This window comes from Rugamonas sp. GW822-FHT03B10 (assembly GCF_058801745.1).
Map to the genome: position 1 here is coordinate 169108 of NZ_JBXANP010000006.1, position 110377 is coordinate 279484.

A 110377-nucleotide genomic window follows, 5' to 3' on the forward strand; every position below is an offset into this window, starting at 1 on the left:
TTGAACTTCATTTGAACCTCCGGATAGCGATAAGGAACGGCGCTGCGATCCAGGCCAGCATGATGGCCAGCAGCACCAGTGGATTGGTGAGCGCGCCCGGCATCACGGTCGACAGGCCATACATGGTCTGCACCTGCTCCGAGCTGAAGATGTTGAGCAGACGGAACACGTCGGCCGGGTTGAGCATGAGGATGGCGCCGAACAGCGCGCTGCTGAGCTTGCCCTGGCTCATCACGAGCGCGCCCATCAGCAGCAGGTCGAAGATCAGCACGTAGAAGAACCACAGGCCGATGGCGGCGCCGCTGGCGCGCACGCGGTCGCTGGCGATCACCGACAGCAGCACGGACACGCTGAGGAAGGCCATGCCCATCAGCACGGCGCTGAACACGAAGCCGGCGTAGTGGTAGCCGTCGCGCACGGTCAGCTCGGCCGACAGCGGCAGCAGCCCGGCGCCGAAGCCGACCACGGTGGCGCCGGCCAGCGCGCCGGCCAGGCCCAGGTATTTGCCGAGCAGGATCTCGGCGCGCGTGATCGGCATCGACTGCAGCAGCTCCAGCGAGCCGCGCTCGCGCTCGCCGACGATGGCGTCGTAGCCGAGGATCAGCGCGATCAGCGGCACCAGGTAGATCACCAGGCTGACCAGGCTGGCCACCGTGGCGTCCACGCCGTGGAAGCCGACCTCGCCCTGCTGGGCCGCGCCGAAGTAGGCGATGGCCAGCGCGAACAGGGCGAAGATGATGGCCACGGCCAGCACCCAGCGGTTGCGCAGGCGGTCGCGCAGCTCCTTGCTGGCGATCACCCGCACCTGCGACCATTCAATGCGCGTGGACATGGGCGCCTCCGTGGCCAAGGAACAGTTGTTCGAGTGTCGGTTCGTGGATGGTCACGTCCAGCGCCAGCGCGGCCAGCGCCGACAGCACGGCCATCTTCTCGCCGGACTGGCAGGCGATGGTGGCCTGCACGCCGTCCAGCCGCAGTTCGGGACCGTCCAGCGGCGCCAGCGCTTGCTGCAAGCGGGCCGCCGTGCCGGGGCGCAGCGTGGCCACGATGTGCGACGGCAGCACCATGCGCGAGCGCAGCTGGGCCAGCGTGCCCTGCTCGGCCACCTGGCCCGAGTGCATGATCACCAGCCGGTCGACCCGGTCCTGGATCTCGGCCAGGATGTGCGACGTGATGACGATGGTGGCGCCGCGCGCGCGCACCTCGCGCAGGATGCGGTAGAAGTCGGCGATGCCCTCCGGGTCCAGGCCGTTGGTGGGCTCGTCCAGGAAGATCAGGTCGGGGTCGCCCAGCAGGGCCTGGGCGAAGCCGAGGCGCTGGCGCATGCCCTTCGAGTAGGTGTGCACGCGGCGGCCGGCCGCCAGGCTCATGCCCACCTGCTCGAGCACGCCGGCGCAGGCGCGGCGCGGCACGTGTTTGAGGTCGGCGAACAGGTGCAGCACCTCGAGGCCGGTCAGGTTGTCGTAGGTGACGAAGCTCTCCGGCAGATAGCCGATGCGGCGGCGCACCTGGCGGAACTCGGCGCTGGCCGTGTCCACGCCCTGCACGCGCACGGTGCCGGTGGTGGCCGGCAGCAGGCCCAGCATGAGCTTGAACAGCGTGCTCTTGCCGGCGCCGTTGTGGCCGATCAGGCCGAACATTTCGCCCTGGTCCACGGTCAGCGACACGCCCCGCAGCGCCTGCACGGCGCCGAAGGACTTGCTGACCTGCGCCAGTTCAATGGGGGAGGATGTCATTCCAGCGTCTCCAGTTGGGGTTCAGTGGGTGGGTGCGCGGATGGCGGTCCACGATGCTGGGCGCGCGCAGCAGCGGGAACTGGCGCGCCACGAAGCGCAGCGTCTGCACCGAGGGGCTGGTCAGCACCAGCTTGACCAGCGGGTATTGCCAGTTCAGGCGGTCCACCAGGTCGTTGGCCTCGTAGGCCACGTCGCCCACGCCGTCGCCATCCTGGTCCCAGCCGCCGTAGTTGCTGAAGTAGTTGCCCTGCTTGCGGCCCCACACCACGTCGCGCGCGGCCACGAACTTGACCTGCTCCTCGTTGCCGATGAAGTCGTTGCCGTCCACCTCGTTGTTCGAGGAGCCGGCCGACAGGTGCACGCCGGTGCGGTTGTGGCTGATCAGGTTGTTGCGCACCACGTTGAATTCGGCGTCGTAGATGAAGAAGCCGCGCCCGTTGCCGGCCACCACGTTGTTTTCAATGATGGAATCCTGGATGGTGCGCAGCATGATGCCGTGGTCGGTGTTGCCCCAGGCGACGTTGTTGCGCACGACGAGGTTGCGCACTTCCATCAGGGCCAGCCCGCCCCGGTTCAGGTAGGACTCGTTGTTCTCCCACGTGCTGTCGTTGGTGTTCATGTAGTGGGTGCCGTAGCGCACGTGGTGGATCTTGTTGCCGCGGAACAGGGCATGGGTCGACACGTCCGAGTAGATGCCGTCGCGGGTGAAGCTGATGTTGTTGTCGATGATCTGGGCGCCGCGCGTGTTGTAGACCTGGATGCCGTTGCCGCGCATGGCCGACATCAGGTCGCGCCGGCCCGTGATGACGTTGCGCAGCACCTTGGCGTCGTCCGACTTTTCCAGCCAGATGCCGAACAGGTTGAACACCAGCGCGCAGTCGGCGATGGTGACGCGGTCGGCGCCGGGCACCACGTAGACGCCGGCGTTCTGGGCGTCCAGGCTGGTGCCGCTGTCGCGCACGTTGAAGCCGGCGATGGTGACGTCCTTGGCCGTCACGCGGATCACGTCGCCCGTGCCGCCGCCGCTGATGGTGGGATGGTCCAGCCCCTGCAACGTGAGCGGCTTGTCGATGCGCAGGTTGTCGCGGTAGTCGCCGCGCTCCACCTGCACCGTGTCGCCGGGCGCGGCGCGCGCCACGGCCGCCGCGATGGACTGGCCCGGTGTTACCCGCAACACGGCGGCCGCCCCATCGGCCGCCGTGCCCAGGATGGCGAGGCCGCCGGCGCAAGCCAGCAGCCAGACCCGCAGCCGGTGCGCTAACACCGGCCGCGTCTCGCCTCGTCTGTGCGTGTTCACAGCGACTCCTGTTCGGCGGCGGGACGCCGCTCCTTCAGGGTGCTGCGCAAACTGTCGAGGGAAATGAAATAACCCTGGTCGTTGATCGGCGTCAGGGCCAGGCCGGCCTTGTCGCGGCGCTTGCGCTCCTTGACCAGCGGCGGGCAGGCGTGGTCGTCGTAGTACATGACCATGCAGTCCAGGCACAACAGGCATTCCATCTGGTCGATCTTGCCGTTCTTGTCGATCGCGTGCGAACCGCAGCCGGCCGCGCAGGCGTGGCAGGTGGTGCACTCGGCCTTGCGCTTCAGGCCGAACAGGCGGAACTTGCTCGGGATCGCCAGGCCGGCGCCCATCGGGCAGATGTACTTGCAGTACGGCCGCTCGCTGATCATGGACAGGCCCAGGATGCCGCCGATGAAGATCCAGAACGGCCACGTGCGGTTCCACACGCCGACCAGGAAGGTGGTCTTGAACGGCTCGATCTCGGCCAGCTTCTCGGCCATCTCCATCGAATAGAACGACACGCCCAGCAGCACGAAGAACACGCCGTACTTGATCCATTTGAGCTTGTCGTGCAGGGCCTTGGGCAGCAGGCGCTGGTATTTCTTCAGGCCGATGATGGCGCCGAATTTCAGGGCCAGGTGCTGCAGCGAGCCGAACGGGCACAGCCAGCCGCAGAACAGGCCGCGGCCCCACAGCAGCACGGTGCCGATGATGAACCACCAGAACGTGAAGATGTACGGGTCCGACAGGAACAGCTCCCACTTCCACTGGTGCAGGATGGAGTGGAACCACGTCATGATCTGGGTGATGCTGGGCTGGGCCTTCAGGTAGAAGCCGAAGAAGCCCACGCTGATGATCCACAGCGCCGTGCGCGGGCCGCTGATCAGCGGCTTGTGCTTGCGCTTCGAGGCGCGCACCAGCTTGTCGCGGCGCGCATACCAGAACGCGGCCGCCGCCAGCACCGCCACGAAGGCGGCGCCGACCAGGGCGTTGTTGCGCCACAGGGCTTTCCAGGCCGCCTCCGGCTGCACCACCTTGGGACGGCCGCCTTCGAGGTAGCGGTCGGCCAGCCAGTACTGCTGGTCGAAGTGGACGAAGATCTTGCCGCCGTGCTCGGTGTCGGGCTTGTTGGCCAGCATGGTCAGCTGCCACGGCCAGGCCGGGTTGAAGTCCTTGGAACGGACGATGAAGATGGCCGATTCCTTGAACTCGGGCACGTCCTTCGGCTCCAGCCGGTACAGGTTCAGGTAGTCCGTGTCGCGGAAGGTGAAGGTGACGGGGTCCTGGCGCACCTGGATGCGGTCGTAGATGCCGCCGCGCACGAAGCCGGAGCCCTTGAACGAGGTCTGGCCCTTGGCGATCAGGAAGATCGCGTGCTCGTCGGGCTTGAGGTCGGCCATCAGGCGCTGGTAGCCATGCTCGCCCAGGATGCTGTTGCCGATGGTGGGCACGTTGAGGTAGCCGAAATACAGGTCCATGTAGGGACCGCCGCTGTCGCTGGCGCCCACCTCGGAGGCCGGCACCAGCAGGTGGCCGATGCTGCCCTCGGCGGTCAGCTTGGCCCAGTCGAGGCGCTCGTTGAGCGGCGTGAAGTGCGCCGGCGGGCGCGCGGCCGTGGTGAAGATGCCGACCTGGCGCCCGATCTCGTAGGCGCTGCGCGAGATCACCTGGTTCTCCGCGATGGCGGTGACGGTGGCGCCGCTGATGGCGTCCAGCCCGACGGCGCCGGTGGACACGTCGCCATGGCCGATCTCGAGCTTGGCGTCGCCCTTGCGGCCCACGTACTGGCCGATGAATTTCAACAGCGCCGACTCGGGAATGCCGGCCAGCAGGATCGGTTCGGAGTGTTTCAGTACTCGCACGCCCGTGATCACGCCCTGGCGGTCCATGCCGATCAGGGTGACGACGGGCTTGCCGGAATAAGCGGGAATGTCGACCACGTCGGTCGAGAGGAACACATAACCCAGCAGCTTCTCATGCTGGTCCGCGCCCTTGCCCCACGCTTCCACGTAGGCAGGCGCGCCTTTGCGCTGCGAAAAGCGCGTGGCCTGCGGCAGCACGTCCGTGCATGGCGCGTAGGCGCACAGATCCGGGCCGTGCAGCATTGCCGGAGGCAGCTCGGCGTCGTAGACCGTGGCGCGCGCCGGAACGGCGCACAGCACGGTCAACAACACGCCGAGCAGCACCAGGCAGTGCCGCACGACGCGGGGCAAACGAAAACTGATTGTCATCGTATGCCCGGCTTCTTACGCTTCCACCAGCAGACGGCTGCGCATTTCCAGGTGCAGCGCGTGGCAGAAGTGGGTGCAGTAGATCCAGAACGCACCGGCATGGTCAGCCTTGAAGGTGACCGACTTGGTCTCCTGCGGGTTGACGATGAAGCAGATGTCGTAGGTCGGGATCGCGCAACCGTGGGTCAGATCCTCCACCTTGTCGTGGTTGGTCAGGATCAGCGTCACTTCGTCGCCCTTCTTGACCTTGATCTCCGGCAGGCTGTAGTTCGGCGCCACCGACATCATGCGCACCGTCACCTTGTTGCCCTGGCGGGTGATGCCGGCGTTCTCCGGTTTCACGGCCAGCGGGAAGTCGTCCATGTTGTAGATCTGGCGCGTCTTGACCACGTCGCGGCGCACGATGATGCCGTCGTGCGGTTCCGAGTACGCGGTGTGGTCGGCGATCAGCTTCATGGTCGAGCCGCTGATGTCGATCAGCTGTTCCGTCTCCGGATGCAGCGGGCCGACCGGCAGGAAGCGGTCCTTCGAGAACTTGTTACCCGAGTTCAGGTACTTGCCGTCCGCTTCCTTGGTCTCGCCCATCGACGCGTAGTTGTGGCCGGGCTGGTAGTGCACGTCCATCTTCTCGACGATGACCTTGGCGTTCTTGTCGCCCTTGAACTGGGCGATGGCCGCCTCCACGTTCCACTTCACGCACTGGCTGTCGAGGAACAGCGAGGTGTAGGCGTTGCCGCGGCCGTCGAAGGCCGTGTGCAGTGGGCCCAGGCCGATTTCCGGCTCGGCCACCACGGCGTCGCGTTCGGTCTTGAGTTCGCCGGCGAACCACTTGAGCACCAGCGACAGGTCGATCACGGTCGCCGTCGGCGACAGTTTGCCCGAGCACACGAAGTATTTGCCGTCCGGGCTGGCGTTCACGCCGTGCGGGTTCTTGCCGACCGGGACGTAGCAGGTGACGGAGGACTTCGGATCCGGATTGGCGGCTTTGCGGCCGTCGACCACGGGCACCTTCGAGCTGCCGATGGTGGTGAACTTGCCGGCCTTGACCAGCGCTTCGATGCGGGCCACGTTGAAGAACACGCAGGCGTCGCGCTCGGCCGACATCATGCCGGTCAGGTCGTGTGCGTTCTCCGTGTTGTACTGGTTGGAGGCGGCCAGCTTACCGTCGTACGAGGTGGCCACCAGGTCCATGTTGCCGTCCACGCGGCACTGCCACTTCACTTCCATGGAGTCGGCGTCCACGCAGGTGAACAGGCAGCCCCATTTGTCCGGGTTGTTCACATCGTGGCCATCGTTGGGCAGCGGGATGTGGAACTCGGCGCCGCAGAACACGCGGGTGGTGTAGTTGATCTTCGGATCGACCGGGTCGCACTTGTCCGGGAAGATGCCGTGGAAGCCCATCACGTTGGGCAGCTTGGTGATCTTGTCGCACTCCATCGTATCCATGCGGATGCGGGCCAGGCGCGAGTGGATCTTGTCGTTGACCCACAGGAAGCGGCCGTCATAGGTGCCGTCCTTGTAGCTGCCGTGCACGTGGTGGGTGTCGCCGGTCTTGTATTCGAGCGAGCCATCGGCCTTGGTGCCCATGATCTTCTTCGATTCGTTGGTGATGCCCCAGCCGAGCATGCAGTCGATGTTGAACACGGGGATGCGCTTGAGCGTACGGCCCGATGGCAGACCGATGATGCGCGCCTCGCCGCCGTGACCGGCGCTGGTGAAGGCATAGTAATCGTCCAGCTGGCCCGGTGCGATCTCGTGGCCGCCGCCGGCCTTGGCCGCCGCCGAAGCGGACGCGGACGCGCTGCCCTTGGGTGCAGCGCCCTCTTCTTTGCAGCCAGCCAGCCCCAGCGTGGCGCCAGCCAGGCCAAGCGCCGCACTCTTGCCGAGGAAACCGCGACGTGCGTTGACGACTTCAGTGTCCAGTTCCTTGCCTGCCTTGTTGCTGCTATCCCTATCCATCTGTTTTTCTCCTGAGTGTGCAAACATCGGTACAGCGGGTTGTCGCGCGACGTACGCGATCCCGTGCCAGCGAGCATTGTCTTGCTTCGGCAGGGCAATCTTGAATGATCTGAGTCAAGGAATTTCCAAGCCAAGTAAAATGCGCTGAGCGACCTGGCCAGTGTAGGGAGCGGCGCATGCCCCCGCTATCGGTGAATAGTGGGTCGGGTGGCTGTCATGGGAACTAGCACAGCTAAGCCTTAGGAACTAGGCGCACGCGTCGGAAGGCCTATTGCGCGCCGCGCCGCGCGTGCCGTAGCATGGCCGCTCGCCTACCGCTCCGACCCACAGGCAGCGCCGGGCGCCATGAAAGAGGAAGTGCGTCTGATGAACGAGCATATACCACGCCCCGGCCGGGAATCGGCCCTGAACATCACGATAGACCGCGACGGCACCCGCATCCACCGCCTGGTCGACGACGTGATCTACCCGGTGCGCGCCAGCCGCGCCATCGCCCGCCGCGATCCCATGGTGGAAGCGTTGTTCGGCGCACCGAAGGCGCGCCGGCCCAACAGCAAGCAATGACGGCGCGCCGCTGACCAGCCCCGCCCCGTCCGGCGCCGCCGCTGCGGCCGCCGCAACAATTAGTTGCCTTTTTGCATGTTCCAGCTCACACTACCGGAAGTGATTTTGTGTGAGATTTGGTATCGTGAAACGATGGGCCCACTATTTGCGTCTTGACAGCGCCACGCTGCTCGAGGTGATCCGCACCCATACGGAAATCGCCCGCTGCGGCCTGGACCTGGGCGGCGTGATGGCGCTCGTGTGCGAACGGGCACAGGCGCTGACCCATGCCACCGGTGCGGTGGTCGAGATCGCCGACGGCGAACAGATGGTCTACCGCGCCGTCTCGGGCAGCGCCGCCAGCCAGCTCGGCCTGCGCATACCGATGGCGGGCAGTCTGTCGGGGCTGTGCATGCGCGCCAAGCACATCCTGCTGTGCGCCGATTCGGAAACCGACGCGCGTGTCGACCAGGCGGCCTGCCGCAAGGTGGGCTTGCGGTCGATGGTGGTGATCCCGCTGCTCCACGACGACGCCGCCGTGGGCGCGCTCAAGGTCATCTCGACAAAGGTCGACGCCTTCCACGACCATCATATGGCGGCGCTGGAACTGATGTCCGAGGTGATAGGCGCAGCCATGTTCCACGCCGCCAGGCTCGAAGCGAGCGCGCTCTATCACAGCGCCACCCATGACGCCCTCACCAATCTCGCCAACCGGGCGCTCTATTACGACAGGCTGCGCCATTGCATCGCCCAGGCCGAGCGCCGGCGGGAACGCTTCGGCGTCCTGTGCATCGACATGGACGGCCTGAAGGCCATCAACGACCGCTTTGGCCATCGCGCCGGCGACGCCGCCATCCGGGCCCTCGCGCAACGCATCGGCGCCACCATCCGCGAGTCGGACCTGGTGGCCCGGGTGGGGGGCGACGAATTCGGCGCCATCCTGTCGCCGCTGCGGGACCCGGCCAACCTCGAGCAGAAGAAACTGGCGCTCGCCGCGTCGATCGCCCACGACTTCACCTTTGAAGGCCGACGGCTGCCGCTCGGCGCCAGTATCGGCAGCGCGATCTACCCGGACGACGCCAACGACCTGGAACCGCTGCTCGAGGTGGCCGACCAGCGCATGTACGCGGCGAAACGCGCGCGCAAGCAGCAGTCGACATCGGCCCCGGAAGACGCCGGCGCGGCCGCCCCTGGCCCGTCCGCGATCTTCAACTGTCTTCATTTTCCAACAGAGCCACAAAAACAATAGCAAATGTAAAATATTTCAGTAAAATGAACTCACAACATCGCAGCAAAGCAACACCACAACAATGAAATCTGCTCGCGCCACAAGCGCAACCGCAGTGCCGCACAATCTCATCGGGAGAAACACATGTTGTTGAGCTTATCGAGTACCGCTTTGGGCACCATCGACGTTCCGCAGCTCTCCCGTCCCCGCAGTCGCCCCCAACGTTCCCCCGCGTAGTTCGCTTTTTGCGCCGCCACAAACCATTTAACCCATAAGCAACGCCCATGCTCTTGTTGACAAGGGATGGTGCGCCGCCGCAGCATTTTTTCGTCCTTGTCAACAAACGAGGGCGTTAAAATACACTCACGCTTGTTGACGCATGGCAGCATGCAGACAGCGGAGTAAGAGCAGATTGTCCATCGACAGGACGACTTTGATGTTCCACACCCCACGGAGAAATCAAAATGACTTTGCGCCTCAAACTTACTTTGCTCGCTGCCAGCCTGGCATGCGCCACCGCCGCCCATGCCGGCGTGATCAAGGAGTCGAAGGACTCCATCTTCAAACCGACCGGCAAAGGCTGGGGCGAACTGGACCTGGACTCCATGAGCCACCCGGAGAAGGCGGCCACGCTCAAGGCGCGCCGCACCTCCAACCTGACCTACCAGGGCGGCCCCGTGATGGTGGCACCGACCACCAACGTGTATTACATCTGGTACGGCAGCAACTGGGACGTGGGCAACGGCCCGGCGTCCAAGAGCGTGCTGAGCACGCTGGCGCAAAGCATCGGCGGCTCGCCCTACTTCAACATCAACACCACCTACTACAACGGCAGCAACACCCACGTGAGCAACAGCGTCAAGCTGGCCGGCAGCATCGTCAACAGCGGCACGCTGGGCACCAAGCTGACGGACGCCAACATCCAGAGCGTGGTGACCAACGCCATCTCGTCCGGCGCCCTGCCGCTCGACAGCAACGCCGTCTACTTCGTGATGACCGACAGCGCCACCACGGCCACCTCGGGCTTCTGCACCCAGTACTGCGGCTGGCACACCAACACCACCGTGAGCGGCCAGAACATCAAGTACGCCTTCGTGGGCAACCCGGAAACCCAGTGCCCGTCGTCCTGCGGCGCCAACACGCCGAGCCCGAACAACACGCCGGGCGCCGACGCCATGGCCAGCATCTTCGCGCATGAACTGGAGGAAGCCGTGACCGACCCGGACGGCAACGCCTGGTACTCGCTGCAAAGCGGCATGGAGAACGGCGACAAGTGCGCGTGGACCTTCGGCACCACCTCGACCGCCTCCAACGGCGCCAAGTACAACGTGACCATGGGTGGCCTGAAGTACCTGATCCAGCAGAACTGGACCCTGCAGCCGTCCCAGGCCTGCACCATGCAATATCCCTAAGGTGTAGCATGACGATGGGCCGCCGCGCGCCGCGGCGGCCATACTTACCGGAACTTGTATGCTCAAGTATTTGCCGACCTTGCTCACCGCGCTGTCCCTGGCGCCCCCGCCCGCGCTGGCCGCCGAAGCGCAAAAGCGCATCGTCCCCACCGTGACGCTGACGGTGAAACAATTCTCCGAGCTCGAGGAGGACTGGCTGCAAGCCGTCCGCCAGCACGACACGGACGCCCTGAACCGGCTGGTGGCCGACAACTTCGAACTGCGCACCTCGGCCGCCCCCGGCCGCCCCACGGCCCGCGCCGAATGGCTGAAGCAGGCACAGTCCGGCGCGCCGTTCGAATCGCGCATCGAACAGATGGCCGTGCATGAATACGGGCCGCTGATGGTGGTCAGCTTCCTCTGGAAACTGGACGTGCCCAAGACCTCGCCCCTGCCCCGGCAGGTGTTCGTGATCGACACCTGGAAACAGGGCGACAACGGCTGGCAGGTACAGACGCGCTACGCGGCGCCGGTGCAGGCCGGCGCCAAGGCCGTGCCGGGCGCCGAACCCGGCCCGGCCGCCGTCGACAAGAAGATCTGACGGCGACGCCGCGCCGCGATCAGTCCGCCATGCAGCTCACCACCTATCTCCGCCAGGGCGGCTACGTGGCCGCCGCGCTGGCCAGCGCCGGCCTGATCTGGTACTGGCAGGCCGGCACGCCGGCCGACGCGCCGCAAAGCGGGAGCACGGCGCCCGCCCCCGCCGCATGGAGCGGCGCCATCGGCCCCGGCACGCTCGGCAGCGCGCCCCGCAACGCCGCCCTCGACGTCGACACGGACGAGCCGCCGCCCGATGGCTTCACCGTCAGCGACAGCGGCCAGCTGGCGGCCAACCGCCAGCTGCGCACCAGCTTCGACTACTTCCTGATCCGCGGCGACGGCGCCGACCTCGCGGCCCGCGCCGCGCAACTGCGCGCCTATCTGCGGCAGCGATTGCCGGCCGGCGCCGCCGCCCAGGCCGAGGCGCTGCTGACGCCCTACCTGGCCTACATCCGCAACCACGACGAGCTGCTGGCGCGCCAGCAGCTCACCGTGGCGCCGGGCGCCGTGCCCGACGCGCAGCAAACGGAGCGGCTGGCCAACTGGCAGGCGCAACGCGCGCGGCTGCGCCAGCAACAATTCTCGCCGGCCCTGCAGCGCGCCTGGTTCGGCGACGACGATGCGGTGCTGGCCGACGCCGTGGCCGAACTGCGCGCGCGCCCCGCGACGAACGCGGCCAGCAGCGCCGGCGCCGCCGACGACGCCGAGCCCGACTCCAACACGCTGCGCCAGCAACGGCTGCACGGCGCCACCGAACAAAGGGCGCGCGACGCCGAACTGGCCGACATCGTGCGCGACGCCACCCGCTCCTACGAGGCCGCCGCCGCCGATGAACGGCAGTGGCGCGTCCATTACGCGCGCTTCCGCGCCGCCGTGGCCCAGCTGCAAGGCGACGCCGCCAGCCCCGGCCCGGCGCGCCGCCGCAGCGTCGACGCGCTGCGCACCGAACTGTTCCCCACCGAGGCCGAGCGCATCCGCGCGCGCGCCAGCGGCATCGAATGACCCACCACAAGGACCGCACATGAAGCACACGTTAGCGCTGTTGCTGGCCACCGCCCTGCCGGTGCTGGCCCAGGCCGGCGCGGAGACGCCCACCGAAGCGCGCATCCACGCCCTGATCGAACCGCGCATGGGCGTCAACATCAAAGTCGACGGCGTGAGCAAGACGCCCTACGGCGGCCTGTACGAAGTGCGCACCAACGGCGACGTGTTCTACACCGACGAAAACGCCAGGTACCTGTTCGTCGGCAAGGTGGTCGACACCGCCACCTACCAGGACCTGACGCGCGCCCGCGCCGACCAGCTGGCCACGATACGCTTCGCCGACCTGCCGCTGGAGACGGCCATCAAGACCGTGCGCGGCGACGGCAAGCGCGTGATGGCCGTGTTCGAGGACCCCAACTGCCCATACTGCCGCAAGCTGCACCAGACGCTCAAGCACCTCGACAACGTCACCATCTACACCTTCCTGCTCGATATCCTGTCCGACGACTCGGCCGTCAAGTCGCGCAACATCTGGTGCGCGGCCGACCGCGCCCAAGCCTGGCGCGCGTGGATCGAGGACAGCCAGCCCGCCCCCGCCGCGCCGGCCGGCTGCAGCGCGCCGCACGCGGAAGTGCTGGCGCTGGGCAAAAAGCTGCACGTGATCGGCACGCCCACCGTCTACTTCGCGGACGGCACCCGCACCGGCAGCGCGTTCGACGTGCGCGCGCTCGAAGGGCGGCTGACGGCCGCCCTCAAACCGCGCGCGGCCAGCGATGCCGGAGCGCCCTGATTCCTCACCGCCCGCGGCGGCGGACGGCGGCGGCGGCCGGCGGACGGCCGCGCCGCCGCCGTCCGCACCGCCATCCGCGCCACCAGCCGCGTCACCATCGGGCTGGCGCGGCCTGCATCCCGACATCATCAAACTGGGCCTGGTCAGCTTTCTCACCGACCTCAGTTCGGAGATGATCTTCTCCGTATTCGCCATCTTCTTCACCACCGTGGCCGGCGCCTCCAGCGCGCTGCTGGGATTGATCGAAGGGCTGGCCGACTTCTCCGCGTCCTCGCTCAACTACCTGTCGGGCTGGCTGTCCGACCGTGGCGGCCGCCGCAAGGCGCTGGTGGTGGCCGGCTACGGCTTCTCCACGCTGGCCAAGACCATCCTGCTGGTGAGCACCGCCATCACGGCGTTGAGCCTGTTCCGCGTGATCGAACGGCTGGGCAAAAGCTTCCGTGGTCCGCCGCGCGACGCCTGGCTGGCCGCGATCGCCCCGGCCGAGCGGCGCGGCTACGCGTTCGGCGTGCACAAGGCGCTCGACAAATCGGGCGCCGTGGCCGGCCCGCTGCTGGCCTGGGCGGTGTTGAAATGGCTGGGCGAATCGGGCGACGCCTACCGGCTGCTGTTCTGGATCGCCGTGGTGCCGGCCCTGATCAGCGTCATCGTGCTGGCCAGGGTGGACGAGCGGACCGCCGCGCCGCACACGCGCGAAAGCGTGTGGCAGAACTGGCACGCGCTCAGCCCCGGCTTCAAGCGCTTCCTGCTGCCGGGCGGCCTGTTCGCGCTGGCCTACTACAGCCTGGGCTTCCTGCTGCTCAAGGCGCACGACGTGGGCTTTGGGGTGACGCAGATCGTGCTGCTGTACGCGTTCTTCAACGTCACCTGCGTGCTGGCCGCGCCGGCGATGGGACGGCTGGGCGACCGCATCGGCCGGCGGCGCGTGATCATGCTCGGCTACCTGCTGCATGGCCTGCTCAACGTCTGGCTGGCGCTGGCCCAAGGCAAATGGGAGCTGGTGGCCGCGTTCGCGGTCTACGGTGTGTTCTACGCGATCGACGAAGCCCAGAGCAAGGCCTACGTGGCCGACCTGGAGCCGGAGCGGCGCGCCTCGGCCATCGGCATCTACAGCTTCGTCACGGGCGCGCTGTACCTGCCCGCCTCGCTGCTGGCGGGCGCGCTGTGGAGCGTGGGCCCGGCCTGGACGTTCGGCGCGGCCGCCGTGCTGTCGCTGGCCGCCATCCTCGCGTTCGCAAAAAAAACCGGGGTCAGGTCATGAATTCACGCAACCTGCGTGAAGGCATGACCTGACCCCGGTTCCGGGTCGGGCGGACGACGCTTAGTGCGTGGTCAGGAAGGTCTTCAGCTTGTCCGAACGGGACGGCTGGCGCAGCTTGCTCATGGCCTTCGCTTCGATCTGGCGGATGCGCTCGCGCGTCACGTCGAACTGCTTGCCCACTTCCTCCAGCGTGTGGTCGTTCGACATCTCCACGCCGTAGCGCATGCGCAGCACCTTCGCTTCGCGCGGGGTCAGCGAGTCGAGCACTTCCTTGATCACGTTGCGCATCGAGGCGTGCAGCGCGGCGTCCAGCGGCGCCAGCGTGGTGTTGTCTTCGATGAAGTCGCCCAGCTGCGAATCGCCATCCTCGCCCATCGGCGTTTCCATCGAGATCGGCTCTTTGGCGATCTTCATGATCTCGCGCACCTTGTTTTCCGGCATTTCCATCTTGACGGCCAGGGTCGCCAGGTCCGGCTCGCTGCCCGTCTCCTGCATGATCTGGCGCGAGATGCGGTTCATCTTGTTGATGGTCTCGATCATGTGCACCGGCACGCGGATGGTGCGCGCCATGTCGGCGATCGAACGCGTGATGGCCTGGCGGATCCACCACGTGGCGTAGGTCGAGAACTTGTAGCCGCGACGGTATTCGAACTTGTCGACCGCCTTCAGCAGGCCGATGTTGCCTTCCTGGATCAGGTCGAGGAACTGCAGGCCGCGGTTGATGTACTTCTTGGCGATCGAGATCACCAGACGCAGGTTGGCCACCGTCATTTCACGCTTGGCCTGGCGCGCGCGCTTCTCGCCGGCCGCCATCTGCTTGTTGATCTTGCGCAGGTCGGCCAGCGGCAGCGCCACGCGCGCCTGCAGGTCGATCATCTTCTTCTGCAGCTCTTTCACGGCCGGCACGTTGCGGCCCAGCACGGCGCTGTACGGATAGGCGCAATCGACTTCCAGGTCCACCCAGTCCAGGTCGCACTCGTTGCCGGGGAAGACCTTGATGAAGTGGGCGCGCGGCATGCCGCACTTGTTCACGCACAGTTCCAGCACGGCGCGTTCGATGTGGCGCACCTCCTCCATCTGGCCGCGCAGCGTGTCGCACAGCTTCTCGACCACCTTGGCCGTGAAGCGGATGCCCAGCAGCTCGTTGGAGATGGCCTCCTGCGCCGCCACGTAGCCCTTGGAGCCGTAGCCGCCCGAGGCCTTGCGCATCTTGTCGTACTGGGTCGAGATGACGGCGAACTTCTCCAGCGCCGCCTTCTTCAGCTGCACCAGCTGCTCGGTCGAGAAGCCGGCCGCGCCGCCGTTGGCGTCGCCGTCCTCTTCCTCTTCATCCTCGACGTCCTCGTCCTCGTCGTCGTCCGACGCGGCGGCCGTGCTGACGGCCGGCGCGTTGGCCGCTTCGTTGACGTCGACGAAACCGTCCACCACCTCGTCGACCTTCATCTCGTCCGCTTCGATCTTCCTGGCCAGCGCGACGATCTCGGCGATCGTGGTCGGGCAGGCCGAGATGGCCTGGATCATGTCCTTCAAACCGCCCTCGATGCGCTTGGCGATCTCGATCTCGCCTTCGCGCGTCAGCAGCGCCACGGCGCCCATCTCACGCATGTACATGCGCACCGGGTCGGTGGTGCGGCCGAAGTCGGAATCGACGGTCGACAGCGCGGTGGCGGCGGCCGCCTCCACTTCGTCGTCGCTGGTGACGGTGGCCACGCTGTCGGTCAGCAGCAGCGATTCGGCGTCGGGCGCGCGCTCGTAGATGGCGATGCCCATGTCGTTGAAGGTGGCGATGATGCCTTCGATCGCCTCCGGATCGATGATGTTCTCGGGCAGCTGGTCGTTGATCTCGGCATAGGTGAGGAAGCCGCGCTCCTTGCCCATGTTGATCAGGTTCTTGATCTGCTGGCGGCGGCGCTCCATGTCCTCGGCCGACGCCTTCGGGTCCATGCCCAGCAGGTCGGCGCCGCCCTTGGCCTTGCGCTCGCGGGCCTTGGAGACGGCCTTCAGCTCGGCGCGCTCGACGGCGTTGAGCGCCGCCACTTCATCGTTCTCCGGCGTGAATTCGCTCGGCTTGCGGCCGCGGCGGCCCGGCACCTTCACGCTCGGCAGCAGGTAGCCGGAGGTGTCGATGGTGGCCAGCGTGGCCGCGTCCGTCACCTGGCTCACGGCCGGGCCGGCGGTGACGATCACCACCGGGGCCGGTTCGGCCTTGGCCTTGACCAGCTTGGACTTGGGGGCGGCGGCCGGCTTGGGACCGGCCGGCGCGGCCAGCGAGACGGCGGCCGAGGCGGCGCCGGCCTTGCGGGCCACTTTCACGGTCGGGGTCTTGGCCGGCGCTTCGGCCGCCACGCCCGATTCCACGCCGGCGTCGGCGACGGCCGCCTCAGCGGCGGCCACGGCGGCCAGGCGCGAGCTTTTCTTCTTGACTACCGTTACTTTGCCCGCTGCCTCTTGCGCATTCTCGATGACATAAGATAAAGTCGTCTTCGGCACCACCAGCGGCGCGGAGCTGGTACGGGCGGCCTTGACGGACAACGTTAAAGTTTTCGGCGTTTTTGTCATTAAAATTCTCTCTATGCGAGACCCATGGGCCCATACACCAATGCCATTGGCCGGCGCTCACCGCATGCGGTCCGCCTGGCTGAGCAATGTTGTATAAAAGTTGACGATGAAGCTGCGGAATAAAAAAAGCCCGCTACCTGAAACGGGCTTCTGTCTATTTTTCAGTGAAGAATAGAGGAGAGGGCAAATTATGCCGTATCGCGAGACATCAAGATAATTGATAAATCAAATATCCGTCATCTAAAAACCACATAACAAGGGCTAGCGCCCTGTTAAATCTTCCTGTACCAAACTGAAATCGCACCACCCTGCATTTGGTGCGTCAGTCATTATACAAGGTTTGGCGCGTAAAAGCACCTGCCGCGTCCGCACGAAAAACGTGGTCGAAATGCCATGATGGCCCAAAAGGCACTGCATTGATGGGATACGCATGATATGCTGGCGCCTCTCGCTTTAACCTATGATTCGATGAACACTAGCCTCACCCCCCAGCCGCCAGCCGGCGACGTTGAAACGACCGCCGCTCCGAGCGCCGCCGCCGCCGCGCCGGCGCAGTCCCCGCGCAACCTGCTGAAGAAACTGCAGACGGAATTCCCGGCCTTCCGCGATTTCCTGCCGCTGTCGATCGGCATCGACAAGCAACTGCTGGCCCGCATGCCCGACCTGGACCGCAAGACCATGCGCACGGCGCTGGGCATCCACACCGGCTCGCTGCGCTACCTGAAAGTGATGGAAAAGGCCAAGGTGCGCTACGACCTGGACGGCACGGCCGGCGCCGAGGTGACCGACACCCACCGCGCCCACGCCACCCAGGTGCTGCAGGAACGCTTCAAGAAGGAAGCGGAGCGCAAGAAGGCCGAACGCGCCGCCGCCGCCGCCGAGGAAGCGGCCCGCGTCCGGACCGAGAAGCTGCACCAGCTGACCGCGAAATTCTCGCGCAAGGGTTGAGTTGATGCCGGAAGCCGTGCCGGCCGGCGCGCCCGAGGCGCCCGAACTGCCGCCCTACCTGGGCATCGCGCTGCGCGACGTGCGCGTGGTGACGACGCCGGCCCAGGCCGAACAGGCGCGCGCCGACCTGCTGGCCTCGGACGCCATCGGCTTCGACACGGAATCCAAACCCACCTTCCTCAAGGGTGAGAAGTCGACCGGGCCGCACCTGATCCAGCTGGCCACCGACCGCATCGCCTACCTGTTCCCCGTCGGCGCCCATCCGGCGCCCGAGGTGCTCGAGGTGCTCAAGGCCATCCTCGAATCGGACCAGACCATCAAGGCCGGCTTCGGCCTGTCGGACGACGTCAAGCGCCTGCACGCGAAACTGGCGATCCAGGCCGCCAAGGTGCTCGACCTGTCGGTCGCCCTGCGCACGCCGGGCCAGCGCAACGACCTGGGCGCCAAGACGGCCGTGGCCAAGTTCTTCGGCCAGAAGCTGCAGAAGTCGAAAAAAATCTCCACCACCAACTGGGCCACGTCGCGCCTGAACGAAAAGCAGATCCTGTACGCGGCCGACGACGCCCAGGTGGCGCTGCGCATCTTCCGCCACTGGATCGCGCAGGGGGGCAAGGTTCCGCCGTTCAAGCCGCCCAAGCCGCCACGCCAGCACCGGCCCGGCACCCGCCGGCCCGCCACCGCGCCTGCATCGGCGCCGGACAGCGCGCCGGCCAACGCGCCGACAGCGGCGGACGGCCAGGCCGGCGAGCACTGAACGCCGGCGCGCGCGCCGGCCGAATTGCGGCGCCGCGCCTGTCATTATCCGGCGACACGGTATATGCTTGCCAAACCGCCAAACTTGTACGCGGCGGTTTCCCGCAACGTTTACCCGCGGGGTTTTCCCGATAACCGGTATAGCCCATGTCCAAACCCCTGACCGTGGCGCGGCGCGCCCTGCTGACACTGGCCCTGGCGCACGCCTGCGCCATGCCGGCGCGCGCCGCCACGCCCGCCACCCTGCCCGACACGATGGAGCAGCGCGTGGCCGCCTGCACCGCCTGCCATGCCGCGAAGGAGCGCGGTGACGCCTTCTTCCCCCGCATCGCCGGCAAGCCGGCCGGCTACCTGTACAACCAGCTGGTCAACTTCCGCGAGGGCCGGCGCCGCTATCCGATGATGACCTACATGGTCGAGCATCTGCCGGACGCCTACCTGCGCGAGATCGCGCAGTACTTCTCCGAACAGCACCCGCCCTACCCGCCGCCCGCCGCCAGCACGGCCAGCGCCGGCACGCTGGAACGGGGCCGCACGCTGGTGCGCCATGGCGATCCCGCGAAAAAGATTCCGGCCTGCGTGGCCTGCCACGGCGAGCAGTTGACGGGCGTGGCGCCGGCCATCCCCGGCCTGGTCGGCCTGCCGCACGACTACATCAACGCCCAGTTCGGCGCATGGCGCAACAAGGTGCGGCGCGCCGCCGCGCCCGATTGCATGGCCGAGATCACCAGCCGCCTGTCGGACGCCGACGTGGCCGCCGTCTCGTCCTGGCTGTCCAGCCAGCGCGCCGATGCGGCCATCCGCCCCGCCACCACCATCGCCATGCCGATGCCGCTCACCTGCGGCAGCGTGCCGGCCCCGTGACCGTATGAAGAAACTCACTCCCATCCTGGCCGGCGCCGGCGCGCTGCTGGCCACCGTGCTCGCCATCGCCCTGTGGCCGACCGACGACGCCGGCCCGGCGCCGGCCGCCACGGCCGCGCTGGCCCCGTCCGAACGCGTGGCGCGCGGCGCCTACCTGGCCCGCGCCGGCGACTGCATGGCCTGCCACACCACGCGCGGCGGCGCGCCTTACGCGGGCGGGCGCGCGCTGCCCACGCCGTTCGGCACCATGGTCACGCCCAACATCACGTCCGACCGCGAAACGGGCATCGGCGCCTGGAGCGCGGACGACTTCTGGCGCGCGCTCCACAACGGCAAATCGAAGGATGGCCGGCTGCTGTATCCGGCCTTCCCGTACACGAACTACACGAAGATCACGCGCGACGACGCCGACGCGCTGTACGCCTACTTCCAGAGCGTGCCGGCCGCGCGCCAGCCCAACCGCCCGCACCAGCTGCGCTTCCCGTACAACCAGCAAGTCATGCTGGCCCTGTGGCGCACGCTGTATTTCAAGCCCGCCGTGTTCCGGCCCCAGGCCGCGCAATCGGCGGACTGGAACCGGGGCGCCTACCTGGTCGAAGGGCTGGGCCATTGCGCGGCCTGCCACAGCGAGCGCAACGCGCTGGGCGCCACCAGCGACACGCTGTCGGGCGGCATGATCCCCGTGCTGGGCTGGTATGCGCCGTCGCTGACGGCCGACGCGGAAGCGGGCCTGGGCGGCTGGCAGCCGGAGCATGTGGCGGCGCTGCTGAAGACGGGCGTGTCGCCGCGCGCCACCGTGTTCGGCCCGATGGCCGAGGTGGTGCGGCAAAGCCTGCAGCACCTGAACGACGCCGACATCCATGCCATGACGGTCTATCTGCGGGCACTACCGGGCAAGGCGGAGAAAACGGAATTTGAACGCGACACGTCGGCCGAGGCCAAGGAATTCCTGCAGGCCGGCGCGCGCCTCTACCACCAGCATTGCGTGGACTGCCACGGCGCCAACGGCAAGGGCTTGCCGCCCGGCGTGCCGCCGCTGGCCGGCAACCGCGCGCTGACGATGGAGGAAGCCGTCAACCCGATCCGCGTCGTGCTCAATGGCGGCTTCGCGCCCGGCACGGCCGGCAATCCGCGTCCGTACGGCATGCCGCCGTTCGGCCATGTGCTCAGCGATGTGGAGGTGGCGGCCGTGGTGTCCTACCTGCGCAGCGCGTGGGGCAACAACGCCCCGCCCGTCACGGGGCAGGACGTGAACCGCTACCGCAACGTGCCGCTGGACTAGCGCCCTGCGGCGAGTGCCCGCGTTCGCGCCGGCACCTCCAGCCCCGATCGGCGGGAGGCGCGCACGCAAAAAAGCCCGCCTGAGCGGGCTTGCACCGGACAATGACGGGACTTAACCTTGACGGCGACGTGCCACGAAGCCGACGAAGGCCAGGCCAGCCAGCAACATGCCGTAGGTGGCCGGCTCCGGCACGGCCGTCACGTTGACGTTGTCGAGTACCGCGCCGACGTTGTCGCCACCGTGGTTATGGAAGCTCAGCGTGTACAGGCCACTGGCGCCGGCCGTGAAGGTCAGCCCATGGTTGCCGAAGGGATCGGCGGAGGCCAGCGTATAGCTGCCGTTAGCGGTGCCGAAACTGACGTCAACCGTGTCGTTGGCATAGCCGCGCTTATTGCCACCCAGGTCGAAGGTGGCGGTGTAGGTGACGCCATTCGTCAGGCTCAGTGTCTTCGAGAAAATGCCTGCCTGCGAAGTGGAACCGTCCAGGTCGATGTAATGACCGTTGCCTGGGAACAGATCAAAAAAACCGGTGCCGATGGTGTCGACAGTACCGGACGACACCGTCCAGCCGCCAGCGAAGGTGGTCGTGTTCAAGCCGAGCGTATCGCCGTTGAAATTGTCGGTGAATACGGGGGTGGAAGCCTGTGCCATCGAGGCCGTTGCCAGCAAAGCGGCAAGAATCAGTTTGCGCATCGTCATCCTCTTTTCGTCTTAATTACCATTAATTTAGAAAACGCTTTCAATTTTAGCACAATAGTTTTCAAAAATACATCCCACCCGGCGCAACAATGTACCAATGGCGTCACCCCATGCCAGCGTGCGCAGCCGAACACCGGCCCGCGCTCGTCGGCGCAGCCGCGTGCCCCGGACTTCAACGCCCGGCCAAGCCGATGCGATCGGTGCTGGCGTTGCGCGCGTCCTCCGGGCTGACCTTGCCGGCCGCCAGCAGCGCGCGCAGCGAGGCGTTCATCGGATGGCAGCCGGGCGCCGATTTGCTCTCCATCCAGCCACGGATGGACGACACGTTGCCGCTGGCGATCATCTGCACCACCTCCGGATTCGAGGTCAGGCATTCGGTGGCCAGGTGGTAGCGCTCGCCCTCGACGGACGGCAGCAGCGCCTGGCACAGCACGCCGCGCAGCGCGTGGGCCAGCGCCTGCGATTGCGGCTCCGTGTTGCCCAGCAGGCGCACCATCTTCTGCAAGCCAAGCTCCGTCGAGCGCGCGTGCAGCGAGGCCAGCACCAGCGGGCCCGATTCGGCCAGCGCCAGCGCTTCCTGCGCCGTCTGGGCGTCGCGGATCTCGCCGATCACGATCACGTCGGGCCGCTCGCGCAGCGCGTCGAGCGCGCCCAGGTAGAAGCTTTCCACGTCGCCGTCGAAGCCGACCTCGCGCTGGGTGATCACGCATTTGCGCTGCGGGATCAGGGTCTCCACCGGGTCTTCGATCGTGATGATGTGGCCCGAGCGGTTCTTGTTGATCTCGTCGAGCATGGAGGCGATGGTGGTCGACTTGCCCTGGCAGGTGTCGCCGATGATCAGCACCAGCCCGCTGGCGAGCTTGGCGAAGTCCATCTCGTCCTGGCGCAGGCCCAGCTGGCCCAGCGCCATCGGCTCCTTGGGGAAGCGCCGGATCACGCAACCGAGCCGCTTCTTGCCCTGGAAGGTGAAGCAGTTGGCGCGGATGCGGGCCGTGTGCAGGTCGATCGAACGGTCGAACGCGCGGTCCTGGATGCGCTCGGCCCAGTTGGGCTCGACCACCTCGAAGAATTCCTCCAGCTCCTCGCGCGTGATGGGCGAATCCGTCACGGCCACCAGGCCCTTGGGCTGGCGCAGCAGCAAGGGGCTGTTCTGGTGGATCAGGATGTCGCTGAAGATCAGCTTGGAGTTCAGCAGGTGCAGGATCTGCTCGACCAGCGTGCCGAACACAGGATGGTCTTCGTTCTCCACATAGGACAACGTGCGTATTTGCGACGACAAGTGATGTTCCATCTTTGCTCTGATCTCCGGGTCCGTTGCGACGTTGGCCTGCCATCTCCAACCGCTACGGCGATTATAAGACCAGCGCCAAAGATTGCCACCAGAAAATTAATTTTCTGAAACTCGGGCGCAACACGGGCGCGCCGTCAGCGCGGCTGGCGGGTCTTCGGGTACTCGAAGCCGGTGCGCAGGTCCATCTGCCAGCGCTGGCCGGCGTCCGTCACCGTGGCCCGGTCCGGCGGCATGTCGCCGGCCAGGGCGCCCGAGAACAGCGGCAGGCCCTCGCCCTTGCGCACCAGTTCCTCGCAACGCTCGTAGACGTTGGGACAGCCCGTTTCCGCGAGCAGGGCCTGCACGATGGGCACCTTCCACGCGTCCACGCCGCCGGCCTGGAAGCGGCAGATCAGGTAGCCGGACGGGCCGCCGTAGCTGTCCACCAGCAGGCCGGGCAAGCCATCCTCCTCGCCCAGCACCAGCGGCACCAGGGCCGTGGCCTCGGCCTGGCGCCAGCCGGCGGCGCGCCTGGCGATGGCGGCCTTGACGCGGCGCTTCATCAGCGCATGGTCGATCGGCTCGTCCTCGCGGAAGCTCCACACGCGCGCGCGGATCTGCGATTTGGCGTTGTAGGCGGCGCGCGCCAGGAACTGGCGCGACGAGCTTTGCACGATGGCGGTCGAACCGGGCTTCATTTTTTCCTGCGGCTTGCCGTCCACTTTTTCGATCGCGGACGCGTAAATCCACGGTTCGCCGGCCAGCAAGCTCTTTTCCTTGCCCTGTTTGATGGTGATGATCAGCATGGTATTCCAGTGAGGTTGACCGGCCTGGCCGGTCAGAGTGACGTGGCGCCGGTTGGCGGCGCAGATACCGGCATGATACCGCATGGCGCGCCGCAGCCGGCCAGCATGCCGCCCTTGCATTCTGCGCCCCCGCTTGTGCAGTCTGTCGCAACGCGCTGTCCGCACGTCTGGCGCACCGCTAGCATGCAGCTTATCCGTCATCGCCAACAGGAGACCACCATGCCAGTCACGACCGCCGCTGCCACCACCATCCCATCCCCGGCTTCGCCATCCTCCCGCCATCGTCCCGTGCTGCGCGCCCTGCTGCTGGCGGCGGGCATGCTGACGGCCGCCCTGCCCGCCGCGCCGGCGAGCGCCTCGCCACTGGGCTGGTTCAGCGGCGACCGGGTCCAGGGCAGCGGCAACGTCGTCCGGCAGGCGCGCCAGGTCGAGCATTTCACGGGGGTGGACCTGAACATGGCCGGCAACGTCGAAGTGCGGCTGGGCGCCACCGAGGGCGTGACCATCGAAGTGGACGACAACCTGCTGCCCCTGATCGACACGTCGGTCGACAATGGCACGCTGCGCATCCGTCCGCAAAAACGCGACATGCAGCTGGAGCCGCGCACGCTGAAGATCGTCGTGCAGGCGCGCACGCTGGAGCACCTGACCGTGGCCGGTTCCGGCACCATCACCGCCGACGGCCTGCATGGACGCAGCCTGGCGTTCGACGTGGCCGGCTCGGGCGGCATCGAGGCCAGCCACCTGGACGGCGGCTCCGTCTCCATCTCGCTGGGCGGCAGTGGCGTCCTGCACATGGCCGGCAAGGCCGACCGGCTGCAGGTCTCGGTGGGCGGGTCGGGCAAGGTGCAGGCCGACGAGCTGGCCGCGCGCGATGTCAAAGTCAGCCTGAGCGGCTCGGGCAAGGCCCGGGTCTGGGCCAGGGAGACGCTCAATGTGAACGTGGCCGGCTCGGGCGAAGTCGCGTATTACGGCGACCCGCGCCTGACCCGCAGCGTGGCCGGATCGGGTGATGTGCGGCGGCTGGGCGCCGCGCCGCAGTGATGGCGGCCGGGCGCACCCAGTGATCCCGGCCGGCTCCCCGGCCTGGAATAAAGTAGTTTAAGTTTAAAAGAATTGTCGTGCGTGGCGCCGACATGGCGCTATATACTCTCCGTTCGAATAACACACCGGGAGACTTATTTGAACCGCACGACCACCTCCTTGCGCCGCGCGCTGACGCTGCCCGCGCTGCTGCTGGCCTGCGCCGGCGCCTGGGCCGCCGATGCCGCGCCGGCCCCGCACATCACGGCCGTCAAGGCCGCCCACATGCTCGACGTGCGCAGCGGCGCCATGGTCGACCAGGCCGTGGTGCTGATCGCCGACGACCGCATCACGGCCGCCGGCAGCAAACTGGCCATTCCCGCCGGCGCCAAGGTGATCGACCTGGGCGACAAGACCCTGCTGCCCGGCCTGATCGACATGCACACCCACCTGACCGGCAACCCCGAGGACGCCGGCTACGCCAGCGTGGCCATCTCCGTGCCGCGCGCCACGCTGACGGGCGCGCGCAACGCGCTGCGCACCCTCAACGCCGGCTTCACCACCGTGCGCAACGTGGGCGCCGAAGGCTACGCCGACATCGGCCTGCGCGACGCCATCAACGCCGGCGACGTGCCCGGCCCGCGCATCTCCGCCTCCGGCCCCGCGCTCGGCATCACGGGCGGCCACTGCGACGACACCATGCACGCGCCCGAATACAAGCTGCAGGCCGAAGGCGTGGCCGACGGCGTGGACGAAGTGATCAAGCGCACGCGCCAGGTCATCAAATATGGCGCCGACGTGATCAAGATCTGCGCCACCGGCGGCGTGCTGTCGTTCGGCGACGACCCGCGCGCCTCGCAGTACACGCTGGAGGAGATGAAGGCCATCGTCGGCGAGGCGCACCGGCTGGGCCGCAAGGTGGCGGCCCACGCCCACGGCGGCGACGGCATCCGGCTGGCCGTGCTGGCCGGCGTGGACTCGATCGAGCACGGCTCCTACATCGACGACGAGGACATCAAGCTGATGAAGGAGCACAAGACCTGGCTGGTGCCCACGCTGTACCTGGGCGACTGGCTGATCGAGAACGCCGAAGCGATCAAGCTGCCCAAACCGCTGCTGGAGAAAGCCAAGGTGGTGCTGCCGGCCGCGCGACGCAACGTGGCGCACGCGATCCAGCAAGGGGTGCCGGTGGCGCTGGGGACCGATGCGGCCGTGTATCCGCACGGCCTGAACGGGCGCGAGTTCGCCGTCTACGTCAAACTGGGCATGACGCCGCTGCAGGCGATCCGCAGCGGCACCGTGAACGCCAGCCAGCTGCTGGGCTGGAGCGACCGCGTGGGCGCCATCGAGGCCGGCAAGTTCGCCGACATGATCGCCGTGAACGGCGACCCGCTCAAGGACATCACGGAACTGGAGCGCGTGCAGTGGGTGATGAAAGGCGGCGCCGTGGTGCGCTGATCGTCCCGCCGCCGTCGCAAAAGGGACAGCCCCGAGGGTCTGTCCCTGGTAACAATAGGGTCTGACCCTTGGGTCTGACCCTGGTTTTTCACGCCAGGGATCTGCCCCTGGCTTCCCCCGCCTCACAAGTCGTACTTCAACTCCGCCACCAGCGTGCGCTGGGTGTAGGGATGAAAGGCCCAGTACTTCGCGTTGTTCAGGTTGTCGACCCCGGCCGACGCCGTCCAGTGCCCATCGAGCCGGTAGCGCACCCGCACATCCATCACCAGGAACTTCGACACGCCCGTGTAGGTGTTGCCGTTCGGGTCGCTGTTGTCGAGCGTGCCGTACTGCTTGCCGCTATAGCGCACGCCGTAGGTTCCGCTCCACTGCGCGTTGGCCTGGTAGGCGGCCAGGAAGTTGGCGCGCCAGCGCGGCACGCGCGGTTGCAGCTTGCCCACGCTGGCCGGGAACGCGTCGTTGGCCACGATGCGCGAATCGGCATAGGTCAGGCTGTCCGTGATGGCCAGCCCCGGCACCAGCACATTGTCGGCCTGGTGCGAGAACTCCAGACCCGTGGTGCGGATCTTGCCGACATTCTGGACGGTGTTGACGGTCGGCGTCAGCGGCTGCGAATACAGCGCGTCGCGCGTGACCTCGTGGAACAGCGTGGCGCGCAGGCTGGAGTCGGCGTTCAGGCGTTCGGCCGTCAGCTCGCTGGTCCACGATTTTTCCGCCTTCAGGCTGGGGTCCGTGTACACGATCTGGCCGTCCACGATGGCGCCCTGGAACAGTTCGGCCGCTGTCGGATTGCGCACGGCGCGGCCGGTCGACGCCTTCATCGTCCATTCGTCGCTGGCGCTCCATGCCAGCGCCGCCTTGGGCGACCATGCCGTCTCGCTGCGGTCGGCGAATGGCAGCAGCTTGCCTTTGGCGCCGATCCGGCCATCGAAGGCTTGCCAGTGCTCGAACCGCGCCCCCAGCGTGGCTTTCAACACTGGCGCGATGCGCCAGGTATCCTGCGCGAACAGGCTTTCCAGCCGGGTGTCGCCATTGAAGTCGGAGACGGGCGCGCCATCGGCCGCATGCAGCCAGTCGCCGCTGCTGAACACGTGGGTGCGCAGTTTGGCGCTGTCGCGCTGCACGCCGAAGTCGACGATGTGGGCGCCCGCCATGCCGTCAGGACGCCACGTGCCTTTCAGCGCCAGCGTGTTCCAGCCGCTGCCGCCCATGTCGGTGATGTTGCCCTGACCGTTGCTCTGCGCGTCGGCCACCAGCACGGTGGGCGTGCGCACCAGGTCGCGGTGGTAGTCGTACAGGCTGGCCGCCACCTCCCAGTCGAACACGCCCTTGCTATGGCGCTTGAGCGACAAGCCGTGCATCAGGTGTTCCAGGTCGCCCACGCTGGGTGCGAAGTCGGAGGCGAGCAAGGTGTAGGTCTTGCCGCCGAAGTTGATGCGGTTCTTGTCGTCGCCCGTGTAGACGGCGTTGCCGGCCGCGTCGCGCAGGTAGGAATCGGCATGGCGCTCGGCGTCGTTCTTCCACCAGCCCAGCGTGTAGCTGGCCCGCAGCACGGGCGACACGTCGTACGCCAGCTTGACCTTGGCGTGGTCCTGGATGGTGTGGATCTGGTTGGTGGAACCGAGGATCAGCCAGTCCTGGTTGACGGGATTGCGGTCGGCCAGCGCGCCCGTCACGGGCAGGCCGGCGGCGCCGGGCACGCCTTTGCTGGTCAGTTTGTTGGCGAAGGCGATCGGCTGGCCATTGCTGTCCAGCCGCGACAGGTCCAGCCACCACGACCACGCGCCCTGGCGGTCGCCGATCGACGCGCTGCCCTGCTTGCCGAAGTAACGGGCGTCGGTGCCGTACTGCTCGAACGCCTGGCCGAAGCCGGACAGCTTGAAGTGGGCTTCAAAGCGGGTCGGCATGCGGGTCATGAAATCGACCACGGCGCCGACCGAGTTGCCCGCGTAGGCGGCCGAGAACGGGCCGTACAGCACGTCCACGCGCTCGATCTCCTCGGGCGTGACCAGGCCCCAGCGCGGCGTGTAGGTGGCGCCGTTGCCGAGCAGGTTGGACAGCAGGATGCCGTCCGCGTACACCATCGAGCGGGCGCTGTTGCCGGTGCCCGAGGCGCGGCTGGCCAGCACGGCGTGGTCGTAGTCGCCCACGTAGCGCTTGCGCACGTTCAGGCTGGGCAGGTACTTGAGGGCGTCCTCGCTGTCGAGGGCGTTGACGCGCTCCTCGATCTGCGGGCCGGTGATGCCTTCGATGGTGGTGGGGATCTGGGTCGGCAGCGAGCTGGGACGGCCGCCGTTGATGGCGATCACCGTCAACGGCTGGGCCTCGTCGGCCATCGCATGGCCGGCGCCCAGCAGGGAAAGCAGCAACACCAGTGGTTTGAGACGGATACGTGAATTCATGGCACGCTCCGTTGGTTCAGTGTCTGGGGGCTGTGTAATTGAGCGCCTTGACCGGCACCGACAACGACACGGTCTCCGTCTTCTTGTCCTGGTTCTGGATCACCAGCGTCATCGGCACCGTGTCGCCCTCCTTCAACTGGTGCTTCAGGTCCAGCAGCATCACGTGGTAGCCGCCGGAGGCCAGGTTGACCGGTTTGCCGGCCGGCAGATCGAGGCCGGCGATGGCGTGCATGCGCATCATCTGGCCTTCCATCGCCATTTCGTGGATCTCGACCACGCCGGCCGCGCTGGAGCGCACTTCGACCAGGCGCGCGTCACGCGCCGACTGCAGCTGCATGAAGGCGCCCGTGGCCTTGGCGGTGGGCACGGTGGCGCGTATCCACGCATCCTTCACGGTGACCTGGGCCATGGCGCAGGTGGCGAGCGTCATCGACGCGAGGAAAGTCAGCAATTGCTTGTTCATGTTCGTTCTCTCTTCAAGTGGGGGCGGCCAACGGCGGACGCGCAGCGGCGGTACGCGCGGGAGGCGGCATCTGTTCAGGCGCGATCGGGCGCCGGGGCTAAGCGGATGGAGCGGAAACGGGAGCGGCGCGGCGCGCGCAATGCGACCGCGATCAGGCGGCGGGCGGGCCGCGCGGGCGGGAGGCCGACCACGCCGTCAACGGCGCGGGCGAACGGTAGAACAGGAAGGGTTGAATCGAGTGCGTGCTGAACAGGCCCAGCCCGGCAACGACGGTGGGCAGCAGGCCATAGCTGCCCGCGTGCGGCGTGCAATAGCCGCAATCGTCCATGCTGAACATGGCCTGGTGCGTGGCCGGGTGTTTTGCGTCGTCGCCGGCCGGCTGCGCTTGCACCGTGCCGCGGCAGATTTCCCAGCTGGACGGCTGGCCTTGCACGAAGGCGACGGCATGGGAAATCGATGGTGCGAGCGCGTTCATGAGGATCGCAAAACATGCGATCCAGATGTGCAACGTGCGTCGTGTCGATTTCCTGAACATGGGTCGATTATAGCCGAGTGCATATTTTTCGCCGCGCCGAAGGCCACGGCGAACTTGATTTATGCTGTCCTTTTCGGGAAAAGGTCAGCGCTCGGCCTTGAACGTCTCACGGCCGATTTCCACCGTCGCCGCGCCGTCCGTCAGCCAGATCTGGCCATCCTGGATCGTGCACTGCAGCTGCATGGTGCGCTGGGCCATCTTCTCCAGCTGTTCGGCGGCCTCGGCCGGCAGGTTGATCACGGTCAGGTTCTTGCACCGTTCAACCTTGTTGGCCAGCTGCTTCCACCAGATATGGCTGGTGGCGCTGTAGCTGTACACCACCACGTGCTCGGAACGGCCGCAGGCCTTGAGCAGCTTCTTCTCGTCCGGCTGGCCCACCTCGATCCACAGCTGGATGGCGCCCGTCAGGTCCTTATGCCACAGATCGGGCTCCTCCACGTCGAACAAGCCCTTGGTGAAGGTCAGCCCGTCGCAGGCGTGGATGGCGAAGGCCAGCAGGCGCACCATCATGCGCTCGTCCGTCTCGGACGGATGGCGCGCCAGCGTCAGCACCTCGCCGCCGTAGTAGTTGCGGTCCATATCCGCGATTTGCAGATCGGCTTTGTAGATTGTCGCTTTGAGGGCCATCTTGTGAAACTCTGTAAATGATATAAACGATTATTTGAATACGACGGTCTTCTCGCCGTTCTGCAGGATGCGGTGTTCGACGAACCACTTGACGGCGCGCGCCAGCACCACGCATTCCACGTCGCGGCCGATGGCCGACAGCGTCTCGGCGTCCATCGAATGGTCGACCCGCTCCACGTCCTGCTCGATGATCGGGCCTTCGTCCAGGTCGCCGGTGACGAAGTGGGCGGTGGCGCCGATCAGCTTCACGCCGCGGTGGTGGGCCTGCGCGTACGGCTTGGCGCCCTTGAAGCTGGGCAGGAAGGAATGGTGGATGTTGATCGCCTTGCCCTTGAGCGCGGCGCACAGTTCGGGCGACAGGATCTGCATGTAACGGGCCAGCACCACCAGGTCGATGCCGTGGGTGTTCATCAGCTCGATGATCTTCGCTTCCTGCGCGACCTTGGCTTCCTTGGGCGCGCCGGTGGCCAGCGGCAGGTGGTGGAACGGGATGTTGTAGCTGGCCGCCAGCTGGTAGAAGTCCATGTGGTTGGACACGATGGCCGGGATCTCCACCGGCAGCAGGCCGCTCTTGTAGCGGAACAGCAGGTCGTTCAGGCAGTGGCCGATCTTGGACACCATCAGCATCACGCGCGGCTTGTAGCGCGCGTCGCGCAATTCCCAGTTCAGGCCCATCTCGGCCGCCAGCAACGCGAAGTCGGCGCGCAGCAGCGCGTCGCCCACGGCGCTGTCCTCGAGCGCGAAGTGCACGCGCATGAAGAACAGGCGCGATTCGCCGTCGCCGAACTGGGCCGAGTCGATGATGTTGCAGCCGTGGTCGGCCAGGAAGCCCGATACGCGATGAACGATACCGCGCTGGTCCAGGCAGGAGAGGGTCAAAATGTATTCGGGGTGGGTCATGGCTGCTATTGGGCAATGATGGGTTATCAGAACAAGGGCGATATTGTCGCATGCCGGAGCCCCTGCCGTAAAAAAGTGGGCAAACCGGCATCCCCGCGCACCACATATTCCGAAATAGCACGATCGTGCATTTATACGGTATAGTGGACGCCACCTACCCCCAACAGAGGAAGAAAAATGACAACGAACGTCTTGGAGAACCTGCAATTCCGCCTCGCCGCCCGCCCCGTGGGCATGGTCAAGGCCAGCGACTGGCAGCAGGTGGTGGAGCCGGTGCGCGAACTGGCCGACGGTGAAATCCTGGTCAAGGTGCTGTACCTGTCGCTGGACCCGGCCATGCGCGGCTGGATGAACGACGCCAAGTCCTACATCCGCCCGGTGGCCATCGGCGAGGTGATGCGGGCCGGCGGCATCGGCGTGGTGCTGGCCTCGCGCTCGCCCAAGTTCGCCGTCGGCGACCACGTGTCGGGCGGCACCGGCGTGCAGCGCTACTGGATCGGCAAGGCCGACGACAAGGCCGGCGCGTTCTACAAGGTCGATCCGGCGCTGGCGCCGCTGACCACCTACCTCAACACGCTGGGCATGCCCGGCATGACGGCCTACTTCGGCCTGCTCGAATCGGGCCAGCCCAAGGCCGGCGAGACGGTGGTGGTGTCGGGCGCGGCCGGCGCCGTGGGCCAGACCGTGGGCCAGGTGGCCAAGCAGCTCGGTTGCCGCGTGGTCGGCATCGCCGGCGGCAAGGAGAAATGCGATTTCGTCGTCAACGAGCTGGGCTTCGACGCCTGCATCGACTACAAGCACGGCTCCGTGCGCGACGGCATCAAGCAGCATTGCCCGCAAGGCGTGGACGTGTATTTCGACAACGTTGGCGGCGAGATCCTCGACACCGTGCTCACCCGCATCAACCTGAAGGCCCGCATCGTGATCTGCGGCGCCATCTCGCAGTACAACAACACGGAGGCCGTGAAGGGGCCGGCCAACTACCTGTCGCTGCTGGTCAACCGGGCCCGCATGGAAGGCATCGTCGTGTTCGATTACGCCGACCGCTACCACCAGGGCGAGGCCGCGCTGGGGCAATGGCTGAAGCAAGGCAAGATCAAGAGCAAGGAAGACGTGGTCCAAGGCATCGAGCAATTCCCGCAAGCGCTCAACATGCTGTTCGAAGGCAAGAACTTCGGCAAGCTGGTGCTGCAGGTGGCGCAGGACTAAGCGCTCCCCGGGGCGGCGATGCGCCGCCCCGCCCCCATCTTCACGCGACGGCGGAACTTCCGCGCGCCGCCCGCGTCTATCCCAAGTCTGCCTTTGCCGTCCGGCCCCGCCGGACGTTTCCAACCGCCAGCTTGAGGATACGCCATGGAACCACTCATCACCCCCGCGTTACGCGCGCATTGCGACGCCCTGATCACCTATTCCACCGACGTCAGCCAGCACCTGCTCGACACGCTGCACAAGATCGGCGCCCTGAACCTGCAACTGGCACGCGGCATGCTGGCCGACCTCGGTCAGATCGGCCAGCGCACGCTGGCCGGCGGCAACGCGGCCGAACTGGGCGCGGCGCTGGGCAGCAAATTCAACCCCGTCAACGGCGCGCTGCGCGACTACCAGCGCAAGCTGGCCGACACCATGGCCCAGGCATGCGACGAGCTGGCGCGGGCCACGGAAACCCATCTGCCCAAGCTGAGCCGCTCGGCCACGGCCGTGGCCGAGGACACCATGCGCCGCGCGTCGGAGGAAGTGGGCAAGGCCACCGAACGCCAGCAGCAGGCGGCCGAGCACATGCGGGCCGGCATCCAAGGCGGCGACGGCCACGCGGACGAGCACACGGGCCAACTGCCGCACTGAACGACGCGGCGCGCCGCATGGAACTTCCACCGGCGGCCCGTCTCTAACCACGCAGGGCAGTCCGGGCTTGTCCGCCCCGCCGGCGACATGGCGTGCCGCCCTGCGATAAACAATCATTTCCCATGACTAAGGAGGTCGATATGGCCAGCAATCACGGTAACGATCAGGGCAAAGGCGGCACGACGAAAGGCACGGCCAAACGCGGCTTCGCCGCCATGAGCGAAGCGCAGCAGCGCGAAATCGCCAGCAAGGGCGGCCAGGCCGCGCACCAGAAAGGCACGGCGCACGAATTCGATTCGGAGGAGGCGCGCCGCGCCGGCCAGAAAGGCGGCGAGGCCGTCAGCCGCGACCGCGAACACATGGCGGAGATCGGCCGCAAGGGCGGCGAGAACCGGCAACTGGCGGCGCGCCAGAACGGCAAGGCGCGCGCCGCCGCCAGCTCGCAGCAGCAGGAGCAGAGCGGCGCCCGCCAGGGCGGCAAGGAGGACGACAGCTGAGCGCCGTCGTCTAGGCCAGCACCTCCTGCAAGCGCAGCAGCATGGACGCGTGCGCGCGCGGCGGCCCGGCCGCGATGTCGGCCGACAGCAAGTGGTAAGGCGCGCCATCGACCTGGCTCACCATGCCGCCCGCCTCGCGCACCAGCAGGGCCGGCCCCATGCAGTTGAAGCCATCCTCGCCGAATTCCCAGAACGCGTCGAGGCGGCCGCAGGCCACGTAGGCCAGCTGCAGCGCCGTGGAACCGAGGTTGCGCACGGCCGCCACGTCGGGCAGCATGGCGCTCAGCGCGCGGCCGGCGCGGCCCACGGCGCGCGGCTGCTTGACGGCGAACGGCGGCTGGTTGGTGGCCACCACGCCGTTGTAATGGCTCTCGCGCCCGCTCACGCGCACCGGCTCGCCGTTGCACCACGCGCCGCCGCCCCACACGGCATGGAACATCTCGTCATGGGCCGCGTCGAACACGGCCACGAACACGGGCACGCCCTCGCGCACCAGCGTCAGTGACATGGCCCAGTTCGGCATCGCGCGCAGGAACTGGGCCGCGCCGTCGATCGCATCGCAGATCCAGTACTCGCCGCGCGCCAGCAAGGCGATGGCTTCCTCGTCATCGCCGGCGGCGCCCTCGAACTCCCCCTCCATCCAGCCGATGCGCGGATACAGCTCGGCCAGACCGCAGCGCAGCGCGGTGGCCGCCTCGCCGTCGATGCGCTGGAAGGCGGCCGCCATCTCATCCAGCTCCACCACCGGCTCCAATTGCCAGAACGTGTCACACAAGGATGCTCCCACGGTCCGCAACAGGGCCAGCACCTCTTCGGTATCGATTGCAGTCATGTTAAATCCTTGCTATAAATGAAAGTCCTAGCATGCCAGCAGCGCCGTCGTCCGGCTAACTGGCGCCAGACAAGAGATAACGCGATCGGGCCACAATATGCATTTGCACCCTCCTCCCTTTGAAGAACGCCGGCTGTCGGCCGACTTCCCCATGCTGCTCAGTCCCACCCACGCCGGCCTGTCCGGGACGGAAAGCGGCAAACACGTCCACCGTCATCCGGAAGGCCAGATGTTCATCGCCCTGCAAGGCCTGATCGTGCTGGAAGCGGGCGGCAACCGCACCGTGCTGCCGCCCGGCCGGTTGGGCTGGGTGCCGCCGCAGATGGCGCACGGCGCCAGCGTCCACGGCAGCAAGCTGCGGCCCGGCCTGGCCGGCTACACATTGCACCTGGCGCCATCGCTGTGCGACGCGCTGCCGGCGCAGCCGCAGGTGTTGCGCCTGTCGCCGGTGGCCAGCGCGCTCTTCGAGCGCATGCGTGGCTGGCCGCGCGGCACGCCGGCCGACGCGGCCGAGCACCGGCTGATGATGGTCTTCCTCGACGAGATCAGCCGCGCCGAACCGGACCCGCTGCGCCTGATCATGCCGCGCCATCCGCGGCTGCTGGCCATGGCGACCAGCATCGCCGAGAACCCGGCCGACGAGACCGATCTCGACGGCTGGGCGGAGCGGATAGGATTATCGCGGCGCAGCGTGACGCGCCACTTCCGCGCGGAAACCGGCATGTCATTGGTGGAATGGCGCCAGATCGCGCGCCTGCAGAAAGGCATGGAACTGCTGACGGCGGGCGAATCGGTGACGACGGTGGCGATGAACCTCGGCTACGACAGCGTCAGCAGCTTCATCGCCCTGTTCCGCCGCATCCTCGGCACCACGCCCGCCAAGTTCCTGCCGTGGGGCCAGGTCTGAAAAAACCGGGGTCAGGTCATGCCATCACGCAAGATGCGTGATGGCATGACCTGACCCCGGTTTTTGGTGTTAGGCGGCCGTGCCGAGGATGACGCTGGAGGCTTTGAAGATGGCCGTGGCGGGCGCGCCGACGGCCAGGCCCAGCGCTTCGGCGCTGTCGCGTGTGATGATGGCGGCGATGGTGCCCCCGCCCGGCAGCGCGATGCTGACGTCGGTGTTGACGGCGCCCGGCTGCAGCCGCGCCACCGTGCCCGTCAACTGGTTGCGGGCCGAGAAGCGCGCGCCGGCCGCCTCCGTCACGACGATCACGGACGACGCCTTGACCAGCGCGAACGCGGTCGCGCCGGCCTGCACGCCCAGGCTGTCGCTGCTGTCGCGCGTGATGGTGGCCACCACGCGCTGGCCGCCCATGATTTCCAGTTCCACCTTATCGTTGACGGCGCCGCGCTGCACGGCCACCACGGTGCCGCTGAATTGGTTGCGTGCGCTCGTTTGCATTTGCATCTTCCTGATCAGTAAAAAGTCGTCCGCCAGGCCATGGGACTGGCTGCTCAGGTGGGCAATGAATTTCTCGTGCTCGGCCGCGATCTGGCGGAAGTTGGCCACCAGCTGCGCGCCGCGCGCGGTCAGCCGCGTGCCGCCGCCGCCCTTGCCGCCGGCCACGCGCTCGACCAGCGTGGCGCCGGCCAGGTTGTTCATGGCGTCGATGGCGTCCCACGCGCCCTTGTAGCTCATCTTGACGGCCTTGGCCGCACGGGTGATGGAGCCGGTCTCGGCGATGGCCGCCAGCAGCGCCACGCGGTCCTGCCCGCCGAGCTTCTCGCCGCCCACCGTCATCCACACATTGCCCTGCAGGGCCAGCGGCGGCACGGCGTCAGGCGCTGGTTTGTCGTGTTCCATTGTTCAGCTCCGGGAATTCAAAAGTGGAGACCGGCGCGATCCTGCCCTCCTCCATGCGCAGGATGTGGTCGCCGAACGCGCGCGCGTCGTCGGGATCGTGCGTGATCAGGATCATGGGGATGGCCAGCCGGCGTTGCAGCGCGTCCAGCTCGGCCCGCATGCGCGCGCGCAGGCTGGGGTCGAGCGCGGCGAACGGCTCGTCCAGCAGCAGCGCCTGCGGATCGGGCACCAGCGCCCGCGCCAGCGCCACGCGCTGCCGCTGGCCGCCCGACAATTCGTGCGGAAACTGGTGCGCCACATGCGCCAGTTCGAACGCCTGCAACCAATGGCGCACGGCCGCGTCATCGGCCCGGGCGCGCGGATTGAACCAGCCGCGCGCCAGGCCGAACGCGATGTTCTGCCGCACGTTCAGATGGGGGAACAGCGCGTAATCCTGGAACAGGTAGCCGACCTGGCGCCGCTGCGGGGCCAGGTCCACGCCGCCGGCGCGGTCGAACAGGCAGCGGCCGTCGAGCGCGATGCGGCCCGCGTCGGGCGTCATCAGGCCGGCCACGGCTTTCATCAGCTGGCTCTTGCCGGCGCCCGACGGGCCGTAGATGACGATGCGCTGGCTGTCGGATGCGAACTGCGCGTCCAGCGTGAACGTGCGCGCGCCCGAGCGCAGGGTTTTACGGATGTCGACCTGGATCTGCATGGCGGTTCAGTCGTTGACGGGACGCTTGGGCGTCAATTTGCTGGCCAGCACCAGCACCACGACGCAGGTGACGGAGGTGATCAGCACCAGCATGTTGGCGCTGTCGTCCTGCCCCGCCTGCACGGCTTCGTACACGGCGATCGACAGGGTCTGGGTCTTGCCCGGGATGCTGCCGGCCACCATCAGCGTGGCGCCGAACTCGCCCATCGAACGGGCGAACGCCAGCAGGGTGCCGGCCAGCACGCCGCGCCACGCGAGCGGCATGGTCACGCGCAGGAACACGCCGAACGACGACACGCCGAGCACGTGGGCGGCCTGCTCCAGCTGGCGGTCCACCGTTTCGAACGCGGAGCGGGCCGCCTTGAGCACCAGCGGGAACGCCACCACGGCGGCCGCGATCACGGCCGCCTGCCAGGTGAAGATCAGGTTGATGCCGAAGCTGCGCTGCAGCCAGCCGCCCAGCCAGCCATTGCGCCCGATCAGCACCAGCAGGTAATAGCCGAGCACGGTGGGCGGCATCACCATCGGCAAGGTCAGCACGGCGTCCAGCATCTCGCGGCCGGGGAAACGGCGGCGCGCCAGCAGATAACCGAGCGCCAGCCCCAGCAGCAAATCGATGGCCGTGGCCCAGCCCGCCACTTTGAGCGACAGCGCCAGTGCGGTCCAGGCCGGGTTATCCATGCGTCGGAACCGCGCTCAGGGACGGCCGAAGCCGTATTTGGCCAGGATGGCCTGGCCGACGGGCGTCAGCACGAAGGCCAGGAAGCGGCCGCCGGCCTCGGGTTGCGCGCTGCCGGCCGTGGCGGCGATCGGATAGCTGACCGGCGTTTCCGTCGGCACGTTGACCACCACTTTCACCTTGTCCTTTTGCACGGCCACGTCGGTGGCGTAGACGAAGCCGGCGTCGGCCTCGCCGCGCGCCACATAGTCGAGGCTCTGGCGCACCGAGGCGGCGTAGATGGCCTTCGGCTCCACCGCCGCCCACAGCCGCGCCTGCTCCAGCGCGTGCCGGGCGTAGCGGCCGATGGGCACGCTGGCCGGGTTGCCCAGCGTGACGCGCTTGATGCCCGGCTGCGTCAGGTCGCCCAGGCCGTGCAGGTCGGCGCCGCCGTTGGCGGGCACGATCAGCACCACGCGGTTGCTGGCGAAGTTGGCCCGGCTGCCCAGCCGCAGCAATTTCTGGTGCTCGGCCTTGTCCATCGCCTCCTGGTCGGCCGAGGCGAACACGTCCACCGGCGCGCCCTTGGCGATCTGCTGCACCAGCGCATCGGAACCGCCGAAATTGAGTTGCACTTTATCGCCCACATGGGCTTGTTCGTAGGCCTGGGCGATCTCCTTGAACGCATTGGTCAGGCTGGCGGCGGCCGACACCGTGATGTCGGCGGCACCGGCCGTCCCCGCCGCCGCGCCGAGCAGCAACGCCGCAACCACACTCGCTTTACGCAACATACACCTCCCTCTCCACGATGGCGAAAACCGCAATATACTGAATTATATAGCGCAACGATTTTTACCGCTCTACATCGAAATAGCTAGGTCGACTACGCACTTTGCGTAAACCTTCTATAATTTCAGTAATTCCTGAAAATTCAAAAAGGCATGTAATATGAATCAACTCACTCCGCTGGCGCAACGCTTCATCCTGCACTTCGGCGAAATGGGCAGCCGCTGGGGCATCAACCGCACCGTGGGCCAGATTTACGCCCTGCTGTACGTGAGCGCCCGCCCGCTGAATGCCGACGAGATCGCCGAATCGCTGTCGTTCTCGCGCTCCAACGTGTCGATGGGCTTGAAGGAACTGCAATCGTGGCGGCTGGTCAAACTGCTGCACCAGCCGAACGACCGGCGCGAATATTTCGAGCCGCCCAAGGACGTGTGGGAAATCTTCAAGGCCCTGCTGGAGGAACGCCGCCGGCGCGAAGTGGAACCGACGCTGTCCATGTTGCGCGACGCGCTGCTGGAAACGCCGACCACGGACGCCGACCGCGTGGCCCAGCAACGGATGCGCGAGATGTACGACCTGATCGAATTGTCGAGCGCGTGGTTCGACGACGTGCAGCGCCTGTCGCCCGACACGCTGGCCTCGCTGATGAAGATGGGCTCCACCGTCAAGAAGCTGCTCGACGTGGGCGAATCGGTGCGCGACAAATTCCGCTTCGGCCGCGCCGACGCCGCCCCGGCGGCCGCGGACGACGCCGGCCAGCCGGCCACCACCCGCGCCCGGGACGAGCAGTGAAACCGGCGCCCGCAACCAGGCTGCGCGGCATGCCGCTGGCGCTCGCCATCGGCCTGGCCCTGCTGCTGAAAGGCGCGCTGCTGTTCTGGCTGTGGCACGCCTTCTTTTCCCACCCGCAAGCGAAACACATGCGGATGCCCACGGCGCAAGTCCAGCAGCACTTGCTGGAAGGCGCGCCGCCATCCATTCCCTCCCCCCAACTTCCGAGATGAAAAATGACTCCGCTCGATGATGTCGTCAGCCTGTCGCGTCTGCAGTTCGCCGCGACGGCCATGTATCACTTCCTGTTCGTCCCGCTCACGCTAGGGCTGTCCTGGCTGCTGGTCATCATGGAATCCGTCTATGTCATGACGGGCAAGGAAATCTACAAGGACATGACCCGCTTCTGGGGCAAACTGTTCGGCATCAACTTCGCCATGGGCGTGACCACCGGCATCACGCTGGAATTCCAGTTCGGCACCAACTGGGCCTACTACGCGCACTACGTGGGCGACATCTTCGGCACCCCGCTGGCCATCGAAGGCATGATGGCCTTCTTCCTCGAATCGACCTTCGTCGGCCTGTTCTTCTTCGGCTGGAACAAGCTGGGCAAGGTGCAGCACCTGGGCGTGACCTTCCTGGTCGCGTTCGGCTCCAGCCTGTCGGCCCTGTGGATATTGATCGCCAACGGCTGGATGAACTACCCGGTCGGCGCCGAATTCAATTACGACACCATGCGCATGGAGCTGGTCAGCATCGTCGACGTGATCTTCAACCCGGTGGCGCAGGTGAAGTTCGTGCACACGGTGGCGGCCGGCTATGTGACCGCCTCCATGTTTGTGCTCGGCATCTCCGCGTTCTACCTGCTCAAGGCGCGCGACATCCCGTTCGCGCTGCGCTCGTTCGCCATCGCGGCCGGCTTCGGCCTGGCCTCGTCGCTGTCGGTGATCGTGCTCGGTGATGAATCCGGTTACACGGCCGGCGAAGTGAACAAGGTCAAGCTGGCCGCCATCGAGGCGGAATGGGAAACGGAACCGGCCCCGGCCGGCATCACCCTCGTCGGCCTGCCCGACGACGCGGCCGAACGCACCGATTACGCCGTCAAGATCCCCTACGTGCTGGGCCTGATCGCCACCCGCTCGGCCGACAAGCAAGTGACCGGCATCAAGCAACTGAAGCTGGAACACGCGGCCCGCATCCGGCGCGGCATGACGGCCTACGCGGCGCTGGAGAAGCTCAAGGGCGGCGACACCTCGCCGGCCGCGCGCGCCGCGTTCGACGCCGTCAAGGCCGACCTCGGCTACGGCTTGCTGCTGAAGAAATACACGCCCAATGTGACGGACGCCACCGACGAACAGATCCGGCTGGCCGTCAACGACACCATCCCCAAGGTGGCGCCGTTGTTCTGGTCGTTCCGCGCCATGGTGGGGCTGGGCCTGCTGTTCCTGTTCATTTTCAGCGCGTCCTTCTACTTCCTGGTGCGCAAGCGCCTGGCGCCCCAGCGCTGGTTGTTGCGGCTGGCCGTGTGCGCCATTCCCCTGCCGTGGGTAGCCGCCGAGCTGGGCTGGGTGGTGGCCGAATATGGCCGCCAGCCGTGGACCATCGCCGGCATCCTGCCCACCCACCTGTCGGCCTCCACGCTGTCGGCGGGCAGCCTGTACTTCAGTCTGGCCGGCTTCATCGGCTTCTACACGCTGCTGCTGGTGATCGAGATGGGATTGATGTTCAAGTTCGCCCGCCTCGGACCGAGCAGCCTGCACACGGGCCAGTACCACTGGGAACAGGCAACACCAGCGGGCCACGCGCCCGCGCACTAAGGAGCGACCATGTTATTCGACTATCAAACCTACAAGATCATCTGGTGGTGCTTCGTCGGCGTGCTGCTGCTGGGCTTCGCGCTGACGGACGGCTTCGACTTCGGTGTCGGCATGTCGCTGCCCTTCCTGGGCCGCGATGACGGCGAACGGCGCGTCATCATCAACACCATCGGCCCCACCTGGGAAGGCAACCAGACCTGGTTCATCACCGCCGGCGGCGCCGTGTTCGCGGCCTGGCCGCTGTTGTACGCGGCCGCGTTCTCGGGCTTCTACATCGCCCTCATGCTGTGCCTGTTCGCGCTGTTCTTCCGTCCGGTGGGCTTCGACTACCGCAGCAAGCTGGCCGACCCGCGCTGGCGCAACGCCTGGGACTGGGGCCTGTTCGCGGGCGGCATCGTGCCGCCGCTGATCTTCGGCGTGGCCTTCGGCAACCTGCTGCAAGGCGTGCCGTTCGAATACGACAACACCATGCGCATGACCTACACGGGCAACTTCTTCCAGCTGCTCAATCCCTTCGGCCTGCTGGCGGGCGTGCTCAGCGTGGCCATGCTGGCCATGCACGGCGCCACCTTCCTGCAGCAGAAGACGGACGGCGCCATCGCGCGCCGCGCGCGCGCGCTGGCCATCGCGGCCGCCGTGGTGACGATGGCGCTGTTCGCGGCCGGCGGCCTGTGGGTGGCGCATGGCATCGAAGGCTACCGCATCGCGAGCATGCCCGATGCCAACAGCGCCTTCATGCCCATCGCCAAGACGGTGACGCGGGCCACCGGCGCCTGGCTGGACAACTACGACCGCTGGCCGCTCACGCGCGCCTTCCCCGTCGCCGCCTTCGCCGGCGCGGTGCTGGTCATCGTGCTGAGCCTGCTACGTCGGACCGTGGCGGCCTTCCTGGCCAGCGGCCTGACCGTGGCGGCCATCATCCTCACGGCGGGCGCGGCCATGTTCCCGTTCGTGCTGCCCTCGTCGCTGGCGCCGGGCAGCAGCCTGACGGCCTGGGACGCCGTGGCCAGCCACAAGAGCCTGGCCGTGATGTTCTGGGTGGTGGTGATCATGCTGCCCATCGTGCTCAGCTACACGGCCTGGGTCTACCGCGTGGTGCGCGGCAAGGTCACGCTCGAACACATCCGCGACAACGAACACACTGCATACTGAAAGGACGACATCATGTGGTATTTCACCTGGATACTGGGCCTCGGGCTGGCGCTGTCGGCCGCCATCATCAACGTCATGTGGCTGGAAGCCCACTACGCGTTCGGCCACCGCGACGAGGACACCACCCGCGCCAGCTTCGAGCGGGCGCGCGAGCTAGGGTAGCTCGAGCGTCAGGCCGCCCTGCGACAGCGGCCTGACGAGGATCTGATAAACGTCGAAGTCGAATTGCGGCGCCGCCTTGCCGCGGCGCCGTCCCTTGCCGCGCGGCCCCAGGTAGCACCAGTGGTCGACCACGTGCACCTGGCGCACGCCGTCCGCTTGCTCGACGATGCCGACGGCGCCCGCGAACGGCCACGGCGCGATGTGCAAGGGTTCCAGCGCCGCCCGCACCCGCGCGCCATGCGCTTGGGCGCTCTCGGCGCCCACGCACACGCCGGCGCAGCGCCGCAGTTGCCGCGCGAAGCACGGCCGGCCCCGCGCCACTTTTTCCAGCCCCAGCGTGGCGCAGCACAGGCCGGCCTGGTCGGCCACGTTGCGCAGCGTCTCCATGGCAGCCGCACGGGTGCCGAACAGGCCGTACAACCCTGGTGTGCGCGCGAAATCCATCTCGCTGGAAAACACGACCTCGGGCAGATCGCCCGCCATGCGCAGCGCGCACATCTCACGCACGCCGCGCAGTTTCTGGTTGAACGGCGGCTGCAACTGCTTGATCAGTTGCGATTCGCGCAGCAGCGCGCCGATCTCGCCGCCCGTACATTCAAAATCCACGCGCCGGCTACACTGCAGCATCTTGCCTTCCTCGGCCGTACGCAAGTGGCTGAGCACGCGCTGCCGGATGTTGACGCTCTTGCCAACGTAGAGCGCCTCGCCATCGTCATCGCGGAAAATGTAAATGCCGGGCTGGGACGGCAAAGCATCGAGGCTGGCGCGGTCGATGTGGTCGGGATAAACAAAAGGGATGACGGGATCGCCGTGGATCAGCAAGCCCAGGGAATTGACGTGGGTACGCATGGTGAAAAAATCTTCGGCCAACAAATATTTCCGGCTACTTGGCTATGCCCAGGAACACTGCCAGACAACGCTCCACGGCCACCAACGCATCGGCATCAATACGTCCAAATACCGGTCCGACTTTGTCCCGCTTCACCGTCATGGTCTTATCCACCATCACCTGCGATAGCTTCTGCAAACCATTCGCGGCATTCGGATGTAATGTCACGCGCAACAATGGTGCGGCGATTAATGTGCTCGACACTGGCAGCACCGTCACAAAGGCAGTCTCGTTAAACTGGTCGGCTTGAATGACCAGGGCGGGCCGTGGTTTGCCGAGGTCGCCTTGCATGGCGATCGTCACCAGATCGCCGCGCGTCATTCTTCCCAACCGTCCAGGTCCGCCAACGCTTCATCCAGGAACTTCTGCACATCCGTGTCGGCCATGTCCGACTGCGCGGCAAGGCGGGACTGGCGGCGACATTCCTCCGCAAATTCCGGCCGCCGCGTATCGGGCACCCAGATCTGCACCGGACGCAGCCCGGCCGTTCTCAGTGCCTCCCGGCGTTTTTGGACGCGCGAATTCACATCTGCCATATTGCCCCCTTGGTGTTACATGTAACAAAATACGCCGTTTTATCCCGCCATGCAACAAGCTTTCGCGACTGTCACTGGGCAGGCGTTTCGGACGGCTGTGGTATATTGCCGCCTCCCCCGCCCGTGCCCCTCATCATGTCCGCCCTCAAGTACCTCAGCGCTTATTCCGAACAAACCCAGCAGCAAGTGTCGCAACTGATCGCGCAGAACCGGCTGGGCGAGGTGTTGCTCAAGCGTTATCCGAAGCCGCACGACATCCGCACCGACAAGGCGCTGTACCTATACGTGCAGGAATTGAAAACTGAACACTTGCGCAACGCGGAGCCGATCAACAAGGTGGAATTCGACAGCAAGATCCACGTGATCAATCACGCGCTGGGCCTGCACACGTCGATCTCGCGCGTGCAGGGCGGCAAGCTCAAGGCCAAGCACGAGATCCGCGTGGCCACCGTGTTCAAGGAAGTGCCGCTGGAATTCCTGCGCATGATCGCCGTCCACGAACTGGCGCACGTGAAGGAAAAACAGCACGACAAGGCGTTCTACAAGCTGTGCACCTACATGGAGCCGAACTACCACCAGTACGAGTTCGACCTGCGGCTGTACCTGACCCAGCTCGACACGGCCGGCCAGCGGCTGTGGTCATAGCGCCGTCCCGGACACGGCACGGCCGCCCACCACGCCGCCCCCCGCCAACGGGGCGCCGTCGGCACGGCCCTGGATCAGATCGTGCAGCGCGAACGCGTCGCGCAACTGTTCGCGCAGGCAAGCGTCGTCCCACGGCTTGGTCAGGAAACGATAGACGGCACCCTGGTTGACGGCGTCCATCACGGCGTTCAGTTCCGTGTAGCCGGACAGGATGATGCGGATGGTGTCCGGGTAGAGCTGTTTGACCTGGGAGAGGAAGGCCGTTCCGGTCATGCCCGGCATGCGCTGGTCGCTGACGACCACCTGCACCGCGTTGGTGGCCAGCAGCTCGAACGCCTCCCCGGCGGAGCCGGCGCGCAGGATGCGGTAACCATCGCGGCGCAGCAGGCGCGTGAGCCCGTTCAGCACGCTCGGCTCGTCGTCGAGCAGCAGCAAGGTGTGTTCGCGCGCCCGTGGCGGCAACGACGGCAGCAGGGACGGCGTGCCCAGCAGCGCCGTCAGCGCCGCCGCGTCGACGGGCGGGCTGAAATAATAGCCCTGCACCATGTCGCATGACAGCCCGGCCAGAAATTGCAACTGGCCCGGCGTCTCCACCCCCTCGGCCACCGTCTTCATCTTCAGCAACTGGGCCAGCACGATGATGGTGCGGGCCAGCGCCGCGTCGTCCGCGTCCGTGGTCACGTTGCGCACGAAGCTACGGTCGATCTTGAGCACGTCGATGGGGAAGCGTTTCAGGTAGGCCAGGCTGGAATAGCCGGTGCCGAAATCGTCTAGCGTCAACCGCACGCCCAAGGCCTTGATCTCGCGCAGGGCTGTCAGCATGGTGTCGCTGTCGCTCATCAGCACGCTCTCGGTCAGTTCCACCTCCAGCAGACGCGGCGCCAACCCAGTGTCGGCCAACACCTGTTGCAGCAGCAACGGCAGGTTGCGCCCGTCGAACTGGCGCGCCGACAGGTTGACGGCCACCGACACGTCCTCATGCCCCATGGCCTGCCAGGCGCGCGCCTGCCGGCAGGCGCAACGCAGCACCCATTCACCGATCGGCACGATCAGGCGCGTCTCCTCGGCCAGCCCGATGAAGCGGTCCGGCAGCACCATGCCATGCCCGGGCCGGTTCCAGCGCAGCAGCGCCTCCACCCCCATCACCCGGCCGCTGCGCAGGTCGATCTTGGGCTGGTAATAGACCTCGAACTGGCAGCGCTCGACGGCCACCCGTAAAGCGAGTTCGAGCACCACGCGCTGCTCGACCCGCTGGCTCATTTCGCGCGCGTAATAACGGTAGCCGTTGCGCCCCCCCTCCTTGGCCGCATACATGGCCACGTCGGCGCTCTTGAGCAGGCCGTCGCCATCGCCATCGGGGGCCAGGCAAATGCCGATGCTGACCGAGACCCGCAATTCATGGGCGCCCAACAGGAACGGCTGGCCTAACAAATCCAGCAACTTTTGGGCCATGGCTGTCGCCTCGCCACCATCGGTCAAGCCCGGCAGGACCAGCACGAACTCGTCGCCGCCCAGCCGCGCCACCGTGTCGCTGGCGCGCACGGCCGAGCGCAGGCGGCGCGCCACGGCCTGCAGCAACAGGTCGCCGACAGCGTGGCCGTAACTGTCGTTGACGAACTTGAAGCCGTCCAGGTCCAGGCACATCACGGCCAGCGGCTGGCTGCGGCGCCGCGCCAGCGCCCGCGCCTGGGCCAGCCGGTCCTCCAACAGGTTGCGGTTGGGCAGGTCGGTCAGCGCATCGTAATTGGCCAGGTAAGCGATGCGCTGCTCGGCCTGACGGCGCTGGGTGATGTCCTGCATGGTGCCGCTCATGGCCACGGCCAGGCCGTGCTCGCCGAACACGATGTCGGCCTTGCTCTGTACGATGCGCTCGCAGCCATCGGGCAGCAACAGCCGGTGTTCCAGGTCGTACGGCTCGCGGTTCGCCAGCGCGGCCTGCACGGCCTGCGCCACGCGCGCGCGGTCGTCGGGATGGACCAGCGGCAGAAAGGCCCGGTAGCCGGGCGCGGAGATGGCCGCCCGGCCGCCGCAAAGACGATACATTTCGTCCGACCAGACCACGCGGCCGGTGTCGAGTCGCCATTCCCAGCTGCCCACGGCCGACAGGCGCTGGGCGTGCGCCAGCTGGGCGTCGCGCTTGGCCACCGATAGCAGCAAACTTGCCGACTTGAGGATGAAACGCACGCGGTGCTGCAACAGCGTCCAATTGATGGGCTTGCTGATGAAATCGGTGGCGCCCGCCTCGTAGGCCTGGTTGACGGCGTCCACGTCATCCAGCGCCGTCAGCACGACGATGGAGCACAGGGCGCCCCCGGGCAGGCTGCGCACCCGGCGGCACACCTCGTAACCATCCATGTCCGGCATCATGACGTCGAGCAGGATCAAGTCCGGCGTCAGCTGGCCGAGCGCGGCCAGTCCAGCGGGCCCGTCCACCGCCTCGGCGACCTGCATGCCCAGCTGCTCCAGGTGGCAGCGCGCCAGCTGGCGAATGAAGGGATCATCGTCGATGACGAGCACCGACGGGCAGTCGTGGCGCGCGGCATCGCGGACACTGCATTTTACGGCGATATCCATGTCTGCGCGCTGCTCCCTCGCCGGTGGGTGGACGGCGGACGGCGACAACAGCGCCGCTCGCGCTGACCACGATGACACCAGTCTACACGCGATCCGGCCGCAAGGGCAGCGCCGCGCGCAGCCGGCTTGGCGGCGTCAGGCCGGACACGACACGGGCGCCGCTCCCGGGGATCAGGCCGCCGGCGCCCGCAGGCGTTGCACCAGCGCTCGCGGATCGGACTCCACCATCATCAGGGCCGCGTGCTGCGGGCGGATGAAGCCCTCGCCGCTGGCGTGGCCGATGAAGCCCATCAGACCATCGTAGAAACCATCGACGTTGAGCAGGCCGACCGGCTTGGCATGGATGCCCAGCTGCGACCACGTCAACATCTCGAACAACTCCTCCAGCGTGCCCATGCCGCCGGGCATGGCGATGAAGCCGTCGGCCAGCTTGGCCATCATGGCCTTGCGTTCGTGCATGTCCTTGACGATGAACTGGCGCGTCAAGCCCATGTGGCCCACCTCGCGCTCCATCAACGCGTTCGGGATCACGCCGGTCACGTCGCCGCCCAGGCGCAGCACCTCGTCGGCGATGATGCCCATCAGGCCCACATTGCCGCCGCCGTACACCAGCGCGATATTGTCCTCGACCAGCGCGCGGCCCAGGGCGCGGGCGGCCTCCGCATAACGGGGACTGGCGCCGGGGTTGGCGCCGCAGTACACACAGATCGCTTTTGTCACAGCCGCTTAATCCTCAAGTTCCGCTTTCGCCAGTTCCACGTCCAGCCGCTCCATCGCATCGCGCGGTTCGCAGCCGGCCGCCGCCTCGTACAGGCCGACGGCTTCATCCATCTTCTTTTTGCCGTCGAGCATGACGAGCGCGTTCGCGTACTCGATGCGGGCGATGGCCGAGTCGGGATTGAGTTCGAGCGCCTTCTTGAAGTGCTTGTAGCCCTCTTCCTTCTTCACGCCGTAGGTCAGGCCGCCGATCATGGCGCCCACCTTGTCGATGATCTCGCTGTGGTAGGCGCCCATGGCGATGTGGGCGTCGGCGTGCTTGGGGGCCAGCTTGAGCGTCATGTCCAGGCTGTGCTTGACCTTGGCGCCCACGCCCTGGGCCAGCGCCTTGACCACCGAGATGCCCTGGGCATAGCGGCCCAGCGCGTAGGCGTGCCAGTAGTAGCCGGCCGCGTTGTCGGGCTGCTCCTGCTGCTGGCGCTCGCAGCGCTCGGCCACTTCCTCGAAGGTGGCGATCTTTTTCTTCTCGCTCTTTTCCAGGTAGGTGGCGTACATGCAGGTGGCCTTGTGCGCCACCGAGTAACCGTCCACACCCACGTCCAGCCCGATATGGGTGGCGCGCTCGAAATCGCCGGCATGGAAGGCGATCCACGCCTCGACCAGGCGCGCGTCCTTCGGGAACGGTTCCGCATCGCCCACGTGCAAACGGGCCCAGTTCTTTTTCAGGCTGGCCGCCGTGTACACATAAGCATCGTCAGGATGCGGGAATTTACTCCATGCCATAGTTTTCTCCGAGGGTGATTTGGATTTTTTATTTCAACTTCTTCAAATATTCTTCAGACAATTTCTGGAACAGCACGCTGGTTTCACCGCGCAGGTAGGGGCCGATCTGCGACAGCACCTGGTAGCAGCCGCGCGCCAGCGCGTCCGCCATCGATTGCTGCTCCGTGTATTTGCGCGGGTTGCGCACATATTCGTACGACAGCCAATAGGTGGCCACCACCACCATATTGGTGGCCATGGCGTCGATGGCCACGTCGCTGGCCTCCATCGACTGCTCGGTGCGCAAGTCCTCGCACAGCTGCTTGGCGACCTTGATCTTGTGCGCCAGGATTTGCTTGAAATGCAGTTCCAGCTTGCGGTTGCGCGACAACAGGTCGTTCAGGTCGCGGTAAAAGAAGCGGTAACGCCAGATCAATTCGAACATCAGGTGCAAATACAGCCACACGTCCTCGATATTCGAGCGGCGGCCGTCGGGCACGGTCAGGATGCGTTCGATCTCCGCCTCGAATTGCGAGAAGATCGAATTGACGATGTCGTCCTTGTTGCGGAAGTGGTAGTACAGATTCCCTGGCGAGATATTCATCTCCTCGGCTATCACGGTGGTCGTGATATTCGGCTCGCCAAATTCGTTAAATAAGCGCAGGGATAATTCCAGAATGCGTTCTCGGGTGCGGCGGGGAGCTTTTTGTAGCATAGCAGGCGATCTCTCTTTATTCTCCTGCAAGCATAACACCGAAGCTGCCAGTTTAGAAACTGCCGTGCGTTGGATGGCCATGGACTACTTTTAAATACCGTTCGAGGTCATTGAGCACATTGTCCAGCCGCGTGGTGGCCTTGCGGGCCGGCTTCTGGCTCACCAGGGTCAGGCTGGTGTCGCTGAGCACGGACAACTTGAGGCGCATGCCGTGGCGCGCCAGCTTGGGCGCCAGCTGTTCGCGCTGTTCCCACAGCATCATGCGGGTGTTCTGATAGGCCTGCTCGCACATCCGGCGCCGGTTGTTGTAGCTGAAGATGTTGGTGAAGAACAACTCCGCGTCATCCTCGCTGGGCTGGAACAACACGATGTCGACCTCGGGATGGCTGATCTGGTAGCTGGCCAGCCCCGTTTCCAGCCGCGAATGCAGGATCGAGCGCAGCGTCTGCGACAGCACGTCGAGCAAGCCGCCGTTGGCCAGCTTGCGCGCGCCGGCCTGGAAGCGCGCGTTGTACGGCACGATGGGATTCACGCACAGCAACAGGTCGACGCCCTCCTCCAGCGCGATCGAGGCGTGCATGGTCTTGCGCAGGGCGCCGTCGACGAAATGGTGGCCATCGACCTCCACCGGCGGGAACAGGCCGGGCACGGCCGAGCTGGCTTGCACGGCCACCGAGATCGGCGTCTTGTCCCAGCCCGGCGTGCCGAAGCGCACGGCCTTGCCCGTGTCGAGGTCGGTGGCCACGATCACGAGCTTGCGGCGCAGTTTGCGGAAGTCGTTGCTGCGGCCGGCCTGGGAGAACGTGGCGGACAGGAAATCGCCGATGGCGTCGCCCGAGAAGAAGCCGGCCGGCAGCAATTCCTTCATGCGCTCGAACGACGCGGCCAGCGTGCCGCGCCGGCTCACGTAATGGAACAGCGCGTCGGCGAACAGGCCGGGCGCGGCGCTGACGCGCTTGCCGAATTCCTTCAGGGCCGGGCGCAGCAGCGTCTCCGGCTTGAACAGGATGGCGCCGTCCATCGCCTCCACATCGCTTTCGATGAACAGCCGGCACATCTGGTGCGGCGTGACGCCATTGGCCAGGCCGGCGGCGATGATGCCGCCCGCGCTCACGCCCACATAGATTTTCGCGTCGTTCAGGTCCAGCCCCTCGACCGCCTCCTCCAGCGCGGCCAGCGCGCCGATTTCATACACGGCGGCCAATGGCCCGCCGCCGGCCAGCGCCAGGCCGATACGGGGCTTGGACGGCGTCGCGCGGGACGCCCGGCGCGGCGCGGTGGCGCCAGCGCGGCGGGCGGACTTGCTGGGTGAAGCGGCAATCTTGGGCATGGCAGTACTACAGCTCTTCAGGTGTTACCGGCAATACGTGCTGGTGGCGTGTTTCCATGCCACAACAGTGAGGACGATACTGTACAAAAAAAAGGCCTGCGCGCCGCACAAGCCCAGATATTACTCACGCTGCGTTCCCCCCGGACCCGGCCCGTGCACAGGCCGGGGTGAGGACCGAGGGGAATCGGCGCCGCGATCGCTCGCTCAGGCTGCCGGCGTTTCCGTCGTGGCAGCGGCGTTGACGGCAACGGCCGGCTTCTTCGCCTCGGCCGCCGCTTTCACGGAAGCGACGGTCGGGAAGCTGATGGCGGCCTTGGCGGCGGGTTTGGCGGCTGGCTTGGCTTTCGCGGCCGGTTTGGCGGCGGCCTTGGCGGCAGGCTTGGCCGCAGCTTTGGCCGCTGGCTTCGCCGCGGCCTTGACGGCTGGCTTGGCGGCCGCTTTCGGTGCAGCTTTGGCAGCCGGCTTGGCGGCGGCTTTGGCGGCTGGCTTGGCGGCGGCTTTGGTGGTGGCTTTGGCGGCAGGCTTCTTGGCGGCGGCCGCTTTCGGCTCGGCCTTGGCGGCTGGCAGTTTCTTGCCAGTCAGCTGCTCAACGGCCTTGCTCAGTTGTTCCACGCGCTTGCTCAGCGTCTGCACGTCCTTGTGGGTGGGCACGCCGATCGAGCTCAGGGCGCGGGCCACGCGCTCTTCGAACACCTGCTCCAGCTTGTCCCACGAACCGGCCGCCTGCTTGCCCATGCCATCGGCCAGGCCGCTGACGGTGTCGCGCACGTCCGAGACTTTTTCCTCGGCCAGGCTGCGGGTGCGTTTCTGCAACTCGGTGCCTTCCTTGACCAGCTTGGCGAACACACGGCCACCTTCCTCCTGCGCCTTGGCGAACGCGCCCAGGCCGGCCTGCCAGATTTGCTGGGCCGAATTACGCACGGCGTTGGCCAGTTGTTTATCGTCGTCTTTTGCCAGAGTCTTCAGTTTCTTTACCATGGTGCGCTCCTGTTTGTTTTTCATTGATTCGGATTTACATAATTTCATTTTAGACAGCAAAACTAGAGACGTGATTCTAATGCGATAGAGCCGCCGTTCTAATGTGTCTCGCCCTTAAAACACGACACTTGCCAATCATAAGCGGGCCTGTAATGATGCAGCAGCGGATTACCAAAAACACAAAAGGAGAAGTCGAATGCAGTATTTTGTTACAGGGGCAACTGGATTCATCGGCAAACGGTTGGTAAAAAAACTGCTGGCACGCAAAGGCAGTGTCGTCTATTTCCTGATGCGGGAAAGCAGCCGCGACAAGCTGCCCGCTTTGCTCGAATACTGGGGCACGACCAAGACCCGTGTCATCCCAGTATATGGTGATCTGCGCAAACCGAAGCTGGGTGTTTCCAAGGATGAAATCAAGAACCTGACGAAAAAAATCGACCACTTCTATCATCTGGCGGCGATCTACGACATGGCGGCCGATCCCGAGGAGGAAATGGCCACCAACATCGGCGGCACCCGCAACACGGTCGAGTTCGCCAACGCGATCCAGGCCGGCACCTTCCACCACGTGAGCTCGATCGCCGCCGCCGGCATGTTCGAAGGCATCTTCCGCGAAGACATGTTCGACGAAGCCGAAGGCCTGGACCACCCCTACTTCGCCTCCAAGCATGAATCGGAAAAAATCGTGCGCCAGGAATGCAAGACCCCATGGCGCGTGTACCGCCCCGGCATGGTGGTGGGCGACTCCAAGACGGGCGAGATGGACAAGATCGACGGCCCCTACTACTTCTTCAAGCTGATCCAGCGCATCCGCCAGATGCTGCCGCCGTGGATGCCCACCATCGGCATCGAAGGCGGGCGCATCAACATCGTCCCCGTCGACTACGTGATCACCGCGATGGACCACATCTCCCACCTGCCCAAGCTCGACGGCCGCGCCTTCCACCTGACCGACCCCGACCCGATGCGCGTGGGCGAAGTGCTCAACACCCTGTGCCGCGCGGCCCACGCGCCCACCATGAGCCTGCGCATCAACGCCGCGCTGTTCGGCTTCATCCCCAAATCGATCCGCAAGGGCGTGTTTGCGCTAACGCCCGTGCGCCGCCTGCGCGAAGCCATCATGAAGGACCTGGGCTTGCCGGACGACCTGATGCGCTTTGTCAACTACCCTACCCGTTTCGACAACCGCGACGCGGCCGCCGCGCTCAAGGGCAGCGGCATCAAGTGCCCGCCGCTGGACAGCTACGCGGCCAAGATCTGGGACTACTGGGAACGCAACCTGGACCCGGCCCTGAAGATCGACCACACGCTGCGCGGCCAGGTGGCCGGCAAGGTGGTGCTGGTGACGGGCGGCTCGTCGGGCATCGGCCTGGCCGCCGCCCACAAGCTGGCCGAAGCGGGCGCCATCACCATCATCTGCGGCCGCGACCTCGACAAGCTGGCCGAGGCCAAGGCCGAGGTGGAGGCACGCGGCTATGCACTGATCACCTACCAGGCCGACGTGGCCGACATGGCCGACTGCGACCGCTTCGTGCAACTGCTGATCGAGAACCACGGCGGCGTGGACGTGCTGGTCAACAACGCCGGCCGCTCGATCCGGCGCGCCATCGAATCGAGCTACGACCGCTTCCACGACTTCGAGCGCACCATGCAGCTCAACTACTTCGGCTGCCTGCGCCTGACCATGGGCCTGCTGCCGACCATGATCGCCAACAAGCGCGGCCACATCATCAACATCTCGTCGATCGGCGTGCTGACCAACGCCCCGCGCTTCTCGGCCTACGTGGCCTCCAAGGCGGCGCTGGAAGCGTGGACCCGCTGCGCCTCGTCCGAGCTGTCGGACGTGGGCATCAAGTTCACCACCATCAACATGCCGCTGGTGCGCACGCCGATGATCGCGCCGACCAAGATCTACCAGAACGTGCCGACGCTGTCGCCGGAGGAAGCGGCCGACATGATCGGCCAGGCCATCGTCTACAAGCCGGTGCGCATCGCGACCCGGGTCGGCATCTTCGGCCAGGTGCTGCACGCGCTGATGCCGCGCGTGGCACAGATCGTGCTTAACACCACGTTCCGCATGTTCCCCGACTCCGACGCGGCCAAGGGCGCCGACGGCAAGAAGGCGCCGCAACTGTCGTCCGAGCAGATCGCCATGCAGCAGCTGCTGCGCGGCGTGCACTTCTAAGCCAACGCAAAAAACCGGGGTCAGGTCATGCCGTCACGCAAGATGCGTGATGGCATGACCTGACCCCGGTTTTTTTATTGCTACAGGCTGGCGCGCAGCTCGACGCCGATGCGGCGCGGTTCGGACACGGTCGCGAACGGCGTTCCCATGATGCCGGCCGAGGTGTTGTCGATCCGGTTCACATAGCGTTTGTCGAACACGTTGTTGACGAACAGCGCCACGCCCCAGTTGCCGCTATCGGCCTCCCAACCCAGCCGCAGGTCGCTATGCTGGCGCGCCGCACCCACCGTGAACGCGGGCGTGCGCAGGCAGGCGCCCTGCAGCGCGTCGGCGTTGCAGCGCGTGGCGCCCGTGTAGGCATGCTGCGCACTGACGTTGACCGTGCCACCCATCGCGTTGCGCCACGTGTAGTCGACGCCGGCGGCCGCCGACCACAAGGGCGCGCCCACCGGCTGGTCGCTCAGATCCACCCCATCCCCCGTAACAAAATGCTGGTACTTCTGGTTGATGTACTCGGACGAGAACGTGAGCCGCAGATCACGCGTGGCCTGCCAGCGCGCTTCCGCATCGAGGCCGGTGGCCACCTGGTTGCTGCTGCTGACCTGGTAGCTGGGGATGGCGGAACCCGTGTTGCCGATCAGGCTGAGCGACTGCAGGTTGGAGAATTTGTAGTGGAACACCGAAGCGTTGACCAGCAAATGCTGCTCGCGGAAATAGCTCTTCACGCCGGCCTCGTAATTGCGGATCGTCTCCGGCTCGTACTTGCCCGCCACGGCCAGCGCGTTGAAGCCGCCCGCCTGGTAGCCCTTGGTGACGGAGCCGTACACCATCACGGCCGGCGTCAGTTTGTAGTCGAGCACTAAGCGCGGGCTCACGTCGGTCCAGCCCTTGTGGGCGCTGACGGCCGACGTGGCCGCCGACGGGTTGTTGAACTCGATGTTCTGCGTCAGCGCGCCCATCACCTGCTGCAATTGATCGGGCGTCAGCGCGCCGGCCTGCACCAGGCCGGGGAAGAAGCCCTGCGCGTTCAGGGCCGCCAGCGTGGCATCCAGTCCCGGCGCATCGCGGTTCGGGCTGTACCACGAGAAGCGCTTGTCGTCGTGCGTCAGCCGCACGCCGGCCGTCAGGTTGGTCTTCGGCGCCACGTGCCAGATGGTGTCGGCGAACAGCGCGTAGGCCTTGGACTGGCCACGGTTGATCATGCTCTCCTGCCAGCCGTTGCCGAAGAATTTGGCCGGGATGCCGAACTGCTGCGCCGCGCCGTCCAGCATGGTGTAGACGGGCATACCGGCCAGGTTGCCGAACACGGTGTCGAGCGTGTCCGTGTTCATGCCGATCTGGCTGGTCTGGTGCGCGTTCTCGTAGAAGTAGCTGGCGCCGCCCACCCAGTCCACCAGCGCCGTCTTGCCGGACAGCTTGAACTCCTGCTGCCAGCTGCCGTTGCTCTCGTAGTTGATGGTGTCGAGGTGGGTGTTGATGCGGTTGGTGCCGTCGCTGTCCTCCAGGTTGCGCGAGGTGAAGTGGCGGTAGGCCGTGGTGGAATTGAAGGTACCCCAGCCCAACGGCCGCTCGATGCGCAAGGTCACGCCATCGAAATCGCGCGCCTCGGCGTTGCCGATCGCGTCGTTGTAGACGGGCGCCGTGCGCGGATCAAGATAGGCTTGCGGATTGACGGGCACAGTTGGCACGCCGGGTGCGGCCGGCAAAGCCACCAGACCGATGGCGGGACGCGCCTTCTGGTCCAGCTTCTCGTGTTCCCACGACAGCAGCACGCGGGTCTGCTGCGGCGCGTTCCAGCGCAGCGTGGCGCGCGCGCCCCAGTCGCTGTTGCCGTTCAGGTGCTCGCCCGTGGCGGCGTCGCGCAGCCAGCCCTTGCTGTACTGGTCCACCACCGTCATGCGCAGCGCCATCGTATCGTTGAGCGGCACGTTGAGCAGGCCGTCCATGTAGGCGAGGCCGTGGTTGCCGGCGCGCAGATGCACCTCGCCCGCGCGCTCCTGCGATGGCTCGCGCGTGATGACGGAGATGGCGCCGCCCGCGCTGTTGCGGCCGAACAGCGTGCCCTGCGGCCCTTTCAGCACCTCGACGCGCTGGGTGTCGTTGAAGTTCATCAGCGCGCCGCCCGTCTTGCCGGTGTAGACGCCGTCCACGTACACGCCCACCGGCGAATCGGTGCCGATGCCGAAGTCGCTGGTGCCGATGCCGCGCATCGCGTACTTGGGCTGGGTGGGCTGCTCCGCGTCCACGGCCAGGCCGGGGATGTAGCCGTTCATGGCCGACAGGTTGGGCGCGGCCAGCTTGCCGATCTGGTCGGCGCTGATCAGCTGCATGGCGATCGGCACCGCCTGCGCGGCCTGGCTGCGGCTTTGCGCGGTGATGGTGACGATGCCGATGGCGGCGTCCTCGCCCTGCCCGGCCGGCGTGGCCGGCTGCGCCTGGGCAGCCCCTGCGGCTTCGGCCGCCACGGCCGGGTCCAGCAAGGCGCCGGCCGCGAACGCGCCACCCAGCAGCGCGCGCCGGATAGCCAGCGCCAGCGGACGCGCGCGCGCGGCGGACGATGGGGAACGGGCCGCGGCCCAGGGGTCTCGATTCTGCATTTGCTAGTCTCCGTCGTTGTTGTCGTTGTTGTGGTCAAGATCGCCGCTCTCGATCCGGCGGCTGTTGCACACCCATCCCTCGCTACAATGCAGCGCTCAGCACAGGCCAGCGCGCGGCCACCTTATCGCCACGCAGCGCCAGCAGATCGCCAAACTGCAGCAGCACGGCCTCGCTCTGCTGCGGACGCAGGAACACAAAGTCATCCACCTCCAGCGGCACCTTGGCCGAGCCGTTCAAGCCCTGCTGGTTCGAGCTCACGTAGGCGAAATGCGGATGCAGTCCCGGCGGCGCCTCCGGCTCGGCCAGCCAGTTGCCGCTGTAGATGAAATAGGTCTGGGCCAGGTTCGGATTCCACCCTTCCAGCAAGGGCGCCGTCCATTCGAGCGTCGGCAGCCGGGTGTGCGCCAGCCGCTTGAGCACGGGCGTGGCGATGAAGGCGGACGGTTCGTATTCGGCCAGCGTCGGCAAGTCGTAGTGACTGGGCTTCATCAGGCAGGTGCCGGCCGAAATGTCGTTCAGCAGCGCGTCGCCCTCATACAGCCGGAAGGTCGGGCTGCCCGCCCCGTTCAGGCATAGCGGCCTGGCCGCCATGGCCGGCTGGCTGGCCTTGAGCAGATCGAGAAAGCCCTGGTAGCGCGCGCGCACCTTGGGGAATTCGCGCTCGGCCAGGAAACTTGGGATGCCCATCAGGTGCGCGTCGTAGCCCATGAAGCCGGCGAATTCCAGGTGCTGCGGATCGGCCGCGATGGTGGCCAGCGCCTGGGTCATCGCGTCGTGGTCATCGAAGCCGCCCCGGTGCAGGCCCACGTCGAGCTCGAAATTGATGCGCATCTTCACGCCAAGTTCACGCGCCAGTTGCTGGTACTGCGCCAGCCGCGCGTTGGTGTCGATCAGCCATTGCAGCTGGCGTTCGGGCTGGAACGCCCCTTGCAGGTCGGCGTAGAAGTGGCGCACGGCGTCGACCGGCATCGGTTTGCCGAGCAGGATGTCGGCGTCCGGCCGCAGGGCCGCCATGGCGTTCAGGAACGGACGGTGGAACACCATGAAGGCGTTGGTGCCGGCGGCCTTGGCCACGTAGTCGATCAGCGCCGGGCTGGGGAGCGATTTGACGACGATGCGGTAGGTCTTGGCCGGCGCCACGGCCGCCGACTGGCGCACGCGGGCGATGTTGCGGTCCAGCCGGTCCAGGTCGATCACCAGCACCGGACGGTCGATGCGCTGCGCGCGCAGCGTGCGGTTCATGGCGGCGAAATAGGCCGGATAGGGGCCGCCTTCATCGTGCGGCCTGGCGATGGCGGCGGCGGCGACGGCGGCGGCGCCACCGGCCACGAGAAAGGTGCGGCGTGTGACCATGTCAGGCTCCGAAGATGTGTTTGAGGTGGGGGTTCAGCATGCGGCCCTGCGGATCGAGGCTGCGCCGCACTTCGTGGAAATCCTTCCAGTGGCGCGGATAAAGCGCCGCCAGCCGCGCCGCGTCCAGCGTGTGGATCTTGCCCCAGTGCGGGCGGCCGCCGTACTTCCAGAAGATCGGCTCGATCTCGGCGAAATAGGCGCGATGGTCGGTGTCGCCGTACTGGTGCACGGAGATCGAGCACCCGTCGCGGCCTTCGAACATCGACAGCCAGATGTCGTCCGCCTTCACGTAGCGGTATTCGAGCGGGAACGCGATCGGCAGGCGCCGTTCGCGGATGGTGCGCAGTATCTCGCGCACGCAGGCCGGGCCGGCGTCGGCCGGCACCGTGTACTCCATCTCGCGGAAGCGCACCACGCGCACGTGCGGGAACACCTCGTACGACTGGCCCACGCGCACCTGCGAACCCTCGCCCGCCATGAAGGTGGTGAGCAGTTTGTCGTAGGCCGCCTCGCCCATGCCCGGCATCCAGCCCACGGCCTGCCACAGCGTGCGCAGCGACTTGACGGCTTGCGGATCGTCCTCGCCGGCGGGGGTGTCGCGCGGGCCCGCCTCGTCGGTGGCGATGGTCACGCACAGCGACGAATGGGGCAGCGGCATGAATTCGAAATTGCGGTGCATGGCGCAGCGCTTGCTGATCTCGGCCAGCACGTCCTCGGTGGTCTCGACGCGCGTCGTCTCCACCAGCCGGAACGGCGCCACGTTCTGCAACGTCATGCGCGAGATGATGCCGAGCGCGCCGACCGACGTGCGGGCCGCGTGGAACACGTCCGCGTGGCGCTCGGCCGAGCAGTCGATCAACTGGCCGGACGGCGTGGCCAGCGTCAGCCCCGTCACGCACGAGGACATGGAACCGAAGCGCTGGCCGGTGCCGTGCACGGAATTGACGATGGCGCCCCCCATGGCCGGGTAATCCATGTCCGGCATGTTCGGCACCGACTGGCCCACGCCGTGCAGCAGCGGCCCCAGCGCGTGCATGCGCGTGCCGGCCAGGATCTCCGCCCGCAATGTGGCCGGATCGTGCGACACCAGCCCGCTCAGCAGATCGGTGGCGACCAGCGTGCCGTCGGTCGGCACCACGGCGCTGAATGAATGGCTGGCGCCCACGGCGCGCACCACACCCCGGGCCCGGGCCAGCACGTCGACCAGCTCCGCCTCGCTGGCCGGCGCCGCCCGCCAGGCCGGCGTGCAGCTCTGGTTGCCGGACCAGTTCATCCACGGCATGGCGCGGCCGGGGACGAATGCCACGGGACTTTGCGGCACGGCCTCGCCGCGGCCGCAGCCGGCCAGCAATCCCGTCACGCCCGTCGTCGCGACCGCGCCCGCGCCGGCCGCCGCCCGCAGAAAAACACGGCGCTTCATTTCGCCGCTCCCTGCGCGCTGGCGCTGCCGGCCGTGGCGGGCGGCGCCAGCCTGGCCATGAAGCGGATCAGGGCGCGGAAGTCATCCTCGGTGCACGCGCTGCAATAGCCGAGCGGCGGCATGCCGCCCGTGCCCTGCACCGCGTTGACCAGCATGGCCGGCTCGCCCTTGGCGATGTAAGGCTTCCACGCCTGCGCGTCGCCGGCCTGCGGCGCGCCCACGCCGGCGCGCGCGTGGCATTGCAGGCAGTTGTTGGCCAGCAGCTGGGCTTGGCGCGCGCTCAGCGCCGCCGCGTCCGACCGGCCCGGCAGGCCGGCCAGCGCCGCCGCCATGCAGGCCAGCGCCATGATTGACTTTCGATTCCGCATCCGCGCTCCGGTCTTGAACAACATCAAAATTGGACAGTCGTCCAATATTCACATTGTTTAAAACCAGTGTCAACAAGACTGTTGTCAAAACAACTCAGGGGAAGAATCAGGCCGGGGTGCCGGGCGGCGTCACGGCGCGCGCCATCAGCAAGCCCAGCAGCAGGCGGAACAGCGGCAGTTTGATGTCGGCCACGGGGCTGACCACGCCGGTGGACACCTGGGTGAATTCAAGCTGGCGGATGGTGGCCAGCAGCACCGAGCTATCGGCCTCCGGCGCGCGGCTGCCCAGCTGGGCGAACACGCGGGCGGCCAGTTGCACCAGACCCTTGCTGTGCTGATCGACCTTCTGGCGCAAAGTGGGCGACAGGTTCCACGCGAACAGGAAACTGCACTCGACGGCCAGGTCGGTGCGGTGCTCGCGCACGCCGGCGTGGATGTAGGCGGCCAGCGTGCCGGACATGGTGTCGGCGATGGCCGTCAGCACGGGCGGCGTCAGCCTGGCGGGCAACTGTCCCATCTGCTGATCGACGGTGGCCACCAGCGCCGTGCGGCGCTGTTCCGTGTGGGCGTGGTAGGCGTCGAACGCCGCCTCCAGCAAATCCTCCAGCGTGCCGAAGTGGTAGCTGGTGAGCGACAAACGCACGTCCGCCCTGGCCGCGATGGCGCGGTGGCTCACGCCCGACAAGCCGTGGGCGGCGATGATCTCCAGCGTCGCGCGCAGAATCTGATCGCGCGTGCGCCCGCCCCGGTCCGAGCCGCTCCCCGCGCGCGTCGCGCGCGCACGCGCTGGCGCCGCAGACGCGGGCGCGGGCGCGGCTGGCTCGATAGCGGTGGCGGTGGCGGCTTTGGTCATGATCGTCGGTTCGGGCGCGGGGCGACAACAGAACAGTGAGGGAGGGGCCGCCAGTATAAATGCCAAGCCGGGGTCAGGTCCAACAATCCGACACCAGCCCATGTATCATTGTTGGACCTGAGCCCAACTGTTCCGCAGCTATTTTCCCGACGACCGATCGCATGCACAACTATCTCGCCGCCAGCACCTACATCGACTTCCACCATCCGGACGTGGCCGCCAAAGCCGCCGCGCTCGCCGCGGGCGCGGCCACGCCGCTGGAGGTGGCGCGGCGCTGCTTCGAGTTCGTGCGCGACGAGATCCGCCACAGCGTCGACTACAAGCTGAACCCCGTCACCTGCAAGGCGTCCGACGTGCTGCGGCACGGCACCGGCTATTGCTACGCCAAGAGTCACCTGCTGGCCGCGCTGCTGCGCGCCAACGGCATCCCGGCCGGGCTGTGCTACCAGCGCCTGAGCGTGGGCGCCGAGGGGGCGCCGTTTTGCCTGCACGGCTTGAACGCCGTCCACCTGCCCCAGTTCGGCTGGTACCGCATCGACGCGCGCGGCAACAAGCCCGGCGTGGCCGCCCGTTTCTCGCCGCCGACGGAGGCGCTGGCCTTCGCCGTGCACCCGCCCCTGGAGCGCGATCTGCCGGAGATCTGGGCCGAGCCGCTGCCCGTCGTCATCCACGCGCTGGAAGCCCATGCCACCTACGACCAGGTGCTGGCCAACCTGCCGGACGTCGTCCTGCTCGCCTGATTTCTCCCGTCCCCGCCCCGCCCTGGACCGCAGGCGCTCCCGGCGGGCAGGGCCGGATCCCGCCCACCGCTCAGCCGCTGAGCACGGCGCTGGGGCCGTGCAACTGGGCGTGCAGCCGGAAGCCTTCGCGGATGTTCTCGCGCAGCACGGCGCCCTTCCACGGCTTGGTGTAGAAGCGGTCGATGGCGCCGTGGTTGATGGCCGCCATGATCGGCGTCAGGTCCGCGTAGGCCGACAGCATGATGCGGAACGTGTCGGGCGCCAGGTTCTTGACCCGCTCCATGAACTCCGTTCCGCTCATCAGCGGCATGCACTGGTCGCACAGGATCACCTGCACCCGGTGCCGCGCCAGCACGTCGAAGCCCTCGGCCGCCGTCTGCGCCGTCAGGATGCGGTAGCCATCCTGGGCCAGGAAGTCGGTCAGCACGTCGAGCATGAACGCGTCGTCGTCGACGATGAGCAGGGTCTGCTGTTCGAGCACGGTCTCGTCGGCCGGCGTCTGCAGGGATTTTCCTTCGCTGAGCATTTGCACGAACTCCTCTTCCGGCAGCGGGCGGCTGAAATAGTAGCCCTGCATCTCATCGCAACCGTGGCGGCGCAGATAGGCCAGCTGCGCATCCTTCTCCACGCCCTCGGCGATCACTTCCAGCTTCATGCTGTGCGCCATGTTGATGATGGCCAGCACGATGGCCGCATCGTCGGGATTGCTCGTCACCTCGCGCACGAAGGCGATGTCGATCTTCAGCTTGTCGATCGGGAAGCGCTTCAGGTAGGCCAGGCTCGAATAGCCGGTGCCGAAGTCGTCGATCGAGATCTGGATCCCCAGCGCCTTCAGGTTCTGCAGCACGGTGATGGTGTCCTCCGCGTTCGACATCAGCGAACTCTCCGTCAGCTCCAGCTCGAGCAGCTCGGGCGCGATGTCGTGCTGCTTGATCACCTTCATCACCTCCTCCTCCAGCCCGCCCACGAAGAACTGGATGCCCGACACGTTGACCGACAGGTGCACGGGGCCGATGTTGCTGCGGCTCCACTCGGCGATCTTGCGGCAGGCCTCGTTGAGCACCCAGGTGCCGACCCGCACGATCAGCCCCGTCTCCTCGAGGATGGGGATGAACAGCGCCGGCGACACCATGCCGTGGCCGGGCCGGCGCCAGCGGATCAGCGCCTCGGCGCCGCTGATGCGGCCCGAGCCGATGTCGACCTTGGGCTGGAAGTACAGCACGAACTCGTCGTTCTCGATGGCCCGGCGCAGCGCGTTCTCCAGGTCCAGCCGCGCCAGCGACTGCGCGTTCATCTCGGCCGTGAAGAAGCGGAACGCGTCGCGCCCGGCCTCCTTGGCGCGGTACATGGCCGTGTCGGCGTACTGGATCAGGGTGTCGGCGTCGGTGCCGTCGTCGGGGAACACGGAGATGCCGATGCTGGCCGTGACGGTCACCTCGTGGCCCTTGAGGTCGAACGGGCGGCGCATCGCCTCGCGGATCTTGTCGACCACGGCGATGGCGTTCTGCGCGCCCTCGGGCAGCATCAGGATGGCCGCGAACTCGTCGCCGCCGAAGCGGCCGATGGTGTCGCGCACGCGCAGGCAGTCGACCAGCCGGTTCGAGAACTGGCGCAGCAATTCGTCGCCGATGGTGTGGCCCAGCGTGTCGTTGACGTTCTTGAAGCGGTCCACGTCCAGGAACAGCACGGCCAGCGCCCACTTGTGCTCCCCGGCCTGGTGCAGCGAATGGGTCAGCGACTCGTAGAACTGGCTGCGGTTGGGCAGGCCGGTGAGCGTGTCGAAGTGGGCCAGCTTGAGCAGGCGCTGCTCGGCCTCCTTGCGCTCGGTGATGTCGCGCGCCACCGCCACCAGGATCCAGCTCTGGCCCGAGCGCAGCGTGCGCCGCTGCACCTCGACCGACAGCGGCGAGCCGTCGTGGCGCGTCAGCTGCAGCTCGGTCATGGCGCCGCTCTGGTCGCCGGCCAGCAGCTTGTCGTACAGATCCTCCAGCCGGCTCAGCTCGCCCTCCGCCTTCTTGTCCGGCCCCACCTCGAGGAAATCCTCGCGCTTGTAGCCGAGCATGCGGCAGGCCGTCACGTTCACGTCCACGAAGCACATGCCGGCCCGGTCCACCAGGAAGATGGCGTCGGCCGTCGCGTCCATGGCCAGCCGGAAGCGGCGCAGGTCCTCGTCGAGCCGGATGCGCGCGTTCATGTCCGAGGTCAGCTGGGCGTGGTGGCGCTTGATCTGCTCGTACAGCAGCAGGTTCTCGTAGGCCACGGCGATCTGGGCCGCCACCGTGGCCGCCACCCGCTCGTCGACCTCGGAGAACTCGTCGGCGCCCAGCTTGTCGACCAGGTACAGCCAGCCATGGGTGCGCTCGCGCGAGGCGATCGGCACGCCGAGGAAGGAATGGACGGGCGGATGGCCGGCCGGCAAGCCGATGCGGGCCGGATCGCCGTCGACATTGTGGATGCGCACCGGCAGCCGCTGTTCGAGCAGCCCGCGCAGCACGCCCGCGCGCGGCGCGCCCGTCACCACCCGCACCTGCTGGCCGGTGCCGCAGGCGGCGAAATAACTGAGCTCGGCGGCGCCATTGTCGAGCACGCCGATGCAGGCGTACTTGGACACGCAGATGTTCTGCGCCACGCGGCAGCCGATCTCGACCAGCGCCTGCGGGTCGCGCTCGGCGCCCAGCTCGATGCCGAGCTCGATCAGGGCCGTCAGGCGCAGGCTGACGGCCTGCAGGCTCGAGAGCGAACTCGACAGCCGCGCCGTCATCAGCGACAGGTGCTCGGGCGCCTGCTGCTCGCCGTCGCCGTGGTTGGCCAGCTCGGTGATCTGCTGGCTGCTGGCCTCGAGCACGTCGAGGTACTCGGCCACCTTGTGGTCGATGCCGTGGAAGCGGCCCTCGGACGGCGGCTCGGGCGCGAACGCCGGCATGGTCTCGACCTCCTGCGCCATGCCCAGCGCCTCGTGCACGGTGCGCAGGATCACGTCCGGGTCGGACGGCTTGGGCAGCACCCAGCGCACGCCGCACGACTGGGCCACGGCCATCGCCTCGCGCTCGCGGTAGGTGGCCGTGTAGAAGATGATGGGCACGTCGGCCGTGGCCGGGTCGCTGTGCATGCGGGTGACGAACTCGTAGCCATCCATGTTGGGCATCAGGATGTCGGAGATCACCAGGTCGGGATGCTCGGCGTGCACCATCTTCAAGCCCTCGGCGCCATTGGACGCCTCCAGCAGCCGGTGGCCGCCGTAGCCGAGCAGCGTCATCAGGAATTCCCGGTTCAACACGTGGTCATCCACGATCAGGATGGTGGCGACATCGCTTTTACCGGGGGCCGACGCCCCCGGCAAAAAAGACTCGATCTGGCTCACGAAGGTGTCCGGCTCGATCGGCTTGCCGATGTAGCCGTCGAAGCCGGCCGCCAGCAGTTTCTCGCGGTCGCCCACCATGGCCAGCGCCGTCACGGCCAGCGCCGGGATCGCGCGCAGCGCCGGATCGCCCTTGAGCGCGGCCACCACGCCGTAGCCGTCCAGCTTGGGCAGGTGCACGTCGCAGATGATCAGGTCCGGCGCCTCCTGGCGGGCCGTGGCCACGCCGGCCTCGCCATCGCCGGCCGTGAGCGGGGTGTAGCCGAAGGCGCGCAGCAGGTACACCATCAGCTCCATGTTGGTGGGATTGTCTTCAATGATAAGGATGCGTGCCGACACGTTAGCGCTCCAGGTTAATCCGCTTGCCGGGCGGGACAGCCGCGTCCCGCCTCATCGTCGCACCGCTCGCGGTCGAGCGGCAACACCAGCGTGAACGTCGTGCCCACGCCGTACTGACTGTCAAATTCGATCTGCCCGCGCAGCAGGCCGGCCAGCTTCTGGCTCAGGTGCAGGCCCAGGCCCGTGCCCTCGTGCGGCCGGGTGGCGCTCGCGTCGAGCTGGGCGAAGGCCTGGAACAGCCGGCCCTGCTGCTCGGGCGCGATGCCGGGCCCCGTGTCGCGCACGCTGATCGCGGCCCAGGCCTCGTCGGCGCGCCGCACCACGTCCAGCCCCACCCGCACCTCGCCCTGCACCGTGAACTTGATGGCGTTGTTGATCAGGTTCATCAGGATCTGCTGCAGCGCGCGCCGGTCCGTCATCAGGCCCACGTCCTGCAACGCGCAGTCGAAGGTCAGCGCCAGCCCCTTCTGCTGGGCCGGCTGACGGAACAGTTGCAGCACCTCCTCGATCAGCGGCCGGCATTGCAGGGGCAGGAAATTGAGCTCCACCTTGCCCGACTCGATCTTGGTCAGGTCCAGCAGGTCGTTGATCAGCGACAGCAGGTGGCGCGCGCTGCCCTGGATGGTGCGCAACTGCCGCTCCTGCTCGGCGTTGACGGGGCCGGGCAACTTCATCAGCATAGTACCCGTAAATCCGATGATCGCGTTGAGCGGGGTGCGCAATTCATGCGACATGCCGGCCAAAAAACGGTCCTTGGCCGCGTTGGCGTTGGCCAGTTCGATGTTCTTCTCGTGCAGCGCGTGCTCGATGTGGCGGCGCTCGCTGCTGTCGCGGATCGCGCTCATGATCAGCATGCCCTCCTCCGTCTCGATCGGACTGAGGCTGATCTCGACCGGGAATTCCTCGCCGTCCTTGCGCAGGCCGTACAGGTCGCGCCCCGAGCCCATCGGCCGCACCTGGGGCTCGACGAAGTAGTCGCTGCGGTAGCCGACGTGCGCGGCACGGAAGCGGGCCGGCATCAACGCCTCCAGCAGGGTGCCGCGCAACTCGCCGCGCCCGTAGCCGAACAGGTTCTCGGCCTGGCGGTTGGCCAGCACCACGCGGCCGCTGGCGTTGGCCATGATGATGGCGTCCGGCATCGATTCGAGCAGGCCGCCGAAACGGGCCTCGACCAGCTTGGCGTCGCGCTGGATCTTGAGGTGGGTGACGTCCTTCTTGGTCCACAGGACGTAGCGCACGGCGCCGTCGTCGCCGCGGATGGCCTTGCTGGAACTGTCGATGTAGACCAGCGTGCCGTTCTTGGCCCGGCGCACCGTCTCGTAGGTGGCGGTGCCGACCGCCAGGGTCTGGCGCAGGATGGCCGCGTCCTCGCCGCCGCGCCCGGACGGCTCTATCAGCTCGTGCAACACCTGGCCGAGCGCCTCGCGCTCGCTGTAGCCGAAAATGGCCTGCGCGCCCGGCGTCCAGCACAATACCTCGCCCGCGGGCGTGGTCAGGATGACCGCGTCCGGCGTTTCGTTCAGGATCAAGGTACCGAAGTCTATTGCCATCGTCGCGCCTTGGAGGGGGTCAATTCGCGGCCTGCGACGGGCGTGCCGCGCTGCTTAGGAATAACCATACAGCAACGCACAAGCGAAAATCTCACAGAAAATCACGCGCCCGCCGTAAAGCCCGGCCAGTCACATCAACTGTGACTTTGCCTACGCGCCAACAACAGTCTATCGAAGCTGGCCGGGACTGTCCACGCGCCGCGCGGCAACCGGAACGGCGGCGATTTCAGCCAGCACGTGGCGCACGATGACGGGATGGCGGCCCAGCGCCACATGGCCGATGGCGCCCACCGCCACGTGGCGGGCGCCGTCCAGCAGGCTGGAGTCCTGCGGCGCAACAATGTTGTCGTGATGAGAATAAATGGAAGTAATCAGGCCACGTTGCGAATTTGCGTCAGCCGCGTCCAGCACGCGCAGCCACGCGCTGCCGCGCCGCATCTGCGCCGCGTTGCGGCCCAGGCCCCAGCTGGCCAGCGCCGTGCCGTGGTGGGGCGTGCCCAGCGTGATCACGCGCGCCACCCGCGCGTCGCCATGGCGGCGCAGATAGGCGCGCGCCACCAGCCCGCCCATGCTGTGGGCCACGATCACCACGCGCTGCGCCCCGGCCGCCGCGCACAATTGCTCGATGGCGGCCTGCACCTGCGCCACGTAGTGGTCGATGTCGGCCCCCAGCGGCTCCAGGTCCGGCGCCAGATGGCTGATGCCGGACCGGCGCAACTGGGTGCTCAGCTGGGTCCAGTAGCCGCTGTTGCAGGCGTAGCCATGCAGCAGCAGCACGGGCGGCTGGGCCCCGCCGGCGGCCACATGGGGCGCCGTACTATGCAGCATATGGATAGAAGAAGCGGCCAGGGATGCATGGAATTCATACAGCACGAGACGCAGCCAGGCCAGCGGCGACAGCCGGAACGCCGGCGGCACGGAACTGCCGGCGCGCCAGCTCAGGTAGAAGTTATGGAGCGAGATCAGCAGCCGCAGCGCCAGCACGGCGCCCACGCCGACGGCCAGCGCCGGCCCCGGGCCCAGCCCCCACGCGCGCCGCGCGGCCAGCGCCACGCCCAGCGCGGCGGCGGCCTGCACCAGCAACAACACGATCAGGATACGTTTCAGCATGCCATCGTCCTCATGAACGGCCGGGGTGGTAGAGCAACATCAGCAGCGGAGCGCAGCAGAGGGTCTGACCCTTGGGTCTGACCCTGGTTTCATTCTCCGCCATTCCGCGCAGCCAGGAAAACCAGGGTCTGACCCCACGGGGTCAGACCCTATGCATAGGGCGGCGCGCCGTTCGCTCACGTGACCCCACGGGGTCAGACCCTATGCATAGGGCGGCGCGCCGTTCGCTCACGCGCTGGCGCGCGGCGCCGGCTTGCCCGTCAGCTGCTGCGCCAGCGCGCTGGCCAGCCGCGCCGTGATGCCGTAGATCGACAACTGCGGATTGGCGCCGATCGAGGTCGGGAACAGCGAGCCGTCGTGCACCGACAGGTTGCTCACGCCATGGTAGCGGCCATCGGCCCCCACCACGCCCAGCCGCTCGTCGTCCGACAGCGTGCAGCCGCCCATCACGTGGGCCGACACCACCTTGGCCTGCAACACCTTGTACGGCAGGTTGTTGATGGCCTGCTTGGCCGCGTCCCAGCTGGTGTAGCTGCCGGCCAGCTCGTGCACGGGCGCGACGCGCTTGGCCCCGGCCGCGAACTGGACCTCGGCCATGGTGAGCAGCGAGCGGCGCACGCCGTCCCACAGGAAATCGGTGATCGGATAATCGAGCACGGGCGAGCCATCGCTGTTGAGCATGACGGCGCCGCCCACCGATTCGGGATGGAAACCGTCGCGCAGCAGCGCCAGCATGCCTTGCAGGTGCGGGAACTGGCGCATCATGTCGGCGTGGCGCGCGCCGAAGCCGGGCATGGTGGACGACAGCAGCACCGGATGCAGCGGCGGCGCCTCCAGCTTGTAGCCGACCGGACCGTCGATGGGGCCCGTGTGCAGGAAGTGGTCCGAATACACGGACTGCGGCGCGCCCGCGTAGCCGTCGACGCGCTGCTCGAACAGGCCGGCCGAGATGATGGTCGGGTGCAGGAAGGTGCGTTTGCCCAGCAGGCCGTGCGGATCGGGCGCGGCCGAGCGCATCAGCAGGGCCGGAGAATTGATGGCGCCGCCGGCCAGCACGAAGTGCTTGGCGCGCAGCGTCAGTTTGCGGCCGGTGGGCGCCAGGCCCGCCGCGTCCAGCGCCACGCAGTCGAGCTGCTCGACGCGCCCGCCCTTGAACTGGAAGCGCTCGGCGCGCACGCGCGTGAGCAGCACGGCGCCGCGCTTGAGCGCCGACGGCAGGGTCGTCACCAGCATCGACTGCTTGGCGTTGGTGGGGCAGCCCATGCCGCAGTAGCCGAGGTTCCAGCAACCGTTGACGTTGCGGTGGATGGTGGCCGTGGGGATGCCCAGCTTGGCCGCGCCCTGGCGCAGCAGGTCGTTGTTGGCGTTGGGCGCCGTGCCCCATTCGTGGATGCTGAGCCGCTCCTCCATCATGGCGAACCACGGCGCCAGCGCCTCGGGCGTGTAGCTCTTGAGGCCGAAATGCTCGGTCCAGTAATTGAGCGTGCCGGGCGGGGTGCGGAAGCTGGTGGTCCAGTTGACGACCGTGGTGCCGCCCACCGTGCGCCCCTGCAGGATGTTGATGCCCTTGTCGCGCGTCTTGCGCGCGCCCGACTCCTGGTACAGCGCCGGATAGGCGTCCGACTCGCGCATCTTGAAGTCGCGCGACGACTTGAGCGCGCCCTCCTCCACGATCAGCACCTTGAGGCCGGCCAGCGTGAGGATCTCGGCCGTGACACCGCCGCCGGCGCCGCTGCCGACGATGACCACGTCGGCCTCCAGCGTGCGGTCGGCGTCGAGCTGGGCGCAATCGGTGACGTCCCAGCCGGCGGCCAGGCCGGCCTGGATGGGATCGGGAATCGGGCCCGTGGCGGGCGTCAGGGGGATGTTCGTTTTGATCATTGCGACTTCCAGAAAGGTGGCGGACGGTTCAGCTCAATTCCTTGATCGGGCCGGGATAGCCGATCGCATCCCAGTGCGCGGGATCGGAATACCAGGCACCGGCGATCAGGTCATGCAGGGCCTGGTAGGCCGTGACCAGCATGGCGATGCGGTGGTGCTGCCAGCTTTGCAGGAAGGCGTCGACCTGGGCCGTGGTGGCCTCGTTCCAGCTGGCCGGCACGCCGGCCAGGAAGCGGCGCGCCGGTCCCAGCGACAGCAGGCCGAACAGGTCCTGCACCTCCTTCTGGGTGGCCAGCGGCAAGCCATGCACGGCGCCGGCCACGCGCTCGACCGTGCCGGCGATGGCGGCGGCGCGCGCGGCCGGCGCCTCCGGCAACACCGGGCCCACCATCGACGGGATGATCGCCGTCAGCACGGCGCGCGCGTTGTCGTCGAGCGCGAACGCGCGCGGCCGGGCCGGCCCCTGCATGGCGCGGTACAGCGCGCCGCCGGCGGCCAGCGTCACCGCGCCGATGATGCCGATCTTCAGGAACGATCTGCGGGAAGTGGTCATTGTCTCCATCCAGTTCTGGTTTTTTAATGTGGCTGATGGCCTATTTTTCTAGTGTACGTCAAAGGCAAGCTTGATTTTGAAGGGAAAAATAGAGTGCCGCGTCTACCCGCTTCTGGTAAAACGGTGTCATGAAGAAAGAAGAATTGGTCCAAACCTTGCAGCAACAACTGCATGCCGTGCAGGCCGAGCGGCAAGGCGCCAGGCGCGATCCGGGCCTGCTGGCGGCCCGCACGGCGCTCAAGCAATTCCAGTCGCAGCGGCTGGCCACCACCCACGCCGACCTGCTGGCCGCGCCCAATTCGCGCGAGGCCGCGCTGTTCTTCCTGGAGGAGCTGTACGGCGCGCACGACCTGAGCCAGCGCGACGCCGACCTTGAGCGCATCATCCCCACCATGCAACGGCTGTTGCCGGTGAACGCCTTGCAGACCATCACGGAAGCGATCGTGCTCGACGCCCTGTCGGAGCGGCTGGACACGGCCATGGCGCGCCAGCTGGGGCCGCGGTTCGGCCTCGACGACTACGTGGCCGCCTACCGCGCCTGCACCACGGCGCCCGACCGCACACGCCAGCTGGCGCTGGTGCAGGCGCTGGGCCTGTCGCTGTGCGAGCTGGTGCGCGTGCCATTCCTGAACGCCACGCTGCACATGATGCGCGGGCCGGCCAAGCTGGCCGGGCTGGGCGACCTGCAGCAGTTTCTGGAACGCGGCTTCACGGCCTTCAAGCGCATGAAGCAGGCCGAACAGTTCGTCACGACCATCGTCGGCCGAGAACGGCGGGCGATGGAGCAGATCTACGCCGGAACGGGCGCGCCGTTCGACGTGGCCTAGCCCAAGCCGCGATAAACCGGGGTCAGGTCATGCCATCAAGCATTTTTGAGCCGCGATAAACCGGGGTCAGGTCATGCCATCAAGCATTTTTGCGCGCAAAAATGCTTGATGGCATGACCTGACCCCGGTTTGGTGGCGCATCAGCGCCGGCGCGCGCCCTTGCCCTGGGCCACGTCCGCCATCCGGCGGGCGATGCCGCGCAGGATGTTGACCTCCTCCGTTTCCAGTCCGGCCCGCGAGAACAGCCGCTTCAGGCGCGGCATCAGCTTGCGCGGGTTGCCGGCGTCGAGGAAGCCGATCTCCACCAGCGCCTGTTCGAGATGGCTGTACATGCCCTCGATCTGGGCCAGGCTGGCCGCCTCGCCCTGGAAGCCCACCTCGGTGGCCGCGCGCTGGCCGTCCAGCGCCGCCATCCGGCATTCGTAGGCCAGCACCTGGGCCGCCTGCGACAGGTTGAGCGAGGAGTAGTCGGGATTGGCCGGGATATTGATCAGCGCATTGCACTGGGCCACCACCTCGTTGGGCAGGCCGAAACGTTCATTGCCGAAAATAACGGCCGCGCGCAGCTCGCCGTTGGCCACCAGCTGGCCGGCCAGCTCGCGCGGCGTGAGCACGGGCGGCGAATATTCACGCAGCCGGGCCGACACGGCGGCCGCGAAGTTGATGCCGTCCAGCGCCTCGGCCATGGTGGCCACCACGCGCGCGCCCTGCAGGATGTCGAGCGCGCCGCTGGCGAAGGCGACCGCCTCCGGGTCCTCCAGCATGCCCTCGAAACGGGGCGCCACCAGCACCAGCTCGGTGAAGCCCATGGTCTTCATGGCCCGGGCCACGGCCCCGATATTGCCCGCCCGGCTGGTCTGGACAAGAATAAATCGCAGCCGGTGAAAAAGAGTCGTGTTGATTTCGGGCAGGTTCATTTAAAATAGCGCTATCGCGCGGTTCCGATACAAAAAATTCAATCTTGCAAGCTTGCCACCAAGGCGGCCCGCAACCCCGGATTTTACCCTGTCGCCGCCGCTTCGCTCTTTAATTCATTCTTGTACCCCATCGTGCCGCCGGAACCGTGTAGTCCGGGCGGGCGGTGGCGTTCTTTTAACGGAAAAGCTTACATGCACCCAATGCTCAACACGGCGATCAAGGCCGCCCGCCGCGGCGCCGCCGTCATCAACCGCGCCTCCTTCGACCTCGATCGCGTCACTGTGACCGAGAAACAACATAACGATTTCGTCACCGATGTCGACCAGGCCGCCGAACAGGCCATCATTGAAGTGCTGTCGAAAGCCTATCCCGACCACGCCTTCCTGGCCGAGGAATCGGGCCCGTCCAAGAACGCCAACGACGAGAGTGAATTCACCTGGATCATCGACCCGCTCGATGGCACCACCAACTTCATGCACGGCTTCCCCCAGTACTCGATCTCGATCGCGCTGTCGCAGCGCGGCGTGATCACCCAGGCCGTCATCTACGACCCGGTGCGCAACGACCTGTTCACGGCCACCAAGGGCGCCGGCGCCTACCTGAACGACAAGCGCATCCGCGTCACCAAGCTCGACCGCCTGGCCAACGCCCTGCTGTCGACCGGCTACGTGGCCGGCTCGGCCAAGGCGCTCGACGAATACCTGAAGATGTACGCCATCATGGCCGAGCGCTGCCACGGCGTGCGCCGCCCCGGCAGCGCCGCGCTGGACCTGGCCTACGTGGCCGCCGGCCGCCTCGACGGCTTCTATGAGAAGGGCCTAAAGCCGTGGGACATCGCGGCCGGCGCGCTGATGGTGACGGAGGCCGGCGGCATCGTTGGCGAGTTCAGCGGCGAATCGGACTACCTGTACAAGGGCGACATCATCGCCGCCAGCCCGAAGATCTTCGGCCAGATGGTCGGTCTGCTGACCCCGTTTATCTGAGCTGACGGCCTCCCGGCCGGAAATTAGAAGTTTTGTTACAAAAAAAAGGGAGCATTTGCTCCCTTTTTCGTTTCCGTGGCGAAACAATCGGCGAAGGATGCTGTTATACTCCGGCCAGCGGCGCCCTGACCAGTCCTCTGCCGCTGTCTGACCTAATCCGATTGCCTGCGACTGGCGCCATCCATGGCGACAGGCCGATCCTTATATAAAGCGTTACCATGTCCTTTTCCAAACTCGGTTTGTCCGACGCTATCGTCCGCGCAGTAACCGAAGCGGGTTACACCACCCCGACCCCGATCCAGGCGCAGGCGATCCCTGCCGTATTGAACGGCGGCGACCTGCTGGCCGGCGCCCAGACCGGCACCGGCAAGACGGCCGGCTTCACCCTGCCCGTGCTGCACCGCCTGTCGACCGACGCCAACGGCGCGGCCATGACCGGCAACACGTCGCAACGTCCGATCCGCGCGCTGATCCTGACCCCGACCCGCGAACTGGCGGCCCAGGTCGAGGAAAGCGTGCGCGTGTACGGCAAGTACACCAAGCTCAACTCCACCGTGATCTTCGGCGGCGTGGGCATCAACCCGCAGATCAAGCAACTGAAGCACGGCGTCGACATCCTGGTGGCCACCCCGGGCCGCCTGCTCGACCACATGGAGCAGCGCACGGTCGACCTGTCGAAGATCGAGATCCTGATCCTCGACGAGGCCGACCGCATGCTCGACATGGGCTTCATCCGCGACATCCGCAAGGTGCTGGCCGCGCTGCCGTCCAAGCGCCAGAACCTGCTGTTCTCGGCCACCTTCTCCGACGAGATCAAGGCGCTGGCCGACGGCCTGCTGAACAAGCCGGCCACCATCGAGGTGGCGCGCCGCAATTCGACGGTGGAAGTGATCGCGCAGAAGATCCACCCGGTCGACCGCGACAAGAAGCACCCGATGCTGGCCCACCTGATCAAGAGCAACAACTGGCACCAGGTGCTGGTGTTCACGCGCACCAAGCACGGCGCCAACAAGCTGGTCGAACAGCTGGGCGGCGACGGCATCGGCGCCATGGCCATCCACGGCAACAAGAGCCAGTCGGCGCGCACCAAGGCGCTGTCCGATTTCAAGGACAACAAGCTGCAGGTGCTGGTGGCGACCGACATCGCCGCGCGCGGCATCGACATCGACCAGTTGCCGCACGTGGTCAACTACGACCTGCCCAACATTCCGGAAGACTATGTGCACCGCATCGGCCGCACCGGCCGCGCCGGCGCCACGGGCGAAGCCGTGTCGCTGGTGTGCGTGGACGAGCACGACATGCTGAAGGACATCGAGAAGCTCATCAAGCAAACCCTGCCGCGCGCCGTGATCCCCGGCTTCGAGCCTGATCCGAACGCGCGCGCGCAGCCGATCCAGCTGCGCAGCGGCGGCCCCGGCCACCGCAACGGCGGCCAGCGCAGCGGTGGCGGCCAGCGCAGCGGCGGCGGCGGCGGTGGCGGCGGCCAGGTGGTCCGCGTCAAGACCGGCGGCGGCGCCAAGCCGCGCGGCGCCGGCGGCGGTGCCGGTGCCGGCGGTGGTGGTGGCCGTCCGGGCGCCTCGCGCTCGGCCGCCCAGCACCGCTCCGGCGGCCGCGGCCGCTAACTGTCCCCACCGGGGTCAGGTCCACCGGACCTGACCCCGGTTTTTTTTATACGGAAGTCCTTATGCCCCAGTTCGCCGCCAACCTGTCCATGTTGTTCACCGAAGCGCCATTCCTGGACCGCTTCGCGCTGGCCCGCGAGGCCGGCTTCGACGGTGTCGAGTTCCTGTTCCCCTATGCGTTCGACGCGCAGCAGATCGCCGAGCGCCTGCGCCGCCATCAGCTGCAACTGGTGCTGCACAACCTGCCGCCGGGCGACTGGGCGGCCGGCGACCGTGGCATGGCCTGCGATCCGCGCCGCATCGAGGAATTCCGCGCCGGCGTGGCGCTGGGCCTGGACTACGCGACCAAACTGGGCACGCCGCGCCTGCACTGCATGGCCGGCATCGTCCCGCCCGATCTGGACCCGGCCCGCGCGCGCGACACCTACCTGGACAATTTGCGCTACGCATCGGCCCAGTGCCGCCAGCGCCGCATCGCGCTGATGATCGAGCCGATCAACCATTTCGACATCCCCGGCTATTTCCTCAACCACAGCTGGCAGGCGCGCGAACTGATCGCCGCCAGCGGTTGCGACAACATCTTCCTGCAATACGACATCTACCACATGCAGCGCATGGAGGGCGAACTGGCCAACACCATCCGCGCCAACCTGCGACTGATCGGCCACATGCAACTGGCCGACACGCCGGGCCGCCACGAGCCGGGCACGGGCGAGATCAACTACCGCTTCCTGTTCCGCCTGCTCGACGAGCTGGGCTACCGGGGCTGGATCGGCTGCGAATACGTGCCGCTGGGCGACACCGCCGCCGGCCTGGACTGGCGCGCCGCCCTCACGGCCTGAGCTTGAACTTGCGTCTCCGCAATATCGTGCGCCAGTTGTAGCACAACAATAGTCCCGACGCTCCCCGCGAAAGGACCATATGAAACCGCTGCGCCCGCCCCTGCCCGCCGGCCTGTTCCGCCTGCTCAGCCTGTTCCGCCTGCTCCGCCTGCTCCGCCTGCTCAGCCTGTCCCACCTGTCCCGCTGGTCCCATTTGATGCTGGCACTGTCGCTGGCCGCCACGCTGGGCGGCTGCGCCAGCAGCACGGCGCGCATGGCGCAAGTGCGCGACCTGGCGGCCGCGTCGGCCAAGCTGGGCGCGTGGCACGACCTGACCGAACGCTACCGCGACACCTACGCGCGCGAGCAACCGTACCTGAGCCCGGAGGCGGACGTCCGCGCGCGCGCGCAGGATGCGGCCCGGCGCGCCGCCAGCGCCGACTTCCTGCGCATCGGCCGCGGCGTGCAGCTGTACCTGCAGACGCTGGGCACGCTGGCCGGCGACAACCAGTACGACCTGGAAGACCAGGTCAAGTCGGCCGGCACGGCCATCAAGGCCTGGCCCGACAGCGGGCTGGACGACCGCCACGTGAACGCCTATGCCGGGCTGACCCGGCTGCTGGCGCACGCCGTCGGCAGCCGCTACCAGGAGCGGGCCGTGCGCGAGCTGGTGCAGGCGGGCGACGCGCCGCTGCAGGACCTGCTGGACGCCATGCGCATCCTGCTGCGCGCCTATGCCGGCAGCAATGACAACGAGCAAGCCATCGTCACGGGCCTGCTGGAAGTGAACATCCCATACCGCAACACGCCCGACCAGCGCCTGCTGGCCACGCTGGCCACAGTGCAGCTGCGCGCGCTGCGCAGCGAATACCGGTTGATCGGCCGCCGGCTGGCGCTCACGGCCCGCGACATCGACGCGATCGCGGCCGGTCACAAGATGCTGCTGGCCCGGTTCGAACTGCCCGGCGAGGCGGCCGCCCCCAGCCCGGCACAGGCCAGCGCAGCGCCGCGCGCCAGCCAGCCGTTGGACGACGCGGCGGCGCCCGCCCTGCCAGCGCCAGCCACGCCGGCGCCCTGAGCCTGCAGGCGCCCGGCCGTCCGCCCCCGGTGCGCCGCCGTCCGCGCCCATCATTCCCCTACGCCCACCATGCCCACCACCCTCCCACGCGCAAGGAGTCCCCATGTCCACCGTTCTTCCCCCGCCGCCCGGCGCGCGCGACATCGAAGCACTGGCCGAGCAACTGTCGGCTTGCGCCGACGCGCTGCACGCGCGCCTGATGAAAGCCATCCGTGCCGCCACGTCCGCCACGTCCACCACACCGGGCCCGGCCACCGCGCCGCCCGCACGCGGGCCATCGATCGACCACGGTTTGTCGCAAGGAGCGGCGCAGGCGCTGTTCGAAAATGAGGTGGCATTGCGCCAGCGCGCCAACGGCTTGTATCTGGACGCGGCCGTGCTGGCGGCCGCCGGCCTGGCCGGCGCCCAGCAGCAACTGTTGGCGTTGACGACGCAGGCGGCCGAGCGCATCCGCACGCTGGACCGCCTGCGCGACCTGATCGACCTGGCCGCCGAGCTGCTGCAACTGGGCGCGGCCGTCGCCAGCGGCGCGCCCGAACATCTGGCCGCGCCGATGGAGAAGATCAGGCAGCACCTGGCCGACCTGCACCAACCGCCCGCCGCGCCGCCGGTCTGACACCGCGCGCGCGGCGGGAACCGGGGCCACCGCACCGCGGCGATTGCAGTACAATGGATCGGACGCGAACCCGCGCGACCAGCGCAGGCGCGCCTTTGTCCATCAGCCAGCGAGGCGGTCATGAACGGTCTGGAACAGGAACAATACGCGGCCCTGCAAGCGCGGCTTGAACAAGCCCGGCTGGACCTGCTGGGCCAGCTGGCCGACGACCTCGATCCCGGCGCCGACGTGCTGGCCCCGCCCGTGCTGGAAGTGGAAGCGTCGCCGGCCGACAACGCCAGCAACCGCACGCTCAATGAGCTGGTGCACGAGGCGGCCGAACACACGGCCCGCCATTTGCAGGTGGTGCGCCACGCGCTGGCCAAGTTCAACGATGGCAGCTACGGCTTGTGCGAGACGTGCGGCGAACCGATCGGCTACTCGCGCCTGAACGCGCGCCCGGAAGCGCGCCTGTGCATCGCCTGCCAGACGCGCGAGGAAAAGCCGCACCGCTAGCGCGACGCCACAGGCTGATCGAAACGAACTAGCGCATGTGCTGGCCGCCGTTGATGGCGATCTCCGCCCCCGTCATGAACGCCGCCTCGTCCGACGCCAGATAGGCGACCAGGGCCGCCACCTCGTCCGGCTCGCCCAAGCGGGCGACGGGGATGCGCGGCAGGATCTTCTGTTCCATCACCTCGGCCGGCACGGCCTCCACCATGCGCGTGCGCAGGTAGCCGGGCGCGACCGTGTTGACGGTGACGCCGTGGCGCGCCACCTCCAGCGCCAGCGCCTTGGTCAGCCCGTGCACACCGGCCTTGGACGCCGCGTAGTTGCACTGGCCGAAGGCGCCCTGCTGGCCGTTGACGGAGGAAATATTGATGATGCGGCCCCAGCGCCGCTCGAGCATGCCGTCGAGCACCTGCTTGCTCATGTTGAACACGCTGTCGAGATTGGTGCGCAGCACGGCGTGCCAGTCCTCCTGGCTCATCTTGCGCAAACTCTGGTCGCGCGTGATGCCGGCGTTGTTGACCAGCACATCGACCCCGCCCAGCTCCGCGCCGATGCGGGCCACGGCGCGCGCGCAATCGTCGAAATCGGCCACGTCCACCTGGTAGGCGCGGCAGCGCAGGCCTTCGTCCTTGCGCTCCTCGATCCAGCGCTGGAAGTCGCGGTTGCCCGGCGAATAAGTGGCGGCCACGGCGTAGCCGGCCCGGTACAGCCGGTGGCACACGGCCGTCCCCAATCCCCCCATGCCGCCCGTCACGACGGCCACGCGCTTGCGCTCCATGCTCCCCTCCTGGTGTTGTTATAAATGCACCAGTCTAGGAGGGTGCGCGAACGCCGTCTTGCGCCAGATCAAACCTGCCGCGCATGGGGCGGCGCGGCCGCTAGCCGTCCGACAACCACGGCTGGCTGCGGATCTTGGCCACCTGGCGCAGGGCCAGCCAGCGCCACAGCTGCAAAGCGTCGGACTGGGGCAAGGCCCGCATGTGGCGCGGGTTGGCCAGCGCGATCTCGCAGTCGCGGTCCGACCATTCCTCGAACCGCACGTCGCCGCCGCAGGCCACCTCCAGCGCATACATCAAGCCGTCGTCGTAGCCAAAGCGCAGCACGGCCGTGCCCGGCCCACCGTCCGGCCCGGCCGTCTTGCCACTGTAGACGTCGGCCAGCGCGGCCACCAGCTGCGCCTCGGTGGGGGCCGTCACGTCGCGCCCGTCGGGCCGCGTTAGCTCTACCCATGCCTGTGTCATAGAGATGTTCCCTTTCACACTCGTTAGCAACCTGCTGGCAAATCATGCCTGTCCTGCGCGGCACGGCCATGATGTAGCTCTGCTCCAGGCCCGGTGGCGGACGCGCCGGATGGCATGTGGCAGTTTGATTGTAGCAACTATCAAGCGGGAAATTACCAGCGTCACCGCAAATTATCACCAACCACAACAACACCGCGCGCCGTTCAGTCCGGGCGAAAAAACTTCCCGCCCGCCCACCGTCCGCGCCGGCCTTGGCCTTATAATCGATTGCGCCCGTTCATTAAGTTTTTGTCTACAGGGCTTTCATTACGATAGGTACGCCTGATGGATTTGCACGACCAGCCCGCCACCTCGCCACTGGACGCGCCGCCGCCGGACGGCGCCGGCGCGCAGCTGCAATGGGCGGTCGAGCAGGCGCCGGTCGGCATCGTCTACCTCGACCGCGACGGCGTGATCGTGCGCGTCAACGCCCACCTGTGCCGGATGCTGGGCCTGACGGCCGATGCGCTGCAGGGCCGCCACTACAGCCACTTCCTGGCCGAGGCCGACCACCAGCTGATCGCGGCCGGCCAGGCCGCGCTGCTGGCCACGCCCGGCGTGGCGCAGAAGAACGAGGTCCGCTGGCGCGCCGACGGCGACACCCTGTTGTGGACCCACGTGACGCGCTACAACGTGGCCGGCGCCGCCGGCGCGCCGGCCGGCCAGGTGTGGTGGGTCAGCGACATCACCCAGCGGCGCCAACTCAAGGACATGCTGCAACTGTCGAACCGCGCGCTGGCGGCCTGCTCGAACGGCGTGCTGATCGCCAGCGCCAGCGAGCCCGACCACCCCATCATGTACGCCAATCCCGCCTTCTACGCGATGACGGGCTACACGCCGATGGACATCATGGGCCGCAACTGCCGCCTGCTGCAGAACGGCGACCGCGACCAGCCCGGCCTGGCCGCGCTGCGCCACGCGCTGGGCCAGCGCAAGGATGCCCACGTGCTGCTGCGCAACTACCGCAAGGATGGCACGCTGTTCTGGAACGACCTGCTGATCGCGCCCGTGCCCGACGAGCATGGCGTCGTCACCCATTACGTGGGCATCCTCAACGACATCACCCTGCTCAAGGAAAAAGAGGAACGCCTCACCTACCAGTCCACCCACGACGAACTGACGGGCCTGCCCAACCGCGCGCTGTTCAACGAACGGCTGCAGCAGGCGATGCTGCAAGCGGGCCGGCGCGAGGGCGCGGTGGCGCTGCTGTGCGTGGGGCTGGACAACTTCGAGCTGGTCAACGAAAGCCTGGGCCACGCGGCCGGCGACCAGATGCTGACCATCGCCGCCCAGCGCCTGCAGCAATGCATGGGCGAGCACGACACGCTGGCCCGCCTCGGCGACCATGAGTTCCTCGCCATCCTGGGCGCCGTGGACGGCGCCGGCGACGTGACGCCGGTGGGCGAGCACATGTTCGTCGCGCTGGCGCAGCCGTTCATGCTGGCCGGCCAGCCCGTGCACGTGAGCGCCAGCATCGGCATCGCGCTGTACCCGCAGGACGGGGCCGACAGCGCCACCCTGACGCGCTACGCCGACCTGGCGCTGTCGCGCGCGCGCGAGCACGGCGGCGCCAGGTACCAGTTCTTCGCCGAGGAAATGAACCAGCGCACGCAGGAACGCATCGGCATGGAGTCGGCCCTGCGGCTGGCCATCGCGCGCGACGAGCTGCGCCTGCTGTACCAGCCGCTGGTGGACCTGCGCAGCGGCGCCATCGTCAGCGTGGAGGCGCTGGTGCGCTGGCAGCATCCGACCCAGGGCTTGCTGGCGGCGGCCTACTTCATCCCCGTGGCCGAGCGGGCCGGCCTGGCCGACGCCATCGGCGACTGGGTGCTGCGCCAGGCCTGCCGCGACCTGGCCGCCTGGCACGCGCTGCAACTGGCGCCGCTGCCGGTGGCCATCAACGTCTCGCCGCGCCAGTTCCGCGACCACCTGCTGGCCGGCACCGTGGCCGCCGCCCTCAACGAGCACGGCCTGCCGGCGCAGTCGCTGACGCTGGAGATCACGGAGGCGTGCCTGATGCAGGACAGCGGCGCCGGCGCCGCCAGCCTGGCCCGGCTCAAGGCGCTGGGCGTGCGGCTCGCGCTGGACGACTTCGGCACCGGCTACGCCTCGCTGAGCAATCTGAAGCGCTACCCGTTCGACGCCGTCAAGATCGAAGGCCAGTTCATCCGCGACATCGTCACCGACAGCGACGACGCCTCGCTGGCCCGCACCATCATCTCCATGGCCCACCACCTGGGCATCGAGGTGGTGGCCGAGGGCGTGGAGACGGAGGCCCAGTGCGACTTCCTGCGCCGCAATATGTGCGACCTGATCCAGGGCCACTTCTTCGCGCCGCCCGTCACCGCCGAGGCGCTGCTGGCCATGCGGGCCGAGGGGCGCGCGCTGCCGCCGCACCTGCTGCGCATCCAGAAGCAAAAGCGCAGCCTGCTGCTGGTGGACGACGAGCAGAACATCGTGTCGTCGCTCAAGCGCCTGCTGCGCCGCGACGATTACCAGATCTACACGGCCAACAGCGGCCAGGAAGGGCTGGACCTGCTGGCCCAGCACGCGGTGGACGTGATCGTGTCCGACCAGCGCATGCCGGGCATGCTGGGCGCCGACTTCCTGCGCAAGGCCAAGCTGCTGTATCCGGACACGATACGCATCATGCTGTCCGGTTACACGGAACTGCAATCGGTCACGGACGCCGTCAACGAGGGGGCGATCTACAAATTCCTCACCAAGCCGTGGGAGGATGAGCTGCTGCGCGGCCACATCGCGCAGGCGTTCCAGATCAAGGAGATCGCCGACGACAACGCGCGCCTGCACCTGGAGGTGCGCACCGCCAACCACGAGCTGGCCGCCGCCAACCGCCGCATGGAGGAGCTGCTGCTGCTCAAGCAGCGCCAGATCAGCCGCGACGAGATCAGCCTGAACGTGGCCCACGAGGTGCTGCAGCACCTGCCGCTGCCCGTGATCGGCATGGACGACGCCGGCATGATCGCCTTCGTCAACGGCGCCGCCGCCGGCCTGTTCCAGCACAGCGGCGCCCTGCTCGGCAACGAGGCCGGCGTGGTGCTGCCGGAGCTGTTCCCCGACGCCGGCGCCGCCGGCGCGCCGGCCCACCGCACCGTGATCGACGGCCAGCGCTACGACGTGGTGGTGTACCCGATGGGCGAACTGTCGGCGTCGCGCGGCAGCCTGATCACGCTCAGCCGCAGCGAGGCGCCATGATGACGCGACCGGCCCACGCGCGCATCGCCATCGACCAGGCCGGCGCCGGCATGGTGCTGGCCGACGACCTGCTCGATGGCCAGGGCAAGGTGCTGCTGCCGCAAGGCGCCATCCTCACGGACGCCACGCTGGCCAGCCTGCGCCGGCGCGGCGTCGCGCACTGCACCGTCGTGCAGGCGGCCGCGCCCGGGCATGCCGACGGCGCGGACGGCGACGGCGGCGCGGCGCCGGAGGCACAGGCCGCACTGCGCGAACGCCAGCTGGCGCGGCTGCGCCACCTGTTCCGCCACAGCGGCGGCCAGGAAGCCAACGCCACGCTGCTGCAACTGCTGACCGACTACCGCAACCGGGAGTGAGCATGCCCACCATGGACGAGATCATCAAGCGCGTGCACGACCTGCCCTCGCTGCCGGCCGTGGTGACCGAACTGCTCACCGCCGTCGAGCAGGACGACGTCGACCCGCACGCGCTGGCCGACACGATCGCGCTCGACCAGTCGCTCACGGCCAAGACGCTGCGGCTGGCCAATTCCTCGTTCTACGGCATGCCGACCAAGGTGACCACCATCGGCCAGGCGATCACCGTGCTCGGTTTCCACAGCATCCGCACGCTGGTCACCGCGTGCTCGGTCACGGGCGCCTTCGCGCCGGGGCCGGGCGGCCCGGGCCACCGTTTCGCGTTCGAGCCGTTCTGGCGCCACGCCATCGGCACGGCCGTGTGCGCGCGCGCGCTGGCCCGCCAGGTGCGCCTGAGTCCCGAGACGGCGTTCACGGCCGGCCTGCTGCACGACCTGGGCACGCTGGTGCTGGCCACCGGCTACCCGCGCGAGTACGACGCGGTGGAGGCCTACCGCCGCCAGCACGACTGCGGCGTCGGCGTGGCCGAGCAGGCCATCTTCGGCCTCGACCATGCGCGCGTCGGCAGCGCGCTGGCGGCGCACTGGAAATTCCCGCGCCAGATCCAGGACGCGGTGGCCGGCCACCACCACACCGACGCCGGCGCGACCGTGTCGCTGGGCCTGCTGATCCACGTGGCCGACACGCTGACCCACGCGCTCGACCTGGCCGGCGAGGAGGACGACCAGGTGCCCCCCCTGTCGCTGCCGACCTGGCGTATGCTGGCGTTGAGCGACGCCGCCTGCTTCGCCATTTTCGCGGAGACGGAATCGACGTTCCAGGATCTGTGCCAGATCCTGGTCCACTGACGGAGTCCCAGAACCATGAACGCCCACTTCGATACGCAACCCGGCAGCGGCGACGCGGCCCACGCCGGCATCGAACTGTCCGAATTCTTCGACGGCCACCCGGTGGCCACCTTCGCCATCGACACCGACCACGTGGTCACGCACTGGAACAAGGCCTGCGAACAGCTGCTGGGCTGGAGCAAGGCCGAGATGGTGGGCACGCAGAACCACTGGCAGGCGTTCTATCCGAAGCAGCGCCCGCTGCTGGCCGACCTCATCATCTCGGGCGAGGAGGACGAGATCGACCGCCACTACCTGGGCAAGCACAAGCGCTCGACGCTGATCCCAGGCGCCTTCGAGAGCGAGGATTTCTTCCCCAACATCGGCGAGAGCGGCCACTGGCTGCACTTCACGGCCGCCCCGCTGCGCGACCGCCAGGGCAAGGTGGTGGGCGCGATCGAGACCCTGCGCGACGTGACCGAGCGCCGGGTGGCCGAGAACGCGCTGCGCAAGGCCCACGACAACCTCGAGAACGTGGTCGAGAAGCGCACCGCCCAGCTGGCCGAGGTCAACGAGCGGCTCGAGGACGACATCCGCCAGCGCCAGCTGGCCGACGCCGAGCTGCGTCGGCGCAACGTGGAGCTGGAACAACTGAACGAGCAATTGTCGATGGCCCAGCAGCAGCTGGTGCAGTCGGAAAAGCTGGCCTCGATCGGCCAGCTGGCGGCCGGCGTGGCGCACGAGATCAACAACCCGATCGGCTACATCTTCTCCAACTTCGGCACGCTGCAAGGCTATCTGGACCAGCTGTTCGAGATGCTGGCCGCCTACCAGGACGCCGAGGCCAGCATCGCGGCGCCCGAGGTGGCGGCCCGCGTGCGCGCCATGCGCGAGCAGATCGACCTCGACTTCCTGCGCGAGGACATCCCGTCGCTGATGGACGAGTCGAAGGAGGGCATCGTGCGCGTGCGCCACATCGTGCAGGACCTGAAGGACTTCTCGCGGGTGGACGCCAACCAGGAATGGGTGTGGGCCGACCTGCACCAGGGCATCGACTCGACGCTCAACATCGTCAGCAACGAGGTCAAGTACAAGGCCGACGTGGTCAAGGAGTACGGCGCCATCCCCGACATCGAATGCCTGCCGCTGCAGATCAACCAGGTGGTGATGAACCTGGTGGTCAACGCGGCCCACGCCATCGGCCCCGAGCGCGGCAGGATCACGGTGCGCACCGGCACCGGCGACGAGCAGGTGTGGCTGGAGGTGGCCGACAACGGCAGCGGCATCGCGCCCGAGACGCTGTCGCGCATCTTCGACCCGTTCTTCACCACCAAGGCGGTCGGCAAGGGAACAGGGCTGGGCCTGTCGCTCGCTTATGGTATCGTGCAAAAACACAAGGGCAAGATCGAGGTCAGCACGGAGCTGGGCAAAGGGACCTGCTTCCGCGTCACGCTGCCCGTCCGCCACCCCGCCGACGCCAAGGAAAACCAGGAAGCCAAGGAAGCGAGCCTATGACCCCTGCCGCACTGCCGCACAGTCCGCCCGTCATGCAGACGGCCGGCGCCACCCTGCTGTTCGTGGACGACGAACCGAACATCCTGTCCTCGCTGCGCCGGCTGTTCCGCCCGCGCGGCTACCGCGTGCTGACGGCCGAGAGCGGCGCCGAGGGACTGGAGGTGCTGGCGCAGGAGCCGGTCGACCTGGTGATCTCCGACATGCGCATGCCGGAAATGGACGGCGCCCGCTTCCTGGCCCAGGTGCGCCAGCGCTGGCCCGGCGTGCTGCGCCTGCTGCTGACCGGCTATTCGGACATCCAGTCGATCCAGGACGCCATCAACTGCGGCGAGATCTACCGCTACATCACCAAGCCGTGGGACGACAACGACATCGTGCTGGTGGTGCGCCACGCGCTCGAACGGCGCGAACTGGAGCTGGAGAAGGAAAGGCTGGAACAGCTGACCCTGCGCCAGAACGAGGAACTGAAGGCGCTCAACCAGAACCTGGAGGCCAAGGTCGAGGCGCGCACGCGCCAGCTCAAGGTGGCCCATGACGCGGCGGTGGCCGCCAACGACAAGCTCAAGGCCAATTTCATCACCACCATCAAGCTGCTGTCGAGCCTGGTCGAACTGCGCGGCGGCCAGCTCACCGGGCACGCGCGCCAGGTGGCCGACCTGGCCCGCAAGCTGGCCGTGGCCCTCAAGCTCGACGTGCGCGAGACGCAGGACGTGTTCATCGCCGCCCTGCTGCAGGACATCGGCAAGATCGGCTTCACCGACGAGATGCTGGCCACCCCGCTCACGCTGCTCAACGGCGAAGCGCTGGGCCAGTACCGCAAGCATCCGCTGCGGGCCGAGCAACTGTTGATGCCGCTGCCGGATTTGCGCGGCAGCGCCGCCATCCTGCGGGCCCAGCTCGAACGCTTCGACGGCAACGGTTTCCCGCTCGGGATCTCGGGGCTGGCCATTCCCATCGGCGCGCGCATCCTGGCGCTGGCGGCCGATTATTTCAACCTGCAACAGGGCGCCATGGTGCAACGCCACCTGCGGCCCGAGGAAGCCAAGTCGCTGATCATGGACGCGGCCGGCAAGCGCTACGACCCGGCCGTGGTGGCCGCGTTCCGCCAGATCATCGACTACACGGTCGAGGATCCGGGCGCCGGGGTCGAGGTGCTGTCGGGCGAGCTGCAGCCGGGCATGGTGCTGGCGCGCGACCTGATCAGCCGCGACGGCCTGATGCTGCTGCCGGCCGAGCATGTGCTCGACCCGCGCATGATCCAGCAGGTGCAGGATTTCGAATCGAAGAGCGAGGGCCGGCTGGCGATCTGGGTGCGCCTCGCCAAAGGAACACCATGAGCACGATTTTACTGGTCGACGACGACCCCAACATGCTGCGCGCGCTCGAACGCGCGCTGCGCCAGCTGCTGCCGCCGGCGCAACTGCGGATCGAGGCGTATGCCGATCCGCAAACGGCGCTCGAGCGCGTCTGCCTGAGCGACTTCGACCTCGTCATCGCCGACTACCGCATGCCGCACATGAACGGCAGCGCCATGCTGCAGGCGCTGAAGGCGATGGCGCCGGACACGGTGCGCATCATGCTGAGCGGATCGACCGAGTTCAGCACGGCCATGAGCGCCATCAACGACGCCCACGTGTTCCGCTTCATCGCCAAGCCGTGGCAGCCGGACGAACTGGCGTCCGCCGTACGCGAAGGGCTGCAGCAGCGCGCCGCCCTGCTAGCCGAACGGGCCGGCCAGCCGCCGCCCACGGCGCAGGAACTCGAGGCGCGCCGGCTGGAGCGGGAGGAGCCGGGCATCCTGCATGTGAAGCGGGCGCCGGACGGCTCCATCATCCTGTAGCGCGCCCGCCGCGCCGTCACTGGCCGGCCACCGTGTTGGCCGGCGGTGAGGTCAGGCGCTCGACCATCGCGTGCACGGCCATCAGCTGCGGGCCGGACTTGAAGGCGTAGTTGAGGCCCGTGTAGCCATACCAGTCCCAGCAGCCCTGCGGGTTGTACGGCACGTTGGACGCGTCCACCTGCGGGTACAGCACGATGATGTTGTTGGTGTCGGCCCAGTTGTTGTAGCTGCTCTTGCCGTAGAAGTCATCATGCACCACGGCCGCCGACTGCTTGCAGCCGTGGAACGCCACGTGCACGCGGCACGCCTTGCCGGCGTTGCAACTGGCCGGCACGTAGGCGTAGGCGTCGGCCGCCATGCCGGTGCCGGCGTCGGCGAACTCGCGCTGGTTGAAGGTGATGATCTTGCCCGACAGCTTGCTGGCCGGCGCCCTGGCGTTGCCGTAGATGTGGGCGAACATGGCGCCCGGCTGGTCGTAGGCCGCGTGGTGCACCGTGCATTTGCTGATGTAGGGCGCGGCGTTGGCGCCGCAACTGTTGCCGAACGCAGGCGTCAGCAGCGCGTGCCCGGCCGGCACGTTGTTCACGTACACGAGATTAGCGTCGGCCACGCCGGCATCCTTGAAGAAGGTGACGGTGGCGTCCACCGCCTGCTGGTACACCACCGTATCCTTGGTGCCGCTGAACACGTAGATGCGGTCGTTCTGCAAATCGGTGAGCGGGTCGATCTGGCCGCTGGCCGCGAAGCCCTGGGCCGACATCAGCAACAACGACGGGTTGGGCGGCAGGAACGGCACCTGGCCCATGCACACGGCCGCGTTCAGCAGCGAACCGGCCGCGCAGTAATACGGCCCGCCCGCCACCACGCCGGCGCCCACCACGGAGCTCGAATAGGCGACCTGATATTGCACCGCCATAAACGCGCCCGACGACAGGCCGGACACGGACGTGGCGCCGTGGTCGGCGCCCAGCGCCGGCAGCTTGCCGCTGCCGTGCGCCAGAGGGGAAAACGCCAGCGCGACGGCCAGCAGGGAAGCATGGACAGGCAATTTCATCATCGACTCCTGAAGCGGGGTGGGCAGCGAACGGGAAGGAAACGGGACGGTGCGCAGTGCCTTTCAAGGCGAAATTGATGCACCGCACCATCAACGCCAGGCGATCTTCCCACAGAATCGGCGCGGCGGGTCGGCCCGAACGCGATCGTTGCAAAAATACAAATTACCGGGAGAATGGAGTCTTGACTGCGCGCAGCGGTCGTTGCCCGCTCGCCGCTTCAGGTGGCCGGCGCGGCCGGCAGGCGCACGACGAAGCGCGTGCCCTTGCCCACTTCGGACGCCACGTCGATCTTGCCGCCATGCTTGTGCACGATGCCGTACGACAGCGACAGACCGAGGCCCGTGCCGCTGCCCACCGGCTTGGTGGTGAAGAACGGTTCGAAGATGCGGTTCAGATGTTCAGGCGCGATGCCCACGCCGGTGTCGGCCACCTCCACCCACACCCAGCCGTTGGCCGTGCCCGTGCTGATCGTGATCTCGCCCTTGTCCTTGATGGCGTGGCCGGCGTTCACGAGCAGGTTCATGAACACCTGGTTCAGCTGCGACGCCAGGCAGCGGATGGGCGGCAGCTGGCCGTAGTGCTTGACGATGGTGGCCTTGTATTTGAGCTCGTTGGCGACGATGTTGAGCGTGCTGTCCAGGCCCTTGTGCAGGTCGGCGATCTGCCACTCCGTCTCGCCCACGTGGGAAAAATCCTTGAGCGACTGCACGATGTCCTTGACCCGTTTGAGCCCGTCCATCGATTCACGCACCAGCTCGCCCACGTCCTCGCGCAGGAAGGCCAGGTCGGCCTGTTCGCGCACGGCCGCCATGCGCGCGCCCAGCGCCGCGTCGCCGGCCGCTGCCCGCTCATACTGGTCGATCACGCCGAGCAGCGTGCCGACATAGCCTTGCAGCGCACCCATGTTGGAATTGACGAAGCCCACCGGGTTGTTGATCTCGTGCGCGATGCCGGCCGCCAGCTGGCCGATCGAGGCCATCTTCTCCGATTGCAGCAGTTGCTGGTGGGCGTCGCGCAGCTTGCCGATCAGCTGCTGCTGCTCCACGCCCTTGGCCTGCAAGGCCTGCTCCATGCGCTTGCGGGCCGTGATGTCGGTCAGCGCGCCGATCACCTCCAGCGGCACGCCATGCTCGTCGCGGATCAGGCGCAGCGTGTCGTGCATCCACAGGTAGCTGCCGTCGGCGATGCGGAAGCGGTACTCGTAGGCGCGCTCGCCCTCGGTGAACACCTGCGCCAGGCTCGAGAAGATGTTGGGCGCGTCATCGGGATGGATGTGGTCGAACCAGAAATTGGGGTCGGCCAGCATCTGCTCGGGCCGGTAGCCCAGCACGTGGTAGGCGTTGTTGCTGACGAAGGTCATCTTGAAGTCGCCGCTGGGCACGGTGCTGTAGATGATGGCCGGTGTGTTATCGACCAGGTATTGCAGGCGCACCAGCGGTGAAGCCGCCTCGGCCGCCGGGGCACGGGTGGGAGCGTCGGTGGAAAAGAATTCGAACTCTTCGAATTGCATGACGATAGTCTCGCGGCAGACACTGCGTGGCGATGGACGCGCTGGAAGCGGCGCACGGGCATACGCGGCTCGCTTCAATTATGCCTGATTTTACAATTGCTTTGCGCACATTTCACCAACGGGCGTGCCAAGCCAGCTGCGGCCCGTGCGGGCCGTCCGGCCCGGGCGCCGGCGGCGCCGGCGGCGGCGCCTGCCAGGCGCGCGGATCGACGCGGTAGTACTTGCAGAATTCGTCGTACAGTTCCGTGTGGTGCCCGGCCATCTGCCACGGCTTTTCAAAGAAGGTCTCCGTCGCCACGGCGAAGAACTCGGCCGGGCTGGTGGCGCCGTAGTGGTCGATCACGCTGTGCTGGCGGTACATGGCTTGCCAGCGCAGCGCGTGGAAGTCGCGCGCCAGCACCTCCGACCAGTCGCGGTACTTGGCGTGGTGGCCCAGGTAGGGCGCGCCGTTGGCGCGGCCCGATTCACTGTCGAGCTGGTGGGCGAACTCGTGCAGCACCACGTTGTGGCCGTCGGTCCAGTCGGCCGCGCCGCGCTGCACGTCGTCCCACGACAGCACCACGCGGCCATCGTCCCACGATTCGCCGAGCATGCTCTGGCGGCCCGGCGTGACCACCCCGCCCGGCCCCACCTCGTCGCGCCGCGCCACGAAGGCGGTCGGGTAGACGAGGATGGTGTGCAGGGCCGGATACACCTTGCTGGGGCGGTTCAGCAGCAACAGGCAAGCCTGGCCGGCGATGGTGACGGCCATGTCGTCGTCCACCACCAGCCCTTCGCAGCCGATGAACTTCTTCTGATGGAGGAATTGCGCCACGAGGCGCCGCAGCTGGGCCTGCAGGTCCGGTCCCATGTTGCGGTAAGGGGGGATCTGGCGTTCCAGCACGGCCACCGCGCTGGCCGGCAACGGCCGCGCCAGCGCGCGCCGCAAGCGCCAGCGCGGTATCTGCCAGGGCAACACCAGCGCCAGCACCGTCAAGCCTACCCAAAGCAAAGCGTCCATGCGCACCCATGTCTGTCGGCCGCGACGGGATGCCCGGCCACCCCACCCCAAGTGGGGCGGGTTGCCGTCAATTCAATCACTTTTCTTGGGCGCACGCCAGCGGCGTCACTCGGCCTTCTGTTGCGAGCCCGGCGAACCGAACAGCGCGGCCACCAGCGGATCGCGCATCACGGGGCCGCGGTTGACGCGGATCGCGTAATGGGTGTCGTCGGCCAGGATGTGGAAGTGGCGGCCATTGCCGGCCATGGCCAGCTCGCGCGCGCCGGGGCGCTCCTTGCGCGGCGGCGCGCCTTCGCGCTTGGGCTGGACGATGGCGGCCAGGAAGGCCCGCACCCGCTCGGGATCGGGCGTGATCTGGTACACGGCCTTGCCCAGATAGGTGGCCGTGCCCTCGATGTAGCGCGCCAGTTCGATCACGCCGGCCTCGCGCAGGTCGCGGATGTATTTGCGGGCGCCGGACGGCGAAAACTTGAGGAACCAGGCGATCTCGTCGGCCAGCATCTCGTGCATGGACAGTTCGCCGATCAGCTTTTGCATGTTCTCGATGCGGCGCAGGGTGGCCGAGGTCGAGCGCACGCGCTCGATCGAGGCCATCGACAGGGCCGGTTTGCGGTCCAGCGGCGGGGCGGCCCGCTCCACCAGCGTCAACTTGGCCGGCCGGGCGGCGGCGTCACGCGCCGGCAGGGCCGGCATCTCGGGACAGCCCTGGCCCCGGGCTGGGCTGATGTCGAGATGTTCAGTTTGTCTGTATGCATGCATTTTTCACTCCTTAAAACAATTCCCGGGACAAATGATGCAAGGGCAACGCCTAGCGTTGTGCATCAGTCATCAGATTGCCGGGACGCGATTTTTCGGTCTGTGCGGCAACGAACATATAAAGTATTCAATTTGTATCCAAATGCATCATCGGGGGGGCGCGGCGCACCGCGCGGGGCCGGGTCGCCACACCGGGCCGCATGGTTGGGCCGTCAGGGTTGGATCGCCGCCGGCGCGCTTGGTTCCCGCTTTCCCATGCGGAGGGCGCAAGCAAACGCCGGCGGCGCCGCCGCCGTTACTTGACCCGGATGTCGTTCTTCACTTCCTTCACGCCCTTGACGTTGCGGGCGATCTCGGCGGCCTTGGCGATGTCGGCCGCATTGGCGACAAAGCCGCTCAACTGCACCTTGCCCTTGAAGGTCTCGACGTTGATCTCCGTCGATTTCAGGGTCGGTTCATTGAAGATTTCTGCCTTGACCTTGGTGGTGATCAGGCTGTCGTCGACATATTCGCCCGTCCCTTCCTGCTTGGGGGTGGAAGCGCAACCGGTGACGGCCAGCAGGGCGGCGGACAGGCAGGCCGTCGCGATGTAATGTGCGGATTTCATGGTAAGTCTCCTTGGTGGATGTGGTCCAACGAAATGCCCGGAGCGAGCCAGCCAGTGCGCGTGGCAGCGCGCCGACAGTCACGTTGTACGCGCAAAAGGACCAGTCATCCGTACGTTGCCGTACACAGAACACAGGGTGCGGCAGCGTACAGACCGCAGCGCGTGCGCTGGCTAAGCTGAAACCACACTTTTCGGGAGGACAACATGAGACACAGCACCTACATGGGCGCCGTCACCCTGGTCGCCGCTTCGGCTGCCCTGCTCGGTGGCTGCGCCAGCAACACGCAGCCGGCCGCCGTGACCTACACGGCCCCGACGTCGGCCCCGGTGGCGTCCACCTATGGCACGATCGACAGCATCCAGGTGGTGCGCACGGGCGGCGGCACCAGCGGCGCGGGCGCCGTCACGGGCGGCCTGGTGGGCGCCCTGGTGGGCAACCAGATCGGTTCGGGCGCCGGCCGCACGGCCGCCACCGTGGCCGGCGCCGTCGGTGGCGCGCTGGTCGGCAACAAGGTGGAGAACGACCGCAACCAGCCGCGCGAGACCTACCAGATCAGCGTGCGCATGGATAACGGCGACTACCGCGTGCTGCAGCAGGACGACATCGCCGGCATGCAGGTCGGCACCCGGGTGCGCCTGGCCGACGGCCACCTGTACCGTTATTGACGGCCGGAGGGCGCCATGGGAACCCTGATCCTGCTGATCCTGGTGCTGATCCTGGTCGGCGCCCTGCCCGCCTGGCCCCACAGCCGCAACTGGGGCTACGCGCCCAGCGGCGTGACGGGGCTGGTGGTGCTGATCCTGCTCGTTATGTTGCTCACCGGCAGACTCTGATTGGCCGCATGCGGCCTGATATGGGAGGTATCATGAGGAACGACATCGCACACCCCACCCTGCGCCTGGCGCCGCTGTTGTTGGGCGCCATGCTGTGCGCGGCGGCGACCGCGCAGACCGGGCAGCCGGCCTCGCCGGCCGCCACCACCGACGCCAGCGCCGCGCCCGCCGTGCAGGACAGCACGCCCGGCGTCACCCCGCCGGCCGTGGCCCAGCAGCAGAAGAAGGAGATCGCCCATGGCGACCCCGGCCGCTGGTATCGGCACGACAGCACGGCGGCCGACCAGCTGCGCACCGTGCGCAAGGAGATCGCCGCCGCGCTGCAGGAAGCCACGCTGGCGTGCAAGCGCGAACCGGCGGCCGAGCGCAACGCCTGCCTGAAGGAGGCGCGCAGCACCTATCAGCATGACATGGTCAACGCCAAGGCGATACGCGATGAGAACAACCGGCTCGAATAAGGGAAGGCAGCCTGAGCGGCCGGGTGCGGCCTGCTGTTGCAAGCTGCGGCCGGTTGTCGCTAGCTGCGCCTGCTGCCGCTAGCTGCGGCCGGCTGCGCGTGCTGCGTGCGGTACGTGTGGGAGTATCAGGCCGGCGGCAACTCGTGCACGACCAGCGGCGTGTCTTCGCTGACGAACGACAGCCAGGCGGCCGCGCCGACGGCGCGCATGCCGTCCGCGTAACCCTGGTCCCAGCGCCAGTCGATCGAGCCGCGCGAGAAATTGATGTCCTTGGCCGCCATGTGCCAGTCGCGCCCGCCGTAGGGCAGACGCACGACGTGCAAGGTGGTGTCGCAACCGAGCGCGGCCAGTTCGCCGGCCGTCTGCGCCGTGTGGGCCTGCGGCGGCAGCGCCAGATACAGCTCGCGCAGCTTCTGGCGCATGCGCTGGGTTTTCACGTAGTCGTCCAGATGGCGCCGCGAACGCGACGCGAACGTCACGTCCTTCTGCCGCGTCTGCACCTCGTCCAGCGTGGTCGGCTCCGGCCCTTCCGCGTTCCACAGGTCGACCATGAAGCACAGCGTGTCGGTGGCGCCGGCGTCCTCCAGCACGGTTTCCAGCGGCGTGTTCGAATACAGGCCGCCATCCCAGTACAGGTCGCCGTCGATGCGCACGGCCGGGAAGCCGGGCGGCAGCGCGCCGCTGGCGCGGATGTGGTCGGCGTGGATGGTCATGTCGCGGTTGTCAAAGCGGCGCAGGTTGCCGCTGGTGACGCCCAGCGCGTTGACGGTGAGCCGGGTGCCGCCGGGCGCGTTCAGGTAGTCGAAATCGACCAGCTCGCCCAGCGTGCGGGCCAGCTCGCCCGTGTCGTAAAAGCTGGCCTGCTCGGGGTCCACGGCCAGGCCGGACGGGAACAGGTTGAAGCCGCGCGGCTTGAAAAAGCCGGGCACGCCGCGCAGCAGCGTATCCCAGGTCTGCAGCAGGATGTTGGTGCGGCGCAGGCTGTCGGGGATGCCGCGCATGTCGACCGTGTCGCGGTGGGCGATGCCGTGCCAGAACGCGCGCAGGCGCTCGAGCCGCACCTCGGGCGCATTGCCCGCCAAAATGGCCGCGTTGATGGCGCCGATCGAGGTGCCCACGATCCAGTCCGGCGCCAGTCCGCTCTCGTGCAAGGCCTGGAACACGCCCGCCTGGTAGGCGCCGAGGGCGCCGCCGCCCTGCAACACCAGCACCACGCGCATGCCGGATGGATTCAACGGCCGCTGCGGCACGTGCACTGCCTGGTTTTCCATTTTCATCGTCAGTTCAGCGGTAAATTGAGCGGAGTCGGGTCCCACATGCATACCCGAGCGCAGGCATGAATGCTGGACCTGCCCCCGGCTATTTCAGTTGATTAGTCGCCGGCGGCTTCCGGGCGCTTGCGGCGCGCCAGCCAGGCCACGCCGAGCGCCACCGCGGCGCCCACGCCGAGCGCCGGCTTGAGCAGGCGCTTGCGCATGATGAAGGAACCGACCGTCAAGGCGATCGGCAGCATGCGCTTGAGGGTGGCCGCGTTCAGCCCGCCCGGCGACAGCAGCACGCCGAGCCGGGCCTGGGCCAGTTCGGTGGCCTGGTCCACGGCGCTGTGCAACAACGCTTCGGGCCGCATGGCCATGCCGAGCTGGGCCTTCGCATGGGCCACCTTCACGCGGTGCAATTCGCCTTCCCGTATCAGGCGCTCCTTGGCGGCCGCCAGCGCCGCCTGTTCCATCTCAGTCGTCATGCTTCCCCCGGCTACAGCAACATGTCACGGTCGGACTTCAGTTCGGCCATGGTCGCCGTCAGCGACAGTTTGCCCTCGCGTATCATGCGGCGCGCATACCGGACCAGGCCCAGCGCCGCCAGCACGAAGGCGCCCGTCATGATCAACAGGATTTTCCAGCCCAGCGCATCCCACGCCAGGTAGACGATGGTGACGGTGCCGTAGGCCAGCGCGAAGCAGCCGGCCACCACGGCCAGCGCGAACACCACCACCAGCCGCAGCAGGTGGTTGCGCACCTCGCCCAGCTCCAGCGCGGCCAGTTCCAGCCGCGACAGCGCCAGGCCGAGGATGCTGCGCGCCACGGTCGCCAGCGAGGCCAGCAACCCCGGCGGCGGCACCGCCCCCTTGTCCATCGGATCCGTCTGGGCCACGGCGGCTTACTTGCGGCCGAGGATGACGCCCACCAGCAGGCCCACGCCGGCCGCCAGCGCGATCGAGCGCCACGGATTTTCCTTCACATACACGTCGGCCGACTTGGCCATTTCCTTGCTCGCTTCGAGCGCGCTCTGCTGGGCCTCGTGGGCCTTGGCCAGCGCCGTGTCCAGCGCGCGCATGCCGCGTCCGCGCAGCTCCTCGGCCTTTTCCCCCGTCAGCGCGGTGGCCGCGGTAAACAGCGCCTGCGCATCCTTGACCAGGGTCTTGACGTCGTTGTTCACGGTACTGATATTGTTTTCCAGCATGATGAGGCTCCTGTAATGTGAGTGAAAGACCTTGCCTGCCCTACCTTACCGCGTTTCGGACTCAATCGAGCAAATCGCGCATATCGTCCGCATGTTCTTCTTCCACCGCCATGATCTTGATCAGCAAATGGGTGGTGGTCGGGTCGGCCGTGCCCAGCCGTTCTATCATTTGGCGGTACGATTCGATCGCCACCCGCTCGGCGATCAGGTTGGCCCGCACCATGGCTTGCACGTCGACAGACTCATCATACTCGGCATGGCTACGTGCGAGCAACGTTGCTGGATTGAAATCCGGTTGGCCGTTGAGCTGGATGATGCGTTCGGCCAGCCAGTCGGCGTGTTCCTGCTCCTGCTGCGCGTGCTCCAGGAACTCGGCCTTGATGGGGCCGTTCTCCCGCCCCGTCACCGTGTAGTAGTGGCGCCGGTAGCGCGCCACGCACACCAGCTCGGTGGCCAGCGCGTCGTTGAGCAGTTCCACCACGGCCGCGCGGTCGCCCTGGTAGCCGGCCGTGACGGGGCCGTCCTCCAGGTGCGAGGCGGCGGCGCGGATGGCCACCTTGTCGATGCCGCTGCGCGGCGTGGGCTGTATGTCATCCATGATCATCCTTTCCTGATGGTGGGTTCAATGGCGGTTGGCGATCGGCGCGCCGTTCTGCGACAACACGATCTCGACCCGCCGGTTCAGTTGGCGGTTGCCCGCGTTGTCGTTGCTGGCCACCGGATAGGCCTCGCCATAGCCACGGGTGGCGATGCGATCGGGCGCGATGCCCATGCCGGCCAGCGCGTTGCGCACGGCCTCGGCGCGCCGCTGCGACAATTCGAGGTTGTGGGCCGCGCTGCCGGTGCTGTCGGTGAAGCCCTCGACCAGCACGTTGCTGCCCGGCTGCTGGCGCAGCACGTCGGCCAGCCGCCCGGCGGTGCGCATGCCCTGCGGACTCAGCTGCGCCTGGTCGACGTTGAACAGCACGTCGCCGAACGTGATCACGAGGCCGCGGTCGGTCTGCTTGGCCTTGAGGTCGGCCAGTTCCTGCTGCAGCGCGCTGGCCTGGGCGTTGGCGGCCTGGGCCTGGGCATTCGCGCTTTGCGCCTGGGCCTGGGCTTGCTGGGCCTTCTGGCGCTGCTGGTCGGCCTCCTGCGTGCGCTCCTGCACCAGCACCTGGTCGCGCTGGCGGCTGGCGTCCTGCACCTGGCGCTCGGCCGCCTTCCGGCGCGCCACCTCCTGCGCCGCCGCGATGCGCTGCTTGGCCGCGTAGGCCAGGCTGTCGATGGTGTTCAGGCTGTCGCGGCGGGCGGCGGCCGCGTTGGCGCGGTCGAGCGCCTCGGTCGCCTTCTGCAGCTCGGCCGGCGCGTCGCGCGCCACGGCCGGGTTCGATTGGGCGGCCATGTAGTCGCCGCGCGCCTGGTCGAGCAGGCTGGTGGTGGTGGGCGTGGTGCCGCATGCCGCCATCAGCACCGACAGCGCGAACGCGGCCGGCACGCAATAGGTCTGGTGCATGATGATTTTTTTCATGATGGTCTCCTTGGCCGGCGCCAGCGCTGGCGCCGCGCGTCACTGTTGCTGGGTGCTGCGGTTGCGTTCGATCTCGTCGCGCAGCGCGCGGATGCTGTCCTGCAGCTGGGCGGCGGCCGTGCTGGCCTTGCCGGCGCTGGCCTTGCTTTGCGCCAGGTTGGCGTCGGCCTGGGCCTGCACGGCCAGGTTCTCGGCCGTGCGGTAGTCCTTGGCCGCCAGCGCCTGGTTGGCGCGCAGCAGCTTGTCGCGCGCCGCCTGCATCTCGTCCGGCGCCAGTTCACCGGCGCCCGCGATGGCCGCGCTGTCGACGGCCGCGCGCGAGGCGGCCACGTCGGCCGTGGCCGGCGTCTTCTGGCTGGCGCAGCCGGCGCAGGCGGCCACCAGGACCGCGCCCGCCAGTCGCGGCCAGCGCCGCTTGTCGGATTCGCTTGTACGCATGTCGTTCTCCTTATCACGTGAAGGGCCGCCCGCGTCGGCGCGGCCACAATGCCTACCCTTATAGGCCCATGCCGAGCCGGATTCAGTACGTTGACGCACATAGTTCCCGCCGCCGCCAATGCCGCGCCGCCGGCGCGCGCGCGGGTGTAGGCTGTGCACCGTGGGCCCCGGCGCGCGCCCGCCGGGCCGGCCCGCCGCCCAGTCGCAGACATTTCCAAACCGGGCCAAACACGTTATCCTCGCGCGCTCAACCACCATGAAGGCTGCGCATGTCCCTGTCCCGTCCCGCCCGTATCACCGTGACCGTCGCCGCCGTGGCCATCGCCGTGCCGGCGCTGGCCGTGGCCGTGTTGCTCAACATGGACTGGAACCGCGCCCGCCCGTGGCTGGGCGCGCGCGTGGGCGAGGCGCTGGGCCGTCCGTTCGCCATCCGCGGCGATCTGCGGCTGACCTGGGAACGCCAGGGCCACACGGCGGCCGACACCACGTGGCGCGACTACCTGCCCCTGCCCCACCTGGTGGCCGACGATGTCCACCTGGGCAACCCCGCCTCCATGCCGGCGGCGGCGCAGGACGACATGGCCAGCGTGCGCCGGTTCGCGTTCACGCTGGAGCTGCTGCCCTTGCTCGAGCACCGCATCGTGATCCCCGTGCTGCGCTTCGACACGCCGGCCGTGCTGCTGCGGCGCGACGCGCAGGGCCACGAGAACTGGACCTTCAAGCCGGCCGAGCGGCCCTCGCCGTGGCGGCTGCAATTGCGGCAGGTGGTGTTCTCCAAGGGCACGGTGCGCTACGTGGACGCGCTGGCCAAGGCCGACGCCACCGCCGAGGTCGACACGCTGGCCGGCGATCCGCTGTACGGTGTGGCGTGGCGCGTGCGCGGCCAGTGGAACGGCCAGCCGGTGCAGGGCAGCGGCAAGGCCGGCGCCGTGCTATCGCTGCAGCAGCAATTGCGGCCCTACCCGCTCACGGCGCGCCTGACGGTGGGCGCCACCGACATCAGCATCACCGGCACCCTGACCAAGCCCACCGAGCTGGCCGCGCTCGACCTGCGCCTGCAGGTGGCCGGCGCCAGCATGGCGCGGCTGTACGGCCTGACCGGCGTGCTGCTGCCCGAGACGCCGGCGTTCCGCACGGCCGGCCATCTGCGCGCCAGCCTCGGCCCGCAGGCCAGCGACTGGCATTACGACCAGTTCACGGGCAAGGTGGGCGCCAGCGACATCGGCGGCGACCTGGCGTTCCGCACCGGCGGCGCGCGGCCGCTGCTGACGGGCGCCGTGCGCTCCACCCTGCTGCAGTTCTCCGACCTGGGGCCGCTGATCGGCGCCGACTCCAACGCCAGCAAGCGCGCGCGCGGCGTGGCGCCGGTGCAGCCGGGCGACAAGGTGCTGCCGGTCGAGACGTTCAAGACCGAGCGCTGGACCAGCATCGACGCCGACGTGCGCTTCCAGGCCCAGCGCATCGTGCGCACGCGCGAGCTGCCGATCCACAACCTCGACACGGCGCTGCGCCTGCGCGACGGCGTGCTGACGCTGGCGCCGCTGACCTTCGACGTGGCCGGCGGCAAGCTCAGTTCCGACATCCGGCTCGACGGCAGCGGCAAGCGCACGCCGCACGCGCTGCAAGGCGCGCTCAAGGCCAGCGCGCGCCATCTGCAACTGCAGCAATTGTTCCCGGCGCTGGCCGCCCGTCAGACCAGCATGGGCGAACTGAACGGCGACGCCAGCCTGGCCGCCTCCGGCGACTCCGTGGCCGGCCTGCTGGCCACGGCCGACGGCGAGCTGCGCACCGTGATCAACCAGGGCAGCGTGAGCAAGCTGTTGCTGGAGGAGATGGGCCTGAACATCGGCAACGTGGTGCTGGCCAAACTGTTCGGCGACAAACAGGTGAAGCTCAACTGCATGCTGACCGACTTCAGCGTGCGCGACGGCCTGATGCACACGCGCCAGTTCATCGTCGACACCGAGGACGCCACCATCAACGTCACCGGCACCGTCAGCCTGGCGCAGGAAAAACTGGACCTGACGCTCAAGCCCGACAGCAAAGGCTTGCGCGTGTTCTCGCTGCGCGCGCCGATCTACGTGCGCGGCACCTTCAAGCAACCGGACGTGAGCGTGGACAAGGGCGTGCTGGCGCTGCGCGCGGGCGGCGCGCTGGCGCTGGCGGCGGTGGCGCCGGCGGCCGCCATCCTGCCGCTGGTGAACGCCGGTCCCGGCGGCGCGGCCGTCAGCGGCTGCGCGCCGCTGCTGGCGCCGGCCCGCCACTGAGGCCGGCCAGCGGGGCCGGCCACCTATGTGTGCTGGCGTACGGACTGCCGGCCCGATCCGCCGTAGCCTGCAACCATCGTCACAGGAGGGCGCCAGCCCGCTTCAAGGAGGACATCATGGCTAGCACAGCAAAACTGATCGCCGGCACAGCGGTCCTGATCGGCACGATAGGCCTGAGCGCTTGCTCGGGCATGTCCACGCGCGACCGCAACACGGCCGTCGGGGCCGGTGTCGGCGCCGTGGCCGGCTCGGTGCTGACCAACGGCAGCTCGGTCGGCACGGTGGGCGGCGCCGCCGTCGGCGGTGTGATCGGCAACCAGATCGACAAGCACCACTAGCCGGTCGCCGCACGCCACACCAGCAGTAGCACATCTGCAGTAAGCCAGCAGTAACGACGCGGGGCGGCCGGTCACGCCCGCCCCGCCATAACGCCGGTAATTGGCCATGTATGTACGCTGACGCACAGAAGCGGGACTGTCAACGGAGGAAAATCCTTGCATCCCGATAGCGGCGTGCAAGCCGCCACTTATCCACCCAGGAAGCGTTATGCACATTCACGAAGCCTCGGCCCAGCAGGTCACCCATCCCATTCTCATCATCGCCGCCGTGGCCGTCGTGCTGTTCTGCAGTGTCGGCACGGCCGCCATCCTGGGCTGGTTGCCGTCCTCCTCGGGCAGCGGCTACCAGCCGGTGCCGGCCATCCAGCACGTGGCGCCGGCCGCGCTGCCCCAACCCGCACCGCCGGCGCCGCCGGCGCCCGCCCCATCCAGCCAGGCCGGAGAGGATCCGATGCTGGCCCGGCAGGCGGCCGCGCCGACCATGCTGGCCGCGGTCCAGCCTGCCGAACCGGGCCCGCAGCCTGCCGCGCAGGCGGCGCCGCCCGCCGTGGCGCCGGCGCCGCATTGCGGCAACTGCGGCGTGATCGCCGCCATCCATGAAGTCCACACGCGCGGCCAGGGCAGCGGCCTGGGCGCGGCCGGCGGCGCCGTGCTGGGCGGCCTGCTGGGCAACCAGGTGGGCGGCGGCCATGGCCGCCAGCTGGCGACCATCGCCGGCGCCGTCGGCGGCGCCGTGGCCGGCAACCAGATCGAGGGCAACATGAAGTCGACCCGCAGCTACAACGTGGTGGTGCGCATGGACGATGGCCGCAGCCGCACCGTGCACCTGAAATCGCTGCAGAACTGGCGCACCGGCGACCCGGTGCGCATCGTCCACGGCACCCTGCGCGCGGACCGCTGACGGGCCCGGGCCCGTGTACGGCACCGTACAGACCACGGGCGGCACCACGGTGAGAATCCAGGTCATACAGGGCGTGGCCGGTGACAGCAAATGGCCACGCCATCCGGCGGGCCGGCTTGCGTCCGGCCCTCACCCAACGCGAAGGATTCCATCATGCTCTATACCATTGCCGTCATCCTGCTCGTTCTCTGGCTGCTGGGGGTAGTCAGTTCCTACACCATCGGGGGCTTCATCCACATCCTGCTGGTGGTCGCCATCGTCATGGTGCTGCTGCGCCTGATCAGCGGGCGGGGCGTCTGACCCCGCCGTGGCGCGCGCCCCTTCCCCGGCGCGCGCCACTCGCCTCCCCGCCCCGTTCGGTATATCCTGCAAGCTCCTCCTCAACGATCGGAGCTGCCATGTCCCGCCTGCCCGCCCTCCTGCTGGTCCTCGCCGCCGCCCACGCGGGCGCCCAAACCATCCGGCCCGGACAGTGGGAAATCAGTAGCAAGATGAAAAGCGCCAATCCGGAAGTGGACCAGGCCATGTCGGCGGCGCTGCAGCAACTGAACAACCTGCCGCCCGCCCAACGCCAGCAGATGGAACAGATGATGGCCAAGAACGGCGCCACCATGCCGCGCCTGGCCGGCGACGGCGGCGTGGCCATGCGCGCTTGCATCACGCCCGAGATGGCGGCCCGCCACGAACTGCCCACCGGCCAGCAAGGCCAATGCAGCAGTCATACGCAGCAAGTGAGCGGCGGGATGGACGTCAGCTTCAGCTGCACCAATCCGCCGTCGAGCGGGCAGGGGCAGGTGCGCTTTCGCGGCGACACGGAATTCACCATGCACATGAACGTGACGACCAGCGCGCGCGGCACGCCGGAACAGATGGCGGTGGACACCAACGGACGCTGGCTGGCGCCCGCCTGCGCGCAGCCTCAACGCTGACGACGGCCGGCGCGCCACCCTGTATGAAAGCCGATCCGCCTTACGGCCGCCTGACGAAACGGCCGGTTGTGACGCTTCCTGCAACAAAATCAGAAATTAACTTTCCCGGCCATTGCGCTCGCGGCTTGCTGGTTTATAGTGAAAAAAAAAGTAATACGAGACAACTATAAAGAAAGGCCGACAAACCATGCAACGCCCATCCGCATCCGCCCTCTACGACAGCAAACGCGGCACCGCCAACGACGCCCTGCGCCTGCTGCGCGACGGAGACACCATCATCGTCCCGTCCGGTGTCGGCGAACCGCCCACCCTGCTCACGGCCCTGTCCGAGCAGCGTCGCCAGTTCCGCGACATCAAGGTGGCGCAAATCCTGGCCATGCGCAAATACGCCTACTTCGATCCCGAGACGGTCGAGCACGTACGCCACGTGGCCCTGTTCTTCGGCGGCGCCTCGCGCGCGGCCGGCCAGGCCGGCTGGGCCGATTTCATCCCCGCCTATTTCTCCGAGCTGCCCAGCCTGATCGAACGGGGCCAGATCGCCGCCGACGTGGTGTTCGCGATGGCCTCGCCGATGGACGAGCACGGCTTCTTCTCGCTCAGCCTTGGCGCCGACTACACGATGGCGGCCGTGGCCAAGGCCCGCGTGATCATGCTGGAGGTCAATCCCAACGTGCCGTTCGCGCACGGCCAGTGCCATGTGCACGTGTCGCAGGTGGCGGCCGTGGTGGAGAGCAACGAGCCGGTGATGGAAGTGGGCTTGCCCAAGATCGGCCCGGTGCAGGAAGCGATCGGCAAGTATGTGGCCGACATGATCGACGACGGTTCCACGCTGCAGATCGGCTACGGCGGCATCCCCGACGCCGTCGTGATGCAGCTGACCAACAAGAACGACCTCGGCATCCACACCGAGATGATCGGCGACGGCATCATGACGCTGGTCGAAGCGGGCGCCATCACCAACCGCCGCAAGACGCTGTTGCCGGGCAAGATGGTGGCCACCTTCGCGCTCGGCTCCAAGCGCCTGTACGACTTCATGCACCACAACGCGATGCTGGAGATGCATCCGGTCAATTTCACCAACGACCCCTACATCGCCGGCCAGAACGACAAGCTGATCAGCATCAACGCCAGCCTGCAGGTCGATTTCCTCGGCCAGTGCGGTTCCGAAAGCATGGGCCACCTGCCCTACTCGGGCACCGGCGGCCAGGCCGACTTCGTGCGCGCGGCCAACCGCTCGCGCGGCGGCAAGTCCTTCATCGTGCTGCCGTCGACGGCCAAGGATGGCACCATCTCGCGCATCATGCCCACCCTCACGCCCGGCACCCACGTCACCACCAGCAAGAACGATGTGAACTACGTGGTCACCGAGTACGGCGTGGCGCAGCTGCGCGGCAAGTCCGCCAAGCAGCGGGCCGAGGCGCTGATCGCCATCGCCCACCCGGACTTCCGGGCCGAGCTGCGGGCCGCCGCCAGCAAGATGCTGCTCTGCTGACGCCGCCGCGCTGACGGCGCGCCCCCCAGGCGCCGCCGGCCGCGCACGCCGGCGCACGGGACGCCGGCCGGCGAAAAATGGCATACTGTCGTTTTTCGTCAGTGCGGCCAGTCCGCTCCCCGCATGCTCGCCATTCTCGAACGCATCACCGCAGAGAGCAGCGATATCGGCCTGATGGTCGAGCTCTTCGCCGCCCTGCGCCCGCGGCGCGCCACCGACGGCGCAAGGGCCGCGGCCAACGTGCGCACCCTGTGCCAGCTGCTCAAGGGCAATCCCGCGCACGCCGCCGCGCTGCGGGCCTACGCCTGCCGGCTGCTGGCCGCGCGCCGCCACGCCAGCCTGTACACCGAGGTCGGCGTGCTGTCGAACGACGGCTTCTTCACCGAACTCAAACGCCGCCTGGCCTACCGCGTCCTGCCGCCCGCCCTGGGCGACGACTACCTGAGCGACGCGCTCGACCAACTGCTGCACCGGCGCAGCGACCACCTGTGGATCGCCGCCGTGCCGGCCGCCGACTGGCTGGCCCTGCTGGACGTGGTGGTCCGCGCCGGCGGCGGCCCGGACGATGGCCGGCGCCTGATCCTGCCCGGTCTGCTGGAGGCGATCCGCACCCTGTCCTACCGCGTGTGCGCGCTGGGGCTCGAGCCGCGCCTGACCAACTTCCACACCGAGGTGGAAACCTACGATTCGCCGTTCGTCGAACAGAACGTGGAGGTGGCCGCCTACCTCGCCGGCCACCAGCGCCTGCTGGCCGGCGCCGCGGACACGAGGGAGGACGCGCGCCACCTGCTGGTGATGCTCGACCAGTGCGACGCCGTGGTGGCCAAGATCCGCAAGAAGGCGTTGAGCCAGGGCACCAGCATCGCCCTCACCTACCTGCTGGTGTCGCTCACCCAGAGCACGGACCGGCTGCGCAAGCTGCTGTTCCTGGTCGACGCGGGCGGCGAATCGCCCGCCACGGCGGACGACGCCGCCCCGGACGGCGCGGCGCCGGCCGCGCCCACCGCGCGCCAGGCGGCCGCCTTGGCGCTGGCGCTGGAGCTGATCGAAGCGCACAACAACAAGTACACGGTGCGCGACCTGCTGGCCGACAATATCGACCTGCTGGCCCGCAACGTCACGGAGAACGCCAGCCGCACCGGCGAGCACTACGTGGCCGACGACCGCAAGCAGTTGACGGCCATGTTCCTGTCCTCGTCCGGCGCCGGGCTGGTGGTCGGCTTCATGGCCCTGTTCAAGATCCTGATGTCCTACCTGCGCGCCGCGCCGCTGGTTGAGGCCTTCCTCTACAGCATGAATTACTCGCTGGGCTTCATGTTCATCCACCTGCTGCACTTCACGGTGGCGACCAAGCAGCCGGCCATGACGGCCTCGCGCATCGCCGCCGGCCTGCACAGCCAGGACGGCCGCAACATCGACCTCGACAGCATGGCCGAGCTGATCGGCAAAGTGTTCCGCACCCAGCTCACCGCCGTGCTGGGCAACCTGGCCACGGCCATCCCCACCGCCTGGCTGATCGCCGTCGGCTACCAGGCCGCCACGGGGCGCCACCTGGTCACGCCGGACAAGGCCATGCACCTGCTGCACGACATGGACCCGCTCGGCAGCCCGGCCCTGTTCTACGCGATGATCGCCGGCGTCTGCCTGTTCCTTGCCGGCCTCATCTCCGGCTACTACGACAACCAGGCCCTGTACACGCGCTGGGCCCAGCGGATCGCCCAGCGCCGCGGCCTGGGGCGGCTGATCGGCCAGCCACGCCTGGCGCGCCTGGGGCTGTACCTGGAGGACAACCTGGGCGGTCTGATGGGGAACTTCTACTTCGGCATCCTGCTGGGCACCATCGGCACGCTGGGTTTCCTGCTGGGGCTGCCGCTGGACATCCGCCACGTCACGTTCTCGTCGGCCAACTTCGCCACCGCCCTGGTCGGCCTGGACTACCAGGTCGGCTGGCAGTTGACCGTGCGCTCGGTGCTCGGCTTCCTGGGCATCGGCGCGGTCAACCTGGTGGTCAGCTTCGGGCTGGCGCTGTGGGTGGCGCTGCGCGCGCGCCAGGTCCGCCTGCGCCACGGCGGGCGCCTGCTGCGGGTGCTGGGCGGGAAGTTCCTGCCGCGGCCGCTGGCCATGCTGGTCGGCGCGCGCGAGCCGGCCCGCTCCGACGGCCCGCCCGCCAAGGCCGCCAGATGAACGGGCGGCGCGCGGCGGCCTGGCTGGCCATGGCACTGCTGTGCTGGTCGGTCGGCAGCTGCGCCTCGCTGCCCGACGTGCGGCAACTGGGCAGCACGCTGGCGCCGGCGCCCGCGCCCACCGTCAGCGGCGTCCACGGCCCGCTCAGCAATGAGCGCGCGCTGGGCCTGCTGCGCAAGCGCTGGTCCAGGAACACGCTGGACTTGCAGGCCACCGCCGCGCTGGAAGAAGCGGCCACCGGCGTGCCCCTGATCGCCGGCAACAAATGCACGCTGCTGTACGACGGCCCGCAAACGATGGCGGCCATGTCGGCCGCGATCGCCGCCGCCACCGACCACATCAACCTCGAAACCTACATCTTCGAACAGGACGCGCTGGGCCGCCAGTTCGCCGACCTGCTGATCGAACGCCAGCGCCAGGGCATCACCGTCAACATCCTCTACGACAGCGTGGGCACGCTCGACGTGCCGCAGGCGTTCTTCGATCGCATGCGCGCGGCCGGCATCCACCTGGTCGCGTTCAACCCCGTCAATCCGGCCCGCCTGCACGGCGACGACTGGCGCATCAACAACCGCGACCACCGCAAGCTGCTGATCGTGGACGGCAAGGTGGCGTTCACGGGCGGGCTGAACATCAGCGGCACCTATGCGCGCAGCTCGCTGTTCCGCTCGCGCAGCCCGCCGGCCAACGCCGCGCAACTGGGCTGGCGCGACACCGAAGTGATGGTCGAAGGTCCGGCCGTGGCCGCTTTCCAGTGGGTGTTCCTGCGCACCTGGACCGGCCAGGACGCGGCCGACCTGCCCGACGCCCATTACTTTCCGCCGCCGGTGCGCGCCGGCGACAAGATCGTGCGCGTGCTGGCCAGCGACCCCGGCGGCCAGTTCGAGATCTACAAGGCCTACAGCCTGGCGATCCAGCAGGCGCGCCGCAGCATCCATCTGACGTCCGCCTATTTCGTGCCCGATCCGCAAACGGTGGCCGCGCTGACGGCGGCGGCCCGGCGCGGGGTGGAGGTGCGCATCGTGGTGCCGGGCAAATCGGATCAGGGCCTGGTGTTCTACGCCGGCCGCGCCAGCTACGACGAACTGCTGGCGGCGGGCGTCCACATCCATGCGATGCAGCTGGCCATCCTGCACGCCAAGACGGCCGTCATCGACGGCAACTGGTCCACCGTGGGATCGACCAACATCGACACCCGCAGCTTCCTGCACAACAGCGAACTGAACGTGGTGGTGCTAGGCGACAGCTTCGGCGCGGAAATGGAGAGCGCGTTCCGCGAAGACTTGCGCGACTCGATCGAGATCACGCCCCAGGCCTGGCGCGCGCGCCCGCTCGGCGAGCGCCTGCGCGAGTGGCTGGCGCGCATCATGGCGTACTGGTTGTGAGCGCGAACACGCGCACGGCCGGGCGTTGGTGAAAAAACCACAGCTCCGTCACTTTACTGAATATTTATACAGTACCTGTGGATTCATACAGTAGTTGTGCTATTCTGATGACTCGTTCAACACATCTCCCTTCCAAGGAATTGTCATGACAACACTGAATAGCACCTTTGGTTCCCGTTTTGGTCTGCAATACGCACCGATGTCGTTCCTGCTCCGCATGGGCAAGCGCGAAATGCTGGTGTGCCGTGACTTCCGCAAACGCTACTACGCCGTCAACCCCGTCATCGAACTGGACACGGGCGTTGAAGCGGGCCATCTGGAAGTGCTGTTGCTGCGCCGCTGGCTGCTGATCCTGTCGAAAGCGCACTGATGCCGGCCACAGTGGCGGGCCGCGCTCACACGCTGCGGTCGGCCGCCACGGACGCTGCGCGGTTCTCGAACACGTCCGCCTCGTACCACAGCGTCACGAACAGCACCATGACGACGGGACCGATGAACAGGCCGACCAGGCCCATTGTCTCCACGCCGCCCAGGATGCCGAACAGCACGGCCAGGAATGGCAGCCGCGTCGCATTGCCGATCATGCCCGGACGCACGAAGTGGTCGGCCACGAACAGCACCACGCCGCCCCACGCGGCCACGCCGATGGCGGCCGGCACGCTGCCCTGCACGAACAGCACGGCGGCCGCGCTGACGAAGGCCAGCGGCGCGCCGAACGGGATGATGGCCAGGATGCCGGTCACGGCCGCCCACAGCGCCGGCGAGGCCAGGCCGGCCAGCGCGTAGCCGATACCGATCAGCACGCCCTCGGCCAGGCCGACCAGCACCAGGCCGTTGACGGTGGCGCGGATGGCGGTGGGAATCTTGGCCGCGTAACGGCCCCAGCGCTGTTCGCTGAAGCAATGGCTGCCGATGGCCGTGATCTGGCGCGTCAACGCCATGCCGTCCTTGTAGAAGAAGAACAGGCACAGCAAGGCCAGACCGAAATCGACGAGGCGGTGGAAGAAGCCCGCGCCCATGCTCTTGAGCATGTCGCCGGCCGTGTGGAAGCTGCCCAGGCCGCTGCCCGACAGCAAATGGGCCAGCCCATGCGGCTGGCTCAGCGTGGCCTGCCACCAGTCGGCGATGGCTTCGCCGGCCAGCGGCAAATTGTGCAGCAAGGCCGGCACGGCGATGCCGTCCGTGTTGGCGCCCGCGATGAAGGCGGCCAGTTGCGGCGCCTGGCGCGCGGCCTGGGTCAAGGCCAGCAGCACGGGCAGCACGAACACGCAGGCGCACGCCAGCGTCAACAGGGCCGCCGACAAGATGGCGCGGTTGCCCAGCCGCGTCAGCACGCGGCGGTACAGCGGCCACGTGGCCACGCACAGGATGCCGGCCCACACCAGCGGCAGGAAGAAGCGCTGCATCACGAAAGCGGCCAGCGCGATCAGGGTCAGGGAAAAGCCCGCACTCAGGAGGTCGCGCTGGGATTCGGTCATGGTTGCATCTCCGGTTAACATTGAACGAATGGTAAGGGCATTTGCGCCCGGCGCAAGCATGCGGCGGTAAATTTTTTCCTTGCCTCAACCTGCGAGCAGCCGTTCGCACCGGGCCCGCAGGAAGTCGCGCAATTGCAGCACCGCCGGCGTCACCTGGCTGCGGTGCATGCACACCATGGTCAGCGGCGCCGCTTCGCAGGCGAATTCCGGCAGCAACTGTTCCAGCCGGCCGCTGCGCAGATCGTCGATCACGTCGAGCTGCGACTTGCAGGCGATGCCCATGCCCGCCAACGCCCAGCGCCGCACCACGTCCGCGTCGTCGGCGCTGCGGTCGCCGCCCACCACCACGGTCACGGGCGCGGCGCCGTGCGGGCCCTCGAAAGTCCAGCGGTCATGGATCACGCCGTCGATGGCGAAGCGCAGGCAATTGTGTTCGCGCAGCGCGGCCGGCGTGGCCGGCCTGCCATGGCGGCGCACGTAATCGGGCGCGGCGATCAGCACGCGCCGGTTGTGCGGCGCCAACGGCAACGCGACCAGGCTGGAATCGTCGAGCTGGCCATAGCGTATCGCCAGGTCCACCGGCTGGCGGTACAGGTCGGACACCCGGTCGCCCACGCTCAGCTGCAACACGATGCGCGGATGGCGCTGCTGGAACGCATCGAGCCAGCCCAACACAATATTGCGGCCTATGTCGGACGGCAAGGCGATCTTCAGCGTGCCGGCCACCTCGTCGCGTCCCTGGATCAGCGTCTCATGGCCCTCCTTGAGCAGGCGCAGCGCCTCGCGCGCATGCGTGAGGTAGCGCTCGCCCTGCTCCGTCAGCCGCAACGAACGCGTGGTGCGGGCGAACAGGCGCAGCCCCAGCGCCGTTTCCAACCGTTTGATGCCGGCGCTGGCCAGGGCCGGTGAAATCTCCAGTTCGCGCGCGGCGGCCGAAAAGCTCCCGTGCTCAGCCGTGCGCACGAACACGGTCAAATCATCCAGACGCAGCAATTTTCCTCATTCCTTTGAAAGTGTTTCGGCATTGACCTTCTTTTTCTTCAAGATCGGATAAATGATGATACGCCCATTCACATCAACCGGAGAAATTCATGCAAGCGATCGCCTACCGCCACAACCTGCCCATCACCGACGCCGACGCGCTGCGCGACGTCGAGCTGCCCGCGCCGCAGGCGCTGGGGCGCGACCTGCTGGTCGAGGTGCGCGCCATTTCCGTCAATCCGGTCGATGTGAAGATCCGCACCGGCGTCACCCCGGCGGCCGGTGAGGACAAGGTGCTCGGCTGGGACGCGGCCGGCATCGTCCAGGCCGTCGGGCCCGACGTCACCCTGTTCCGCCCCGGCGACGCCGTCTGGTACGCCGGCGCGCTCAACCGCCCCGGCGCCAACAGCGCGCTGCATCTGGTGGACGAGCGCATCGTCGGCCGCAAGCCGGAGCGGCTCGATTTCGGCCAGGCGGCCGCCCTGCCCCTGACGGCCATCACGGCCTGGGAATTGCTGTTCGACCGCCTCGGCGTGCCGCGCGGCGCCAGCGCGGCCGGGCAATCGCTGCTGGTGGTGGGCGCGGCCGGCGGCGTCGGTTCCATCCTCGTGCAACTGGCGCGCCAGCTGACGGGGCTGACGGTGATCGCCACCGCCTCGCGTCCCGACACGGCGCGCTGGGTGCGCGACCTGGGTGCCCACCACGTGATCGACCACACCCAGCCGCTGGACCAGGAAGTGGCGCGGCTCGGCTTGCCGCCGGTGAACTACGTCGCCAGCCTGAACCAGACGGAACAGCACTGGGGCGCGATCGCCGAACTGGTGGCGCCGCAGGGCAAGGTGGCGCTGATCGACGATCCGGCCGCCATCGACGTGCGCCTGCTCAAGCGCAAGAGCGTGTCGCTGCACTGGGAATTCATGTTCACGCGTTCGCTGTTCGGCACACCCGACATGCAGCAACAGCACCAGCTGCTGAACGACGTGGCGCAACTGGTGGACACGGGCTTGATCAAATCCACGCTGTCCGAGCGCTACGGCAAGATCAACGCGGCCAACCTCAAGCGCGCCCACGCGCTGATCGAAAGCAACCGCGCGATCGGCAAGATCGTGCTGGAAGGGTTCTGAGGGAAGCTGCCCGCCTAGGCGCCGGGCAGTTGGCCGCAGGCGGCCAGCTCCTGCGCGCGCAGGTCGCGCAGGCGGGCCAGCACGGCGTTGTCATGGGCGCTCAGCTCGGCCTGCAACACGCCGGCCAGCCCGCATGCGTCGGCTATCGCTTGCAGTAGTTCCTGCTGTCGGCGCCGCAACAAGTCCGACACATAGCCCAACTGCTCGAACATGGTGTCGATTTCCAGGCAGCAATCGCGCAGTTCGAGCAAGGATTTGCGCGTCGATTCCACCGCGTCCGTCAACCCCTTGTCGAGGTCCAGCAGTTCCAGGCGGGTTCTGCCATCGGACGCCATCTGGCGCACGACGGCCAGCCAGCGGCGGAACTTGGCGCAGATGCCGTGCATGCGCACGATCTTCCTGTGCAGCACGCGGCAGTAATGCCAGCACAACCAGCGCATCGGCAGCCGCGCCAGCGCGGGCGGCAGCCCGACGGCATGCGAGCGCCGCTCCAGCCAGCGCACGCCGGCCAGCATACGTTCCAGGGAAATACGGATGGGCACATTGGACATGATGCGCGGCTCCGGCAAGGTGGAGGAGATCCACGCTACAGTAGCAAATGCGGACATGATGCCGCTGCCTGGCGCGCACGCCATTTGACCTGCCTTAAGAGATCGCGGCGCCAGCACGGCGCCCGGTGCGTATGCCGCCACAATCGAGGGCGGCGGACGGCAGGCGGAGACGGCCACCCGCGCCGTCCCCGCCCTCGCCGTTCAGCGAGCCCTTACTTCGCGCCGGCGGCCTCGCCCTTGCGCAGCATGGCCTTGATGCCGCGCAAGCCCTGGCGGATACGGGCTTCGTTCTCGATCAGCGCGAAGCGCACGTACTCGTCGCCGTACTCGCCAAAACCGATGCCCGGCGACACGCACACCTTGGCCTCGGCCAGCAGCAGCTTGGAAAACTCCAGCGAACCGAGGTGCAGGTACGCGTCCGGAATCCGGGCCCAGATGTACATCGACGCCTTCGGCTTATCGACAACCCAGCCCGCCTCGTTCAAGCCCTTGTGCAGCACGTCGCGCCGGCTCTGGTACTGGGCCACGATCTCGCTCACGCAGCTCTGGTCGCCTTCAAGCGCGGCGATGGCGGCCACCTGCACCGGCGTGAAGCTGCCGTAATCGTGGTAGCTCTTGATGCGCGCCAGCGCCGCCACCAGCTCCTTGTTGCCGACCATGAA

The 110377-nt window shown here is 67.5% G+C and carries 109 protein-coding genes (2 of these 109 running past the window's edge); 51 read left to right on the top strand and 58 right to left on the bottom strand.

What is annotated here, in order from left to right:
• The 6 genes in view from AC1RQG_RS12260 to nosZ are tightly spaced (at most 56 nt apart) and all read right to left on the bottom strand, a layout consistent with a single transcriptional unit that may run on beyond the window.
• Positions 1-11 carry the beginning of a nitrous oxide reductase accessory protein NosL gene (locus AC1RQG_RS12260; RefSeq protein ID WP_493131646.1) on the bottom strand. It extends 520 nt beyond the left edge of the window, so only the first 11 of its 531 coding nucleotides appear in the window; its start codon is at positions 9-11; its stop codon lies beyond the left edge, outside the window.
• Positions 8-832 (bottom strand): ABC transporter permease, encoded by an 825-nt coding sequence (locus tag AC1RQG_RS12265; protein ID WP_493131648.1) that lies wholly within the window; start codon positions 830-832, stop codon positions 8-10. Before AC1RQG_RS12265 ends, AC1RQG_RS12260 begins: the two co-directional genes overlap by 4 nt.
• Positions 816-1736, bottom strand: a complete 921-nt coding sequence (locus tag AC1RQG_RS12270; RefSeq protein WP_493131650.1) for an ABC transporter ATP-binding protein — start codon at positions 1734-1736, stop codon at positions 816-818. Before AC1RQG_RS12270 ends, AC1RQG_RS12265 begins: the two co-directional genes overlap by 17 nt.
• Positions 1717-2973: a nitrous oxide reductase family maturation protein NosD gene (locus AC1RQG_RS12275; RefSeq protein WP_493131947.1), complete on the bottom strand. Its 1257-nt coding sequence runs from the start codon at positions 2971-2973 to the stop codon at positions 1717-1719. The genes AC1RQG_RS12270 and AC1RQG_RS12275 overlap by 20 nt, the downstream gene beginning before the upstream one ends.
• A 56-nt stretch (positions 2974-3029) precedes the next feature.
• Positions 3030-5219 (bottom strand): 4Fe-4S binding protein, encoded by a 2190-nt coding sequence (locus AC1RQG_RS12280; RefSeq protein WP_493131948.1) that lies wholly within the window; start codon positions 5217-5219, stop codon positions 3030-3032.
• A 45-nt stretch (positions 5220-5264) separates the two neighbouring features.
• Complete coding sequence (nosZ, locus tag AC1RQG_RS12285) at positions 5265-7208, bottom strand: TAT-dependent nitrous-oxide reductase (protein ID WP_493131652.1); 1944 nt, start codon at positions 7206-7208, stop codon at positions 5265-5267.
• A 366-nt stretch (positions 7209-7574) separates the two neighbouring features.
• On the opposite strand from nosZ, the gene AC1RQG_RS12290 reads away from it, so the two are divergent.
• From AC1RQG_RS12290 to AC1RQG_RS12320, 7 genes are all read left to right on the top strand, one after another.
• Positions 7575-7772, top strand: coding sequence for a hypothetical protein (locus tag AC1RQG_RS12290; RefSeq protein WP_493131654.1), 198 nt, complete (start codon positions 7575-7577; stop codon positions 7770-7772).
• Between the two features lie 124 nt (positions 7773-7896).
• The gene (locus AC1RQG_RS12295) at positions 7897-9000 is read left to right on the top strand and encodes a diguanylate cyclase domain-containing protein (RefSeq protein ID WP_493131656.1); all 1104 of its coding nucleotides are present in this window, start codon (positions 7897-7899) and stop codon (positions 8998-9000) included.
• Positions 9001-9443: 443 nt separating this feature from the next.
• The gene (locus AC1RQG_RS12300; RefSeq protein WP_493131658.1) at positions 9444-10391 is read left to right on the top strand and encodes a hypothetical protein; all 948 of its coding nucleotides are present in this window, start codon (positions 9444-9446) and stop codon (positions 10389-10391) included.
• A gap of 58 nt (positions 10392-10449) precedes the next feature.
• The gene (locus AC1RQG_RS12305) at positions 10450-10971 is read left to right on the top strand and encodes a nuclear transport factor 2 family protein (protein ID WP_493131660.1); all 522 of its coding nucleotides are present in this window, start codon (positions 10450-10452) and stop codon (positions 10969-10971) included.
• A 29-nt stretch (positions 10972-11000) separates the two neighbouring features.
• Positions 11001-11972: a hypothetical protein gene (locus tag AC1RQG_RS12310; RefSeq protein WP_493131662.1), complete on the top strand. Its 972-nt coding sequence runs from the start codon at positions 11001-11003 to the stop codon at positions 11970-11972.
• 19 nt (positions 11973-11991) lie between these two features.
• A complete protein-coding gene (locus AC1RQG_RS12315; RefSeq protein WP_493131664.1) occupies positions 11992-12744 on the top strand; it encodes a DsbC family protein in 753 nt (250 codons plus the stop codon).
• Positions 12728-14005, top strand: coding sequence for an MFS transporter (locus tag AC1RQG_RS12320; protein WP_493131666.1), 1278 nt, complete (start codon positions 12728-12730; stop codon positions 14003-14005). The genes AC1RQG_RS12315 and AC1RQG_RS12320 overlap by 17 nt, the downstream gene beginning before the upstream one ends.
• A gap of 60 nt (positions 14006-14065) precedes the next feature.
• On the opposite strand, the gene rpoD is transcribed toward AC1RQG_RS12320, so the two are convergent.
• Positions 14066-16564 carry an RNA polymerase sigma factor RpoD gene (gene rpoD, locus AC1RQG_RS12325; protein WP_493131668.1) on the bottom strand — a complete coding sequence of 833 codons (2499 nt, stop codon included), beginning with the start codon at positions 16562-16564 and terminating at the stop codon, positions 14066-14068.
• A gap of 468 nt (positions 16565-17032) precedes the next feature.
• On the opposite strand from rpoD, the gene AC1RQG_RS12330 reads away from it, so the two are divergent.
• The 4 genes from AC1RQG_RS12330 to AC1RQG_RS12345 all read left to right on the top strand — a co-directional run bounded on the left by AC1RQG_RS12330 (position 17033) and on the right by AC1RQG_RS12345 (position 20411).
• Positions 17033-17512: a ProQ/FINO family protein gene (locus AC1RQG_RS12330; protein ID WP_493131670.1), complete on the top strand. Its 480-nt coding sequence runs from the start codon at positions 17033-17035 to the stop codon at positions 17510-17512.
• 4 nt (positions 17513-17516) lie between these two features.
• Positions 17517-18266: a 3'-5' exonuclease gene (locus AC1RQG_RS12335; RefSeq protein ID WP_493131672.1), complete on the top strand. Its 750-nt coding sequence runs from the start codon at positions 17517-17519 to the stop codon at positions 18264-18266.
• Positions 18267-18412: 146 nt separating this feature from the next.
• The gene (locus tag AC1RQG_RS12340; protein WP_493131674.1) at positions 18413-19129 is read left to right on the top strand and encodes a c-type cytochrome; all 717 of its coding nucleotides are present in this window, start codon (positions 18413-18415) and stop codon (positions 19127-19129) included.
• Between the two features lie 4 nt (positions 19130-19133).
• Positions 19134-20411, top strand: a complete 1278-nt coding sequence (locus AC1RQG_RS12345) for a c-type cytochrome (protein WP_493131676.1) — start codon at positions 19134-19136, stop codon at positions 20409-20411.
• Between the two features lie 111 nt (positions 20412-20522).
• Here the strand turns inward: AC1RQG_RS12345 and AC1RQG_RS12350 are convergent, their stop codons facing one another.
• From AC1RQG_RS12350 to AC1RQG_RS12360, 3 genes are all read right to left on the bottom strand, one after another.
• The gene (locus AC1RQG_RS12350) at positions 20523-21110 is read right to left on the bottom strand and encodes a PEP-CTERM sorting domain-containing protein (RefSeq protein WP_493131678.1); all 588 of its coding nucleotides are present in this window, start codon (positions 21108-21110) and stop codon (positions 20523-20525) included.
• A 172-nt stretch (positions 21111-21282) separates the two neighbouring features.
• Positions 21283-22401, bottom strand: a complete 1119-nt coding sequence (locus AC1RQG_RS12355) for a type IV pilus twitching motility protein PilT (protein ID WP_493131680.1) — start codon at positions 22399-22401, stop codon at positions 21283-21285.
• Between the two features lie 134 nt (positions 22402-22535).
• Positions 22536-23186, bottom strand: a complete 651-nt coding sequence (locus AC1RQG_RS12360) for a class I SAM-dependent rRNA methyltransferase (protein ID WP_493131682.1) — start codon at positions 23184-23186, stop codon at positions 22536-22538.
• Positions 23187-23405: 219 nt separating this feature from the next.
• On the opposite strand from AC1RQG_RS12360, the gene AC1RQG_RS12365 reads away from it, so the two are divergent.
• The gene (locus tag AC1RQG_RS12365; protein WP_493131684.1) at positions 23406-24230 is read left to right on the top strand and encodes a head GIN domain-containing protein; all 825 of its coding nucleotides are present in this window, start codon (positions 23406-23408) and stop codon (positions 24228-24230) included.
• 138 nt (positions 24231-24368) lie between these two features.
• The gene (locus AC1RQG_RS12370) at positions 24369-25667 is read left to right on the top strand and encodes a Xaa-Pro dipeptidase (RefSeq protein ID WP_493131686.1); all 1299 of its coding nucleotides are present in this window, start codon (positions 24369-24371) and stop codon (positions 25665-25667) included.
• 122 nt (positions 25668-25789) lie between these two features.
• On the opposite strand, the gene AC1RQG_RS12375 is transcribed toward AC1RQG_RS12370, so the two are convergent.
• From AC1RQG_RS12375 to purU, 5 genes are all read right to left on the bottom strand, one after another.
• The gene (locus AC1RQG_RS12375) at positions 25790-28069 is read right to left on the bottom strand and encodes a TonB-dependent receptor (protein WP_493131688.1); all 2280 of its coding nucleotides are present in this window, start codon (positions 28067-28069) and stop codon (positions 25790-25792) included.
• A 16-nt stretch (positions 28070-28085) separates the two neighbouring features.
• The gene (locus AC1RQG_RS12380) at positions 28086-28532 is read right to left on the bottom strand and encodes a copper chaperone PCu(A)C (RefSeq protein WP_493131690.1); all 447 of its coding nucleotides are present in this window, start codon (positions 28530-28532) and stop codon (positions 28086-28088) included.
• A gap of 151 nt (positions 28533-28683) precedes the next feature.
• Positions 28684-29067, bottom strand: a complete 384-nt coding sequence (locus AC1RQG_RS12385) for a DUF2946 domain-containing protein (RefSeq protein ID WP_493131692.1) — start codon at positions 29065-29067, stop codon at positions 28684-28686.
• A gap of 84 nt (positions 29068-29151) precedes the next feature.
• Positions 29152-29694, bottom strand: coding sequence for a YaeQ family protein (locus AC1RQG_RS12390; RefSeq protein ID WP_493131694.1), 543 nt, complete (start codon positions 29692-29694; stop codon positions 29152-29154).
• Between the two features lie 30 nt (positions 29695-29724).
• On the bottom strand, positions 29725-30594 hold the full coding sequence (purU, locus tag AC1RQG_RS12395) for a formyltetrahydrofolate deformylase (protein ID WP_493131696.1): 870 nt from the start codon (positions 30592-30594) through the stop codon (positions 29725-29727).
• Positions 30595-30771: 177 nt separating this feature from the next.
• Here purU and AC1RQG_RS12400 point away from each other — a divergent pair, with 177 nt between their 5' ends.
• From AC1RQG_RS12400 to AC1RQG_RS12410, 3 genes are all read left to right on the top strand, one after another.
• Positions 30772-31803 carry an NADP-dependent oxidoreductase gene (locus AC1RQG_RS12400; RefSeq protein WP_493131698.1) on the top strand — a complete coding sequence of 344 codons (1032 nt, stop codon included), beginning with the start codon at positions 30772-30774 and terminating at the stop codon, positions 31801-31803.
• A 144-nt stretch (positions 31804-31947) separates the two neighbouring features.
• Positions 31948-32436 (top strand): hypothetical protein, encoded by a 489-nt coding sequence (locus AC1RQG_RS12405; protein WP_493131700.1) that lies wholly within the window; start codon positions 31948-31950, stop codon positions 32434-32436.
• A gap of 140 nt (positions 32437-32576) precedes the next feature.
• Complete coding sequence (locus tag AC1RQG_RS12410; RefSeq protein ID WP_493131702.1) at positions 32577-32933, top strand: KGG domain-containing protein; 357 nt, start codon at positions 32577-32579, stop codon at positions 32931-32933.
• Positions 32934-32943: 10 nt separating this feature from the next.
• On the opposite strand, the gene AC1RQG_RS12415 is transcribed toward AC1RQG_RS12410, so the two are convergent.
• Entirely contained in the window at positions 32944-33765 is an 822-nt protein-coding gene (locus AC1RQG_RS12415) for an inositol monophosphatase family protein (RefSeq protein WP_493131704.1), read from the bottom strand.
• A gap of 97 nt (positions 33766-33862) precedes the next feature.
• Between AC1RQG_RS12415 and AC1RQG_RS12420 the strand changes: the two genes are divergently transcribed.
• On the top strand, positions 33863-34672 hold the full coding sequence (locus tag AC1RQG_RS12420) for a helix-turn-helix transcriptional regulator (RefSeq protein WP_493131706.1): 810 nt from the start codon (positions 33863-33865) through the stop codon (positions 34670-34672).
• Positions 34673-34741: 69 nt separating this feature from the next.
• Here the strand turns inward: AC1RQG_RS12420 and AC1RQG_RS12425 are convergent, their stop codons facing one another.
• The 4 genes from AC1RQG_RS12425 to modA are packed head-to-tail and all read right to left on the bottom strand — an operon-like array spanning position 34742 to position 37715.
• Positions 34742-35572 carry a TOBE domain-containing protein gene (locus AC1RQG_RS12425; RefSeq protein ID WP_493131708.1) on the bottom strand — a complete coding sequence of 277 codons (831 nt, stop codon included), beginning with the start codon at positions 35570-35572 and terminating at the stop codon, positions 34742-34744.
• Positions 35547-36266 (bottom strand): ABC transporter ATP-binding protein, encoded by a 720-nt coding sequence (locus AC1RQG_RS12430; protein WP_493131710.1) that lies wholly within the window; start codon positions 36264-36266, stop codon positions 35547-35549. The genes AC1RQG_RS12425 and AC1RQG_RS12430 overlap by 26 nt, the downstream gene beginning before the upstream one ends.
• Positions 36267-36272: 6 nt before the next feature.
• Positions 36273-36947 carry a molybdate ABC transporter permease subunit gene (modB, locus tag AC1RQG_RS12435; protein WP_493131712.1) on the bottom strand — a complete coding sequence of 225 codons (675 nt, stop codon included), beginning with the start codon at positions 36945-36947 and terminating at the stop codon, positions 36273-36275.
• A gap of 15 nt (positions 36948-36962) precedes the next feature.
• Positions 36963-37715, bottom strand: a complete 753-nt coding sequence (gene modA, locus AC1RQG_RS12440; protein ID WP_493131714.1) for a molybdate ABC transporter substrate-binding protein — start codon at positions 37713-37715, stop codon at positions 36963-36965.
• Positions 37716-37872: 157 nt separating this feature from the next.
• Here modA and AC1RQG_RS12445 point away from each other — a divergent pair, with 157 nt between their 5' ends.
• The 5 genes from AC1RQG_RS12445 to cydX are packed head-to-tail and all read left to right on the top strand — an operon-like array spanning position 37873 to position 41612.
• On the top strand, positions 37873-38502 hold the full coding sequence (locus tag AC1RQG_RS12445) for a GbsR/MarR family transcriptional regulator (RefSeq protein WP_493131716.1): 630 nt from the start codon (positions 37873-37875) through the stop codon (positions 38500-38502).
• A complete protein-coding gene (cydP, locus tag AC1RQG_RS12450) occupies positions 38499-38714 on the top strand; it encodes a cytochrome oxidase putative small subunit CydP (protein ID WP_493131718.1) in 216 nt (71 codons plus the stop codon). Before AC1RQG_RS12445 ends, cydP begins: the two co-directional genes overlap by 4 nt.
• Positions 38715-38717: 3 nt before the next feature.
• Positions 38718-40298 (top strand): cytochrome ubiquinol oxidase subunit I, encoded by a 1581-nt coding sequence (locus tag AC1RQG_RS12455; protein ID WP_493131720.1) that lies wholly within the window; start codon positions 38718-38720, stop codon positions 40296-40298.
• Between the two features lie 9 nt (positions 40299-40307).
• A complete protein-coding gene (cydB, locus tag AC1RQG_RS12460; protein WP_493131722.1) occupies positions 40308-41450 on the top strand; it encodes a cytochrome d ubiquinol oxidase subunit II in 1143 nt (380 codons plus the stop codon).
• Positions 41451-41462: 12 nt separating this feature from the next.
• Positions 41463-41612: a cytochrome bd-I oxidase subunit CydX gene (gene cydX, locus AC1RQG_RS12465; protein WP_493131724.1), complete on the top strand. Its 150-nt coding sequence runs from the start codon at positions 41463-41465 to the stop codon at positions 41610-41612.
• On the opposite strand, the gene AC1RQG_RS12470 is transcribed toward cydX, so the two are convergent.
• Genes AC1RQG_RS12470 through AC1RQG_RS12480 form a run of 3 tightly spaced genes read right to left on the bottom strand, consistent with a single transcriptional unit; the run spans position 41604 to position 43037 of the window.
• Positions 41604-42461 carry a GIY-YIG nuclease family protein gene (locus AC1RQG_RS12470; RefSeq protein ID WP_493131726.1) on the bottom strand — a complete coding sequence of 286 codons (858 nt, stop codon included), beginning with the start codon at positions 42459-42461 and terminating at the stop codon, positions 41604-41606. The two genes, cydX and AC1RQG_RS12470, sit on opposite strands and share 9 nt — an antisense overlap.
• Before the next feature lie 34 nt (positions 42462-42495).
• Positions 42496-42804, bottom strand: a complete 309-nt coding sequence (locus tag AC1RQG_RS12475) for a type II toxin-antitoxin system PemK/MazF family toxin (protein WP_493131728.1) — start codon at positions 42802-42804, stop codon at positions 42496-42498.
• A gap of 14 nt (positions 42805-42818) precedes the next feature.
• On the bottom strand, positions 42819-43037 hold the full coding sequence (locus AC1RQG_RS12480; protein WP_493131729.1) for an antitoxin MazE family protein: 219 nt from the start codon (positions 43035-43037) through the stop codon (positions 42819-42821).
• 135 nt (positions 43038-43172) lie between these two features.
• Between AC1RQG_RS12480 and AC1RQG_RS12485 the strand changes: the two genes are divergently transcribed.
• Entirely contained in the window at positions 43173-43682 is a 510-nt protein-coding gene (locus tag AC1RQG_RS12485) for a YgjP-like metallopeptidase domain-containing protein (RefSeq protein ID WP_493131731.1), read from the top strand.
• Here AC1RQG_RS12485 and AC1RQG_RS12490 read toward each other — a convergent pair.
• The 6 genes from AC1RQG_RS12490 to AC1RQG_RS12515 all read right to left on the bottom strand — a co-directional run bounded on the left by AC1RQG_RS12490 (position 43677) and on the right by AC1RQG_RS12515 (position 50758).
• Positions 43677-46256, bottom strand: a complete 2580-nt coding sequence (locus AC1RQG_RS12490; RefSeq protein WP_493131733.1) for an EAL domain-containing protein — start codon at positions 46254-46256, stop codon at positions 43677-43679. The two genes, AC1RQG_RS12485 and AC1RQG_RS12490, sit on opposite strands and share 6 nt — an antisense overlap.
• 171 nt (positions 46257-46427) lie before the next feature.
• Complete coding sequence (locus tag AC1RQG_RS12495; RefSeq protein WP_493131735.1) at positions 46428-46976, bottom strand: LOG family protein; 549 nt, start codon at positions 46974-46976, stop codon at positions 46428-46430.
• 6 nt (positions 46977-46982) lie between these two features.
• Entirely contained in the window at positions 46983-47756 is a 774-nt protein-coding gene (locus tag AC1RQG_RS12500) for a hypothetical protein (RefSeq protein WP_493131737.1), read from the bottom strand.
• Positions 47757-47784: 28 nt separating this feature from the next.
• Complete coding sequence (locus AC1RQG_RS12505; RefSeq protein ID WP_182218424.1) at positions 47785-48450, bottom strand: TetR/AcrR family transcriptional regulator; 666 nt, start codon at positions 48448-48450, stop codon at positions 47785-47787.
• 52 nt (positions 48451-48502) lie between these two features.
• A complete protein-coding gene (locus tag AC1RQG_RS12510; RefSeq protein ID WP_493131739.1) occupies positions 48503-49780 on the bottom strand; it encodes a patatin-like phospholipase family protein in 1278 nt (425 codons plus the stop codon).
• A 204-nt stretch (positions 49781-49984) separates the two neighbouring features.
• Positions 49985-50758 (bottom strand): phasin family protein, encoded by a 774-nt coding sequence (locus AC1RQG_RS12515; RefSeq protein WP_493131740.1) that lies wholly within the window; start codon positions 50756-50758, stop codon positions 49985-49987.
• 196 nt (positions 50759-50954) lie between these two features.
• Here AC1RQG_RS12515 and AC1RQG_RS12520 point away from each other — a divergent pair, with 196 nt between their 5' ends.
• Positions 50955-52943 carry an SDR family oxidoreductase gene (locus tag AC1RQG_RS12520; RefSeq protein WP_493131742.1) on the top strand — a complete coding sequence of 663 codons (1989 nt, stop codon included), beginning with the start codon at positions 50955-50957 and terminating at the stop codon, positions 52941-52943.
• An 80-nt stretch (positions 52944-53023) separates the two neighbouring features.
• On the opposite strand, the gene AC1RQG_RS12525 is transcribed toward AC1RQG_RS12520, so the two are convergent.
• The 5 genes from AC1RQG_RS12525 to AC1RQG_RS12545 form a co-directional block, all read right to left on the bottom strand.
• Positions 53024-55540: a TonB-dependent receptor gene (locus tag AC1RQG_RS12525; RefSeq protein ID WP_493131743.1), complete on the bottom strand. Its 2517-nt coding sequence runs from the start codon at positions 55538-55540 to the stop codon at positions 53024-53026.
• An 82-nt stretch (positions 55541-55622) separates the two neighbouring features.
• A complete protein-coding gene (locus AC1RQG_RS12530) occupies positions 55623-56894 on the bottom strand; it encodes an alanine racemase (RefSeq protein ID WP_493131745.1) in 1272 nt (423 codons plus the stop codon).
• Position 56895: 1 nt separating this feature from the next.
• The gene (locus tag AC1RQG_RS12535) at positions 56896-58314 is read right to left on the bottom strand and encodes a D-arabinono-1,4-lactone oxidase (protein ID WP_493131747.1); all 1419 of its coding nucleotides are present in this window, start codon (positions 58312-58314) and stop codon (positions 56896-56898) included.
• Positions 58311-58661: a c-type cytochrome gene (locus AC1RQG_RS12540; RefSeq protein ID WP_493131749.1), complete on the bottom strand. Its 351-nt coding sequence runs from the start codon at positions 58659-58661 to the stop codon at positions 58311-58313. The genes AC1RQG_RS12535 and AC1RQG_RS12540 overlap by 4 nt, the downstream gene beginning before the upstream one ends.
• Before the next feature lie 127 nt (positions 58662-58788).
• Complete coding sequence (locus tag AC1RQG_RS12545) at positions 58789-59535, bottom strand: TetR/AcrR family transcriptional regulator (RefSeq protein ID WP_493131751.1); 747 nt, start codon at positions 59533-59535, stop codon at positions 58789-58791.
• 161 nt (positions 59536-59696) lie between these two features.
• Between AC1RQG_RS12545 and AC1RQG_RS12550 the strand changes: the two genes are divergently transcribed.
• The gene (locus AC1RQG_RS12550) at positions 59697-60275 is read left to right on the top strand and encodes a transglutaminase-like domain-containing protein (protein ID WP_493131753.1); all 579 of its coding nucleotides are present in this window, start codon (positions 59697-59699) and stop codon (positions 60273-60275) included.
• A 70-nt stretch (positions 60276-60345) separates the two neighbouring features.
• Here the strand turns inward: AC1RQG_RS12550 and AC1RQG_RS12555 are convergent, their stop codons facing one another.
• The 5 genes from AC1RQG_RS12555 to AC1RQG_RS12575 all read right to left on the bottom strand — a co-directional run bounded on the left by AC1RQG_RS12555 (position 60346) and on the right by AC1RQG_RS12575 (position 69066).
• The gene (locus AC1RQG_RS12555) at positions 60346-63972 is read right to left on the bottom strand and encodes an EAL domain-containing protein (protein WP_493131755.1); all 3627 of its coding nucleotides are present in this window, start codon (positions 63970-63972) and stop codon (positions 60346-60348) included.
• A 14-nt stretch (positions 63973-63986) separates the two neighbouring features.
• Positions 63987-65522, bottom strand: coding sequence for a PAS domain-containing sensor histidine kinase (locus AC1RQG_RS12560; RefSeq protein WP_493131757.1), 1536 nt, complete (start codon positions 65520-65522; stop codon positions 63987-63989).
• Between the two features lie 168 nt (positions 65523-65690).
• Positions 65691-66632, bottom strand: a complete 942-nt coding sequence (locus AC1RQG_RS12565; protein WP_493131758.1) for an esterase/lipase family protein — start codon at positions 66630-66632, stop codon at positions 65691-65693.
• Between the two features lie 228 nt (positions 66633-66860).
• Complete coding sequence (locus AC1RQG_RS12570) at positions 66861-68513, bottom strand: GMC family oxidoreductase (RefSeq protein WP_493131760.1); 1653 nt, start codon at positions 68511-68513, stop codon at positions 66861-66863.
• 28 nt (positions 68514-68541) lie between these two features.
• The gene (locus AC1RQG_RS12575; protein WP_493131761.1) at positions 68542-69066 is read right to left on the bottom strand and encodes a hypothetical protein; all 525 of its coding nucleotides are present in this window, start codon (positions 69064-69066) and stop codon (positions 68542-68544) included.
• 128 nt (positions 69067-69194) lie between these two features.
• Here AC1RQG_RS12575 and AC1RQG_RS12580 point away from each other — a divergent pair, with 128 nt between their 5' ends.
• Positions 69195-69893: a DUF8198 family protein gene (locus tag AC1RQG_RS12580; RefSeq protein ID WP_493131763.1), complete on the top strand. Its 699-nt coding sequence runs from the start codon at positions 69195-69197 to the stop codon at positions 69891-69893.
• A 140-nt stretch (positions 69894-70033) separates the two neighbouring features.
• Here the strand turns inward: AC1RQG_RS12580 and AC1RQG_RS12585 are convergent, their stop codons facing one another.
• A complete protein-coding gene (locus AC1RQG_RS12585; protein WP_493131765.1) occupies positions 70034-70810 on the bottom strand; it encodes an RNA methyltransferase in 777 nt (258 codons plus the stop codon).
• A 201-nt stretch (positions 70811-71011) separates the two neighbouring features.
• Here AC1RQG_RS12585 and AC1RQG_RS12590 point away from each other — a divergent pair, with 201 nt between their 5' ends.
• From AC1RQG_RS12590 to AC1RQG_RS12615, 6 genes are all read left to right on the top strand, one after another.
• Positions 71012-71794, top strand: a complete 783-nt coding sequence (locus AC1RQG_RS12590) for an inositol monophosphatase family protein (protein WP_493131950.1) — start codon at positions 71012-71014, stop codon at positions 71792-71794.
• A gap of 218 nt (positions 71795-72012) precedes the next feature.
• Complete coding sequence (locus AC1RQG_RS12595; protein ID WP_493131767.1) at positions 72013-73416, top strand: DEAD/DEAH box helicase; 1404 nt, start codon at positions 72013-72015, stop codon at positions 73414-73416.
• A 62-nt stretch (positions 73417-73478) separates the two neighbouring features.
• Entirely contained in the window at positions 73479-74258 is a 780-nt protein-coding gene (gene hyi / locus AC1RQG_RS12600; RefSeq protein ID WP_493131769.1) for a hydroxypyruvate isomerase, read from the top strand.
• Between the two features lie 79 nt (positions 74259-74337).
• Entirely contained in the window at positions 74338-75315 is a 978-nt protein-coding gene (locus AC1RQG_RS12605; protein WP_493131770.1) for a hypothetical protein, read from the top strand.
• A gap of 103 nt (positions 75316-75418) precedes the next feature.
• On the top strand, positions 75419-75931 hold the full coding sequence (locus tag AC1RQG_RS12610) for a hypothetical protein (protein ID WP_493131772.1): 513 nt from the start codon (positions 75419-75421) through the stop codon (positions 75929-75931).
• A 120-nt stretch (positions 75932-76051) separates the two neighbouring features.
• On the top strand, positions 76052-76426 hold the full coding sequence (locus tag AC1RQG_RS12615; RefSeq protein WP_493131774.1) for a TraR/DksA family transcriptional regulator: 375 nt from the start codon (positions 76052-76054) through the stop codon (positions 76424-76426).
• A gap of 28 nt (positions 76427-76454) precedes the next feature.
• Here the strand turns inward: AC1RQG_RS12615 and phbB are convergent, their stop codons facing one another.
• The gene (phbB, locus tag AC1RQG_RS12620; RefSeq protein WP_493131776.1) at positions 76455-77201 is read right to left on the bottom strand and encodes an acetoacetyl-CoA reductase; all 747 of its coding nucleotides are present in this window, start codon (positions 77199-77201) and stop codon (positions 76455-76457) included.
• 100 nt (positions 77202-77301) lie between these two features.
• Positions 77302-77664, bottom strand: a complete 363-nt coding sequence (locus tag AC1RQG_RS12625) for a hypothetical protein (RefSeq protein ID WP_493131778.1) — start codon at positions 77662-77664, stop codon at positions 77302-77304.
• Positions 77665-77988: 324 nt separating this feature from the next.
• On the opposite strand from AC1RQG_RS12625, the gene AC1RQG_RS12630 reads away from it, so the two are divergent.
• The 6 genes from AC1RQG_RS12630 to AC1RQG_RS12655 are packed head-to-tail and all read left to right on the top strand — an operon-like array spanning position 77989 to position 85457.
• Positions 77989-80919, top strand: a complete 2931-nt coding sequence (locus tag AC1RQG_RS12630; protein WP_493131780.1) for an EAL domain-containing protein — start codon at positions 77989-77991, stop codon at positions 80917-80919.
• Complete coding sequence (locus AC1RQG_RS12635; RefSeq protein WP_493131782.1) at positions 80916-81275, top strand: hypothetical protein; 360 nt, start codon at positions 80916-80918, stop codon at positions 81273-81275. The genes AC1RQG_RS12630 and AC1RQG_RS12635 overlap by 4 nt, the downstream gene beginning before the upstream one ends.
• A 2-nt stretch (positions 81276-81277) precedes the next feature.
• Complete coding sequence (locus AC1RQG_RS12640) at positions 81278-82123, top strand: HDOD domain-containing protein (RefSeq protein WP_493131784.1); 846 nt, start codon at positions 81278-81280, stop codon at positions 82121-82123.
• Positions 82124-82138: 15 nt separating this feature from the next.
• Entirely contained in the window at positions 82139-83617 is a 1479-nt protein-coding gene (locus tag AC1RQG_RS12645; RefSeq protein WP_493131786.1) for an ATP-binding protein, read from the top strand.
• Positions 83614-84954 (top strand): response regulator c-di-GMP phosphodiesterase, NosR family, encoded by a 1341-nt coding sequence (gene nosR, locus AC1RQG_RS12650; RefSeq protein WP_493131788.1) that lies wholly within the window; start codon positions 83614-83616, stop codon positions 84952-84954. Before AC1RQG_RS12645 ends, nosR begins: the two co-directional genes overlap by 4 nt.
• A complete protein-coding gene (locus tag AC1RQG_RS12655) occupies positions 84951-85457 on the top strand; it encodes a response regulator (RefSeq protein WP_493131790.1) in 507 nt (168 codons plus the stop codon). Before nosR ends, AC1RQG_RS12655 begins: the two co-directional genes overlap by 4 nt.
• Before the next feature lie 16 nt (positions 85458-85473).
• Here the strand turns inward: AC1RQG_RS12655 and AC1RQG_RS12660 are convergent, their stop codons facing one another.
• The 5 genes from AC1RQG_RS12660 to AC1RQG_RS12680 form a co-directional block, all read right to left on the bottom strand.
• Positions 85474-86511 (bottom strand): extracellular catalytic domain type 2 short-chain-length polyhydroxyalkanoate depolymerase, encoded by a 1038-nt coding sequence (locus tag AC1RQG_RS12660; protein ID WP_493131792.1) that lies wholly within the window; start codon positions 86509-86511, stop codon positions 85474-85476.
• Between the two features lie 218 nt (positions 86512-86729).
• Positions 86730-88022 (bottom strand): ATP-binding protein, encoded by a 1293-nt coding sequence (locus AC1RQG_RS12665; protein ID WP_493131793.1) that lies wholly within the window; start codon positions 88020-88022, stop codon positions 86730-86732.
• Positions 88023-88134: 112 nt separating this feature from the next.
• Positions 88135-89022, bottom strand: a complete 888-nt coding sequence (locus tag AC1RQG_RS12670; protein WP_493131795.1) for a M90 family metallopeptidase — start codon at positions 89020-89022, stop codon at positions 88135-88137.
• A gap of 105 nt (positions 89023-89127) precedes the next feature.
• Positions 89128-89781: a winged helix-turn-helix domain-containing protein gene (locus AC1RQG_RS12675; protein WP_493131797.1), complete on the bottom strand. Its 654-nt coding sequence runs from the start codon at positions 89779-89781 to the stop codon at positions 89128-89130.
• 292 nt (positions 89782-90073) lie between these two features.
• Complete coding sequence (locus AC1RQG_RS12680; protein ID WP_493131799.1) at positions 90074-90385, bottom strand: BON domain-containing protein; 312 nt, start codon at positions 90383-90385, stop codon at positions 90074-90076.
• Positions 90386-90589: 204 nt separating this feature from the next.
• Here AC1RQG_RS12680 and AC1RQG_RS12685 point away from each other — a divergent pair, with 204 nt between their 5' ends.
• From AC1RQG_RS12685 to AC1RQG_RS12695, 3 genes are read left to right on the top strand one after another with little or no spacing between them, the layout of a single operon-like run.
• Positions 90590-91051 (top strand): outer membrane lipoprotein, encoded by a 462-nt coding sequence (locus AC1RQG_RS12685; protein ID WP_493131801.1) that lies wholly within the window; start codon positions 90590-90592, stop codon positions 91049-91051.
• A 15-nt stretch (positions 91052-91066) separates the two neighbouring features.
• Positions 91067-91219 carry a DUF3309 family protein gene (locus AC1RQG_RS12690; protein WP_182160082.1) on the top strand — a complete coding sequence of 51 codons (153 nt, stop codon included), beginning with the start codon at positions 91067-91069 and terminating at the stop codon, positions 91217-91219.
• A gap of 32 nt (positions 91220-91251) precedes the next feature.
• On the top strand, positions 91252-91677 hold the full coding sequence (locus AC1RQG_RS12695; RefSeq protein WP_493131803.1) for a hypothetical protein: 426 nt from the start codon (positions 91252-91254) through the stop codon (positions 91675-91677).
• A gap of 125 nt (positions 91678-91802) precedes the next feature.
• Here the strand turns inward: AC1RQG_RS12695 and AC1RQG_RS12700 are convergent, their stop codons facing one another.
• The 7 genes from AC1RQG_RS12700 to AC1RQG_RS12730 all read right to left on the bottom strand — a co-directional run bounded on the left by AC1RQG_RS12700 (position 91803) and on the right by AC1RQG_RS12730 (position 96085).
• On the bottom strand, positions 91803-92948 hold the full coding sequence (locus AC1RQG_RS12700) for a patatin-like phospholipase family protein (RefSeq protein ID WP_493131805.1): 1146 nt from the start codon (positions 92946-92948) through the stop codon (positions 91803-91805).
• 101 nt (positions 92949-93049) lie between these two features.
• The gene (locus AC1RQG_RS12705) at positions 93050-93418 is read right to left on the bottom strand and encodes a hypothetical protein (protein WP_493131807.1); all 369 of its coding nucleotides are present in this window, start codon (positions 93416-93418) and stop codon (positions 93050-93052) included.
• 11 nt (positions 93419-93429) lie between these two features.
• Positions 93430-93810 carry a phage holin family protein gene (locus AC1RQG_RS12710; protein WP_493131952.1) on the bottom strand — a complete coding sequence of 127 codons (381 nt, stop codon included), beginning with the start codon at positions 93808-93810 and terminating at the stop codon, positions 93430-93432.
• Between the two features lie 24 nt (positions 93811-93834).
• Complete coding sequence (locus tag AC1RQG_RS12715) at positions 93835-94137, bottom strand: ElaB/YgaM/YqjD family protein (RefSeq protein ID WP_182152609.1); 303 nt, start codon at positions 94135-94137, stop codon at positions 93835-93837.
• 61 nt (positions 94138-94198) lie between these two features.
• On the bottom strand, positions 94199-94735 hold the full coding sequence (locus tag AC1RQG_RS12720) for a ferritin-like domain-containing protein (protein WP_493131809.1): 537 nt from the start codon (positions 94733-94735) through the stop codon (positions 94199-94201).
• A 24-nt stretch (positions 94736-94759) separates the two neighbouring features.
• A complete protein-coding gene (locus tag AC1RQG_RS12725) occupies positions 94760-95647 on the bottom strand; it encodes an OmpA family protein (protein ID WP_493131811.1) in 888 nt (295 codons plus the stop codon).
• Between the two features lie 39 nt (positions 95648-95686).
• Positions 95687-96085, bottom strand: a complete 399-nt coding sequence (locus AC1RQG_RS12730; protein ID WP_493131813.1) for a DUF4398 domain-containing protein — start codon at positions 96083-96085, stop codon at positions 95687-95689.
• 269 nt (positions 96086-96354) lie between these two features.
• Between AC1RQG_RS12730 and AC1RQG_RS12735 the strand changes: the two genes are divergently transcribed.
• The 9 genes from AC1RQG_RS12735 to AC1RQG_RS12775 all read left to right on the top strand — a co-directional run bounded on the left by AC1RQG_RS12735 (position 96355) and on the right by AC1RQG_RS12775 (position 105951).
• Entirely contained in the window at positions 96355-98352 is a 1998-nt protein-coding gene (locus tag AC1RQG_RS12735) for an AsmA family protein (protein ID WP_493131815.1), read from the top strand.
• A gap of 116 nt (positions 98353-98468) precedes the next feature.
• Positions 98469-98690 carry a YMGG-like glycine zipper-containing protein gene (locus tag AC1RQG_RS12740; protein WP_493131817.1) on the top strand — a complete coding sequence of 74 codons (222 nt, stop codon included), beginning with the start codon at positions 98469-98471 and terminating at the stop codon, positions 98688-98690.
• 208 nt (positions 98691-98898) lie between these two features.
• Positions 98899-99591 carry a glycine zipper 2TM domain-containing protein gene (locus AC1RQG_RS12745; RefSeq protein WP_493131819.1) on the top strand — a complete coding sequence of 231 codons (693 nt, stop codon included), beginning with the start codon at positions 98899-98901 and terminating at the stop codon, positions 99589-99591.
• Between the two features lie 153 nt (positions 99592-99744).
• Positions 99745-99891, top strand: a complete 147-nt coding sequence (locus AC1RQG_RS12750) for a lmo0937 family membrane protein (RefSeq protein WP_182160100.1) — start codon at positions 99745-99747, stop codon at positions 99889-99891.
• A gap of 98 nt (positions 99892-99989) precedes the next feature.
• Positions 99990-100520, top strand: coding sequence for a DUF3617 domain-containing protein (locus tag AC1RQG_RS12755; protein ID WP_493131821.1), 531 nt, complete (start codon positions 99990-99992; stop codon positions 100518-100520).
• Positions 100521-100707: 187 nt separating this feature from the next.
• A complete protein-coding gene (locus AC1RQG_RS12760) occupies positions 100708-102012 on the top strand; it encodes an acetyl-CoA hydrolase/transferase family protein (protein WP_493131823.1) in 1305 nt (434 codons plus the stop codon).
• Positions 102013-102135: 123 nt separating this feature from the next.
• The gene (locus AC1RQG_RS12765) at positions 102136-104196 is read left to right on the top strand and encodes a site-specific recombinase (RefSeq protein WP_493131825.1); all 2061 of its coding nucleotides are present in this window, start codon (positions 102136-102138) and stop codon (positions 104194-104196) included.
• Positions 104193-105581, top strand: coding sequence for a cardiolipin synthase (gene cls / locus AC1RQG_RS12770; RefSeq protein WP_493131827.1), 1389 nt, complete (start codon positions 104193-104195; stop codon positions 105579-105581). Before AC1RQG_RS12765 ends, cls begins: the two co-directional genes overlap by 4 nt.
• 145 nt (positions 105582-105726) lie before the next feature.
• Positions 105727-105951, top strand: coding sequence for a hypothetical protein (locus AC1RQG_RS12775; RefSeq protein ID WP_182218321.1), 225 nt, complete (start codon positions 105727-105729; stop codon positions 105949-105951).
• 25 nt (positions 105952-105976) lie between these two features.
• On the opposite strand, the gene AC1RQG_RS12780 is transcribed toward AC1RQG_RS12775, so the two are convergent.
• Both AC1RQG_RS12780 and AC1RQG_RS12785 read right to left on the bottom strand, forming a co-directional pair.
• Positions 105977-107059 (bottom strand): AI-2E family transporter, encoded by a 1083-nt coding sequence (locus AC1RQG_RS12780; protein ID WP_493131829.1) that lies wholly within the window; start codon positions 107057-107059, stop codon positions 105977-105979.
• Positions 107060-107143: 84 nt separating this feature from the next.
• Entirely contained in the window at positions 107144-108052 is a 909-nt protein-coding gene (locus tag AC1RQG_RS12785) for a LysR family transcriptional regulator (RefSeq protein ID WP_493131831.1), read from the bottom strand.
• A 98-nt stretch (positions 108053-108150) separates the two neighbouring features.
• Between AC1RQG_RS12785 and AC1RQG_RS12790 the strand changes: the two genes are divergently transcribed.
• Positions 108151-109164, top strand: a complete 1014-nt coding sequence (locus AC1RQG_RS12790) for a zinc-binding alcohol dehydrogenase family protein (RefSeq protein WP_493131833.1) — start codon at positions 108151-108153, stop codon at positions 109162-109164.
• 14 nt (positions 109165-109178) lie between these two features.
• On the opposite strand, the gene AC1RQG_RS12795 is transcribed toward AC1RQG_RS12790, so the two are convergent.
• Together AC1RQG_RS12795 and alaC are read right to left on the bottom strand one after the other, a co-directional pair.
• The gene (locus AC1RQG_RS12795; protein ID WP_493131835.1) at positions 109179-109715 is read right to left on the bottom strand and encodes a hypothetical protein; all 537 of its coding nucleotides are present in this window, start codon (positions 109713-109715) and stop codon (positions 109179-109181) included.
• Positions 109716-109927: 212 nt separating this feature from the next.
• On the bottom strand, positions 109928-110377 hold the 3' end of the coding sequence (gene alaC / locus AC1RQG_RS12800) for an alanine transaminase (RefSeq protein WP_493131837.1). 762 nt of this gene lie beyond the right edge of the window; only the last 450 of its 1212 coding nucleotides appear in the window; the start codon falls outside the window, past its right edge; its stop codon occupies positions 109928-109930.

Excerpts from the sequence above, each read along its gene's own strand:
- AC1RQG_RS12265 (WP_493131648.1), bottom strand. The coding sequence starts at position 832 with ATGTCCACGCGCATTGAATGGTCGCAGGTGCGGGTGATCGCCAGCAAG.
- AC1RQG_RS12270 (WP_493131650.1), bottom strand. The coding sequence starts at position 1,736 with ATGACATCCTCCCCCATTGAACTGGCGCAGGTCAGCAAGTCCTTCGGC.
- nosZ (WP_493131652.1), bottom strand. The coding sequence starts at position 7,208 with ATGGATAGGGATAGCAGCAACAAGGCAGGCAAGGAACTGGACACTGAA.
- AC1RQG_RS12290 (WP_493131654.1), top strand. The coding sequence starts at position 7,575 with ATGAACGAGCATATACCACGCCCCGGCCGGGAATCGGCCCTGAACATC.
- AC1RQG_RS12300 (WP_493131658.1), top strand. The coding sequence starts at position 9,444 with ATGACTTTGCGCCTCAAACTTACTTTGCTCGCTGCCAGCCTGGCATGC.
- AC1RQG_RS12305 (WP_493131660.1), top strand. The coding sequence starts at position 10,450 with ATGCTCAAGTATTTGCCGACCTTGCTCACCGCGCTGTCCCTGGCGCCC.
- AC1RQG_RS12310 (WP_493131662.1), top strand. The coding sequence starts at position 11,001 with ATGCAGCTCACCACCTATCTCCGCCAGGGCGGCTACGTGGCCGCCGCG.
- AC1RQG_RS12315 (WP_493131664.1), top strand. The coding sequence starts at position 11,992 with ATGAAGCACACGTTAGCGCTGTTGCTGGCCACCGCCCTGCCGGTGCTG.
- AC1RQG_RS12320 (WP_493131666.1), top strand. The coding sequence starts at position 12,728 with ATGCCGGAGCGCCCTGATTCCTCACCGCCCGCGGCGGCGGACGGCGGC.
- rpoD (WP_493131668.1), bottom strand. The coding sequence starts at position 16,564 with ATGACAAAAACGCCGAAAACTTTAACGTTGTCCGTCAAGGCCGCCCGT.
- AC1RQG_RS12330 (WP_493131670.1), top strand. The coding sequence starts at position 17,033 with ATGAACACTAGCCTCACCCCCCAGCCGCCAGCCGGCGACGTTGAAACG.
- AC1RQG_RS12335 (WP_493131672.1), top strand. The coding sequence starts at position 17,517 with ATGCCGGAAGCCGTGCCGGCCGGCGCGCCCGAGGCGCCCGAACTGCCG.
- AC1RQG_RS12340 (WP_493131674.1), top strand. The coding sequence starts at position 18,413 with ATGTCCAAACCCCTGACCGTGGCGCGGCGCGCCCTGCTGACACTGGCC.
- AC1RQG_RS12345 (WP_493131676.1), top strand. The coding sequence starts at position 19,134 with ATGAAGAAACTCACTCCCATCCTGGCCGGCGCCGGCGCGCTGCTGGCC.
- AC1RQG_RS12350 (WP_493131678.1), bottom strand. The coding sequence starts at position 21,110 with ATGACGATGCGCAAACTGATTCTTGCCGCTTTGCTGGCAACGGCCTCG.
- AC1RQG_RS12355 (WP_493131680.1), bottom strand. The coding sequence starts at position 22,401 with ATGGAACATCACTTGTCGTCGCAAATACGCACGTTGTCCTATGTGGAG.
- AC1RQG_RS12360 (WP_493131682.1), bottom strand. The coding sequence starts at position 23,186 with ATGCTGATCATCACCATCAAACAGGGCAAGGAAAAGAGCTTGCTGGCC.
- AC1RQG_RS12365 (WP_493131684.1), top strand. The coding sequence starts at position 23,406 with ATGCCAGTCACGACCGCCGCTGCCACCACCATCCCATCCCCGGCTTCG.
- AC1RQG_RS12375 (WP_493131688.1), bottom strand. The coding sequence starts at position 28,069 with ATGAATTCACGTATCCGTCTCAAACCACTGGTGTTGCTGCTTTCCCTG.
- AC1RQG_RS12380 (WP_493131690.1), bottom strand. The coding sequence starts at position 28,532 with ATGAACAAGCAATTGCTGACTTTCCTCGCGTCGATGACGCTCGCCACC.
- AC1RQG_RS12385 (WP_493131692.1), bottom strand. The coding sequence starts at position 29,067 with ATGTTCAGGAAATCGACACGACGCACGTTGCACATCTGGATCGCATGT.
- AC1RQG_RS12390 (WP_493131694.1), bottom strand. The coding sequence starts at position 29,694 with ATGGCCCTCAAAGCGACAATCTACAAAGCCGATCTGCAAATCGCGGAT.
- purU (WP_493131696.1), bottom strand. The coding sequence starts at position 30,594 with ATGACCCACCCCGAATACATTTTGACCCTCTCCTGCCTGGACCAGCGC.
- AC1RQG_RS12400 (WP_493131698.1), top strand. The coding sequence starts at position 30,772 with ATGACAACGAACGTCTTGGAGAACCTGCAATTCCGCCTCGCCGCCCGC.
- AC1RQG_RS12405 (WP_493131700.1), top strand. The coding sequence starts at position 31,948 with ATGGAACCACTCATCACCCCCGCGTTACGCGCGCATTGCGACGCCCTG.
- AC1RQG_RS12410 (WP_493131702.1), top strand. The coding sequence starts at position 32,577 with ATGGCCAGCAATCACGGTAACGATCAGGGCAAAGGCGGCACGACGAAA.
- AC1RQG_RS12415 (WP_493131704.1), bottom strand. The coding sequence starts at position 33,765 with ATGACTGCAATCGATACCGAAGAGGTGCTGGCCCTGTTGCGGACCGTG.
- AC1RQG_RS12420 (WP_493131706.1), top strand. The coding sequence starts at position 33,863 with ATGCATTTGCACCCTCCTCCCTTTGAAGAACGCCGGCTGTCGGCCGAC.
- AC1RQG_RS12425 (WP_493131708.1), bottom strand. The coding sequence starts at position 35,572 with ATGGAACACGACAAACCAGCGCCTGACGCCGTGCCGCCGCTGGCCCTG.
- AC1RQG_RS12430 (WP_493131710.1), bottom strand. The coding sequence starts at position 36,266 with ATGCAGATCCAGGTCGACATCCGTAAAACCCTGCGCTCGGGCGCGCGC.
- modB (WP_493131712.1), bottom strand. The coding sequence starts at position 36,947 with ATGGATAACCCGGCCTGGACCGCACTGGCGCTGTCGCTCAAAGTGGCG.
- modA (WP_493131714.1), bottom strand. The coding sequence starts at position 37,715 with ATGTTGCGTAAAGCGAGTGTGGTTGCGGCGTTGCTGCTCGGCGCGGCG.
- AC1RQG_RS12445 (WP_493131716.1), top strand. The coding sequence starts at position 37,873 with ATGAATCAACTCACTCCGCTGGCGCAACGCTTCATCCTGCACTTCGGC.
- AC1RQG_RS12455 (WP_493131720.1), top strand. The coding sequence starts at position 38,718 with ATGACTCCGCTCGATGATGTCGTCAGCCTGTCGCGTCTGCAGTTCGCC.
- cydB (WP_493131722.1), top strand. The coding sequence starts at position 40,308 with ATGTTATTCGACTATCAAACCTACAAGATCATCTGGTGGTGCTTCGTC.
- cydX (WP_493131724.1), top strand. The coding sequence starts at position 41,463 with ATGTGGTATTTCACCTGGATACTGGGCCTCGGGCTGGCGCTGTCGGCC.
- AC1RQG_RS12470 (WP_493131726.1), bottom strand. The coding sequence starts at position 42,461 with ATGCGTACCCACGTCAATTCCCTGGGCTTGCTGATCCACGGCGATCCC.
- AC1RQG_RS12480 (WP_493131729.1), bottom strand. The coding sequence starts at position 43,037 with ATGGCAGATGTGAATTCGCGCGTCCAAAAACGCCGGGAGGCACTGAGA.
- AC1RQG_RS12485 (WP_493131731.1), top strand. The coding sequence starts at position 43,173 with ATGTCCGCCCTCAAGTACCTCAGCGCTTATTCCGAACAAACCCAGCAG.
- AC1RQG_RS12490 (WP_493131733.1), bottom strand. The coding sequence starts at position 46,256 with ATGGATATCGCCGTAAAATGCAGTGTCCGCGATGCCGCGCGCCACGAC.
- AC1RQG_RS12500 (WP_493131737.1), bottom strand. The coding sequence starts at position 47,756 with ATGGCATGGAGTAAATTCCCGCATCCTGACGATGCTTATGTGTACACG.
- AC1RQG_RS12505 (WP_182218424.1), bottom strand. The coding sequence starts at position 48,450 with ATGCTACAAAAAGCTCCCCGCCGCACCCGAGAACGCATTCTGGAATTA.
- AC1RQG_RS12510 (WP_493131739.1), bottom strand. The coding sequence starts at position 49,780 with ATGCCCAAGATTGCCGCTTCACCCAGCAAGTCCGCCCGCCGCGCTGGC.
- AC1RQG_RS12515 (WP_493131740.1), bottom strand. The coding sequence starts at position 50,758 with ATGGTAAAGAAACTGAAGACTCTGGCAAAAGACGACGATAAACAACTG.
- AC1RQG_RS12520 (WP_493131742.1), top strand. The coding sequence starts at position 50,955 with ATGCAGTATTTTGTTACAGGGGCAACTGGATTCATCGGCAAACGGTTG.
- AC1RQG_RS12525 (WP_493131743.1), bottom strand. The coding sequence starts at position 55,540 with ATGCAGAATCGAGACCCCTGGGCCGCGGCCCGTTCCCCATCGTCCGCC.
- AC1RQG_RS12530 (WP_493131745.1), bottom strand. The coding sequence starts at position 56,894 with ATGGTCACACGCCGCACCTTTCTCGTGGCCGGTGGCGCCGCCGCCGTC.
- AC1RQG_RS12535 (WP_493131747.1), bottom strand. The coding sequence starts at position 58,314 with ATGAAGCGCCGTGTTTTTCTGCGGGCGGCGGCCGGCGCGGGCGCGGTC.
- AC1RQG_RS12540 (WP_493131749.1), bottom strand. The coding sequence starts at position 58,661 with ATGGCGCTGGCCTGCATGGCGGCGGCGCTGGCCGGCCTGCCGGGCCGG.
- AC1RQG_RS12545 (WP_493131751.1), bottom strand. The coding sequence starts at position 59,535 with ATGACCAAAGCCGCCACCGCCACCGCTATCGAGCCAGCCGCGCCCGCG.
- AC1RQG_RS12550 (WP_493131753.1), top strand. The coding sequence starts at position 59,697 with ATGCACAACTATCTCGCCGCCAGCACCTACATCGACTTCCACCATCCG.
- AC1RQG_RS12560 (WP_493131757.1), bottom strand. The coding sequence starts at position 65,522 with ATGGCAATAGACTTCGGTACCTTGATCCTGAACGAAACGCCGGACGCG.
- AC1RQG_RS12565 (WP_493131758.1), bottom strand. The coding sequence starts at position 66,632 with ATGCTGAAACGTATCCTGATCGTGTTGTTGCTGGTGCAGGCCGCCGCC.
- AC1RQG_RS12570 (WP_493131760.1), bottom strand. The coding sequence starts at position 68,513 with ATGATCAAAACGAACATCCCCCTGACGCCCGCCACGGGCCCGATTCCC.
- AC1RQG_RS12575 (WP_493131761.1), bottom strand. The coding sequence starts at position 69,066 with ATGACCACTTCCCGCAGATCGTTCCTGAAGATCGGCATCATCGGCGCG.
- AC1RQG_RS12580 (WP_493131763.1), top strand. The coding sequence starts at position 69,195 with ATGAAGAAAGAAGAATTGGTCCAAACCTTGCAGCAACAACTGCATGCC.
- AC1RQG_RS12585 (WP_493131765.1), bottom strand. The coding sequence starts at position 70,810 with ATGAACCTGCCCGAAATCAACACGACTCTTTTTCACCGGCTGCGATTT.
- AC1RQG_RS12590 (WP_493131950.1), top strand. The coding sequence starts at position 71,012 with ATGCTCAACACGGCGATCAAGGCCGCCCGCCGCGGCGCCGCCGTCATC.
- AC1RQG_RS12595 (WP_493131767.1), top strand. The coding sequence starts at position 72,013 with ATGTCCTTTTCCAAACTCGGTTTGTCCGACGCTATCGTCCGCGCAGTA.
- hyi (WP_493131769.1), top strand. The coding sequence starts at position 73,479 with ATGCCCCAGTTCGCCGCCAACCTGTCCATGTTGTTCACCGAAGCGCCA.
- AC1RQG_RS12605 (WP_493131770.1), top strand. The coding sequence starts at position 74,338 with ATGAAACCGCTGCGCCCGCCCCTGCCCGCCGGCCTGTTCCGCCTGCTC.
- AC1RQG_RS12610 (WP_493131772.1), top strand. The coding sequence starts at position 75,419 with ATGTCCACCGTTCTTCCCCCGCCGCCCGGCGCGCGCGACATCGAAGCA.
- AC1RQG_RS12615 (WP_493131774.1), top strand. The coding sequence starts at position 76,052 with ATGAACGGTCTGGAACAGGAACAATACGCGGCCCTGCAAGCGCGGCTT.
- phbB (WP_493131776.1), bottom strand. The coding sequence starts at position 77,201 with ATGGAGCGCAAGCGCGTGGCCGTCGTGACGGGCGGCATGGGGGGATTG.
- AC1RQG_RS12625 (WP_493131778.1), bottom strand. The coding sequence starts at position 77,664 with ATGACACAGGCATGGGTAGAGCTAACGCGGCCCGACGGGCGCGACGTG.
- AC1RQG_RS12630 (WP_493131780.1), top strand. The coding sequence starts at position 77,989 with ATGGATTTGCACGACCAGCCCGCCACCTCGCCACTGGACGCGCCGCCG.
- AC1RQG_RS12635 (WP_493131782.1), top strand. The coding sequence starts at position 80,916 with ATGATGACGCGACCGGCCCACGCGCGCATCGCCATCGACCAGGCCGGC.
- AC1RQG_RS12640 (WP_493131784.1), top strand. The coding sequence starts at position 81,278 with ATGCCCACCATGGACGAGATCATCAAGCGCGTGCACGACCTGCCCTCG.
- AC1RQG_RS12645 (WP_493131786.1), top strand. The coding sequence starts at position 82,139 with ATGAACGCCCACTTCGATACGCAACCCGGCAGCGGCGACGCGGCCCAC.
- nosR (WP_493131788.1), top strand. The coding sequence starts at position 83,614 with ATGACCCCTGCCGCACTGCCGCACAGTCCGCCCGTCATGCAGACGGCC.
- AC1RQG_RS12655 (WP_493131790.1), top strand. The coding sequence starts at position 84,951 with ATGAGCACGATTTTACTGGTCGACGACGACCCCAACATGCTGCGCGCG.
- AC1RQG_RS12660 (WP_493131792.1), bottom strand. The coding sequence starts at position 86,511 with ATGAAATTGCCTGTCCATGCTTCCCTGCTGGCCGTCGCGCTGGCGTTT.
- AC1RQG_RS12665 (WP_493131793.1), bottom strand. The coding sequence starts at position 88,022 with ATGCAATTCGAAGAGTTCGAATTCTTTTCCACCGACGCTCCCACCCGT.
- AC1RQG_RS12670 (WP_493131795.1), bottom strand. The coding sequence starts at position 89,022 with ATGGACGCTTTGCTTTGGGTAGGCTTGACGGTGCTGGCGCTGGTGTTG.
- AC1RQG_RS12675 (WP_493131797.1), bottom strand. The coding sequence starts at position 89,781 with ATGCATGCATACAGACAAACTGAACATCTCGACATCAGCCCAGCCCGG.
- AC1RQG_RS12680 (WP_493131799.1), bottom strand. The coding sequence starts at position 90,385 with ATGAAATCCGCACATTACATCGCGACGGCCTGCCTGTCCGCCGCCCTG.
- AC1RQG_RS12685 (WP_493131801.1), top strand. The coding sequence starts at position 90,590 with ATGAGACACAGCACCTACATGGGCGCCGTCACCCTGGTCGCCGCTTCG.
- AC1RQG_RS12690 (WP_182160082.1), top strand. The coding sequence starts at position 91,067 with ATGGGAACCCTGATCCTGCTGATCCTGGTGCTGATCCTGGTCGGCGCC.
- AC1RQG_RS12695 (WP_493131803.1), top strand. The coding sequence starts at position 91,252 with ATGAGGAACGACATCGCACACCCCACCCTGCGCCTGGCGCCGCTGTTG.
- AC1RQG_RS12700 (WP_493131805.1), bottom strand. The coding sequence starts at position 92,948 with ATGGAAAACCAGGCAGTGCACGTGCCGCAGCGGCCGTTGAATCCATCC.
- AC1RQG_RS12705 (WP_493131807.1), bottom strand. The coding sequence starts at position 93,418 with ATGACGACTGAGATGGAACAGGCGGCGCTGGCGGCCGCCAAGGAGCGC.
- AC1RQG_RS12710 (WP_493131952.1), bottom strand. The coding sequence starts at position 93,810 with ATGGACAAGGGGGCGGTGCCGCCGCCGGGGTTGCTGGCCTCGCTGGCG.
- AC1RQG_RS12715 (WP_182152609.1), bottom strand. The coding sequence starts at position 94,137 with ATGCTGGAAAACAATATCAGTACCGTGAACAACGACGTCAAGACCCTG.
- AC1RQG_RS12720 (WP_493131809.1), bottom strand. The coding sequence starts at position 94,735 with ATGGATGACATACAGCCCACGCCGCGCAGCGGCATCGACAAGGTGGCC.
- AC1RQG_RS12725 (WP_493131811.1), bottom strand. The coding sequence starts at position 95,647 with ATGAAAAAAATCATCATGCACCAGACCTATTGCGTGCCGGCCGCGTTC.
- AC1RQG_RS12730 (WP_493131813.1), bottom strand. The coding sequence starts at position 96,085 with ATGCGTACAAGCGAATCCGACAAGCGGCGCTGGCCGCGACTGGCGGGC.
- AC1RQG_RS12735 (WP_493131815.1), top strand. The coding sequence starts at position 96,355 with ATGTCCCTGTCCCGTCCCGCCCGTATCACCGTGACCGTCGCCGCCGTG.
- AC1RQG_RS12740 (WP_493131817.1), top strand. The coding sequence starts at position 98,469 with ATGGCTAGCACAGCAAAACTGATCGCCGGCACAGCGGTCCTGATCGGC.
- AC1RQG_RS12745 (WP_493131819.1), top strand. The coding sequence starts at position 98,899 with ATGCACATTCACGAAGCCTCGGCCCAGCAGGTCACCCATCCCATTCTC.
- AC1RQG_RS12750 (WP_182160100.1), top strand. The coding sequence starts at position 99,745 with ATGCTCTATACCATTGCCGTCATCCTGCTCGTTCTCTGGCTGCTGGGG.
- AC1RQG_RS12755 (WP_493131821.1), top strand. The coding sequence starts at position 99,990 with ATGTCCCGCCTGCCCGCCCTCCTGCTGGTCCTCGCCGCCGCCCACGCG.
- AC1RQG_RS12760 (WP_493131823.1), top strand. The coding sequence starts at position 100,708 with ATGCAACGCCCATCCGCATCCGCCCTCTACGACAGCAAACGCGGCACC.
- AC1RQG_RS12765 (WP_493131825.1), top strand. The coding sequence starts at position 102,136 with ATGCTCGCCATTCTCGAACGCATCACCGCAGAGAGCAGCGATATCGGC.
- cls (WP_493131827.1), top strand. The coding sequence starts at position 104,193 with ATGAACGGGCGGCGCGCGGCGGCCTGGCTGGCCATGGCACTGCTGTGC.
- AC1RQG_RS12775 (WP_182218321.1), top strand. The coding sequence starts at position 105,727 with ATGACAACACTGAATAGCACCTTTGGTTCCCGTTTTGGTCTGCAATAC.
- AC1RQG_RS12780 (WP_493131829.1), bottom strand. The coding sequence starts at position 107,059 with ATGACCGAATCCCAGCGCGACCTCCTGAGTGCGGGCTTTTCCCTGACC.
- AC1RQG_RS12790 (WP_493131833.1), top strand. The coding sequence starts at position 108,151 with ATGCAAGCGATCGCCTACCGCCACAACCTGCCCATCACCGACGCCGAC.
- AC1RQG_RS12795 (WP_493131835.1), bottom strand. The coding sequence starts at position 109,715 with ATGTCCAATGTGCCCATCCGTATTTCCCTGGAACGTATGCTGGCCGGC.